Annotated in this window: 100 protein-coding genes and 6 tRNA genes (2 of these 106 running past the window's edge); 79 read left to right on the top strand and 27 right to left on the bottom strand. The window is 39.8% G+C overall.

Annotated features, from left to right (window positions below):
- From QUE03_RS11425 to QUE03_RS11395, 7 genes are all read left to right on the top strand, one after another.
- A protein-coding gene (locus QUE03_RS11425; protein WP_286261534.1) for a rhodanese-like domain-containing protein crosses the window boundary here: on the top strand, positions 1-81 show its end. The gene continues 267 nt to the left of window position 1, outside the view; only the last 81 of its 348 coding nucleotides appear in the window; its start codon lies off the left edge, out of view; its stop codon occupies positions 79-81.
- 116 nt (positions 82-197) lie between these two features.
- A complete protein-coding gene (locus QUE03_RS11420; protein WP_286261532.1) occupies positions 198-1,385 on the top strand; it encodes an ATP-binding protein in 1,188 nt (395 codons plus the stop codon).
- A 40-nt stretch (positions 1,386-1,425) separates the two neighbouring features.
- Positions 1,426-1,962, top strand: a complete 537-nt coding sequence (locus tag QUE03_RS11415) for a response regulator transcription factor (RefSeq protein ID WP_286261530.1) — start codon at positions 1,426-1,428, stop codon at positions 1,960-1,962.
- 523 nt (positions 1,963-2,485) lie between these two features.
- Positions 2,486-3,841: a COG3014 family protein gene (locus QUE03_RS11410; RefSeq protein WP_286261528.1), complete on the top strand. Its 1,356-nt coding sequence runs from the start codon at positions 2,486-2,488 to the stop codon at positions 3,839-3,841.
- A 46-nt stretch (positions 3,842-3,887) separates the two neighbouring features.
- Entirely contained in the window at positions 3,888-4,340 is a 453-nt protein-coding gene (locus tag QUE03_RS11405; RefSeq protein WP_286261526.1) for a YcfL family putative periplasmic lipoprotein, read from the top strand.
- A 3-nt stretch (positions 4,341-4,343) separates the two neighbouring features.
- Positions 4,344-4,949: a penicillin-binding protein activator LpoB gene (gene lpoB / locus QUE03_RS11400; protein WP_286261524.1), complete on the top strand. Its 606-nt coding sequence runs from the start codon at positions 4,344-4,346 to the stop codon at positions 4,947-4,949.
- Positions 4,950-4,985: 36 nt separating this feature from the next.
- The gene (locus QUE03_RS11395) at positions 4,986-5,465 is read left to right on the top strand and encodes an outer membrane lipoprotein (protein ID WP_286261522.1); all 480 of its coding nucleotides are present in this window, start codon (positions 4,986-4,988) and stop codon (positions 5,463-5,465) included.
- Between the two features lie 108 nt (positions 5,466-5,573).
- Here QUE03_RS11395 and QUE03_RS11390 read toward each other — a convergent pair whose 3' ends face one another.
- Positions 5,574-8,546, bottom strand: a complete 2,973-nt coding sequence (locus QUE03_RS11390) for a TonB-dependent receptor domain-containing protein (RefSeq protein ID WP_286261520.1) — start codon at positions 8,544-8,546, stop codon at positions 5,574-5,576.
- A 393-nt stretch (positions 8,547-8,939) separates the two neighbouring features.
- Here QUE03_RS11390 and QUE03_RS11385 point away from each other — a divergent pair, with 393 nt between their 5' ends.
- Both QUE03_RS11385 and QUE03_RS11380 read left to right on the top strand, forming a co-directional pair.
- A complete protein-coding gene (locus QUE03_RS11385; protein WP_286261518.1) occupies positions 8,940-9,956 on the top strand; it encodes a sensor histidine kinase in 1,017 nt (338 codons plus the stop codon).
- Positions 9,949-10,713 (top strand): LytR/AlgR family response regulator transcription factor, encoded by a 765-nt coding sequence (locus QUE03_RS11380; RefSeq protein ID WP_286261516.1) that lies wholly within the window; start codon positions 9,949-9,951, stop codon positions 10,711-10,713. Before QUE03_RS11385 ends, QUE03_RS11380 begins: the two co-directional genes overlap by 8 nt.
- Positions 10,714-10,964: 251 nt before the next feature.
- Here the strand turns inward: QUE03_RS11380 and QUE03_RS11375 are convergent, their stop codons facing one another.
- On the bottom strand, positions 10,965-11,420 hold the full coding sequence (locus QUE03_RS11375; RefSeq protein WP_286261514.1) for a methylglyoxal synthase: 456 nt from the start codon (positions 11,418-11,420) through the stop codon (positions 10,965-10,967).
- 184 nt (positions 11,421-11,604) lie between these two features.
- Between QUE03_RS11375 and QUE03_RS11370 the strand changes: the two genes are divergently transcribed.
- A complete protein-coding gene (locus tag QUE03_RS11370) occupies positions 11,605-11,898 on the top strand; it encodes a YciI family protein (RefSeq protein WP_286261510.1) in 294 nt (97 codons plus the stop codon).
- Positions 11,899-12,007: 109 nt separating this feature from the next.
- Here the strand turns inward: QUE03_RS11370 and QUE03_RS11365 are convergent, their stop codons facing one another.
- Positions 12,008-12,400: a DUF1761 domain-containing protein gene (locus QUE03_RS11365; RefSeq protein ID WP_286261508.1), complete on the bottom strand. Its 393-nt coding sequence runs from the start codon at positions 12,398-12,400 to the stop codon at positions 12,008-12,010.
- Between the two features lie 299 nt (positions 12,401-12,699).
- On the opposite strand from QUE03_RS11365, the gene QUE03_RS11360 reads away from it, so the two are divergent.
- Complete coding sequence (locus QUE03_RS11360; protein WP_286261506.1) at positions 12,700-14,007, top strand: BamA/TamA family outer membrane protein; 1,308 nt, start codon at positions 12,700-12,702, stop codon at positions 14,005-14,007.
- 36 nt (positions 14,008-14,043) lie between these two features.
- Here QUE03_RS11360 and QUE03_RS11355 read toward each other — a convergent pair whose 3' ends face one another.
- Positions 14,044-14,259: a hypothetical protein gene (locus tag QUE03_RS11355; RefSeq protein WP_286261504.1), complete on the bottom strand. Its 216-nt coding sequence runs from the start codon at positions 14,257-14,259 to the stop codon at positions 14,044-14,046.
- A gap of 19 nt (positions 14,260-14,278) precedes the next feature.
- On the bottom strand, positions 14,279-14,653 hold the full coding sequence (locus tag QUE03_RS11350; RefSeq protein WP_286261501.1) for a VOC family protein: 375 nt from the start codon (positions 14,651-14,653) through the stop codon (positions 14,279-14,281).
- A gap of 149 nt (positions 14,654-14,802) precedes the next feature.
- On the opposite strand from QUE03_RS11350, the gene QUE03_RS11345 reads away from it, so the two are divergent.
- The 5 genes from QUE03_RS11345 (at position 14,803) to QUE03_RS11325 (ending at position 22,266) form a co-directional block, all read left to right on the top strand.
- Entirely contained in the window at positions 14,803-15,972 is a 1,170-nt protein-coding gene (locus tag QUE03_RS11345; protein WP_286261500.1) for an exonuclease SbcCD subunit D, read from the top strand.
- An 8-nt stretch (positions 15,973-15,980) separates the two neighbouring features.
- Positions 15,981-19,052 (top strand): AAA family ATPase, encoded by a 3,072-nt coding sequence (locus QUE03_RS11340; protein ID WP_286261498.1) that lies wholly within the window; start codon positions 15,981-15,983, stop codon positions 19,050-19,052.
- A 129-nt stretch (positions 19,053-19,181) separates the two neighbouring features.
- On the top strand, positions 19,182-20,069 hold the full coding sequence (locus QUE03_RS11335; RefSeq protein ID WP_286261496.1) for a DMT family transporter: 888 nt from the start codon (positions 19,182-19,184) through the stop codon (positions 20,067-20,069).
- A gap of 86 nt (positions 20,070-20,155) precedes the next feature.
- A complete protein-coding gene (locus tag QUE03_RS11330) occupies positions 20,156-20,638 on the top strand; it encodes an FKBP-type peptidyl-prolyl cis-trans isomerase (protein ID WP_286261494.1) in 483 nt (160 codons plus the stop codon).
- A 359-nt stretch (positions 20,639-20,997) separates the two neighbouring features.
- Positions 20,998-22,266 carry a metal-dependent hydrolase family protein gene (locus tag QUE03_RS11325; RefSeq protein WP_434020180.1) on the top strand — a complete coding sequence of 423 codons (1,269 nt, stop codon included), beginning with the start codon at positions 20,998-21,000 and terminating at the stop codon, positions 22,264-22,266.
- 102 nt (positions 22,267-22,368) lie between these two features.
- On the opposite strand, the gene QUE03_RS11320 is transcribed toward QUE03_RS11325, so the two are convergent.
- Genes QUE03_RS11320 through QUE03_RS11305 form a run of 4 tightly spaced genes read right to left on the bottom strand, consistent with a single transcriptional unit; the run spans position 22,369 to position 26,490 of the window.
- Positions 22,369-23,241 carry a DMT family transporter gene (locus tag QUE03_RS11320; protein ID WP_286261492.1) on the bottom strand — a complete coding sequence of 291 codons (873 nt, stop codon included), beginning with the start codon at positions 23,239-23,241 and terminating at the stop codon, positions 22,369-22,371.
- Positions 23,242-23,958 (bottom strand): tRNA (N6-threonylcarbamoyladenosine(37)-N6)-methyltransferase TrmO, encoded by a 717-nt coding sequence (gene tsaA, locus QUE03_RS11315; protein ID WP_286261490.1) that lies wholly within the window; start codon positions 23,956-23,958, stop codon positions 23,242-23,244. It lies immediately after the preceding gene.
- Positions 23,951-24,346: an Rcs stress response system protein RcsF gene (gene rcsF / locus QUE03_RS11310; protein WP_286261488.1), complete on the bottom strand. Its 396-nt coding sequence runs from the start codon at positions 24,344-24,346 to the stop codon at positions 23,951-23,953. The genes tsaA and rcsF overlap by 8 nt, the downstream gene beginning before the upstream one ends.
- Before the next feature lie 8 nt (positions 24,347-24,354).
- Complete coding sequence (locus QUE03_RS11305) at positions 24,355-26,490, bottom strand: cation:dicarboxylate symporter family transporter (RefSeq protein WP_286261483.1); 2,136 nt, start codon at positions 26,488-26,490, stop codon at positions 24,355-24,357.
- 390 nt (positions 26,491-26,880) lie between these two features.
- On the opposite strand from QUE03_RS11305, the gene QUE03_RS11300 reads away from it, so the two are divergent.
- On the top strand, positions 26,881-27,882 hold the full coding sequence (locus QUE03_RS11300; protein ID WP_286261482.1) for a tetratricopeptide repeat protein: 1,002 nt from the start codon (positions 26,881-26,883) through the stop codon (positions 27,880-27,882).
- 145 nt (positions 27,883-28,027) lie between these two features.
- Here the strand turns inward: QUE03_RS11300 and trhO are convergent, their stop codons facing one another.
- The 3 genes from trhO to metG form a co-directional block, all read right to left on the bottom strand.
- Positions 28,028-29,017, bottom strand: coding sequence for an oxygen-dependent tRNA uridine(34) hydroxylase TrhO (trhO, locus tag QUE03_RS11295; RefSeq protein ID WP_286261481.1), 990 nt, complete (start codon positions 29,015-29,017; stop codon positions 28,028-28,030).
- Positions 29,018-29,293: 276 nt separating this feature from the next.
- A complete protein-coding gene (locus QUE03_RS11290; protein ID WP_286261480.1) occupies positions 29,294-29,923 on the bottom strand; it encodes a type 2 periplasmic-binding domain-containing protein in 630 nt (209 codons plus the stop codon).
- A gap of 244 nt (positions 29,924-30,167) precedes the next feature.
- Positions 30,168-32,216, bottom strand: a complete 2,049-nt coding sequence (gene metG, locus QUE03_RS11285) for a methionine--tRNA ligase (RefSeq protein WP_286261478.1) — start codon at positions 32,214-32,216, stop codon at positions 30,168-30,170.
- 121 nt (positions 32,217-32,337) lie between these two features.
- On the opposite strand from metG, the gene apbC reads away from it, so the two are divergent.
- Positions 32,338-33,450: an iron-sulfur cluster carrier protein ApbC gene (apbC, locus tag QUE03_RS11280; RefSeq protein ID WP_434019775.1), complete on the top strand. Its 1,113-nt coding sequence runs from the start codon at positions 32,338-32,340 to the stop codon at positions 33,448-33,450.
- An 18-nt stretch (positions 33,451-33,468) separates the two neighbouring features.
- The gene (gene dcd / locus QUE03_RS11275) at positions 33,469-34,062 is read left to right on the top strand and encodes a dCTP deaminase (protein WP_286261473.1); all 594 of its coding nucleotides are present in this window, start codon (positions 33,469-33,471) and stop codon (positions 34,060-34,062) included.
- Positions 34,063-34,112: 50 nt separating this feature from the next.
- On the opposite strand, the gene QUE03_RS11270 is transcribed toward dcd, so the two are convergent.
- The gene (locus QUE03_RS11270; RefSeq protein ID WP_286261472.1) at positions 34,113-35,033 is read right to left on the bottom strand and encodes a gluconeogenesis factor YvcK family protein; all 921 of its coding nucleotides are present in this window, start codon (positions 35,031-35,033) and stop codon (positions 34,113-34,115) included.
- A 353-nt stretch (positions 35,034-35,386) separates the two neighbouring features.
- Between QUE03_RS11270 and QUE03_RS11265 the strand changes: the two genes are divergently transcribed.
- The 6 genes from QUE03_RS11265 (at position 35,387) to QUE03_RS11240 (ending at position 36,221) form a co-directional block, all read left to right on the top strand.
- A tRNA-Ala gene (locus tag QUE03_RS11265) sits at positions 35,387-35,462 on the top strand.
- 49 nt (positions 35,463-35,511) lie between these two features.
- Positions 35,512-35,587: transfer RNA gene (locus tag QUE03_RS11260), tRNA-Glu, on the top strand.
- A gap of 86 nt (positions 35,588-35,673) precedes the next feature.
- Positions 35,674-35,749: transfer RNA gene (locus tag QUE03_RS11255), tRNA-Glu, on the top strand.
- Between the two features lie 105 nt (positions 35,750-35,854).
- Positions 35,855-35,930: transfer RNA gene (locus tag QUE03_RS11250), tRNA-Glu, on the top strand.
- Positions 35,931-36,035: 105 nt separating this feature from the next.
- A tRNA-Glu gene (locus QUE03_RS11245) sits at positions 36,036-36,111 on the top strand.
- A 34-nt stretch (positions 36,112-36,145) separates the two neighbouring features.
- A tRNA-Glu gene (locus QUE03_RS11240) sits at positions 36,146-36,221 on the top strand.
- A 148-nt stretch (positions 36,222-36,369) separates the two neighbouring features.
- On the opposite strand, the gene QUE03_RS11235 is transcribed toward QUE03_RS11240, so the two are convergent.
- Together QUE03_RS11235 and QUE03_RS11230 are read right to left on the bottom strand one after the other, a co-directional pair.
- Positions 36,370-37,962, bottom strand: a complete 1,593-nt coding sequence (locus QUE03_RS11235; RefSeq protein WP_286261471.1) for a cation:proton antiporter family protein — start codon at positions 37,960-37,962, stop codon at positions 36,370-36,372.
- Positions 37,963-37,971: 9 nt separating this feature from the next.
- Entirely contained in the window at positions 37,972-38,592 is a 621-nt protein-coding gene (locus tag QUE03_RS11230) for an arylesterase (protein WP_286261470.1), read from the bottom strand.
- Between QUE03_RS11230 and QUE03_RS11225 the strand changes: the two genes are divergently transcribed.
- From QUE03_RS11225 to QUE03_RS11215, 3 genes are all read left to right on the top strand, one after another.
- A complete protein-coding gene (locus QUE03_RS11225; RefSeq protein ID WP_286261468.1) occupies positions 38,591-39,298 on the top strand; it encodes an ABC transporter ATP-binding protein in 708 nt (235 codons plus the stop codon). The two genes, QUE03_RS11230 and QUE03_RS11225, sit on opposite strands and share 2 nt — an antisense overlap.
- A gap of 3 nt (positions 39,299-39,301) precedes the next feature.
- Positions 39,302-41,806: an ABC transporter permease gene (locus tag QUE03_RS11220; protein WP_286261466.1), complete on the top strand. Its 2,505-nt coding sequence runs from the start codon at positions 39,302-39,304 to the stop codon at positions 41,804-41,806.
- Positions 41,807-42,047: 241 nt separating this feature from the next.
- The gene (locus QUE03_RS11215; protein WP_286261464.1) at positions 42,048-43,106 is read left to right on the top strand and encodes an AI-2E family transporter; all 1,059 of its coding nucleotides are present in this window, start codon (positions 42,048-42,050) and stop codon (positions 43,104-43,106) included.
- Positions 43,107-43,157: 51 nt separating this feature from the next.
- On the opposite strand, the gene QUE03_RS11210 is transcribed toward QUE03_RS11215, so the two are convergent.
- The 4 genes from QUE03_RS11210 to QUE03_RS11195 form a co-directional block, all read right to left on the bottom strand.
- Complete coding sequence (locus QUE03_RS11210; protein ID WP_286261463.1) at positions 43,158-43,577, bottom strand: lysozyme inhibitor LprI family protein; 420 nt, start codon at positions 43,575-43,577, stop codon at positions 43,158-43,160.
- Positions 43,577-43,879 (bottom strand): YciI family protein, encoded by a 303-nt coding sequence (locus QUE03_RS11205; RefSeq protein ID WP_286261461.1) that lies wholly within the window; start codon positions 43,877-43,879, stop codon positions 43,577-43,579. The genes QUE03_RS11210 and QUE03_RS11205 overlap by 1 nt, the downstream gene beginning before the upstream one ends.
- An 11-nt stretch (positions 43,880-43,890) precedes the next feature.
- Positions 43,891-44,463 (bottom strand): septation protein A, encoded by a 573-nt coding sequence (locus tag QUE03_RS11200; RefSeq protein WP_286261459.1) that lies wholly within the window; start codon positions 44,461-44,463, stop codon positions 43,891-43,893.
- 90 nt (positions 44,464-44,553) lie between these two features.
- The gene (locus tag QUE03_RS11195) at positions 44,554-45,777 is read right to left on the bottom strand and encodes a M24 family metallopeptidase (protein WP_286261457.1); all 1,224 of its coding nucleotides are present in this window, start codon (positions 45,775-45,777) and stop codon (positions 44,554-44,556) included.
- A 637-nt stretch (positions 45,778-46,414) separates the two neighbouring features.
- On the opposite strand from QUE03_RS11195, the gene QUE03_RS11190 reads away from it, so the two are divergent.
- The 4 genes from QUE03_RS11190 to QUE03_RS11175 all read left to right on the top strand — a co-directional run bounded on the left by QUE03_RS11190 (position 46,415) and on the right by QUE03_RS11175 (position 53,735).
- Positions 46,415-46,723: an STAS domain-containing protein gene (locus QUE03_RS11190; protein ID WP_286261455.1), complete on the top strand. Its 309-nt coding sequence runs from the start codon at positions 46,415-46,417 to the stop codon at positions 46,721-46,723.
- Positions 46,724-46,726: 3 nt separating this feature from the next.
- Positions 46,727-48,448: an ATP-binding SpoIIE family protein phosphatase gene (locus tag QUE03_RS11185; RefSeq protein WP_286261453.1), complete on the top strand. Its 1,722-nt coding sequence runs from the start codon at positions 46,727-46,729 to the stop codon at positions 48,446-48,448.
- A 302-nt stretch (positions 48,449-48,750) separates the two neighbouring features.
- Complete coding sequence (locus QUE03_RS11180) at positions 48,751-52,371, top strand: response regulator (protein ID WP_286261450.1); 3,621 nt, start codon at positions 48,751-48,753, stop codon at positions 52,369-52,371.
- 47 nt (positions 52,372-52,418) lie between these two features.
- Positions 52,419-53,735, top strand: a complete 1,317-nt coding sequence (locus QUE03_RS11175; RefSeq protein ID WP_286261448.1) for a diguanylate cyclase — start codon at positions 52,419-52,421, stop codon at positions 53,733-53,735.
- Here QUE03_RS11175 and yfaE read toward each other — a convergent pair.
- From yfaE to ubiG, 5 genes are all read right to left on the bottom strand, one after another.
- Positions 53,725-54,009 carry a class I ribonucleotide reductase maintenance protein YfaE gene (yfaE, locus tag QUE03_RS11170; RefSeq protein WP_434019774.1) on the bottom strand — a complete coding sequence of 95 codons (285 nt, stop codon included), beginning with the start codon at positions 54,007-54,009 and terminating at the stop codon, positions 53,725-53,727. The two genes, QUE03_RS11175 and yfaE, sit on opposite strands and share 11 nt — an antisense overlap.
- 49 nt (positions 54,010-54,058) lie before the next feature.
- Positions 54,059-55,189 carry a class Ia ribonucleoside-diphosphate reductase subunit beta gene (gene nrdB / locus QUE03_RS11165; RefSeq protein WP_286261446.1) on the bottom strand — a complete coding sequence of 377 codons (1,131 nt, stop codon included), beginning with the start codon at positions 55,187-55,189 and terminating at the stop codon, positions 54,059-54,061.
- Between the two features lie 156 nt (positions 55,190-55,345).
- Entirely contained in the window at positions 55,346-57,616 is a 2,271-nt protein-coding gene (gene nrdA, locus QUE03_RS11160) for a class 1a ribonucleoside-diphosphate reductase subunit alpha (RefSeq protein WP_286261444.1), read from the bottom strand.
- A 407-nt stretch (positions 57,617-58,023) separates the two neighbouring features.
- Entirely contained in the window at positions 58,024-58,698 is a 675-nt protein-coding gene (locus tag QUE03_RS11155) for an HAD family hydrolase (RefSeq protein ID WP_286261442.1), read from the bottom strand.
- Positions 58,698-59,408, bottom strand: a complete 711-nt coding sequence (ubiG, locus tag QUE03_RS11150; protein WP_286267820.1) for a bifunctional 2-polyprenyl-6-hydroxyphenol methylase/3-demethylubiquinol 3-O-methyltransferase UbiG — start codon at positions 59,406-59,408, stop codon at positions 58,698-58,700. The genes QUE03_RS11155 and ubiG overlap by 1 nt, the downstream gene beginning before the upstream one ends.
- Before the next feature lie 151 nt (positions 59,409-59,559).
- Here ubiG and QUE03_RS11145 point away from each other — a divergent pair, with 151 nt between their 5' ends.
- Both QUE03_RS11145 and QUE03_RS11140 read left to right on the top strand, forming a co-directional pair.
- Entirely contained in the window at positions 59,560-60,846 is a 1,287-nt protein-coding gene (locus tag QUE03_RS11145) for an APC family permease (RefSeq protein ID WP_286261440.1), read from the top strand.
- Positions 60,847-60,942: 96 nt separating this feature from the next.
- Positions 60,943-61,473: an Mpo1 family 2-hydroxy fatty acid dioxygenase gene (locus tag QUE03_RS11140; RefSeq protein ID WP_286261438.1), complete on the top strand. Its 531-nt coding sequence runs from the start codon at positions 60,943-60,945 to the stop codon at positions 61,471-61,473.
- Between the two features lie 85 nt (positions 61,474-61,558).
- Here the strand turns inward: QUE03_RS11140 and QUE03_RS11135 are convergent, their stop codons facing one another.
- The gene (locus QUE03_RS11135; RefSeq protein WP_286261437.1) at positions 61,559-61,801 is read right to left on the bottom strand and encodes a TIGR02922 family protein; all 243 of its coding nucleotides are present in this window, start codon (positions 61,799-61,801) and stop codon (positions 61,559-61,561) included.
- 431 nt (positions 61,802-62,232) lie between these two features.
- Here QUE03_RS11135 and gyrA point away from each other — a divergent pair, with 431 nt between their 5' ends.
- The 10 genes from gyrA to QUE03_RS11085 all read left to right on the top strand — a co-directional run bounded on the left by gyrA (position 62,233) and on the right by QUE03_RS11085 (position 73,476).
- Positions 62,233-64,947, top strand: a complete 2,715-nt coding sequence (gyrA, locus tag QUE03_RS11130) for a DNA topoisomerase (ATP-hydrolyzing) subunit A (protein WP_286261435.1) — start codon at positions 62,233-62,235, stop codon at positions 64,945-64,947.
- Between the two features lie 103 nt (positions 64,948-65,050).
- Positions 65,051-66,139, top strand: coding sequence for a 3-phosphoserine/phosphohydroxythreonine transaminase (gene serC, locus QUE03_RS11125; RefSeq protein WP_286261433.1), 1,089 nt, complete (start codon positions 65,051-65,053; stop codon positions 66,137-66,139).
- 73 nt (positions 66,140-66,212) lie between these two features.
- Entirely contained in the window at positions 66,213-67,493 is a 1,281-nt protein-coding gene (gene aroA / locus QUE03_RS11120) for a 3-phosphoshikimate 1-carboxyvinyltransferase (protein ID WP_286261431.1), read from the top strand.
- Positions 67,494-67,717: 224 nt separating this feature from the next.
- Positions 67,718-68,404: a (d)CMP kinase gene (cmk, locus tag QUE03_RS11115; RefSeq protein WP_286261429.1), complete on the top strand. Its 687-nt coding sequence runs from the start codon at positions 67,718-67,720 to the stop codon at positions 68,402-68,404.
- A gap of 96 nt (positions 68,405-68,500) precedes the next feature.
- Positions 68,501-70,168, top strand: coding sequence for a 30S ribosomal protein S1 (rpsA, locus tag QUE03_RS11110; RefSeq protein ID WP_286261426.1), 1,668 nt, complete (start codon positions 68,501-68,503; stop codon positions 70,166-70,168).
- 89 nt (positions 70,169-70,257) lie between these two features.
- The gene (ihfB, locus tag QUE03_RS11105; RefSeq protein ID WP_286261424.1) at positions 70,258-70,545 is read left to right on the top strand and encodes an integration host factor subunit beta; all 288 of its coding nucleotides are present in this window, start codon (positions 70,258-70,260) and stop codon (positions 70,543-70,545) included.
- A gap of 198 nt (positions 70,546-70,743) precedes the next feature.
- Entirely contained in the window at positions 70,744-70,980 is a 237-nt protein-coding gene (locus QUE03_RS11100; RefSeq protein ID WP_286261422.1) for a lipopolysaccharide assembly protein LapA domain-containing protein, read from the top strand.
- 15 nt (positions 70,981-70,995) lie between these two features.
- The gene (gene lapB / locus QUE03_RS11095; RefSeq protein ID WP_286261420.1) at positions 70,996-72,165 is read left to right on the top strand and encodes a lipopolysaccharide assembly protein LapB; all 1,170 of its coding nucleotides are present in this window, start codon (positions 70,996-70,998) and stop codon (positions 72,163-72,165) included.
- A gap of 207 nt (positions 72,166-72,372) precedes the next feature.
- Positions 72,373-73,068, top strand: a complete 696-nt coding sequence (gene pyrF / locus QUE03_RS11090) for an orotidine-5'-phosphate decarboxylase (RefSeq protein ID WP_286261418.1) — start codon at positions 72,373-72,375, stop codon at positions 73,066-73,068.
- 108 nt (positions 73,069-73,176) lie between these two features.
- Positions 73,177-73,476: a ComEA family DNA-binding protein gene (locus tag QUE03_RS11085; protein WP_286261416.1), complete on the top strand. Its 300-nt coding sequence runs from the start codon at positions 73,177-73,179 to the stop codon at positions 73,474-73,476.
- A gap of 116 nt (positions 73,477-73,592) precedes the next feature.
- Here the strand turns inward: QUE03_RS11085 and rne are convergent, their stop codons facing one another.
- On the bottom strand, positions 73,593-76,556 hold the full coding sequence (gene rne / locus QUE03_RS11080; RefSeq protein WP_286261414.1) for a ribonuclease E: 2,964 nt from the start codon (positions 76,554-76,556) through the stop codon (positions 73,593-73,595).
- Positions 76,557-77,123: 567 nt separating this feature from the next.
- Here rne and rluC point away from each other — a divergent pair.
- On the top strand, positions 77,124-78,080 hold the full coding sequence (rluC, locus tag QUE03_RS11075) for a 23S rRNA pseudouridine(955/2504/2580) synthase RluC (RefSeq protein ID WP_286261412.1): 957 nt from the start codon (positions 77,124-77,126) through the stop codon (positions 78,078-78,080).
- Positions 78,081-78,122: 42 nt separating this feature from the next.
- A complete protein-coding gene (locus QUE03_RS11070; RefSeq protein WP_286261410.1) occupies positions 78,123-78,770 on the top strand; it encodes an HAD-IA family hydrolase in 648 nt (215 codons plus the stop codon).
- On the opposite strand, the gene QUE03_RS11065 is transcribed toward QUE03_RS11070, so the two are convergent.
- Positions 78,763-79,356 carry a Maf family protein gene (locus tag QUE03_RS11065; RefSeq protein ID WP_286261408.1) on the bottom strand — a complete coding sequence of 198 codons (594 nt, stop codon included), beginning with the start codon at positions 79,354-79,356 and terminating at the stop codon, positions 78,763-78,765. The two genes, QUE03_RS11070 and QUE03_RS11065, sit on opposite strands and share 8 nt — an antisense overlap.
- Before the next feature lie 117 nt (positions 79,357-79,473).
- Here QUE03_RS11065 and yceD point away from each other — a divergent pair, with 117 nt between their 5' ends.
- The 33 genes from yceD to QUE03_RS10900 all read left to right on the top strand — a co-directional run.
- A complete protein-coding gene (gene yceD / locus QUE03_RS11060; RefSeq protein WP_286261405.1) occupies positions 79,474-79,986 on the top strand; it encodes a 23S rRNA accumulation protein YceD in 513 nt (170 codons plus the stop codon).
- Positions 79,987-80,024: 38 nt separating this feature from the next.
- Entirely contained in the window at positions 80,025-80,195 is a 171-nt protein-coding gene (rpmF, locus tag QUE03_RS11055) for a 50S ribosomal protein L32 (RefSeq protein ID WP_169074728.1), read from the top strand.
- A gap of 15 nt (positions 80,196-80,210) precedes the next feature.
- Positions 80,211-81,239, top strand: a complete 1,029-nt coding sequence (gene plsX / locus QUE03_RS11050) for a phosphate acyltransferase PlsX (RefSeq protein ID WP_286261399.1) — start codon at positions 80,211-80,213, stop codon at positions 81,237-81,239.
- A gap of 7 nt (positions 81,240-81,246) precedes the next feature.
- Positions 81,247-82,206 (top strand): beta-ketoacyl-ACP synthase III, encoded by a 960-nt coding sequence (locus QUE03_RS11045; RefSeq protein WP_286261397.1) that lies wholly within the window; start codon positions 81,247-81,249, stop codon positions 82,204-82,206.
- Between the two features lie 47 nt (positions 82,207-82,253).
- Entirely contained in the window at positions 82,254-83,189 is a 936-nt protein-coding gene (gene fabD, locus QUE03_RS11040; protein WP_286261395.1) for an ACP S-malonyltransferase, read from the top strand.
- Between the two features lie 8 nt (positions 83,190-83,197).
- Complete coding sequence (fabG, locus tag QUE03_RS11035) at positions 83,198-83,932, top strand: 3-oxoacyl-ACP reductase FabG (protein WP_286261393.1); 735 nt, start codon at positions 83,198-83,200, stop codon at positions 83,930-83,932.
- A gap of 167 nt (positions 83,933-84,099) precedes the next feature.
- Positions 84,100-84,333 (top strand): acyl carrier protein, encoded by a 234-nt coding sequence (gene acpP, locus QUE03_RS11030; protein WP_286261392.1) that lies wholly within the window; start codon positions 84,100-84,102, stop codon positions 84,331-84,333.
- Positions 84,334-84,447: 114 nt separating this feature from the next.
- Positions 84,448-85,680, top strand: coding sequence for a beta-ketoacyl-ACP synthase II (gene fabF / locus QUE03_RS11025; RefSeq protein WP_286261390.1), 1,233 nt, complete (start codon positions 84,448-84,450; stop codon positions 85,678-85,680).
- Between the two features lie 96 nt (positions 85,681-85,776).
- Positions 85,777-86,586 carry an aminodeoxychorismate lyase gene (pabC, locus tag QUE03_RS11020; protein WP_286261388.1) on the top strand — a complete coding sequence of 270 codons (810 nt, stop codon included), beginning with the start codon at positions 85,777-85,779 and terminating at the stop codon, positions 86,584-86,586.
- Positions 86,583-87,581, top strand: coding sequence for an endolytic transglycosylase MltG (gene mltG / locus QUE03_RS11015; RefSeq protein ID WP_286261386.1), 999 nt, complete (start codon positions 86,583-86,585; stop codon positions 87,579-87,581). The genes pabC and mltG overlap by 4 nt, the downstream gene beginning before the upstream one ends.
- Positions 87,581-88,213, top strand: coding sequence for a dTMP kinase (gene tmk / locus QUE03_RS11010; RefSeq protein ID WP_286261384.1), 633 nt, complete (start codon positions 87,581-87,583; stop codon positions 88,211-88,213). Before mltG ends, tmk begins: the two co-directional genes overlap by 1 nt.
- Positions 88,214-88,221: 8 nt before the next feature.
- Positions 88,222-89,163, top strand: coding sequence for a DNA polymerase III delta subunit-related protein (locus tag QUE03_RS11005; protein WP_286261382.1), 942 nt, complete (start codon positions 88,222-88,224; stop codon positions 89,161-89,163).
- Positions 89,160-89,486 carry a PilZ domain-containing protein gene (locus QUE03_RS11000; RefSeq protein WP_286261379.1) on the top strand — a complete coding sequence of 109 codons (327 nt, stop codon included), beginning with the start codon at positions 89,160-89,162 and terminating at the stop codon, positions 89,484-89,486. Before QUE03_RS11005 ends, QUE03_RS11000 begins: the two co-directional genes overlap by 4 nt.
- 22 nt (positions 89,487-89,508) lie before the next feature.
- Positions 89,509-90,291 (top strand): TatD family hydrolase, encoded by a 783-nt coding sequence (locus QUE03_RS10995; protein WP_286261377.1) that lies wholly within the window; start codon positions 89,509-89,511, stop codon positions 90,289-90,291.
- 615 nt (positions 90,292-90,906) lie between these two features.
- Positions 90,907-91,620, top strand: coding sequence for a GntR family transcriptional regulator (locus QUE03_RS10990; RefSeq protein WP_286261375.1), 714 nt, complete (start codon positions 90,907-90,909; stop codon positions 91,618-91,620).
- A 16-nt stretch (positions 91,621-91,636) separates the two neighbouring features.
- Entirely contained in the window at positions 91,637-92,527 is an 891-nt protein-coding gene (gene prpB / locus QUE03_RS10985; protein ID WP_286261374.1) for a methylisocitrate lyase, read from the top strand.
- 73 nt (positions 92,528-92,600) lie between these two features.
- The gene (gene prpC / locus QUE03_RS10980) at positions 92,601-93,725 is read left to right on the top strand and encodes a bifunctional 2-methylcitrate synthase/citrate synthase (RefSeq protein WP_286261372.1); all 1,125 of its coding nucleotides are present in this window, start codon (positions 92,601-92,603) and stop codon (positions 93,723-93,725) included.
- Positions 93,726-93,894: 169 nt separating this feature from the next.
- A complete protein-coding gene (acnD, locus tag QUE03_RS10975; protein ID WP_286261370.1) occupies positions 93,895-96,498 on the top strand; it encodes a Fe/S-dependent 2-methylisocitrate dehydratase AcnD in 2,604 nt (867 codons plus the stop codon).
- Between the two features lie 287 nt (positions 96,499-96,785).
- Positions 96,786-97,976, top strand: a complete 1,191-nt coding sequence (gene prpF, locus QUE03_RS10970; RefSeq protein ID WP_286261368.1) for a 2-methylaconitate cis-trans isomerase PrpF — start codon at positions 96,786-96,788, stop codon at positions 97,974-97,976.
- A 186-nt stretch (positions 97,977-98,162) separates the two neighbouring features.
- On the top strand, positions 98,163-98,846 hold the full coding sequence (locus tag QUE03_RS10965) for a DUF2057 family protein (protein ID WP_286261366.1): 684 nt from the start codon (positions 98,163-98,165) through the stop codon (positions 98,844-98,846).
- A gap of 2 nt (positions 98,847-98,848) precedes the next feature.
- Complete coding sequence (locus QUE03_RS10960) at positions 98,849-99,619, top strand: SIMPL domain-containing protein (RefSeq protein WP_286261364.1); 771 nt, start codon at positions 98,849-98,851, stop codon at positions 99,617-99,619.
- 89 nt (positions 99,620-99,708) lie between these two features.
- Entirely contained in the window at positions 99,709-100,173 is a 465-nt protein-coding gene (locus QUE03_RS10955; RefSeq protein ID WP_286261362.1) for a GAF domain-containing protein, read from the top strand.
- Positions 100,173-100,463 (top strand): hypothetical protein, encoded by a 291-nt coding sequence (locus QUE03_RS10950; protein WP_286261360.1) that lies wholly within the window; start codon positions 100,173-100,175, stop codon positions 100,461-100,463. Before QUE03_RS10955 ends, QUE03_RS10950 begins: the two co-directional genes overlap by 1 nt.
- Before the next feature lie 13 nt (positions 100,464-100,476).
- The gene (gene proQ, locus QUE03_RS10945; protein ID WP_286261359.1) at positions 100,477-101,118 is read left to right on the top strand and encodes an RNA chaperone ProQ; all 642 of its coding nucleotides are present in this window, start codon (positions 100,477-100,479) and stop codon (positions 101,116-101,118) included.
- Between the two features lie 17 nt (positions 101,119-101,135).
- Entirely contained in the window at positions 101,136-103,160 is a 2,025-nt protein-coding gene (gene prc, locus QUE03_RS10940; RefSeq protein ID WP_286261357.1) for a carboxy terminal-processing peptidase, read from the top strand.
- A gap of 152 nt (positions 103,161-103,312) precedes the next feature.
- Positions 103,313-104,764, top strand: coding sequence for a Na+/H+ antiporter NhaC (gene nhaC, locus QUE03_RS10935; protein ID WP_286261355.1), 1,452 nt, complete (start codon positions 103,313-103,315; stop codon positions 104,762-104,764).
- 80 nt (positions 104,765-104,844) lie between these two features.
- On the top strand, positions 104,845-107,412 hold the full coding sequence (gene pepN / locus QUE03_RS10930) for an aminopeptidase N (RefSeq protein WP_286261353.1): 2,568 nt from the start codon (positions 104,845-104,847) through the stop codon (positions 107,410-107,412).
- Positions 107,409-107,624, top strand: coding sequence for a DUF2835 family protein (locus QUE03_RS10925; RefSeq protein WP_350227385.1), 216 nt, complete (start codon positions 107,409-107,411; stop codon positions 107,622-107,624). The genes pepN and QUE03_RS10925 overlap by 4 nt, the downstream gene beginning before the upstream one ends.
- Positions 107,625-107,950: 326 nt before the next feature.
- On the top strand, positions 107,951-110,002 hold the full coding sequence (locus QUE03_RS10920; protein WP_286261351.1) for a DUF1302 domain-containing protein: 2,052 nt from the start codon (positions 107,951-107,953) through the stop codon (positions 110,000-110,002).
- A 14-nt stretch (positions 110,003-110,016) separates the two neighbouring features.
- Complete coding sequence (locus tag QUE03_RS10915) at positions 110,017-111,381, top strand: DUF1329 domain-containing protein (protein WP_286261349.1); 1,365 nt, start codon at positions 110,017-110,019, stop codon at positions 111,379-111,381.
- A gap of 81 nt (positions 111,382-111,462) precedes the next feature.
- Complete coding sequence (locus QUE03_RS10910; RefSeq protein ID WP_286261347.1) at positions 111,463-112,473, top strand: WD40/YVTN/BNR-like repeat-containing protein; 1,011 nt, start codon at positions 111,463-111,465, stop codon at positions 112,471-112,473.
- A 4-nt stretch (positions 112,474-112,477) separates the two neighbouring features.
- Positions 112,478-114,799 (top strand): efflux RND transporter permease subunit, encoded by a 2,322-nt coding sequence (locus QUE03_RS10905; protein WP_434019773.1) that lies wholly within the window; start codon positions 112,478-112,480, stop codon positions 114,797-114,799.
- A 374-nt stretch (positions 114,800-115,173) separates the two neighbouring features.
- A protein-coding gene (locus QUE03_RS10900; RefSeq protein WP_286261342.1) for an NAD-glutamate dehydrogenase crosses the window boundary here: on the top strand, positions 115,174-115,343 show its start. It continues 4,675 nt past the right edge of the window; 170 of the gene's 4,845 nt are visible here — the first part of the coding sequence; its start codon is at positions 115,174-115,176; its stop codon lies beyond the right edge, outside the window.

Here is a 115,343-nt window from a genome sequence, read left to right as displayed (position 1 = left end):
GAGCAGTTAACACGTGTAGGCTATAAAAATGTTACAGTGATTAGCTGCTCCATCGATGATGTGTGCCAAGCATTTGCCTAAGTACACAACTTAACTCAGAGCGTTTGTTTTTGTAATAGATATGCCGAAACGTAAAAGGGAATTACCTCATTAACAATGTATTTAGAATTCCAAAGTTAACCTCTATTCAGTTAGTGATGGCGTTGCGTTCAGCGTCTATCATCATGCAAACAGCGTTGGTGTTGTTTGTTACCTTCGTGCTTGAGTATGAATTGCCTGTATTGGCCATGTTTGGTGTGATCGTCGCAGAATTCATATTTAATTCCCTTTGGTATGTGTACTATCGCCGCGGTAATGTTGAACGCAAAAGCCACCTCGTGACTCAGTTGATTGCAGATGTCTTATTCTTAGGTGGTTTATTGTATTTTAGCGGTGGTGCCACCAATGCCTTTATATCATTATTGCTCATTCCAATTGCCATTGCGGCAGTAGCCTTGCCTATTCGCGGATTAATGTTTGTTGCAATAAGCGCCATAGCGACATACAGCTTTCTACTCTGGTTGATGCCGATGCATGTGATGCACGGTAATATGGAGGCACATTTTATTGGTATGTGGCTGAACTTCTTACTTTCTACAGTAGTGGTTGCCATTGTAGTAAATCAAATGGCGAATATTATCAACCGCAGAGAATTAACCATTGCCAAATACCGTGAAGAGCAGCTCAAGCAAGAGCGTATCATTGCGCTTGGTGTTGCCTCAGCGCAAGTAACCCATGACCTTGCAACACCGATTGCGTCTTTAGCATTAATGTTTGATGAAATAAAAGAAGATAATGCTATTGACCGGGGTTTACTAGGAGACTTTGAGCAGCAACTTAAAAGATGTTCTGATAAATTACACGCTTTTCGTCAAATGTCAGAAGACATTAAAATGAATAAGCGCGTCACTTATTCATGTGCTCAAGTCTTCAAACAAATTACCCGTCATTGTCAGCTAAACTACCCACAAGTTGAATTTCGTTTTTCAGAGCAGGTAAACCAAGGAGAGATTACTGCTGATGGCTCATTAGTTCCTGCGGTTGTTAATGTGATAAATAATGCTGTTGTTGCTTCAAACGCGTTGCAAAGTAATCAAGTAGACATTGCCAGTATCGAGGTTAATGAACAATGGAAGTTGGTCATTCGAGATTTTGGTAATGGCTTCAAAACGGAGCAATTTGCTCAACTAGGCAGCGTACCACAGCCAAGTGATAGAGGCTTTGGTATGGCTATATTATTGAGTAATGCCAGTTTAGAGCGATTAGATGGGAAGCTTGAACTCACCAACCACCAGCATGGCGGTGCTCAAGTGGTAATGACATTGCCATTAAACATGGTTAAGTAGCGGTTTAAACACATAACAATCAGAGAATAAATGACTAAAAATGAAAGTGTTAATAATTGAAGATGATGCAGTATTTTCAGCTTCGTTACGGCGTCGTTTGAAAAAACATGGCTATCAGTGCCTGCAGACGGATAACTGCAGTGACGCATTGCTGCATAGTCGCCAATATCTGCCTGACATTATTTTGCTTGATATGCACCTTGATGGTGATAGTGGCCTGAAAATCATTGCGCCTATGCGTAATATTTTACCTAAAGCTAAAATTATTTTATTGACCGGTTATGCGAGTATCGCAACTGCAGTTGAGGCGATTAAATTAGGTGCTGACGATTATTTGGCAAAACCCATAGACACACAAACATTGATAAGTGCAATGTCAGGCAGTGCCAAGACAACTATTGTCCAAGAGCAACAAGCCACCTTATCTTCAGAGCAAATTGAATGGGAGCATATTCAGCAGGTACTGAAATTTAATGATGGTAATGTTTCAGCAGCAGCAAGGCAGTTGTCGATGCATCGTCGTACACTGCAACGTAAACTTAAAAAACGTCCTAGCTTTCAATCCAATTCAATTTAAACTCACTCAAAAAAACTTAACGCATGCGTATGATTCGTTTGGCAAAAAAAAGCCCCGTCTGGTTAGTGTCGGGGCAAAGCACATGATTTGTGAATTAACATTTTATGGTGGTCATTAAACATTAACTCATTCAAATTTTATAAGCGGTTTGGCAAATGAGTGTAACCAACTTATGATTTTATTATCCTGCCTATTATTTCATTCAGCAAAGGTTAAGTTTCAAAGTGCGACAATTTGCCGCAGTTAACAAGAAGAGCTGCTGAGATTTTAGGTCAAAGCCTTAACATAAATATACAAACGAACGGAACTGTGTGGTTTTTGTTCAATGGTGCTGGGATTCGCAGGCATTTTGAGTAATCATTACGTTTATTTACAACAAAGCGTTAATGGTGAGTGGTCACATCGTATATAGTGACGCTATTTACGAGTAATTAACAACTAGGTTTTAGTCAATTTAATGAATCAAGTGTTCAAAAAGGCCGTTATAGTCTTGGTAAGTCTCCAATTAACAGCATGTGCAAGCATGAGAATTGAAGATTTCTTTCAAGGATATGCTCAGCAAATGAGGCCAGTTCGACAGGCTACCTTGATGGGAGATTTCCCCAATGCGAATCAAAAACTGGGTGAGCCATCGAGTCGAAATACCAACTATGTCTTAACGTTACTCGAAAAAGGCCGCCTAGCGTACTTGTCCGGCAATTTCCAACAAAGTAGAGCATGGTTCGAACAGGCATATCAAACCATTGAGAAAGAACGTAGTGGGGCAAAAGTTAGATTAAGTTCAGGTGTTGAGAAATTTGGCTCCTTGCTGAGTAATGATAATGCTATTTTGTATCAGGTACCTGCATACGAACAAAGCATGATGCACTCATACCAAGCACTAAATTATTTGTACCTTAACGACTTAGAGGGGGCACTAGTAGAAATTAGGCGTGCAAACCTTGTTCAAGAGCAAGCATTGAGGGCTAATGAAGATGAACTTATCGAGGCAAATGAAGCCTTAGGTAGTACCGGTAGTGTAGATTGGCAACACGCAAATGCCGCCTTCTCATCATTGAATAGTCGAGTAGGAGATATTAAGAATGGTTTTCAAAATGCTTATACCTTTTATATATCTGGCATTTTATATGAAGCAGCGGGTCAATTGAACGATGCATACATTGACTACAAAAAAGCGTTAGAAATTTTTCCGGACAATCACTATTTGCAGCAAGACGTGTTACGACTTGCACATCAATTGGGAATGGTTGATGACATTGAAGTACTTGAACGTCGATTTGGTGATTACCAAACTACAACGCTCAAAAATAGTGGGCAGCTAGTTATTATTTATGAGCAAGATCTTATCGATGCGCGAATAGAAAAAGGGGTCAACTTACCTATATTTACGCGGCACAATGATTTTAGAACCTTTAATTTAGCTCTGCCAAGTTATCAGCCAACCGTAACGCCAGCAAAGCCATTAGTACTCAAAGTGAATGACGATGTATTGGCATCAGAGCAAATTGTGCAGTTACAAGCCTTGGTCGCTAAACAGCTGACCGAGCAGATGCCAACCATGATTGCCAGACAAGTACTCAGGCTGGCAGCAAAAGAGCAAGTAAGACATAAACTGAGTAAAGAAGGTGGAGATGTCGGTAATATTCTAGCGGGGCTTTATAACATGGCATCAGAGCGCGCTGATACACGCAGCTGGTTGACGCTACCTAGCGACGTACAGTTGTTAAAAATTGATTTGGTCGAAGGCCAACATAGAGTCAATATTAATGCTGTGGAAGGGCTCAACGAAATACCTGTCGACATTACCGCTGGAAGAACGACTTTTGTCATGATCAGTCGATTGGGTCAATACAGTCAACATCATGTCGTTAATTTATAATCTAATGACGGCACATGTTTAATTTGGATATTGCTGAGGAGTTAAAATGAAAAATACGTTCAGTCAATCATGGTACTTACTCATGGTGATTATATTCGTGGCAGGCTGTAGTAGCCGTTCTCCTGTGACGTCAGGTATTGGTACTTCTGCAATACATAATACTAATGAATTTTCTCGTTACTTGAAAACAGATAACCCAAAAATGGCTGATCTGTTATCAATCGCCCAAGTGCAATCTCGCCTGATTAATGGCGTAACACAAGTGAATGTTGAGCTAGTCAGCGGCGCGAGTAAAACGCAAAAATTGCAATATCAATTTACTTGGTTTGATGAACAAGGTTTTGTCGTCGAACCTAACAAGACACCTTGGACACCATTATCCCTGCACGGTGGTCAAATCAAAAAACTACGTGCTGTCGCGCCTAATGCAACGGCAACAACTTTTAGTGTCTATGTGCGTAGAGCACATAGCAAAGCCTATGAATTTGAAAAGGAATAACACATGAACAAAAAATATTTAATTGCTGCCTCTATTGGTTTTTCAGCGCTGGTATTGTCGGGCTGCTCGAGTAAGCAAGTGGTGAGCTATGGTGACGCAACAGCAGTGGAAACCACCGATGTTAACTTTGGTTCGACTGATTTACAGCGAGTGGCTAATGAGATGACCGAGTCATTGATGTTGTCTCCTGTGGTTGGCACTTTAACGCAAAATAAACGCCCAGTGGTTTTTGTTGAGCGGATTAAAAACAAAACCAGCGAGCATATTGATATGGAGTCGATCACCGATTCAATCTCGACGAAAGTTCTTCGCTCAGGAAAATTTAGGTTTGTTGATATGTCACGTGTTGAAGCGGCACGTAAGCAAATTCAATTTCAACAAGATGGCGGTATGGTTGACTCATCAAAAGCGATCCAGTTTGGTCAGCACATAGGTGCTGAGCTTATGCTTTACGGAAACCTTTCTAGCATTGTTAAATCAAATAAAGACAAGAAAGATGTGTATTACAAGTTCACCATGCGCTTGATGGATTTAAACAGCGGTCTAGTTGAGTGGGCTGACGAAACTGAAATACGTAAAACACGTGAAAAAGCGAGTGTTGGCTGGTAATAAAGTCAGAAGATTTTATTTGCCAAGGGGGATTAAATGAAAAATTTATTTTTGTTTATCAAGGTTACAACGTTGTCGTTGATTTTTAGTGCGTCGGTATTGGCGGATGGTTATGATCGTAATAAAGCGGTGCCCGTTGAACAAGTATTGTTCGGACAAGTGATGTCGGTGCGGAACATTACCGAAACCGAGCTCGTTAAAGATCGTAACAACGGTTGGAAATCATTGGGCGGTGCTTTGCTAGGTGGCGTCATTGGCCATCAATTTGGTAGCGGCAGCGGACAAGATGTAGCAACTGTATTGGGGGCTTTAATTGGTGGCTCTATGGCCCATCGAAACAACCCAAAATACAAAGAGAAAACATTGCGTTTGGTTGAATTGATGATCAAAGTGGAATCGGGACAGGAATTTATGGTAGTTCAAGATTACGACCCTGCTATGGCATTTAAGGCCAATGATGATATTCGCATGATTTATCTTGCCAATGGCTCGGTGCGTATTGACAGGCAATTCTAGCTCTATAAAGATAAAATCGCCTACACACAGGAAAAAATAAAAAAGCGAGGTATTATACCTCGCTTTTTACATGCACTTTTCTAACAATTCTTGTTAAATCTAACTAACTTAGAAAGTGAACTTCACACCTGCCTTAAATATACGGCCTAATGGGCTGTATGAGCTTGGGAAAGTATTACCTGAGTTAAATGCTGTTGAGCCGGCTTCGCCACCAACAACTGGTGCATCTTCGTCTGAAATATTATCTATACCAAACGTGAACTTAGTGTTTTCCCCTAAGTTATAGCTCGCGAACAAGTCAAAATAGTCGTAAGAATCAATTGAGCGGAATGCTTCAAATGAACCCGCAGCTTGTACTTCTTCCATGTCGATTGAGCTGCTATGACGCCATAATAATGACATAGTGAAGTCATCAAGGTGCCATGTCACGCGCTGATTCCATGTGGTCTCAGGTGTAGGTGAACAGTTGTTACCGTACTTACCTAAACAGTCAATAATCGGCAGTGTAGTAGAAGATTGACGTTCATTGGTCATGTAGTGGTTTAAATTGGTATCAAACTTCAGTTCGCCCCAGTTGCTTATACCAAAACCAAAATGAACACCGACTTCAACACCTTCCGCTTGACGGTAGCTGAGGTTAGTGGTGTAGGTTTCAATGCCTGAACCAGCAATGGTTAAATCGCCACCAATGCGTTGGATTTTCTCACACTCGCTAGTAATACCTGCTGTATAACACGCGTCCATGGTTTGTTGAGCAGTGAAGTTACCAATGGTGTTGTCTACTTCAATGTCGTAATAATCGACCGAAAGCTCTAGGTCTAAAAGATCTTCATTGGTGTAAACAAAACCAGCAGTAAAGGTTTCCGCTTCTTCAGCTTCAGGTAACTGATCTGGGTTGGTACCTTGGAAAGCGTTAACCTGACCTGAGATAACATCTTGAACTTTACCCACCTGTGCATCAGTCATACCTGTTGACACACAAAGCGCATGTAATGTTGCATCAATGTTTGCTGCGTTTGCAACAGAACATGGGTCGATTAATGCATTACTCAAGCCTGTAACGGCTGGCGATGCAATTTCACCGACGTTTGGTGCACGTGTTGCTTCTTGTTGCATCACACGAACTAGAATGTTGTCTACAGGGCGCCAGCTAAAACCGAGTTTCCAGGTTTCATTGGTACCTACTGAGTCATAATCTGCAGCACGGAATGCGAATTCTACATCCAATGACTCTGCCATTTTCTGACCATCAAAGACTGGTAATACACCTTCAATAAAGAATTCAGATACTTTAAAACCACCTTTAATGGGTAATGTATTACCACCAGCACCACCTAAACAACTTGTTGGTGCTTCTTTTAAACATTCGTCCGGGATAGTTTCGCCGACTTCTGTACGGTGTTCATAACCCAAACTAAGGCTCAATGGTACACCTGCCCATGGGATTTCAATGAAATCTACCGGGCCATTGACACTCGCCGTTAATACTTCTTGAGAGTACTCTTGTTTTATAAGTGCAGTGGCTGATGAAAATGCAGCTGCTTCAGGGGTGATTGTGCCGAAACCACCAAAGAGATCTATTGGAACACAGGCTGCTTCACCACTTTTACAGTTCACGCCATCAACAGTATCGAGCGCTTTTTGCATGTTTGATACGTTAGTGTAACCAGCACTGATATTTGTTCTGTTTGATTCACCGTATTGGAAAGAAATATTATATTCCCAATCTTCGTATAGAACACCTTCTATCCCCGCCACTAATTGAAACAAAGCCGACTCATAGTTCGTTGAGCGCGGACCTAACTCAAGTGTCCGGCGACGAAGTTGTACTTGCAAATAATCTTCAGTATCAACAATGCCATTACCATTGATATCTTGCCAGTTTTCAACACCACCATTAAGTAGGCCATCTGTGCGCGCTTGGTTGGCATTATCGAGGATCCAACCTAACGCTTGGTCACCAATAAACGGGTTAGCCAAAGGCAGCATAAAGGTTGAACCAAAAGTACCTGATGGAGCAATTTGTTGCTTAACTTGCGTGTTGTTAAATGTCGCAGTGGTGTAAACCGTGTGATTTTCTAAAATATCATAATGGGCAATTGCTGTTGCACCGTACCTTTCTTGAGGGGTTTGATAGAAGTTATACGGGTTAAAGTTAAAGCGACTACAATCATCACCAATTGTTCTGTCTTCTCTAAATTGACCTGAAACCCCTGCGCCAACTATAGCAAAACGTGTTGGCATCGAAGTGGTTGAACCGCCGCCACTTTCAAACGTTGTCACATCGGGGCCACCACAATTGTCGTGTGGGGGAACTGGGCCCTGGCCATTTAGATACTCTTCATAACCACCACCGGATGCTGTCGCAATACCTAGCACACCTAGCGGACGATCGCCTAACATTACAGGTTTACGGTCTGTCCAGTTCATGGCGAGTGCTACGTTACCGCGGCCTTCATCTAATGAAGAGCCTAAGGTTAGCGCAATGTTGTCTGTATCACCGTCACCTTCTTCTGTTTCTGAATGGTTGACGCTTAGTTCAACACCTTCAAAGTTGTTTTTCATCACAAAGTTAACTGCACCAGCAATCGCGTCTGAACCATAAACAGCCGATGCACCACCCGTAACCACGTCAACACTTTCAATTAATGACACAGGAACAGAAGCCGTATCAACAATACCGTTAAAGTTAAATGGAATCATACGACGACCATTCATTAACACTAATGTGCGCTGCGTACCTAGCGCACGTAAGTTCACGGTGGCTGCACCAGCAGTACCATTGTTTACACTTGCTCCATCTCCTGGGATTGTCGCGGGTAGGTTTCGAAGGACTTCTTCAATTTGCGGGGTTTGTAGCATTTCGATTGCTTCAGCCCCTACTGACATAATTGGGCTAGCAGAGACGGCACCTGGGCGTCTAATGCGACTACCGGTTACAGATATTCTTTCAATTTCTTGCTCGGCGGCGGGTTGGCTTTCTTGTGCAAAAGTTTGTGTAGAGACAACAAATGCAGATGAAGTAGCACCACAGAGTAGAGCTAGTCGTACAGACCTAGCAAGCTTTGAATTAGTAAACATGATTTACTCCCTGATATTTTTAATCGTTATATAAACGCAATTCCAATGATTGCTTTGATAAAACTAACTGGAACGTCTCGGGGTAACACCCATGATTATGCTTGTGGCGGTAAGCTAGGGATGAAATGACAGAACAATGTGACTAAAGGTGGGATATATTTTCTAAAATTGTTGTCGATATAAGGTAGTAACAATTAAAACGTGAAAATAAGTAATTTCTTATTTGTTACAATCAGATGCAGGTTGCAATTTGGTTCGTTGCACCGTCATAATGACTTTATTAAGTACTCATGAATTTCTACCTATTTTTGTATGGTAAAACCTTTACTCAAACATTTGCCGCCAGTTTCATTTTGGGTTGCTAATTTATTTTTCTGGCTAATGCTAAATACGGTGGCTGCAAGTAACAGTTATCGCGTAAGTTTGCACTTTGAACGTCCAGTTGAATGGCTTTCCGTGTGGATGGAATATCTGCCATGGTGGGGCAATTGGGCAATTGTAGCGCCGTTAATTATTGCAACCACACAAGTAGTGAATTTTGATCAACGGCATTTGCTAAGCTTTGCGTTAAAATCGTTTGGTATTATGTTGACCATAATGAGCCTCTATTGGTTATTGACCATTTTAGAAGTGGGTTTGTACCGAGATGGAACGATCACCATGGCCGCGATTAAGTCGTCTGTCGACCGATTATTGTTAAGCCCAATTCATATGGACTTCTTGGTGTATTTGGCTGTTTTTTGCTCGGGCTACTCTTATTCTTACTATCAGCGCTTGGCTCAGCAAAAAAGAGAAAATGAAGCGTTGAGTAAGCAACTGGTTCAGGTTGAGCTGCACTCATTAAAGTCACAGTTAAACCCCCATTTTTTGTTTAACACCTTAAACACTATTGCTAGCCTTATTAGGTTAGAGCAAAAGTCAAAAGCGATCACTGCGCTGACTGAGCTGAGTTTAATGTTGCGTACGGTGCTGGAAAATCAAAAGAATCAATTTATTCCGCTAGAGCATGAAATAGAGTTTATTCAAAGCTATTTGTCGATTCAAAAAATTCGTTTTGAAGACAAGATCCTAATCGCTGTTGATGTTGAACCTTCCTGCTTAGGCATTGATATACCCTGTATGTTATTGCAACCTTTAGTGGAAAATGCCATTCAACATGGTAGCCAATTAGAAAGTGATCAGAACGAGTTAAGATTAACTATTGAAAAATCTCCTTTGTATTTGGAGATAAAATTGATCAATAAAATACCCGAAAAAGATGAACATAAGGGGTTTGGTTTAGGGTTAAGTAATTGCCGTTCACGCCTAGAAAAACTGTACGGAGATACGTTTGCTCTGACACTAACGCCTATTGAAAATGGTTATTTTGAAACTTATCTTAGATTACCCATAGGAGGGGTAGATGCTTGATGTATTGATTGCCGATGACGAACCCTTAGCTAGACAAACCATTAAATTGCTGTTGAAAGATCAAGATATCATAAATGACGTATTTGAAGCGTCTGATGGTAGTCAAGCTATAGAAGTGTTTGAAAAACACAAACCTGACATTGTTTTTTTGGATATTCAAATGCCTGGAATGACAGGGTTAGAAGTTGCTAGCAAACTCCCTGATACAACAGCGATTATATTTGCGACTGCCTATGATCAACATGCAATAACGGCATTTGAGCTAAATGCCATTGGTTATTTATTAAAACCGTTTGATGATGAAAGGTTTTATACCGCGTTTAACAGGGCGAAAAAACAAATAGCAGAGCGAAAGACGGGTCCTAATTATCAAAAGATAAATCAGTTGATTCATGAAATTGCGGAAGAACAAGACCGACAATATAAAACCCGCTTAGTGGTTAAAGATCCTGGCAGAATTCGGTTAATTGAAACTGAAGATATCAACTTTATCAGCGGCGCTGGCAATTATGCTGAAATTCATCTGTTAGACGATAAAATGCTGCTGCATAGAGAAACATTGACCTCGCTTGAAAAGCAGCTCGACCCGCATTTGTTTGTACGTATCCATCGTTCAACCATTGTTCGTCGCAACAGTGTCAGTGAGCTTAGGCCCAATGAAAATGGTGATTATTGTGTCATCTTAAAATCGGGCGAAAAATTAACGTTATCACGACGCAACAAAGCAAAGCTTGAAGAGTTAATTGGTGATGATTAGTTACGCTGCGGATCAGTATTTAGCTTATTAAGCAGGCAAAAGAAAAGGGAGTGAAAGTCACTCCCTCGAAAAGTCTGTTGTGTTTGATTGACAGATCAGTTCACAACACTACATGCCTCACGTCAAATTACCTTGATCCAGAGAGTATTTAGAATCGAAGAGCTTTTTGACACTTTCAGTATTGCACGGTCTCAAAATTCTGAAATAGTAATGTGACCAAATGAATTGTTAATGTGATCAATGGCAAGAATTCACGTTCTTTCGGCAATATAGTTAGCGTAATCAGGAATTGAACGTTGATAACTTTGATTAAATATCGAAGAGTTAATCAGTAAATCAGCACTTGCTTGATTACATGCAACCGGTATATTCCAAACGGCAGCTAGTCGTAATAGTGCTTTAACATCAGGGTCGTGAGGTTGTGCCTCGAGCGGATCCCAGAAAAAAATCAGCATATCTATTTTTTGTTCGGTAATTAATGCCCCTATTTGCTGATCTCCTCCTAAAGGGCCGCTTATTAACGTTCTTAGCGATAGCGAGGTTTTTTTTGCAATCAAGCTGCCAGTTGTGCCTGTTGCATAGAGTACGTGTTGTTGAAGCTGTGTTTTATACTGCTGACACCATGCAATGAGGTTGGCTTTCATGTTGTCGTGTGCCACCAAGGCAATCGCTTTTTTTGCTGGTGACGAGATTATTTTATATTGCATATTGCCCCTTAACGTCGAAAATATTTTGTGATGTAACTAAAGCCTATATAAAGTTTATATATGAACTTTGCTGTTAAAACTATCTGAAAGTGTTGATAAAACATACCGAACACAGTTACTAACTGATTATCTAAATCAAGCGTAGTAACATAAGTGCTAAGGTAAACTTAAAAGGAACTCATGAGTGTTTATTGTAATTTTAACCTATAAAAAAAGTTTACAGGAAGTTGAGCAACACCTAACGGAACATAACGCATTTTTAGATAAACATTATGCATTAGGTAAATTTGTTGTTTCAGGACGAAAAGAGCCGAGAACAGGGGGCGTTATTATGGCTAATGCTGCTAGTCGAGCAGAGCTGGATACTATCTTGAAAGAAGATCCATTTGCCCTGCACGATATTGCCGAATATGACATTGTTGAATTTATGCCAACCAAGGCAGCTAAAAATTTTTCAGCGTTTAAAGCATTGGAATAATTTTGACGTTTAATCATCAGAAAACAAGTGAGCAGAGTAAAAAAGCAAGACAATTTGGTATTTTTTACTTTCTACCCGTATTCATTTATTAACTGAGTGATTCATTCAATTAGTGCCATGCACCCAAGATGACTGCATAGGTAATAAATTGGCAAACATGGTAACCAGCATCTATAAAAAACAAGCTAAAACTCTTATTCGAAAACTGGTAATTGATACCGAAACTGGTCGCTACAAACATGATGCCAATCAATATCGCATGATAGATTGCTGTCATCATATCTGGTTGTGGGCCAATAACGATAGCGAAACCAAAGGCAGCCATTAATGCAAAGATAAATGACAAGCCAAATACCTTAGCAGGATGGCCAGCATTGGCTTCATCAAACTCAGTTTCCTTGATCCACTTCTTACCAAACAGAACTGGCGAATACCACAATCCTCCAAGCATAAAGCTGGATACTGCTGCGAGGATGGCCGCCCCAATATTTATATCTAACATGAAGTTCCCTTTATTTTTATGTTACGTAGGTTAATGATGTTTTTTGCAGGCATTGCATTAAACACATGTTAAGTGGTTGTTTATTTGTAGTTAATCTTAATTCTAGCACAAATGCATTGGAATTATTCGTTGCCACAAATTACATCTATTGACAATTTCTCACACCACCTTGCTATTTCAATGTCTAGTATCACGTTAGACTTTTACTTAACACTATTGCCTACATTTTCTTAAAAATTTAAGAAAATTATGGTGTTGGTGCTTTCATCCTTTATTCACAAACTTTGAATGGAATACCCATGGCAAAACATTATCGCCGACATGTTTTTACGACGCTGCTCTGTTTATCTACGTTGCCGCTATCATCTTACGGACATAATCTTGAAAGAGACATTAAAGCAGTGGGAGAAGTGCAAGGGCAATCACTTTTCATCCCCTATGGTTTTTACAATGAAAACACCGGTACTGCAGCGGCAGCAGTCTTCGCTAATACCGGCTACATCCAGCCGCAAGCAAGCAGTCTTGTTAATATATTTGCTGGCAGTAATTCGACTTATTCAATGTTTGCTGCGTTTAAAGATTGGCAAGTGCCCGTGCTAGAGCGCTTGTTTGTTGATACCAGTTTGATGGTGTCTGATTGGGGGGAGATTAACAGTTACCAAGACGGCAATAGTAATTTTATCAATGATCGTGCAGGTAACATCGACTCTGATGAAGATAACTACGTTGTTGCCAACGGTAGAGATAATTACTTGAGGATGAAGTTTAATTACTTGTTTGCCATAGGTGATGGTGAACAATCGGTTGTTCATGAATTCAAAACCCAAAATGGCTTATTAGTAAAAGGCTATGAAGCGGGAGGTGGCGAATGGAATCCACTGGCTTCTGGACGTACTTTTTTTTCAGTAGAGCCTTTTTATCGTCAGCAAGATTTTAGCGATGATTTTGATAATCGATATGAAAATGTCACGTCTGGAGTGAAATTCTCACTCGAATATGACAATTCAGATTGGTATAAAAATCCAACTCAAGGTAGCCGAACAAAATTATCCTTTGCACGCGACTGGGGGCAAGAACAGGAGTCGACAACATGGAGCGCTATTCAGTTCGACTACAGTAAGTACATTTCTTTAGGTGAAACGGACAATGCCAGACAAAGGGTGTTAGCACTAAATCTTTGGACCTCTGATGTACCAACATGGAACTCTTACCATGAAGAAAATGGTGAGAAAGTTTATCATCGAGCGCCATTGTTTGAAGGCTCAACACTTGGTGGCATAGATAGGCAACGCGGTTATAGCACCAACCGTTACCATGACCGTGCGGCGATAAATTATGCTGCAGAATATCGCTACACCCCTAATTATAATCCGTTTACTAACATGCCGTTAGTGAACAAGTTGCACATCCCTTATTGGCAAGTAGTGACATTTGCTGAAGTGGGCTCGGTGGCTAGTAACTGGAGTGTCACTGATTTGCACAAAAAGATGGTAGTTTCAGCGGGTGCTGGAGTAAGAATTTCTGTAGCTGGACTTGTGATCCGGGCTGACTTCGCAGCTTCTGAAGAAGGAAATGAAGTACAAATGTTCTTCGGTCATAATTTTTAATTAAGACTAAGCCTTCATCGCACTACACATTCTGCATTAGAGCGCCTTGTCTTCTTGGATTAAGCGCTCTTCAACACATTTTTCGACATCATTAATGATCACGCAGTGCGGTTTGGGCTTTTGAACAATCACCTTACCGCTTTTCGTTGCCACCGACATGCCGCTACAACCACTTAAGGTGAGTTGAAGAAATACTAAGCCAAGCAAGTGGCTAACTATACGCTTATAAAGCGATGTGATTGTTGAATTCATCACGGCCCCTTGTTTTCCATTATGATTTCGGCTGCTCTGAGTGAAGTGCAAGCCTGTTGCCTTCACAATCTTTAATGACAACACGCAATCCATGTGGCCCCATATCTAATTTATCTTCCAAAATACTCGCGCCATTTTCTAATGCGATTTTGACTGCTTCATCTAGTCGTCCATCAGTGTTTAAATACACTAAAGGCCCCAATGTAGAGATCTGCTCTGGCGCGCCAGGCACTAAACAACCGGCGACGTTAGTGTCATCATGAGGCAATATCGCAAAGGTGTAATCATCAACAGTCATAGTGGTGACTTCTTTATCAAGTACTTTAGTATAAAACTCAACGGCTCGGTTTAAATCGGCAACAGGGATATCTACCCAGACGATTTGATTTTTCATTGCTCCTCCTATCTAATGTTGGCAGTTATGCGGTAGAGATTACCGTACTAAAGTTTTACTCGTTATTACAATGAATAATGCTGTTTATTATGGCTCGCTTAGGTAGAATTGAATCATAAAAAGAGAAAATAAGACACGCATTCCAACCGATGAAAATACTACACACCTCAGATTGGCATTTAGGCCGTCAGTTTCACAACGTTTCTTTGTTGGAAGACCAGCAAGCGGTACTTGAGCAACTCATTCAATATCTTGAAAAAAATCCTGTTGATGTTGTTATTGTTGCTGGTGATATTTACGATCGCTCGGTACCGCCAACAGCCGCTATCGAGTTGCTCAATAATGTGGTTAAGCGTATTTGTAATGAACTTAACATTCCGATGATTTTGATCTCCGGAAATCATGATGGGGCCGAGCGGCTAGGTTTTGGCGCAGAACAAATGAAAGGTGCTGGCTTACATATCATCAGTAATTTTGACGATATGTTAACGCCTGTCGTGATAAATAGCGAAGTGGCAGGAGACGTAGCTTTTTACGGAATGCCTTATAACGACCCTGAGCAGGTGCGCCTTGCCTTTGGAGCAGAATCGAAAGTGTCGATATTTTCACATGATCAAGCGCATCAATTGCTAGCAGAAAAAATCACCGAGCAATTTAGCCCAGAGCAACGTAACGTGCTCATTAGTCACTGTTTTGTTGATGGAGCAATAGAGTCTGAATCAGAGCGACCACTGTCTATTGGCGGCTCCGATCGGGTCAGTCATGAGCATTTCTTAAATTTTGACTACGTTGCATTAGGGCATTTGCATCAGCCCCAGAAAAAAGGTGAAGACTACATTCGCTATTCTGGCTCATTGATGAAGTATAGCTTTGGTGAACAACACCAGAAAAAGGGTTTTACCCTAGTGGATATTGACAACAATGGTTTTGTTTCTGCTGAACACATAGAGCTCAGTGCCCCTCATGAAATGCGCATTGTAGAAGGCGAAATTGAGCAAGTGATTACGCAAGGTAAAGTTGACCCTAAGCATGAGGATTACCTGTTAGTGCGGTTAATGGATAAGCACGCCATTTTAAATCCAATGGAAAAATTAAGAACTGTTTATCCCAATGTTTTGCATCTGGAAAAACCGGGCATGTTGATTGGTGTCGAACAAGAAATGGCGAAAGCAAAGCTTGCTCGTAGCGAGATGGACATGTTTCGTGATTTTTTTGTAGAAGCGCAAAGTAGTGAACTGTCACAAGCGCAGGATGAGGCAATGGCTGACATCATCAAACAGCTATCGCTGAACACACCAAAGCACTCTGCTGCTAATTAAGGCCAGACATGAAACCAATTAAGTTAACGATGCAAGCGTTTGGTCCCTTTGCTCAAACCGAAACTATTGAATTTGAAAAGCTGGGCAGTAATCCGCTGTTTTTAATTAATGGTCCAACGGGCTCTGGTAAAACCTCTATCTTAGATGCCATCTCGTTTGCCCTATACGGTGAAACAACCAGCAATGAACGCCAAGGCATTCAAATGCGGTGTGATATGGCTTCACCTTTACTCGCCACAGAAGTGACATTAGAGTTTTCACTTCGCGACAAAATGTATCGAGTAAAGCGTTCACCAGAGCAAGACGTACCAAAGGCCCGCGGTGAAGGAACGACTGTACGCAAACACACCGCTTCGCTATATGACGTTACCAATGTGGACTCTACTGGTGAAGAGTCTTTGATAACCAGTAAAACCTCGCAGGTTAGCAAAGAAGTGACCGATATTATCGGCCTAAATGATACCCAATTTAGGCAAGTGATGGTGTTGCCGCAAGGAAAGTTTCGCGAGCTTCTCTTGGCTACATCGAAAGAGCGAGAAGAAATTTTCGGCCAGCTCTTTCAAACAGAGATATACAAAAAAATTGAATTTGAACTGAAAAACAAAGCAAGTGCGATTAGCAAACAAAAGAATGATTTTGATCAGCAGATACTAGGTACTCTAAATCTAGTTGGTGTAACGACTGAGACAGAATTAGTGGAGCAGGGTCAAACGCTTTCAAAACAGTTTGAGCTGGCGCAAAAAAAAGAACAGGAGCAGCTAGTCCAGCTTAATAAGTTAAAAACAGATATTCAAAAATCAGAAGCGCTGAGCAACGAATTTGAAAAACGTGAACAAGCAGAAATAGCGCTAAATAGGCATTTACAGGGCAGTGAAGCGATAAAAGTGCGCGAGCGAGAATTGGCTGCAGCAACAAACGCAAGCAAATTAGCGTTGCCATTTATGGCATTTAAAGAAGCGAGTGCTCAAGTTTGTGGGATCACCCAAAAAATATCTGAGTTATCAAAAGCACAATTAGCAGCTGATATAGTGGTGAATAAAGCTAATAGTGCATTAGATGATGCAAAAACAAACGCCGCACAAATACCCGTTTTAAGCGAACAACAATTCAAGCTTGAAGGCATGAAAGGTAAGTTAAATGAACGTGAAGAAATCAACAAAGTTATTGCCTTAGGATTGTCGAAAAAACAAGAGTTTGAACAAACGTTAGTCAAGTATGTTGCTAAAAAAGAACAACTTTCAATAGCAGCACGTCAAGGTCAACAAAATTTAGAACAAGCACGTATTGATATTGCTACGTTGGCAAACATTGAGGGCGAAATAAAACATAAACAGCGTTTGGTCCAAGATTTACAAAAGCTGCAAGGCTTGCAGCAAGAAGTAACACGCTTAGAGGCAATAACACCTAACTTGCTAACTACCTATAAGCAGGCTGAACATAATTACCACCAATTACAACAAACGGCTAATTCGCTAGAAATGAATTGGCATACTGCCCAAGCTGCGGTGCTTGCTCAGCGATTGCAAATGGGTGAAGCATGTCCAGTGTGTGGTAGTCATGAGCATCCTCAACCTGCGCAATTTATTGGTGAAGCGGTGAAAAAAGAGCATGTTCAACATGCTCGTGTGCAAGAACGAGAAGCGCAAAATTCGCTTAACCAACACAGCAATCAATTAGAACAACATAATGCCTTGGTGGGTCAATATCACCAGCAAGTACAGCAACTATTTGATGAGCTAGGTAGTAACGCCACTTTAGCACTTAATGATCAACAAACGGCTATCGGGCAACTTAGTGATCAATTCGCACGTATTCAAAGTATTAATATCGCTGAATTAGAGCGAAAAGTTAATGAATGGAATCAACGATGTCTGGCTGGCGAGAACAAAATTAATGAGCTGAACAATCAAATGTCGGCCAATGAATCAACGATTAAAGCTAGCCAAGAGCAATTGGCGAAATTAACGGTATCGATAGATGAAAAGTACACCTCGCTCGCGATATTAACACAAGACGTTACACAAATTCAGAGCCAAATTCAGGGGTTGAATAAAAGTTTAGAAGCCACTCAAGCGCAGTGCCAACAAGCAATATTGGCTAAATCAAACCTTGATAGTCAATTAAGTACACATCATCAATTAGCCCACGAGGCTAATGAAAAGCTCACGCAAACAAGTAACGAATGGCAAAGCGCGTTACAAGAAAGTTCCTTTAACGACGAAACAGACTTTCTACAAAGCAAAGTAACTGAACAAGAGACACAAGCGTGGCAATTAGACATTGATACCTTTAAACAAACTCACACTAAGCTTGAGCAAACGTTTAACGACCTAACACAGGCGTTGAAAGGGCAGAAATTACCAGAGCTTCCAGTGTTAAATGCGCAATTGATGAACGTGCAGCAGTTGTATGATGAAGCAAGGAAAATATTAGATAATACTCGCTCATTGTTTGAACAGTTAGAAAATGTTCGAAGCGAAATTGCCAGTCTTCACGAGAAAAACACTAAGCTAGAAGAAGCGTATAAAGTGTTTGGTACGCTTTACGATGTTGCCAGCGGAAAAACAGGCAGTCGTATTAGTTTACACCGCTTCGTACTTGGCGTTTTACTTGATGATGTCCTTATTCAATCGTCACAGCGTTTAAGTGTGATGAGTAAAGGTCGCTACATGCTAGCTCGCAAAACGGAAGGTTTTAAGGGAGCAGCGGGTAGGGGATTAGACTTAGTAGTTGAAGACAGCTATACCGGCAAAACTCGTGATGTAGCCACACTCTCCGGTGGTGAGTCGTTTATGGCGGCACTTGCCCTCGCACTTGGTTTATCAGATGTAGTGCAGTCATACAGTGGTGGTATCCGGTTAGATACTCTGTTTATTGATGAGGGCTTTGGCAGTTTAGATCCAGAATCACTTGATTTGGCTATTCAAACCTTGATTGATTTACAGCAAACCGGACGAATGATTGGCGTGATTTCTCATGTTTCTGAACTAAAAGAGCAAATGACGCAACGAATTGATGTTTGTGCGTCACGGTTAGGCTCGACAATTTCAGTTAAATCGTCCTTAATTTATGATGCTTAATTAAAGGTTATTAACACAGAACAACAAGGTTATTCGTTCATGTAATAGTGGCAATAACCTTTTATCATTGGTTTCACGTAATTCATGTAAGTAAAATTAACGCTTAACCTAGGACATAATTAAATTCACATGGACATTTGGATTTACTTCACGTTACTTGCCGCAACTATGCAAGCGATACGTACAGCGGGACAAAAGCAACTAACGGATAAATTATCTCGCATAGCCAATACCGGTGTGCGTTATATCTACGCATTACCGTTCGCTTGGGGCTATTTGCTTTGGATGCTACACCTTAAAGACCAAGAAATGCCTGAGCTCAACAGTCAATTTGTTCAATATGCACTGACAGCCAGTGTCATGCAGCTGATCGGTACTGCTTGTTTGGTCGCGGCCTTTAGCTATCGAAATTTTGCAGTAGCCACCAGTTTGGCAAAAACGGAAGCGATTCAAGTCGCTATCATTGGCGCGTTTTTCTTTTCTGCGCCGCTAAGTCAGATGGGGTGGTTGTCTGTGATCATCGGCGTAGTTGGTGTGTTACTACTGTCGAAAGTAAAATTTAGCTGGCAAGACATCTTTAACAACCCTGGCGCAGGTTTTGGCTTAGCTTCAGGTTTAGGGCTGGCGATCACGACACTACTAATAAGGGAATCTAGTCTCGTCTTACAAACTGATTTAATGATCAGCGCGGCGGTAACCTTAGTGTTTCTAATAACCGCTCAAGCAATCATGGCATTGGCTTATTTAGTGATGACTGATAGCAGCCAAATCTTGGCGATGGTGCGTCATTGGCGACTGAGCTTGTTTGTTGGCATAACCAGCGTTTTAGGATCTATTGGTTGGTTCACGGCAGCAAGTTTTCAAACAGCCGCTTATGTTAAAGCTTTAGGCCAGATTGAAATTTTTATCACTTTGCTGCTGACTTATCGACTTTTTAAAGAAAAAATAACGATGGCAGAGTATATCGGCATGTTACTAATTATTGTCAGTGTGCTGGTCTTGTTGTTGTGGGCATAATTTAAGTTTCTTGTTACACTGCGCGCCACAAATTTCCATCCGCTAATGTGTTACGAAAGCATATTAGTTGAGTGCAAGGACAAAACATGAAAATTACAAAAGATACTGTAGTACAAATTCATTACACCATTAACAACGAGCAAGGTGAGCAATTAGAAACGTCTCGCGATGGTGATGCCATGGCCTACCTTCACGGTCACAACAACATGATTGTTGGTGTTGAGCAAGCACTTGAAGGTAAAGAGAAAAGCGAAACCTTTACAGCAGTTGTAGAGCCAAAAGATGGCTACGGTGAACGCCAAGAAGATGCAATTCAACGTGTGCCAACGAAACACCTACAAGGCGCTAAAAAATGGAAACCAGGCATGGTGGCGGTCGTTCAAACTGAACAAGGACAACGTCAAGTGACAGTTTTGAAAGTTGGAAAGTTCATGGTGACGGTTGATTTAAATCCACCACTTGCCGGTCAAACTCTATCATTTGATCTTGAAGTCGTTGATGTGCGCGCTGCAACTCAAGAAGAATTAGAACATGGTCATGCACATGGTGTTGGTGGTCATCAGCACTAGTTCTTATTAAGTTAACTTTCGAGAGTATTAGCCTTAACTTGGGGCTAGTACTCTATAACTTTGACGTTAACTATTGTTGCTACCTGCCACTACTTTCTTTCATTATTGATTAAGCAACCATACCTATTGATCCTACTCAAAAAGATAAGCTACCTCGTTAAATTGCACTTTATCTTAAAAAATGTAGAGCCCGTCTATAAACAGTGAATGGCTATTTACAATGAACCACGGCTTGTTATATTGAATTCACCATAACTATTAGTGTTGTTGCGATACGAAGATAACCTAATACTTTATTACTCCTCTATATGATAAGAAGAAGTTGTTTGATGACTAAAATTTCAAGAAAACTCAACGCCATGACCCTGGCAATGTCGATGATGATGAGCTCCTCTTTATGGGCCCAAACTCAAGTCATACACGCGGGTGAGCTTTTGAATGTACCAGGAAAAGCGCCACTCAAAAAGCAAACCGTTGTGGTCAAAGACGGAAAAATATTATCAGTAAACAAAGGCTTCTTACCTGCTAATAAGTTCGGTGATGATGCCACTTTGATAGATTTATCAAAGAGCTTCGTAATGCCGGGCCTAATGGATATGCATGTCCATTTACAAGGTGAACTTGGGCCAAATAATGATAAAGAACTTGTTAAAATGTCTGATGCCGACATTGCAATTCGCAGTGCATATTTTGCTAAAACAACGTTAATGGCTGGCTTTACCACGGTTCGTGACTTGCTCAACCAATCAGAACAAATTTATGCTTTGAGAGATGGTATTGCTAAAGGTTACGTCGATGGTCCTCGTGTTATCGCTGCGGCTGGCGTGTCGGTGACTGGCGGGCATTTAGACGTTGACGGCATGGCACCCGATTTATTAACTATCAAAACGCCTCCAACCTTGTGTGACGGACCATATGAATGTCGTAAAGTAACACGTCTTGCGATTAAATATGGTGCCGATGCCATAAAAGTTGCTTCAACTGGTGGTGTATTGTCAGATACCAATACCGGCACAGGCCAACAAATGGCCGATGATGAGCTAAAAGAAATTGTTGATGCGGCACATGTGTTGGGCCGTAAAGTGGCGAGCCATGCCCATGCGGCTGAGGGTATTAACGCGGCTCTGCGTGCAGGGGTTGATAGTGTTGAACATGCCAGCTACGCAAACGAGGAAAGTATAAAATTATTTAAACAATCAGGTGCTTATTTAGTACCAACGCTATTAGCGGGTGATACCGTCGTAAATTTAGCAAAAACATCTAACTTTATGTCTGCGCCAATTAAAGCTAAAGCAATTCGTGTCGGTGCAGATATGCTGGCTAACTTTAAACGCTCGTATGACGCAGGTGTGAAAATAGCGTTTGGCACCGACAGTGGCGTGTCTAAACACGGCACAAATGCACAAGAAGCGGTTTTGATGCACAATGCCGGCATGAAAAACGCAGATATATTAAAATCAGCTACAGTCAATGCTGCAGACCTCGCGGGTATGAGTCATCAACTAGGCACTATTGAAACGGGAAAATTCGCTGATATTATTGCAACCGATGGCAGTCCGTTAAGTGACATTAAAGAACTTCTGGATGTCGATTTTGTTATGAAAGGCGGTAAAGTGTACAAGCAGTAAAGCGCTTTTGATCGTGTGACGCGATATTAAGTGATATGGACATTAAAGGGAGTGCAGGCTCCCTTTTGTTATGTTGTCACTTTGCTTTTGTGACGTCGATTCTTATTTACGCCAACGACTAAAAACACCTGTGGTCAACCCTACACCTGACAAAATCATAATACAGCCAATGATAATTGACTCTGTGATTTGCTCATCTAAGAAAATGAAGCCCCATAATAAGCCAAATACTGGGATTAAATAAGTGACAGAGATTGCCTTTGTAGGTCCTAAATCAGCAATTAGTCTAAAGAACAAGATATAAGCGAGCCCAGTACAAAATATGCCTAAAAATACCACTGAGTAAATGGCGGCTTCACTTGGCATAGCGTTGGGCAAAAAGAATAGGCTTAAAGGCAGTAAAATGATGGAGGCACTGATTTGGCTACCCGCTGCTAACGCCAGTGGTTTTACATGGGAGAAATAGTGCTTGGTGAAATTGGCCGCTATGCCATAGCATAAGGTTGCGCCTATCACCGCAAGGGTGGGCAGCACAATGGCGTCAGCGTTTGCATGAAGTTTATCGCTAACTAAAAAATAAACACCAGCGAACCCAAGTAGTAATCCAAAAATGGCACCAGGTGAAAGTTTATCTTTGAGCCAGAGATAGGCGACGATAGCCCCACACATCGGTGTTGTGGCATTGAGTACTGAGGTAACGCCAGCAGACAATGTCAACACAGCATAGCCAAAAAGAGCGAACGGAATGGCTGTATTTAATGCGCCTAGGACAAACATTTTTCCCCATTGGCCAGTGAGGCTACTGGTTTGTTTTTTCAGGACCATTAAAGGGAACAGAAACACGCTGGCGGTTAAGGTTCTTAATGCCATGAATAAAATTGGGCCAAGCTCTGGGCTACCTATTCTCATGAATAAAAATGAGCTGCCCCATAAAGACGCAAGTAAAATCATTTCAATAAGGGATTTCTGATTCATCTACTCGTTTTCTTTTTCTATATGTAAAACTTCTACATGGCTATTGCTATTAATGCACCAAGTAATATTGTAATGATACAACCTAATGCCATAGATTTTGCTGTCTGGTTTGTTTTGTTTATAAGCAGGGCGTGGATCTTGAGATAATACTTGCGTGATTAGCGTGAATAAATTTTCTTCGCTTGGCGCCTGCATACACACCTGCTTTGCATCATCAGAAAACGTAACTGTCTTTAACTGCATTGGTTTTTCATCAGCATAACCGCCCATGGCTGTGTCTATTGCATCAGCATATGGGATGTATGGCTTGATGTCTAAAATAGGCGTGTTGTCGAGTAAATCTAACCCTGAAATAGCTAATTTTATTTCATTGTTTTCGCACAATACATCATCCAACTTTACCACTGACATACCTATAGGATTCGGACGGAACGTTGAACGTGTTGCTAGCACTCCAACTTTCTGATTACCGCCTAAGCGAGGTGGCCGTACTAGCGGTTTCCAGCCGTGTTCCATAGTTTCATGAAACACAAATATCACCCATAGATGAGAAAACTGCTCGATAGATTTTACCATGTCGATATGTTCAAACGGGCTTGTTAGCTCGATGAAACCTTTTGCCGCTTTCACCAAACCTGGTTGCCTTGGAATAGCGAATTTTTCTTTGTAAGGAGATCGAACGTGACCAATTACCTCGAAATTGATTGATTTAGTCACTAGGTTGTTCTACTTGATACGCCTTGCCATAACATATGATGTTAGCGTGACATTGTTTAGTTTGAACTGTGGTACAGCCACTAAAAACAATGGCATTGGCGCCCAATTCAAATGCACTTCGCCTAGCGTTAGTTCTTGCTTCAATTTTGTCAGGGGCTGCGTGGTAAGGCTTTACTTGGCAGTTTTCACCTTCAACGCCGCCAATCATCTTATATTTCCCAATGAATTTACTTTCTTTTTCAAAGATTTGTACTTGACCGTGAGCAAAGTATTGCTTGAAATTTTCTCTGTCTAAATTGGTTTTGACATCACTGACTTGGGCGCAGCCAGTTATAAATAACAAGCTGAATAGGGAAGAGGTCAACCTAGTTGATTGGGTAAAAATCATGCATTTATTCACTTTTTATTAGAGATAGCGGAATATAGCACAGGTTTTGTGCCTTCTATCCAATAAGAAAATAAAATATCGAGTTCTCCGCTACGTTTTTTCATTTCAATCCAGTTGCGCATAAAGAGTTCGAATGCTTGATCGTTCTTATTTATTGGGAATGCCATATCAAGCTGAGGTCGTATAGGTTTTGGCATAATGACGGTGTAGTCTGGGTAAAGTAGAGTCCACGCAGAGGCCGCGGCCGCTCCGAATATCATACCGTCAATTTCTTTATATTTTTCCTTGAAGAATAACCTTGGTGTTGATAGCTCCCATGCTTTTGCTTGAGTAAAATAGTTATTAATGCTTTTGCTATAGAAAAACGTTTCAGGAATGCCAATAAGCATTTCCTTATTCTCGATAATATCTTTCCAGTGAGTAAATTCTGCCCGTCTTTTGTCTTTAACTATGAGTGCAATCGATTGTTGGCTATACGGGATAGTTAAAGTAAACCGCTTCATGTTATCCGGTATAATTGGGACGCCTGAAGTCATGTCTAGATAACCTGATGCCAATAATGGCTCTGCTTCATTATGAAATATTTTAACGTATTCAATTTCAACATCTAGATCCGTTGCAAGTAAATTAATTATTTCAATATCAAAACCAACTAGCTTGGCTTCGTTGTTGTGAAAAGCATAAGGTAAATCGTCTCTAAAGTAGCCAACACGAATAAACCCGCGTCGTTTAATTCGAGTTAGGACATCAACAAAGGGTTGTTCAAATCGACTGTCCTGCTCTGCTTTATCAATAACGGTGCTATTGACGCGGGGGTAGATGAAGTCACGCTCTATAAATTTGGTGTAGCCTTCATATTGCAATGAGAGTTTTTCAAAACTAAGTTGCATTATCATTAATGAAAAAATAGCAATCACAGGCACAACAATTACGTTTCTGACAACATATTTTAGTTTTATTGTCACTTTGCCTGACATAGTCGCAATGGTGAGCAACGTAAAGCACACAGCAAAGCTGACCGAAAATACTGCGCCCATTCTGCCAACGATTAGATTTTCAGCGACAATAAATAATTCCATCATCGAGTTGGACACATTGAATAGCTCCAACAAATTCGGCGTAGCTATCGACGTTGTCGCAAACAACTGAGGGAAGCCAAAAACCAATAGGTCGATATATTCTTTATAAGATATATGGGCGCCAGAAAACCAAGCGGCAAACAGCACAAAAACAATAGGAATGAGCTTGCCACCAATTGGCAAACTAAAACAGATTGGCACAAATATGTTTGGCGCCTTTAGCAAGTTCTTTTCGGCAATGTTGATATTGGCTAATTCACGCTTTATGTTTTCAACAACGATAGGAATAACGGCAAAGAAACTGCCGGTAGCTAATGCCGTCAACATAGCCGTTTGCAGCACTTTAATGACTTGCCGGTAAGTAAATGGCGTGACACTGGCCACTATTGCTGGAAATACAATGACGGCTAAAAGAACGACATTAAACAGTACGGTAAACACATAAACGGTCAAACCATCAATTTGACTTGCGTCGATGGTCGCGGCTGCTTTGTAGCAGATACAGAATATGCCAATTGGAGCGACATAGGTCATTACCATCGAAGTAATATTGGCGACAGAGGCTTGTAAACTACTCAGCACTGATAGCGTTGTACGCTTTTGTTTGACCTGCATTATGCCTAACCCAATTAATATACTAAAGACCACGATACTTGGGATCAGGCCATTGGCAAAAGCATTAAACGGATTTGATGGGATTAGTGTATTTAGTATGCTTATCTCGGGTGTTGCTTTAACGGTATTTGCGCTGTAAAAAGCGGCATTCTCCCAGCTGGGGAACGCAATAGGGCTTAAAAAAATGAACACTAAGCTCATGCTGGTTAATATGCCAAATATCGACAAACTGGTTTTTACGATACTGCCCGCTTGGTTAGGGGTAAGTGAGCCAAACCCTACCATTAATGACAACGCAATATAGGGTAAGGCAGTCATTTGTAATAGCATCACAAAACCTTGCGCTATAGCCTCTATAATGGGATAAAGTTCAAAGTAACTGCCAAAGAGTAGGCCAATTACCATGGTGGCAAAAATTTGAATCGTTAATGGGATTTTGATTTTAAACATAGCTTTGATGTAATTAATCTACTGCATTTATATAGTTATCATAATTCATTTAATGAAAGTACGTTGGTTTTTCTAGGCTTTTAATTATCTAATGAGCTTAAGTCAGATCAAATTAGTGAGCCATTTTTTTAGAAACTTATTGGTCTGGGAAATATTTATGGTTCAGATAGTCTATATTCAGTAGATATCCTATAAGTCGGTTATTTTTAAATGGCAAAAAATTGACTGTCCCAAGGAATATGAAACGCAAGTGGATGGCCGTGTTATTAACGAGCATGCTCTTGGAAACAATAAAAATTAACTAAAAAATTATAGAAACATTAGCTGCACCTGAGTATGTCCTTGTCACTAACAATGCGTAAATTGAAATTCATTTTTTTATTAATTGGAATGTTTTTGGTTGTACCGCTTAAAGCGGAAATCACTGAAGATGCTCCAATGGTAAAAGCGTTATTAAGCACTTTAGCTGAGGCTGAGGGTTACATAAGAGTAAAGCCTACATTGGCCTCTTCATTGCTTAAAGGCCAACAAGCACAGATTAAATCACTAACCAACAAAGAGCAATTGCGCTGGCATCAAGCCTTAATTCGTGTTTCTGTCGCTTTAAATGATACTGCCCAATTAGAAAAGAGTGCGATAGCGATGTTTTCCAACAGCGCGTTAAAAAATGAGCAGGACAAACTAATATCTTTGTATAGTGGCTTAGGCATAACCATGAGACGATTTGGTCACTTTAGTGAGTCAATATCTCTATTTGATTGTGCACTTAATCAACCTATTACAGATCATAGACAGCAAGTAAGTTTAATGCTGAGTAAAGGCATCAGTTTACGTCATATTTATAAACTTGGTGATGCTAAAGACATATACCTACAAGCGTTAGCCATAGCCGAGCAGCAACGAGAAGATGACTTTATTAGCGCTATTCATAACGCGCTAGGTATTATGGCACTTTATGAGAATGATTATAGTTATGCCAAACAGCAGTTATTGCTTGCTATGCAGGTTTCACAGCGAAATGCTAGGCGTTCAGGTCACATTATTAGTGGTTTGAATCTACTGCTTATTGCGATACTAGAAAATGATTTAATGCTATACCATCGTCTCCACTCGCCGATCAGTAAGTTGACGTTAGCAACTCAAAATTTGGATAGGCATCACTATTTGTTTTGGATTGAAAAAGCTTATCAAGTGAATAGCAACAAGGCACTGTCCTTGTCTGAAGAACAAGAATTGCTGCATAGATTAGGCAAGATTAAAGACTTCACGTTGCACAACTTACTGGTACAAAAGTTAGCAAAAATGCTTGATATAAAAACTTTACCTAGAGAAAGAGAGCACAGTGAATATCAAGGTAAATTATTAAAATATTTTCAGCAATGTCTTTGGTGACCACCAATATATTGATATAGGACGTGGTTTGTTTAATTGGGCGTTATTGAGCTTTGATGAGAGTAACTCATTGTTTGATATATTCAATGACATAAAAAAGATGCAGTAAATGCATCTTTTTCTGGACAAATAATTTTGCAATAGCCTATTTTTGTTTGGCTTGAGTTTGTTGTGCTAATAGACGTTCTTTTTTAGCTTCCTTTCTTTGCATCAATGTTTTAGCTGCGTCAGTGCCAACGTGTGCTTCACCGCGCTGCTTTGCTAATTCCATTTGACGCTCACGTTCAGCATAACGTGAACGTTGCTCTGGTGTGGTTTTATCAAAGCAATGATGACAGCTAATACCTTTCGCATATTCATTGCGAGCTTTATCTTCTTCAAGAATTGGCATTCTACAGGCGTGGCATTGATCGTATTGACCGGCTTGCAAACTATGGTCAACAGTAACGCGGTCATCAAAAACAAAACACTCACCTTTCCATAGCGTTTCTTCTGCCGGTACTTCCTCTAAATACTTTAAGATCCCACCTTCAAGATGATACACATCTTCAAAACCTTGTTCTTTCATGTAGGCTGTCGATTTTTCACAGCGGATACCGCCAGTACAGAACATGGCAACCTTTTTATGCTTTGCTGGATCCATGTTTTCTTTTACATAGTCAGGAAACTCTCTGAAGGTTTTTGTGTTCGGATCGACAGCATGTTCAAATGTACCAATTTCAATTTCATAGTCATTACGCGTATCAACAACAAACACTTCAGGATCTGAAATTAATGCATTCCAATCATGTGGTTTTACGTAGGTACCAACAACATGGCGAGGGTCTATACCTTCAACCCCCATAGTAACGATTTCTTTTTTGAGTTTTACTTTACAACGTTTAAATGGCTTTTCTCTAGTAAATGACTCTTTGTAGGAAATGTCAGTGAGTCTTTCATCGAGCTTAAACCATTTGAGCAAGTTGTCTATTGCCGATCTACTGCCTGCTACTGTGCCGTTTATACCTTCAACAGCGAGCAGTAACGTACCGCAAATTTGATTTTCTTCCATAACGGAAAGTAGGGGTTGTCGAATTTCTTCAAAGTTTTCAAGCGCGACAAATTTATACATTGCGCATACAACGTAGTCAGACATTTAATTTCCTTCAGCTTACTGGAGCGTAATTCCAGTGCGTTAACAATAAATCGTATAAATAAAGTACAACAGATGCTTTATTTGAGGCGCATTATATTGATCTAAATCAATAATGTAAAATTAGTATAATAAATCAAATTAGTTCAAGGGTTCTCTAATTGATTGCATTGTCGAAGAGTATTATTTTCTGTTCACTTATTGCAGAACATAACAAAAGGGAATTCCGCCTATTATCGTGACGGCTAACTAAAGAAGGTAGCTAACTTAAATTGCTTGTTAATCAAGATGTTCGACTATGTTTAGAGACGCTTTTAGCTGCTTAAGTTCATCCGAATGTCGATTTATCACAGTCGTAATTTCTGCGAGTAATTTACTTTCTCTTAACGTTGATAAGTAAAACCCTGTAGGGGTGAACGGCAACTGTTTTGCCAATACTAATGCTTCAATCTGGTGTTTTTGCATTAAATGCTGTGCCACATTTAGTTCAATATCTGCGCCATCCACTCGACCTGCAGCGAGCATTCTTAATGCTGCTGCTGCATTCACAGTTTCTGTGAACGTTATGCCGTATTGCTTTTGATATGGAAACCAAGCCACAGGGGTAAATCCGCGAGGAAAAGCTAGGTTACTAAAGTTTTTAATGTGAAGATATTCATTGGATTTTGTGACAATAGTCCCCCCTAAAGCAATAATAATAGGTGAACTGAACGTTCTACGTGTTGACTGGTTAGACTCTAATGAATGCCAATTGGGATTGTCAGGATAGATAAAATCTATGGTATTACTTTTTTCATATTGCAGTTTAAGTCTTTTGACCGGCAATGCTACAATATTAAACTCGCATCCTGTTTTTTCTGATAACCAGCTAACGAATTTACCAAAAAAATTAGGCTGTCCCGCTTCCATAAAATTATAATGAGGGCTGTAATCTACAGCTTCAACGCCAATCGTATATGGGCGTTGGCAAATTATTGCCTCTGCTTGACTGTTAAAGCTAATTAGGGGAAATAATATAGCGAAAACAACTGTTACGCTTAGTATATAGTTTTTCAGTTTTTAGGTCCTTGTATTTGCTGACCATGCCATAAAAATAGAGCACTCGACATTAAAAAGCCCGCGATTTTGCGGGCTTATTCAGTATCAATTATGGTTATTTAACACGCATGCCTGGTTGTGCGCCTTCCTCTGGGTTAAGAATCCATAGATCTTTGCCGCCAGGGCCAGCTGCTAGTACCATGCCTTCAGATAGTCCAAAACGCATTTTTCTTGGCGCCAAGTTGGCAACCATGACCGTCATCTTACCAACGAGATCTTCCGGTTGATAAGCTGATTTAATGCCGGCGAATACTTGGCGGGTTTCGCCACCTAAATCTAGTTCTAATCGTAACAGTTTATTGGCTTTTTCCACGTGCTCTGCAACGACAATTCTTGCTATACGTAAGTCAATTTTAGCAAAATCATCAAACTGAATTTCTGGTGAAATAGGGTCGTCAGCTAATGGTCCCGAAATAACAGGTGTTGCAGGTGCCAACGATTCTTTTGATGCTTCTGTCATCTCGTTAATTTTATCCATTTCGATTCGTTGTAATAATGCTTTAAATTTATTTACTTTATGATCTCTTAATAGCGTTTTGTGTCCTTCCCAAACCAATTCATCATTCAGGAAGCCTTCGGTTTTCTCTGCAAGTGCAGGTAACACAGGCTTTAGGTAGGTCATCAGTACGCGGAAAAGGTTGATACCTAATGAGCAAATGTCATGAACGTCTTGTTGCTTGGTATCATCTTTTACCAGTTGCCATGGTTCTTTCACGGCAATGTACTCGTTGACTTTGTCTGCTAGCGCCATGATTTCACGCATCGCTTTACCAAACTCTCTATTTTCATACAATGCAGCAAGGTTATCACCGGCATTCATTACTTCATCTGCAAGGGCCTGATCATCTACATTACTTGATAACATGCCGTCAAAACGTTTGGTAATAAAGCTAGCGCAACGTGAAGCGATGTTGACTACCTTGCCTACTAAGTCTGAATTAACGCGTTGTGCAAAATCTTCTAGATTTAAATCTAAGTCGTCAATGCGGTTCGTTAACTTCGCGGCATAGTAATAGCGCAGATACTCAGGGTTTAAATGATCTAAATAGGTACGCCCTTTAATAAAAGTGCCTTTTGATTTAGACATCTTAGCACCATTAACTGTCACGAAACCGTGAGCATAAACAGAAGTAGGCTTACGGTATCCCGCACCTTCTAACATCGCTGGCCAGAATAAGCTGTGGAAATAGATGATGTCTTTACCAATGAAGTGATATAGCTCTGCATCAGAGTCTTCATTCCAGTAGCTGTCAAAATCAATGCCTTTTTTATCACATAGGTTTTTAAAGCTGCCCATGTATCCGATTGGTGCATCTAACCAAACGTAAAAATATTTACCGGGTGCATTAGGGATTTCAAAGCCAAAGTAGGGCGCATCACGGCTGATGTCCCATTGCTGTAATCCAGATTCAAACCACTCATTGAGTTTATTTGCCATTTCTTCTTGCAAAGAGCCGCCAGTTGTCCAATCTTTTAACATTTGTTCAAAGGCTGGTAGGTCGAAAAAGTAGTGCTCTGAGTCGCGTAGTACAGGCGTAGCGCCAGAAACTACTGAACGAGGGTTAATGACTTCTGTTGGTGAGTATGTAGCACCACAGTTATCACAACTGTCGCCGTTTTCATCTTCGCTTTTGCATTTTGGACACGTCCCTTTAACGAAACGATCTGGTAAGAACATGCCTTTTTCAGGATCATAAAGTTGTGAAATAGTGCGGGTTTTAATGTGACCTTTATCGTTTAGGCGATTGTAAATCTCACTCGCGAATTCACGATTTTCGTCACTGTGTGTTGAATGATAATTATCAAAGCTAATTAAGAAGTCATTAAAGTCAGCCATATGTTCTTCACGAACACCATCAATCATTTGCTCTGGCGAAATACCAAGCTCTTGAGCTTTAAGCATGATCGGCGTTCCGTGTGCGTCGTCAGCACAAACAAAGTGTGTTTCATGACCGCGCATACGCTGGAAGCGTACCCATATATCGGTTTGAATGTGTTCAAGCATATGACCTAAATGAATAGAACCATTGGCATATGGTAGGGCACAGGTGACTAATATTTTACGTTTTTTCTGACTGTTATCTTGTGACATTTCTTGTGACATCTAAGCGTTGAAACTTTATGGTGGAAATCGATGGCGCAATAGTACAGAATTTACCATCTTTTTTCATTAATATTTCGATTCGTTTTGTAATTTTTCCTACTAAAAACGAATGTTTAAGGACGTGACTTTGTTTAGTAAGCTTTTTTCCGGAAAAAGTGATGAAATCGGTGACGATCGTTATCAAGAAATTATCGAACAAACGTTGGCAAATTATCGCTCTGAATCATTCCCTGAAGGTATTTTACCTGTCTGTAGAAATTTGACCGTTAGTTCGAACAAAAAACAGTCTACAGTGGCGATAACGGTACCATTTCCTTGTGTCGGTGAATTACAATTAATTGCCGACAATTTGAGCACATCGTTAGCGGTTCAGGTTAACTTTAAAGTGTCGTTAGATGTTAAGCCGGTGAGGGCGCATCGTATTAAACCAGTGGCCAATATTATCGCCATAGCGTCAGGTAAAGGCGGGGTAGGTAAGTCAACGACAACTGTGAACTTGGCGTACGCTTTGATGTCCGAAGGCGCGAAAGTGGGGATTTTGGATGCTGATATTTATGGGCCATCTATTCCTACGATGTTGGGCGTACAAGATGATAAACCTAGCTCAGCCGACGGCAAACTTATGCAACCTATTATGAAAGATGATATTGCATCAATGTCTATAGGGTATTTAGTTGACGACAGTGAAGCAATGGTCTGGCGAGGGCCAATGGCTAGTGGTGCTTTCGGGCAGCTTTTGAACGAAACTGCATGGCCGGAATTAGATTATCTCTTAATCGATATGCCACCAGGAACAGGTGACATTCAATTGACGTTAGCACAGAAAGTACCCGTTGCTGGCGCTGTCGTTATCACCACTCCTCAGGACATTGCCTTGGCTGATGCTCAAAAAGGCATTGTCATGTTTGACAAAGTAAAAGTGCCCGTTTTGGGTATTGTCGAAAACATGAGCTATCACCTATGTGAAAACTGTGGTCATCAATCTCATTTATTCGGCCGAGAAGGCGGGAAAGATATTGCCGAGTTAAATCACGTTGATTTATTAGGCCAGCTTCCTCTTGATATTGCTATTCGTGAAGATGGTGACTTAGGAGAGAGTAGTATTTTTAAGGCGCAAGGTAGTGACTTATCAAATCAGTACCGTAAAATAGCGCGCAACATTGCCAGTAAAGTCTTTAATGAGCTTGATATGCGCAGTCAATCGACTCCTGACGTAGTGATAGAGTCTAAATAAGATACAAGAAGAAACCATATGAGATTATGTGATAAAGACATAGAACAATGTATTAAAGATGAAAAAATAGTCATAGTACCTACACCTGATGAAAGCATGATTTCAGGTGTAAGTGTTGATATTCGACTAGGTAATGAGTTTCGTGTTTTTAAAGACCATACAGCGCCTTACATTGATTTAAGTGGACCCAAAGAGCAGGTTCAACAAGCAATGAACAATGTCATGAGCGAAGAAATTGTTATTCCAGATGGCGAAGCATTCTTTTTACATCCTGGGGAATTGGCACTGGCTGTGACTTACGAATCGGTTACGTTGCCTGCTGATATTGTTGGTTGGTTAGACGGCCGTTCATCACTAGCTAGATTAGGGCTGATGGTGCACGTGACTGCACATAGAATCGATCCCGGTTGGTCAGGGCAAATTGTATTAGAGTTCTTTAATAGTGGTAAATTGCCATTAGCTTTACGTCCGAAAATGAAAATTGCGGCGTTAAATTTTGAAACCATGTCTGATGCCGCATTACGCCCTTACAACAAGCGAGATGATGCAAAATACAAAGGACAAATGGGCGCGGTGGCCAGTAGAATTAGTCAAGATGACAGATCTGAATAATCGCTCCTTAGGTATAGTTTAAAAATGAATGTTTGATAATAGTCAGTATGTTAACGCGTACTGGCTATTTTTAACCGAGGGTCTTTTTCAATTTCATTTATGCATCGAGACAGTGCTTCTATAAGTTTTGCTTTATCGTGATGGTGCGGCATTTCTTCATCACGCATATCGTGGTGAATCACTTTAACTTTCTCTGATTGCACATTTTTGTCGTGACTGATAACACCATCAACTGGCAAGAAACCGATATTTTCTTCAATCCAGGTTAACTTTTCATCCAAAGAAAGCGCAGCCGCAGGACTTTGCTCTGGTACAATGTTCTCAATAAACACACAGCGTGCATTAGAGCGCCTGATAGCATTAGCGATATCTCTTACTAATAATGGAGGTATAACGCTAGTGAGAAAGCTTCCAGGACCTAAAATGATAAGCTCGGCATTATCAATAGCATCGATACATTGGCTAATGGACTTAACTAAAGGTGCAAGCATCAAATTTTTCGGCATGATTGGCATTTCATCTACTGAGAGCTCTCCAACTCGACATCTGCCTTCTGGATAGAATGCCATTAAATCAGTAGGAGATTCAGACATCGGTAATACGGGCGTTTTCACTTTCAATATGGTACGAACCATCTTAATCGAGTCTAACGGGCGGGATTGAATTTGACCGAGGCCATACAATATTAAATTACCTAGATTATGGCCACCGAGTTCGTCCTGACCATCAAAGCGAAAGTTAAACAGTTTACTGCCGACAGTATTATCGTCGACTAATTGAGTTAAACAATTACGCAAATCTCCCCATGCAATGGAGCTGCTTCTTTTACGTAACCGTCCTGTTGACCCACCATTATCTGTGGTCGCGACAATGCCTGTAAGTTGATCTTGCATAAATGACAGGGTCGATAATACTTTTCCTAAACCGTGACCGCCGCCGATAGCAACTATGTTGAGCTTTTTTAACTGCATGAATGTTATTGTTTGTTAAATCTATAATAACCTTAACTATAAAGGCAGTAAAAATAAAGGTCTGTAGGTTTTTGTTATTGTGACTTCTTGATATGTAGATAGCGGAAGCGTTTTTATACGCTCAAGAAATAAGGCTTTTTTATCAACTTAAGCCTTTGAATAATTAAAAAATATACAAGATGAACAATAACTAATCATTTAAGCGAGAACTTTGAAAAAAATGCACTATTATCTAAATTAAGTGTTGACACAAAACAGGTGTCTGCTTAGAATGCGCCTCGCTTTCAACGAGTACTAGGTCACTCTGTTGAAGGCATTTTTAACGAGTACTAGGTCACTCTGTTAAAAAAATCGGGGCTATAGCTCAGCTGGGAGAGCGCTTCGCTGGCAGCGAAGAGGTCTGCGGTTCGATCCCGCATAGCTCCACCAACATTATTGAGTTATTTGTTTCGGCAATAACATGAAAATGTTAGATAGCGTCCCTATCGTCTAGAGGCCTAGGACACCGCCCTTTCACGGCGGTAACAGGGGTTCGAATCCCCTTAGGGATGCCAAATTTTTAAATAAAGGGTGTTTTACACCTAATGTTTAATAAATGTAGGCCGTCTCATTTGAGACAACGTTTATTAAATATGTCTGTGTCCCTATCGTCTAGAGGCCTAGGACACCGCCCTTTCACGGCGGTAACAGGGGTTCGAATCCCCTTAGGGATGCCACTTTATTTAAAAATGTTTTGAAATGAATTTGGTGTTTTTATACACCTGTAATGATCAATGTTAGGCCACTTCTTTTATGAGTTGTGTGTTGATTATTATAACAGTGTCCCTATCGTCTAGAGGCCTAGGACACCGCCCTTTCACGGCGGTAACAGGGGTTCGAATCCCCTTAGGGATGCCACTTTCATTTCAATGATAATTTAATGGTTTTGGTGTTTTTAAACACCTATAATGATCAGCGTTAGGCCACTTCTTTTATAAGTTGTGTGTTGATTATTGTAACAGTGTCCCTATCGTCTAGAGGCCTAGGACACCGCCCTTTCACGGCGGTAACAGGGGTTCGAATCCCCTTAGGGATGCCACTTCCATTAAGCAAAAATTCGTTACGTATCTTGTGTCCCTATCGTCTAGAGGCCTAGGACACCGCCCTTTCACGGCGGTAACAGGGGTTCGAATCCCCTTAGGGATGCCAACGAAACAAACGAAACCGACGTTAGTCGGTTTTTTTGTGCCTAAAATTTAGTGAACAGATAGGTATAGTATAAATGCAGCTATAGAGCGCTGGAAATCCGTGAGTGGCACTTATTATAGATTTTTTACAATAAGTGCCATACAGCTTATCAAGCCGTTTGTTCAGCGGTAAATTGATGTGTATCGATCATTGCCATACTTTCTTCCGCAAAACCAACACCTGCTTCGGTGTAGAAGTTAAATACTTTATCTATACCGATTGCTTCAAGTTCTATCCGTTCATCATCAAATCGAGCAATAGCGGCAATTTGACCAGTAAAATTAACTCGTTTTAGTTGTTGAGTGATGTTAATTGCATCTTGTACTTTAGGGACCGCGATCAATATTAATTGTATCTCAACTAAATTAATATTCTCCCAGAAGTCTCTGTCTTCACCGTCACCATGGAATACTTGTGCTCCTTGGCTTTTTAACCAATCGATTTTACTGCGCTCAGCATCAAGCCCCCACACTTGGCTCCCGACTTGTTTGCTTAAAGCGGAATAGGCCCCCATACCCACGCGGCCCATACCTACAACAACAATCGGGGCATTACATGGCTGGACAAAGGTATCTTCTGCTAAACGTTTCTTTCGCTCAAAGCGAGTAAAGATCAATTTTTTACTGATGAACAACTGCTCAGAGTAACGGTAAATAATATTGGTTAAGATAAATGAAAGCGATACAGAGAGTGCTAAGATGACTAACCATTCTTTACTAAGCCATTGGTATTCAACGCTTAGTGATGCCACGATAAGGCCAAATTCACTAAAGTTACTTAGCGCTAACGAAGAAAGAAAGGCCGTTCTTGCCTTAATTTTTAATGCTGAAAGCAGTAAATAAAATAGAGCAAACTTAAATGGCAGCAATAAACAAAGCATGGCAGCTATAGACAGCATTTCCCAAGTTGGTAAAGCGGTAAAACCAATTAGTAAGAAAAACCCAATTAAGAATAAATCTTTAAAATTCATTAATGCCTTATTGATTTCACTTGCTTTGGCGTGAGACGCCAAGTACATGCCAGCTAGCAATGCACCTAGATCTCCTTTTATTTTTAACAGCTCAAAAAGTTCATAGCTTCCCATCGCGATAAAAAATCCAGTTAATGGAATTAATTCACCATGGCCTACTTGGTTAATTATTTTTTTTATCAACGGCTTAAGCGGAATAAATACCAATAGACTCAACGCCCAAGGTGAGGGGATTTTACCTGTCGCTGCAACGAGAAATATGACAGCAATAACATCTTGCATCACCAATATACCAATGGACAGCTTGCCGTGACGCGAGCGCATCTCACCTTGTTCTTCAAGCAACTTAACGATACAAACGGTACTGCTAAAACTAAGAGCAAAGGCAATAAGTAGAGTCGTTTCTATAGATAGGTTTGTTAGTTGTGTAACACCGATTACTGCAACTAGCTTAATTAACGCCACTAAAGTGACAATCCAAATTAAAGTATGTCCTAAGGCGCCAGCCCACACTTCATTTTTAAGCAGATCTTTTATGTTGAGCTTTAGTCCTATAGTGAAAAGCATCAAGGTAATGCCTAGATCAGCTAGTGTTTGCAGGCTGTCATCAGCATCATACCCGATGAAGTGCAAGATAAAGCCGGCAAGCAAATAGCCGATAGAAGGGGGAAGATTAATTAATTTCGCGCTCAATCCACATAGAAAGGCGAATAATATCCAAATGAATTCCATGATATATATTTAGTCCCTAACAATACGACTGAATTGTTGGTTCATTATTTTGACTATTTTTTCCTGTGCTTTTATGTTGGGATGAATGCCATCGTTTTGCATTAAGTGAGGTTCAACGGCAATTTGCTCCATAAAAAATGGCAGTAATTCGACTTCGGTTTCCGAAGCGACCTCAGCAAAAACATTGATGAACATCTTGTTATATCTAGGGCCGTAATTGGGTGGAATTCTTACGTCCATAAGGAAAACTTTTATTTTACTTGCCTTTGCAAGCTTGATTATTTGTAACAAATTATTCTTGATGACATGAGTAGGAAATCCTCTCAGGCCGTCGTTTCCGCCCAATTCAATGACCAAGTAGTCAAATTCTTCAGAGGCCAAAATGCTAGGGAAACGAGCTAAACCGCCTGCTGTGGTCTCACCGCTTATACTTGCATTAATAATGCTATAATCGGCTTGTTCGTTTTTGAGTTGCTGATTGAGTAGGTAAACCCAGCCCTCGTTTTGTTTCATTCCATAGCTTGCACTGAGGCTATCGCCTAGTAATAAAATAGAGCTAGACGCAAGTGCACTTTTACTCAATAGTAGTAGTGTAAAGCTTAAAACAATTAATAAAGCATTTTTAATCATGAAGTTAGAATCCAAAACAATTTTAAATGTAGCTGATGTTAATAAGTCAGTTGCAACCGAGAGTCATATTTTAGACTTGTTGAAAAACATAAATCTAGCAGTAAATGCAGGTGAGACACTGGCGATTGTTGGTGCATCAGGATCAGGGAAGACAACACTGCTGTCAATCTTGGCTGGGCTAGACTTACCATCAAGCGGTCAAGTATACCTGCAAGAGCATCCTTTGCATCAATTAAATGAGGAACAACGAAGTGCTGTGCGCTCTAAACATGTCGGTTTTATTTTTCAGCAGTTTTTGTTAATCAATAGCTTAACCGCGCTAGAGAATGTCATGTTACCGGCGGAGCTCTCGGGTATGACAACACCGAAAGAAAAAGCAATTGAGCTTTTAGGGCAAGTTGAATTAGCGGAGCGTGTGGATCATTTTCCTTCGCAGTTATCGGGCGGGGAGCAACAACGCGTAGCAATCGCACGTGCATTTATTACCAAACCCGATATTCTTTTTGCTGACGAGCCAACCGGTAATCTAGACAGTAAAACAGGACAACATATTACTGAGTTGCTATTTGAGTTAAATAAACAAAACGGTACCACACTGATTTTGGTGACTCATGATGAGAAATTGGCCGCACGTTGTCAGCGAAAAGTGATCATGGAAAGTGGTGAGCTGGTCGAGCCTGATACATCCATGGCGCATGTGGGGTAGCTCATGAGTATTTTTGCTTCTTGGGGAAAGCAGTCATTGAGATTGCTGCAACATGAACTGCGTCGAGGTGAGCTAACCATCATCTGTTTAGCCATCATTCTTGCAGTGGCTACTGTTTTTTCACTGGCTGGTTTTTCCACTCAAATAAAAGCTGCACTGTTAAATAAAAGTACCAGCTTTATTGCCTCAGATAGGGTATTAGCTTCTTCTCGACCCATTAATATGACTATCATTGAGAAAAGCCAATCGCTTGGTATAAAGCATTCACCGCAAATTGAAATGACGTCTATGGTGTTTGCACAAGACAAAATGCAATTGACGGAAATTAAAGCGGTTAGTGAGTTGTACCCGTTACGTGGTGAATTGTTAGTTAAACAAGGCAATGAGATAAGTCAGCGTGCTCAAGGGCCGCAACAGGGAAGCGTGTGGGTTGAACAAAAGTTATTGTCTATTTTAGGTATATCTCTCGGCGATGAGATTGAAATTGGTATCGCCTCTTTTTTGGTTGCAGGTATATTAGAAAGCGTTCCGGATGAGTCGTTTAGTGTTTTTACCAATGGTCCAACGGTGATGATGAATATAAACGATGTTGCTCAGACGGAATTAATTCAGCCCGGTTCAAGGGTCGGTTATAAGGCATTATTTGCAGGCGATGCAGAGGTCATTAAATCCTTTGAAGAATGGGTGAAACCTAAAGTTAACGAAACACAGAGTTGGTATGACATTAAATCTCGCCAATCGGCTTTATCAAGTGCATTAACGCGTGCTGAAAAGTACTTATCTCTGGCGAGTATGCTTGGCATCATATTAGCGGCGGTTGCGGTAGCGGTTGCGAGTAGACGATATGGTCATAGGCATCAACCCATGGTCGCGGTGTTTAAAGCGATGGGAGCTTCTCAAAAGCACATTACCAAGCTCTACTGTCTACATTGGACCTTGTTGAGCGTATTTGGCATCGCTGTTGGTTTAGGGATTGGTTTTATCTTACAACAAGTAGGATTGTACGCCATGGCCGATTATTTAAGTGTTGAACAAAGTGTCTCTAACGTGGCTCCTTTTTTAATGGCTGTTGCAACGGGCGTTATTTGTGCTATTGCCTTTGCTATTGCGCCGTTATCACAACTGGTCTCGACCAAACCACTTGCTGTGATCCGTGGTTTTAGCGAACAAAAATTAAGGTGGTTTCACTTTATTCCTCCTATTGGGGCCTTGTTTATTTTGCTGTATTTATTCAGTAATGATTTGGTGCTCAGTTTGGCGTTACTTGGTGGAGGAGCGCTGGTATCTGTTATTTTGTTGTTGTTAGGGCGTGTGCTGGTCAGTGCAGGGCGTAACATTGGCTCGCAATCGGGTAAGGCGTTACATTTGGCATTTGCCAATTTAAAACGTCGCGCCAAAGAAAACAGCGTGCAATTAGTCAGTTTTACTATTGCGATCAAATTGCTTTTGTTGATCCTCGTGATTCGAAGCGCACTAATAGCAGAGTGGCAATCGCAACTACCGGAAAATACCGCCAATCGATTTTTGGTCAACATAACGGCTGAACAAGTAGAAAAAGTGGATGAATTTACGACCGAGCAGGCGATCCCTAACAGTGGTTTGTACCCTGTAGTTCGTGGACGATTGATTGCGATAAATGAAGACGATGTGACACAAGACGTCAGTAAAGAAGACAACAAAGATGCAGAAACCCAGCGCCGTGGACTAGGAAGGGAGTTAAACCTGACCTGGCGAGATAAATTACCTAATAAAAATGAAATCATTGAAGGTGATTGGTTTGAAGCTGAACCAGATATTCCACAGGTGTCGATTGAAGAGGGGGTCGCTAAAAGGCTTGAAATTAAAGTAGGCGACACTTTGACCTTTCAATTGGGCAGTGAAACTTTTACCACACCAGTAACCAGTATCCGTCAAGTAGATTGGCAATCGCTTCAACCTAATTTCTTTATGATCTTTAATGAGCAAGTGTTGTCACACTTTCCTGCGACCTATATTTCGTCACTCTATGTTGATGAGAGTAAGCAGGACGCTTTTGACCAGTTTATGTCGAGCTATCCGACCATATCTATGATTGATGTCGATGCACTGATTTATCAGTTGCGAACGGTTATTGATCAAGTCTCGGTCGCTGTCGAATTTATCCTAGTACTCGTGGTTATTGCAGGTAGCTTAGTGTTACTAGCTCAAGTACAAGCAAGTATGGAAGAGCGTGAGCGAGAAATAGCAATTCTAAGAACTTTAGGGGCGAAGGGGAGCTTACTTCGAGGTAGCGTGCTATTAGAGTTTATCTGTTTAGGGGTAGTGTCTGGGCTCATGGCAGGTATCGCGATGGAAATAGCTGTCTATTTTATTCAAACACGGGCGTTTAGCATGTCACCAAGTTTTCATTTCGAATATTGGGGATTAGGTATTGTTGCCGGTGGGTGTTTTGTTGGTATTGTGGGGATGCTAAGTTGCTGGCGATTGTTGACTATGTCAAGTGTAACCTTGATACGTCGTACTATGTAAACCAGTGTCAAGCCAGTTTGTCATGTTAAGCTAGAACCAAATTTGGGAGATTGCGGCAAGTGTTTTTGAGCATATTGCCGCTTTTTCATCATGGCTATAAGCAGAGGTAAGTTACGTTGCCTTATCTCTGAAAACATCACAATACATTCAAATAATTTCTTTTCTTTCATTTATTGCGATTGCAATTTTATCTGATCATAGACAAGATACTAATATCAAAGGAATTACACAGAATTTTCATATGGGTTTATCTCAACACACTAGCGGAGCAGTAAAAGCCTTGGTCGTTGTCGCCGCTTTGTTTATTATCCTGGCAGGCATTAAATCGGCTTCAAATATACTTGTTCCCTTTCTATTGTCAGTCTTTATCGCAATAACATGTAACCCTATAGTCGCCAAAGCGAGCGAGTATAAGGTACCAAAACCAATCTCAGTGATCTTGGTTATTGTAATATTTGTCTCCATCGCATTATCAGTAGCGGGGTTAGTCGGCAACTCTCTAAATCAATTATCACAACTGTTACCTGAATATCGAGCACAACTTAAAGAAGAGCTGGTATGGCTACCAGAAAAGCTGGCCGAATATAATATTGCCATGTCACCGAAATTACTGATTGAGTATTTCGACCCTGGTGCTGCAATGGGGTTAGCTGCAGATATGCTGAGTGGCTTAGGTGGGGTGATGGCGAACCTGTTTTTGATTATCATCACCGTTATTTTTATGTTGTTTGAAGCGTCATCTTTACCTAAAAAAGTTCATTTAGCGATGGATGATCCAGAAATGAGATTGGGTCAAATAGACCGCTTCTTGTCCTCTGTAAATCACTACCTTGCAATCAAAACCATGGTGAGTTTGGGGACCGGTATTTTAGTTTCTTTTATGTTGTGGGCGGTCGGATTGGATTTCTTCTTATTGTGGGGCGTGTTGGCCTTTCTATTTAACTATGTGCCTAATATCGGCTCTATTATTGCTGCCGTGCCTGCCATGTCGTTAGCACTGTTGCAGTTAAATCCCGCAACGGCGGGGTTAATTGGGCTTGGTTATGTAGCAATTAATATGGTGATGGGTAATGTCATCGAGCCTCGTTATTTAGGCCGAGGATTAGGCTTGTCGACATTAGTCGTATTCCTGTCGTTGATTTTTTGGGGTTGGTTACTTGGTACTGTTGGTATGCTGCTTTCGGTTCCACTAACCATGGTGATTAAAATAGCGCTTGAGAGCTCTAATGAAGGAAAATGGTTTGCTGTACTCCTATCAGGAGAAGAGGAAGTGCAAGAAAAAGTTAAAGAATTTAGTTAGAGAGCTGTAGAACCAAAAAAGCCAACGTTTTGTTGGCTTTTTTGGTTGAGTCTAAATATTGCTGTTGAGTACTTCTAATTCTTTTATCCTGTCCTGACTGGCCCTGATGTAACATTTTTTGTAGGCAGGTGCTGCAAATTCATTGGGTGATAACGCAAGATACTGCCAGCGGCAATTGTCTTCTCGAAATCGAATAAAGTTACTTTGTGAGCGCTTGAACATCTTTAATGCGGAGTTTCTTCCTGTATTCATCGCTAGCTCTTCGAGGATAAATATTTGGTTATTTATCCAAGTCTGCATCTCACGGTCCACTTTATCAATGACAACATCAAGGCATCGAGAGTACTCTGCGCTATCTTGAGCTTTAGGTTGGCAATCGTCAATCGTTGACGCTGCATAAACTGGTTTAACGGCCAATGCAGAGCCTAAGACGATTAACGGTAAAAGGGAAGAGTTGATTACTTTTCTCATTATGAAGGGAGGACTTTTTTATATGGTTTAACGATAACTTTTTCGTATACTCCAGCCTCAATGTACGGATCTACATCTGCCCATTGTTGAGCACTGACTAAACTATCAAACTCAGCAATAACCAAAGAACCGGTAAAACCCGCATCTCCTGGGTTTTCACTGTCTATTGCGGGACAGGGCCCTGCAACTAACAAACGCCCTTGATCTTGTAACGTTTGTAGCCTTGCTAGGTGTTTATCTCGTACACCTAATCGCAATGCTAGGCTGTCTTTCACATCTTCACTATAAATTACGTAATACATCTTTAATCCGATTAATCTTGATTTTTATCTAATTCTTTTACTGTAGCTTGGTCATTTTCTTCTGGAAGGTATTTATTAATCGCGATCACTGTTCCAATAGCAAATGTAAATGTAAGCCCCATCAAACCAAAAACTTTAAAGTTAACCCAAACTTCTTGGCTAAAATTAAATGCTATATAGGCATTGAGCAACCCGCAACCAGCAAAGAATGAAACCCATGCTAAGTTGAGTTTAGCCCAAATATTCTCAGGTAACTCTAACGCTTCACCCATAAGCTGCTGGATCAGGTTTTTCTTAAATACGTAGTGACTAACCAATAAGGCTGCAGCGAAAAACTCATTAATGATGGTTACTTTCCATTTTAGGAAAGTATCGTCTTGCATAAAAATAGTCAGTCCGCCAAAGCCGGCAATTAAGCCAAAGAAGATCCACGTTTTAGTAGGTACTTTTTGTTTTGAAACAATGAAATATAGTATTTGTATGGCTGAGGCTGCAATCAGCGCTCCTGTTGCCCAGTAAATATCTGCAAATTTGTAAACGGCAAAGAAAAGAACAAGAGGTATAAATTCTAAAAATGCGTGCATAGAGTAATCGGCTAAATCAATTTGAATTCATTTTACCTAATGCAATTGATTTAGCCAACGGAATCTTTGTAAGAGAGTACTATCTAGGGGTTAAGCTTTTGCATCTAAACCAAAAGGGTCATCTATTGAATGTTGTGGCTGGGTAAACCACTTAGGACCTGTCTCTGTCATGTAAAAATGATCTTCTAATCGAATGCCAAATTCGTCAGGCATCACCAACATAGGTTCGTTTGAAAAAGCCATCCCAGTTGCCAATAATGTTTGCTCACTGCGCACTAAATAGGGCCATTCGTGGATGTCTAACCCTATGCCATGTCCTGTGCGGTGTGGGCAGCCAGGTGTTTGATAATCGGGTCCCATGCCCTGACTGGCGATATAATCTCGCGCTGCAATATCCACCACGCCACAAGGCTCACCAATCTTAGCGGCATTGAACGCGGCCAGTTGTGCATCTTTTTCTACTTGCCAAATTTCCCGTTGACGTTCATTGGCTTCGCCGTAGACGTAGGTACGAGTTATGTCAGAATTATAACCTTCTAGTTGACAACCTGTATCGATTAAAACTACGTCATTTCGTTCGAGCGCTTTAGGCGATTTTACGCCGTGTGGAAAAGAGGAGTCCTGGCCAAACAATACAATGCAAAAATAAGAGCCAGCTGCTGCACCTACTTTTCGGTGTGCTTGATCGATAAATGCGGTGACTTCGCTAGTACTGATCCCTTCATAAAGGATACTTGCAGCAGCCTGTTGCACAGCAAGTGTCATGTCTTTTGCTCGTTGCAACAACGCTATTTCAGCGGGTGATTTTTGCATTCTACAGCCAGCAGTTACCGGTTTAGCATCGACTAATTCTATATTGGGTAGAGATTTATCTATGCCGTTTGCCATAAAAAAGGCTGTTGCTTCATCAATAGCCAACGTACCTCTAGTAATACCCATTTTATCAAGTGTTTCCGCTACAAGTTGATAGGGGGACTGGTGCTCATGCCAACCTACAACTGGGGCAGACACTTTCATGTATTGGCTAAGTGTGTTGACTTCAAAGTGTGGAGCGATATAAACCAATTCACCTTGTTGCGGTAAAATTGCGCCAACCATACGTTCGCTGGCATACCATCGAGTACCAGTAAAGTAATAGAGATTAGTTCCCGCATTAAGGTATGTGGCCTCTATATTATGCTTTTTCATAATATTTTGAGCTTTTTCAATGCGTTGCTGAAACTCGTGTGCGGCAATAGGTTTAATGTTTTCCGTCATGTCTGCAAGAGTTGCAAGTGCTTCTTCAGGGGTTGAGCCACCAATTCCGTAAGTCATGTTAGTTACCTTTTAAAAATTTTCATTATATTAGTATATTGTATACAGTAATGCTAGGTGAGAACTGTAAGACCATAGTTTCTATTGTGAGCATGGATAAGTACTAATTAGTTCTGTTGCTTATTTCTCGTGTTGGAACGTTATTCATGTCGACTGCGCGAAAAGAGTAATACCTCCGTAAAATGCGGCTACTTTTGCTTCAGCATTAATAATGCTCAATTCTTCGGTTAGATTGGCGTAGCTACAACCAATTTTGTTTTATATTGAAATACATAATTTAACGCATTGTAGCTAAATAAAAGGAGTTGTTGTTGGCGTTACTAAAACAGAAGCTTTTCCATGACTAACCTATGAATAATCAGTTCTATTCATTGAAGAAATATTGCATTTTTCTATGTAAATCTAGTCAAACATTTGATTCTTAGATACTTAATGCTAATCGTAATAAGTAAATAAGTATCAAAATCACTTTACTAACCGCAAAAGAAAGTCAATATTATTAATATGGTGAGAAAAATATTCACACTTTGTCAGCACACGACCGCATAATTTTCGAATGCTGATAGTCAAAGATGCGTAAATCAATCCTCGATGATAACAAATGATGTTGAGTTGGTTTGATAATAAGGAATGAGCAATGACTATTAAAAAGTATGTTTCTGAAAATAAAAAGGAAGTTACACTATCAATTGAGGAGCGATTTGACTTTTCACTGCATCAGTCATTTAGAAATTCATATGTTAACTGTGAACAGCAAAATACGGTTTTCAATATAGATTTGTCAAATACCTCATACATGGACAGCTCTGCTTTAGGTATGATTTTATTGCTTAAGGACCACGCCGATAAGCTACAGGGAAACGTAGTGATTCTCAAACCCAGTGACTCAGTTAATAAAATATTAGAGATAGCGCAGTTTCATCGCTTAATGACTATTGAGAATTAAACGATGGTCGAAGAACTTGATAAACGCTCACATAAGCTAGCATTAGTGGTAGATGACTCCGTAATGCAGTGCAAAGTGTTGAGCGTATTACTGGAAGAAGAAGGCTATCGGGTATACACCGCAAATGATGGTATTCGAGGTGTTGATATGTATATTAAGTATCAGCCTGACCTTGTATTAATGGATATTAATATGCCCCGAATGGACGGGTACGAAGCGACTCGACAAATCAAGAGTTTGTCAAAAGGTAATTTAGCACCGTTGATTTTTATCACTAGTATAGATACAGAACTGGCATATATTGAAAGTATAGAGGCTGGCGGTGATGGTATTCTTGTTAGGCCTTTCTCTCCTGAAGTTTTTAAAGCAAAAATAAAGTCAATACAACGCATTAGTGATCTATACGCACAGGTAAAAATGCTACAGCAATCACAGCAAAAAGATGCAGAGTTAGCCGAACAACTGATGTCTGGTGTTATTGAGGCAAGAAATTTTGGTTTAGATCGCATTGGCATTGTGAAAAAAGCAGCAACTTTATTTAGTGGTGATATTCAATTGACTGCGCAGAGCCCTAATGGTGATGTTAACGTTTTGTTGGGGGATTTTACTGGGCACGGGTTACGTTCTTCTATAGGTGCAATACCGTTGTCAGAAACATTTAGAGTGATGACTAAAAAAGGATTTAGTTTATTCGAAATCATAACGCAGATAAATACTCAACTATTTCATTTACTTCCTTCTGATTTATTCTTAGCTGCGACATTTGTCCATGTGTCAAGTCAAGATAAAACAGTTTACATATTTAATGCTGGGCTACCAGATTGCTATATTTTTTCTGCTAATGGTCAAATTAAGCAAAGAATACGTTCTACGCATCCTCCTATGGGAGTATTAGAGTACCTTTTAGCCGAATCCAAGCTGGAAATTTATAGTGTTCAACCCAAAGATCATGTGGTACTTGTTAGTGATGGCATCATTGAAGCTCGTAATAAAAAGGGTGAAATGTATGGTGAAAAGCGATTTGAGCAAGCAGCCCTTAAGGGTGTGAAAAAAGCAAATCTGGCTGAAGTAATAATTGAGGATGTCAATGAATTCAGTCAAAACATACCACAAGAAGACGACATGTCTTTGATTGACATTCCATGTTGTGATTGGCAGGGGCAAGTTTATAATAATTATCAGAGTAGGTCTGATACTTTGTCTGCACTGGATGTTCTATCGCAAACTGGCCCTGCATGGGAGTGGCACCTTAAATTGACAGGAGAAAAGCTTGCTAAAATAAACCCTATCCCAATGGCAATGAACCAACTGCAAAATATAGAGGGTTCAGGAGAACATTGGCAAAGCCTGTATACCATCTTGACGGAGTTATATGTGAATGCCTTAGACCATGGTGTGCTAAACCTAGACTCAAGCATCAAAGATTGTGCCGAAGGTTTTGCAGATTATTTTAGAAAAAGGGAAGAGCGGTTAGAATTATTACTTGAAGGGTTTGTTGAACTTTCGTTTTACTATTACTATTCTCATAGCACAAATGGCCATATCAGTATAAAGATCAAAGACAGTGGTAAAGGGTTTAGCTATGCGGACTATGTGAATCCTCCATTGTCAAAGCAAGCGCCAATACTTAGCGGAAGAGGAATTAATTTGGTATTGCAACTGTGTGATTCTTTAGAGTACAGCGACAAAGGGACTACGGTCGAAGCGAAATATGCCTGGGCATAGGGCAAAAAATTTAAACATATAAAAATTCAGGGCGTGCAAAGGGACGGATAGTCTTCATCACTTTCCCTGTATAAAATAATGGCTATTAGTGACATATTAGAGGTTAATGATAATAGGTGGCACCTTCTGATGTTAAGTGAAACTTTGAAATTAACCTAACTCACCGAATTTTAAGAAAGCCATACGATCATTAAAAATGGACGTTCAGTATTCGCCTGTATAAGCGCAACAAGTCAACAGAAGTTTAATTCAACTATGATTTTTCGCCTATACTCTACGTTATTGAATACAATGTGAATTGAATGGAAGATACAATTATTACAAAGCGTAAATTTGCTGGTTTATTGCAACCTATATCCAATATTTTGCTGTGCTGTGGTATTGCTCTAGTTGTAATAATGATACTGTTCTATGAACGTCACGAATCAAACTTACAACAACGTCAAATACAAATTTCTCAAAAAGTGTTAATAGTCGAAAAAGTCCTTAGTATACCAAAAAAGAGTGTTCAGGCTGTTTCACATTCCCCTTATCAAGAACTCCTCCCTTTTTTAAGTGCTTTGGCTCATAACAGTAGCCATATCGTGGTTAGCCTAGTTACAGGCGAGATTGTAGTAGACACTAAACAAACAGCCAACAGCATCAATTTATCGCTATTGAACGATACTTATCCTGAGCTGATTGCATTTTCACAACGCAAAGAAGTTGCCATCAGCCATAATTTTCATCTCAAAATCAATCAAGCGTTATATTCAGGGGTGCATCGTCTAGTAAGCCTAGGGAGTAATGAACCACAGATATTACATATTTTTGTGATGCAACCCGAAACCGGTGTTGAGTTTTCTCTTTTGCAATCAAAATCAAGTTTGATACTACTTCTTATCACCATTGTGCTATTCATATTCATTGCAAGACGATTAGCCAAACCATTTAGAACAATTGTAAAAAGTGTAAGACAATACCAAGCCACAGGAAAAATAGGAGATTTACCTGTTGAAGCTTCCGGGGAAGTAGGGATGTTGGCCCGCAGTTTTGCATCGGTTGTTGAAGAAATAGCACTAAAAAGTAAAGAACAAAAAAGAGCTTATGCGGAAGCTACTCAAGCTTCTGCAAAAATGCAATCAGTATTGAATTCCATGGTTGATGCAGTGATAAATATTGATGAACAGGGCGCTATTATTGCTTTTAACCACTCAGCAGAAAAAATGTTTGGCTATTCTGAGCAAGAAATCTTGGGGCAGAATATTAAATTGTTGATGCCTGAAACTATGGCAAAAAATCATGATCATTACTTAGTGGAATACCTTAGGACAGGTAAGAAAAACTTATTGCGCGATGGCAGAGAGTTACCTGCAGTGAGAAAAGACGGAGAAACTTTTCCGATGTTCTTAAGTCTGTCAGAAATTGATACGGCTCAAGGAAAACTATTTACCGGTGTGATTAGAGATATAACCATAACTAAGTTGCTAGAAAGCGAAAAAAAGCAAATGTTGGAACAGGCAAAAGATATGGCATGGCGACTCGATTTTGCTTTATCAGGGCCACAAATAGGTGTATGGGACTACCAAGTAAATAAACAATTACTTATTTGGGATAAGCGCATGTATCGATTATATGGGAAAGATATAGCATGTTCTGAGAAGCCTGAAACGATTTACAAGGCTGCGCTTCATCCTGAAGATGCTGAACGAATTGAGTCCGCCATAACTAAAATAGTTAATACAGGTATGGACTATAAGCAGACTTTTAGGATTGTTTTATCAAACAATGAGCTCAAATACCTAGAAGGGCATGCAAAGGCACTTTACGATAAGGATGGCAATATCGTACGTATATTGGGGACAAACCGAGACGTAACTGAGCAACATCAACTACACGAGCTTAAGCAACAAGCACTAGAATTGGCAGAAGATTCATTGGAACTTAAATCTGAATTTTTAGCCAGTATGTCTCATGAAATTAGAACGCCAATGAATGGTGTGTTAGGTATGTTAGGCCTGCTTGGTAAAAGTCAACTGAATGACCGACAACAACACTATCTACAATTGGCTAGTTCTAGTGCAAATTCATTGCTCAATTTAATTAATGATATTTTAGACTTTTCTAAAATTGAAGCTGGAAAACTTGATTTGGAGTTGCTTGATTTTGATTTGCGCTGTCAACTAGGAGAAGTCGCAGAATCATTAGTATTAAAGGCTCAAGAAAAAGGAATTGAAATCATACTTAACGTTAATGATATAAATGAATCGATTATTAAAGGAGATCCAAACCGAATACGACAGATCGTATCTAACCTTGTATCTAATGCAATAAAATTTACTGAACAGGGAGAAATAGTAATAAAAGCCCAGTTACATGCGTACAGTGACAAAAGTTTATTATTGACCTGCACTGTCTCTGACTCCGGTATTGGAATTGCTGAAGACAAGCTGGATAAATTGTTTGACTCCTTTACACAGGTAGATGCCAGTACTACACGAAAATATGGTGGTACGGGTCTTGGCTTGGCTATTGTTAAACAGTTGTGCCAACTCATGGGAGGAGATATCAAGGTAACCAGTGAGCTGGGCAAAGGAAGTACGTTTGAATTTACTGCTCTTGTTGAGTCTAGTGAAAATGAAGTGTTAATGATGCCGTCGGCAAATATTAAGGGCAACGAAATACTCATCGTTGATGACAATGAAACAAACTTAGAAGTACTTGAAGGGCAACTGATGCAATGGGGAGCCCGTGTAACAAAAGCAAACAGTGGTGAAGAAACGCTTTCAATTATAAAACACTATCCTGAAAATCATTTCAAAGTTGCAATATTAGATATGCAAATGCCCATTATGAATGGTGCTGACTTAGGAAGAGCACTAAAAGCATCGAAGCACTGCAGTGACACAAAGCTCATCATGATGACCTCGATGGGAGCTGCAGGAGACGCTAAGTACTTTGCTAATTTAGGGTTTTCTGCTTACTTCCCAAAACCCGCAACAACATCAGATCTATTTGATGCATTGACTGTAGTATTAGACGACAATGTCGCGCTATCGTCAGCAACGCCACTGGTTACACATCACCATTTGCAAACATTGAAGAAACAAGACCCGTTATCAAAAGTGATGAAAAACGTGAATATTTTACTAGTTGAAGATAACAGGATTAATCAGGCTGTAGTTATAGGAATATTAGAGCAAATTGGTTGTCACGCTGATATCGCTAACAACGGCAGAGTTGCAATTGAGATGTTGCAGCAAGTGGCAAAAATTAATCCTTACAATATCATCTTGATGGATTGTCAAATGCCCATAATGGATGGTTACCAAGCGGCAACTACGATTCGAACTGAACACCTTACTAATGTTGATAAGGAAGTTCCTATAATTGCCATGACGGCAAATGCAATGAAAGGAGACAGAGAAAAATGTCTCAATGCAGGGATGAGTGACTACATTGCCAAACCAATTGATAGTGACTTACTCATTAAAAAAATAATCTACTGGTCAAATTCTTCTAAAGTTAAAGCATCTAGGCCTAAAGTACATAGCATTAGTTCTGCAGAGGAAAACGAACATCAAAATGAAAAAATCAGTGATGATGTTGTATGGAATGAAGCGGGCCTGCTGAAAAGAGTAAGAAACAATAAAGCGGTGGCAAAACAATTAGTCCAAATGTTTATTGAAGACTCACCCGACATGTTGAAATTACTGCTTAAATCGGTCAATACAAAGCAATATGATGATGCATCTGCTGTGGCTCATAAAATTAAAGGCTCAGTGCGTAATATTGGCGGTGAGAAACTCGGCGTATTGTCTGAAAGCATTGAGCAAGCATTGAAAAATCAAGAACATGAGGAAGTCAAAGTTTTACTGAGCCTATTTGAGTCAGCATATAATGAATTTTCACATGCCCTGAAAAATTCAGAAATTTTATTATGATCAATAATGCTTAATATCCAAGGAAGTGCCATAAGGTAAGCGACTGAATGAATAAAATATTAGCGGTAGATGATGCGCAAGACACATTGCTTTTGTTAGAGTTTGATCTTCAAGCAGAAGGCTATGATGTTATTACAGCAAAAGACGGAGAAACGGCGTTAGTACTATTAGAACAACACGACATAGATCTTGTTTTACTTGATTTGTACATGCCAGGGTTAAGTGGTTTAGACACACTGAAAAAGCTCAAATCTCAATCTAAACATTTGAATACACCTGTTATAATGCTGTCGGCTTCTGATGATGAAAATCAAATAGTCTCTGCGTTAGAATTAGGCGCTAATGACTACATAACTAAACCTTATATTCCGAAGGTATTATTGGCTCGCCTCAAAACGTCATTAAGACTTTTAGAAAAAACCTTAAAACTTGAAAGTCTGGCGAAAACTGATTTTTTGACCAATGTGAACAACAAAAGAAATTTCGAAAATTTGGCAATTGCTTCTATCAAGCAAATGTGCAGAACAAACAACAATGTCACGATTGCTATGCTTGATATTGATTATTTTAAATCGGTGAATGACAATTACGGACATGATGTGGGTAATGAAGTTTTAAAACTATTTGCCTCAACGATGAAAAAGGAATTTCGTCAGTACGATATTATTGGTCGAGTGGGCGGCGAAGAATTCGCAGTCTGTATGCCTAACACCAATCTCAAAGAAGGTTTTAATGCCTGCGAGCGATTTAGAAAAGTGATTGAATCTTTGGAAGTAGCTATTTCACATGAAAAAATATCATTCACCGTTAGCATAGGTTTGGCGTCAGTATGCCATAACGAGGGTCATTATGATTTTAATAGCCTTATGAAAGTAGCAGATAAATTCTTATACCAAGCGAAAGAAACTTCAAGAAACTGCACTCGTAGTTATGATGAAATTCACAATCAAGAACATGACGTGGTGCAAACGTTTCTGGCAAATAATATTGATCAAGATACTCTCAATGGTGAAAGCGCTATTGATGGTATCGATTTTGAGATTGGTGTGAATAATGTGCTTGGGGATGAAGCGCTATTTAAAGATATTCTGCAAATGTTCTTTGACGATCACAGCAATGATAGCGATAAAATTCAACAGGCAATTGCTGAACATGATCAAGCAAGCATGAAACACTTGGTGCACACGCTGAAAGGTGTCGCTTGCTCTGTTGGGGCAATGCAGTTATTTGATAATGCAAAAAAATTAGATGCTGCTGTTAATGAAGAACAGGTAGGGAAGTACCAATCATTATTTGATGATGTTTCGTTTGAGTTAAACCGTGTCATTAACGGTATTATAGGCTATTTAAAGATCACTCAATAGTGATCTCTATATCAGTTATAGGAATACAGCAACAAGGTAGAATTTCGTCCTTACCTACAAACGCTAAAGGCTCTCCTTGTGGGTAGAGGATTTCTCCTTTATCTAGAGTGATTCGACAAGCGCCACAAAAACCATCTCGGCAATGGTAATGTACTTCAACGTCTTCTTGTTCTAAACATTCAAGCAATGTATTGTGAACAGCAGAAAACTCTACTTCCTGATCATTGACTGAAATTGTAAGAGGGCGTGGTTTATCGGTATTAGACATAGCCATAATTGAACGCTACTAGCTTTGAAATAATACCGATATATTGGTATGTAATTTAGAGATCGAAATCATCGAAATCGTCTACAGCGACTGAAGAATCAACTTGGCCAACCAAGTAACTAGAGATCTCAGTCTCCTGAGGAGCCACCTGTACATTGTCACTAACCAAATAGGCATTCATCCAAGGTAGTGGGTTACTTTTAACATTAAACGGAGCATCCAATCCAATAGCAGTCATACGTTGGTTACTAATGTATTCAATGTACTGGTTTAATATTTCTGCATTTAAGCCTATCATTGAACCGTCTTTGAATAGGTATTGTGCCCATTCTTTTTCCTGTTCAACAACGTCCATAAAAATTTGACGTCCGTCATCACGCATTTGTTCAGAAATTTCTTTCATTTCTGGATCGTCATTACCTGCGGCCCAATTGTTCAAAATATGTTGAGTACCGGTTAAGTGTAGTGCTTCATCACGAGCAATTAGCTTAATGATTTTTGCATTACCTTCAAGCAATTCACGCTCTGCAAAAGCAAAAGAGCAGGCAAAACTAACGTAAAAACGAATTGCTTCAAGGGCGTTAACTGAACAGATCGCTAGGAATAGACGTTCTTTTAATTTACGCTCAGACACCTCAATAGTTTTATCTTCAACGTCATATTCACCTTCACCTTGTGATTGCAATAACTGCGTAGTAATAATGACATCATCAAAGTATTTAGCAATTGAGCTGGCACGTTTCAAAATAGCTGGGTTTACAACGATATCATCGAACACTTCACCAGGGTCGGTAAAGAGGTTTCTCAATATATGTGTGTATGATCGTGAATGAATTGTTTCACTAAATGCCCATGTTTCTACCCAAGTTTCAACTTCAGGTAACGATACCAGAGGCAGTAAAACAGCATTTACAGAGCGTGCTGCCATGCTGTCTAGCAACGTTTGATATTTTAGATTTGAAATGAAAATATGTTTTTCTGATTCAGTTAAACCTTGCCAATCTGCACGGTCTTTTGAAACATCTACTTCTTCAGGGCGCCAGAAAAAAGATAACTGCTTTTCAATTAATTTTTCAAACGCAATAAATCGTTGTTGGTCATAACGTGCAACATTAACGCTATTCCCCAAAAACATGGGCTCTAAAAGGGCGTTGTTAGGCGTTTGATTAAATGTAGTGTACGACATCGATTACTCCTGTTTATATTGTGATTGTGCTTCACAATATCGTCGTTTTTAAACACCTTTATTCTTCTTAATTTTGGTGTTTTGGGTATGAATAAACCGTAGTGAACTTTATTCACTACGGTTGATATGAGTTTTATTTTACTGACAAAGGCATGTCTAAATTTTACACGCGCCGCCTTCACAACCATCATCTACTTCTGTTTGGCTGTCAGCAGCGCCATCACGAGTATTATGGTAGTAAAGTGTCTTCACGCCGAGTTTGTAGGCCGTCAATAAGTCTTTAATGATCTGTTTAACAGGTACTTTTCCGCCTTCAAATCGTGAAGGGTCGTAATTGGTATTTGCTGAAATCGTTTGATCGATGAATTTTTGCATAATACCGACGAGTTCTAAATAACCGTCATTGCTCGGAATATTCCACAATAGCTCGTAATTACCTTTTAATTTTTGGTATTCAGGTACTACCTGCTTTAATACTCCATCTTTACTTGCTTTGATGCTGATCAATCCGCGAGGTGGCTCAATACCATTAGTGGCATTGGAAATTTGCGATGATGTTTCAGATGGCATTAAGGCAGAAACTGTCGAGTTACGAACGCCGTATTTTTTAATATCAGCTCTTAACGATTCCCAATCTAAATGCAACGGCTCACCAGTAACTTTATCGATCTCTTTTTTATAAGTATCAATCGGTAAAATGCCTTGGCTTAACTTTGTTTCGTTAAATAGCGGACAAGCCCCTTGCTCTTTAGCTAATTTATTCGAAGCTTTAAGTAAGTGATACTGGATTGCTTCAAAGGTTCTATGTGTTAAGTTATTTGCACTACCGTTTGAATAAAACACGCCATTTTTAGCGAGATAATAGGCATAGTTTATTACGCCTATACCTAAAGTTCGACGCCCCATAGTTGCATTAAATGCAGCCGGTACAGGGTAGTCTTGGTAGTCTAATAAGCTATCAAGTGCGCGTACTGCAAGATCAGCTAATCCTTCTAATTCATCAAGGCTTTCAATTGCCCCTAAGTTAAAAGCAGATAAAGTACATAACGCAATTTCACCGTTTTCATCGTTCACATCAACCATAGGCTTAGTCGGTAAGGCGATTTCTAAACAAAGGTTACTTTGTCTGATTGGCGCATGTTCAGGGTTAAATGGACTGTGCGTATTACAGTGATCAACATTTTGTAAATAGATACGACCTGTGCTTGCTCGCTCTTGAGCAAATAAGCTAAATAGTTCGATCGCTTTAATACGTTTTTTACGAATTGAATCGTCTTGTTCGTATTTCACATAAAGTTCGTCAAATTTATTCTGATCTTCAAAAAATGCGTCATACAAACCAGGGACATCACTAGGACTGAATAAGGTAATAGATTCACCTTTGATCAGACGTTGGTACATCAGTTTATTGAATTGTACACCGTAATCTAGATGTCTAACTCGGTTCTCTTCAACTCCGCGGTTGTTTTTAAGCACCAGTAAACTTTCAACTTCTAAATGCCATAACGGGTAAAATAATGTTGCGGCACCGCCTCGAACACCACCTTGAGAACAGCTTTTAACGGCTGTTTGAAAGTGTTTGTAAAAGGGAATACAGCCCGTGTGAAATGCTTCACCATTTCTGATCGTACTGCCTAGTGCACGTATGCGACCTGCATTAATACCTATACCTGCACGTTGAGAAACGTATTTAACAATAGCGCTTGAAGTTGCGTTAATTGAGTCTAAGCTGTCACCACATTCAATCAGAACACATGAGGAGAATTGACGTGTTGGTGTGCGTACTCCGGCCATGATCGGTGTCGGTAAAGAAATTTTAAATGATGAAATTGCATCATAAAACCTTTTGACATACTCCAAACGAGTATCTTGTGGATACTTCGCAAACAAACACGCAGCCACTAAAACATATAAAAACTGTGCACTCTCATAAATTTCACCTGTTACACGGTTTTGAACTAAATATTTGCCTTCCAGCTGTTTAACTGCAGCATAACTGAAATCTAAATCTCGGCGATGATCAATGAATGATTCTAACGTTTCAAATTCAGCAGGCGTATAGTCTTCTGTCAAGTGTTTGTCATATTTACCCGCCTCAACCATGTTAACAACATGATCATATAACTTAGGCGGTTCAAATTGACCGTACGCTTTTTTCCGTAAATGAAATATTGCCAAGCGTGCAGAAAGAAACTGGTAATCAGGTGTTTCTTCAGAGATTAAATCTGCGGCAGCCTTAATGATGGTTTCATGAATATCTTCGGTTTTTATACCATCGTAAAATTGGATATGAGACTTTAGCTCTACCTGTGAGACAGAAACGTTATCTAACCCGTCTGCCGCCCATGCTATAACTTTATGAATTTTTTCTAAGTCGATAGCTTCTTTTTCGCCATTACGCTTTGTTACGAAGAGATTACTGTTCATGAGGACCTTGAATTGTTTTTATTATAGTAATTGTTGTTTGAAGTAGAACCAGATTTTGTGCTGACAATATTCGTTGGTTATTGTCAAACTTTTTTAGTATGTGTTTGAACATATGATGCACAAGATATAGTGATTTTTAAAAATATAATCACAAGATAATGAGGTTTTGGTGTCATTGCAAGTCCTAAAAAACTGCTTGATTATTTAATAATCGAGCAGCTTTTTGACCAGTTAGTATTGACTAACCTAGTGCGGCTTTTCAAATTTGAATTTAGTAAAACGCAACGGTTATTTTTACTAAATTTACACCTTTAGAATTATTTTGTGTTGTTTCGCACAAGTTTAATTCAAAAAAAGTATAAAAATAATAAAATGATTAATAATCAATGAGTTGCATGCCTTGATTACTAATTGCTCATCAGTTGACGGAATAGGTTTATCAATTGCTTAGGATTTGAACAATGTAAATTGGCTGACCAGTTAGCACATGCATTTTGATCAACAATATAACCCCAAAGCGCTATTACAGAATACATATCGGCAGCATTTGCAGCTTGTATGTCTCTAGGCGCATCTCCTAAATATACACATTCATTTGGCTTGATATGTAAATGTTGGCATGCGTGTAATAAAGGTTCAGGGGCGGGTTTTCTACTTGGTAAACTATCACCGCCAATATTGACATAACTTTTTGACAACTCAGGGTAATAGGGCAATAACGTGTTTGTTAGTCCTATGGGCTTATTAGTGACGATACCCCAAGGAACGCCTTGTTGGTTTAAAAAGGCCAGCAACTCAGTAACACCCTCATACAATTTAGTATGCACCGCAATATTTGCTTCGTAATAAGATAGAAACTGTTGCCGTAATGAATCTTCATTAAATGCATCTATTTTGTTGCCAAAACCTAAATGCAATAAGCCTTTCGCTCCGTCAGAGGCTATTGGTCGGTATTGGCTTGGGTTTACGATTGGAAAATCATTAGATTCAAGTACATGATTAAGTGCTGCGCCTAAATCATCTGCTGTATCTAATAATGTGCCGTCTAAATCAAATAAAACGCCTTTAAATATTGTTGACATTATCTAACCTTTTGACAGCACAACAGGTAGTTAACATCCAGCCCTGGGCCTAATTTGTGGTTTTCAGTTAACGGGTTGTAGTGAATGCCTGTGGCGTCAATACACTTAAGGCTATTTGATTCTGCCCACTCAATTAGGGTTGAAGGCTTGATAAATTTATTATGATCGTGCGTGCCGTCAGGAACTAATTTTAATATTTTTTCTGCTGCCAAAATCGCTAGAAGGTAAGACTTTGTCGACTTATTTAACGTAGAAAAGAATACATAACCACCAGGTTTAACCATATCAGCGCAGGCTTTAATTACGGAGGCGGGATCTGGTACATGTTCAAGCATTTCCATGCATGTCACCACATCAAAGTGCTCAGCACAAGCACGCGCTTTTTCTTCAGCAGTGATTTTTTCATAGTTCACTGTTACACCAGACTCTAACGCATGTAACTTCGCCACATTTAATGGCTCTTCTCCCATGTCTATACCTGTCACCTTGGCACCCAGTTTAGCAATGCTTTCCGTGAGTATGCCACCGCCACAGCCTACATCAATCACCTCTGCATCAAATAAGTCCGGCTTATGTTGCAAAATGAACTGTCTACGCAGTGGGTTGATTTGATGTAACGGTTTAAAGTCACCTGTTAAGTCCCACCATTGACTGGCAACTTTTTCAAATTTTTCTATTTCTTCTAAATTTACATTGAGAGATTTTGACATTAGCGTAAGGTATTTATCAGTGAATGCACCGGATTCTAAACTAAAGTAGTTTGTAAACCTAGCATTGAAAATAACAATAATAACGCGTTGTTTGATCCTTCTCATATTTTGAGTTGCTCAATTAATGCAAACCAAGGAAGTGTCGTAATTAATGTCTTCTTCTAATTTTAAAAGAACAATAACTAAGCTGGGCATAGCAGTTTTGGCCATTAATGGCTTAATTGGTGCTGGAATTTTTGCTTTGCCAGCAGGAGCAGCAGAGCTGAGCGGTAACTTAAGTCCTTGGATGTTTATCGTATGTGCATTACTGATGTCGTTAGTGATTTTAAGTTTTGCTCAATTATCCGCTGGTTTTGATAAAACGGGAGGACCAGTACTTTATACTCAAAAAGCTTTTGGTAGCCATGTCTCTTTCCAAACGACGTGGCTTTTATATATTGGCCGCCTTACTGCATTAGCAGCCAACAGCAACGCGTTGGTTTTGTACCTTGGCTTTATCTACCCGCCATTTAATGAAGGCTTTTTAAAAATCATTTCCCTTGTTTGTGTACTGAGTATGTTAACTGCAATTAACTTGCTTGGCGTTAGAAAGACCATGTTGGTATTAAAGAGCATCACCATGTTGAAAATATTGCCTTTAATACTTTTTATTGCTGTTGGGTTTTTCCACTTAGAACCAGAAAAATTGATATTATTTGAACCAATGCCATTTTCACAAATGGAAGCAACGTTACTTCTGTTGGTTTATGCATTTATCGGTTTTGAAGGAGCGTTAGTACCTGCAGGAGAAAGTGAAAATCCAACTAAGAATATTGCCAAGGCATTAGTCCTGACATTGATTACTACTGCTGTTTTATATTTTTGTATTCAAGCAATAGCGGTGTCAGTGTTGCCTAATTTGGCCTCTACTGAGGCACCCATAGCTGCAGCCGCATCGACGATGACTGGTGATATAGGAGCTGTGATTATTACTGTTGCGGCAATCATTTCTATTGCGGGTAACTTATCTACAGTCATTTTCACCGCGCCTAGAATGACTTATGCGCTAGCGGAGCAGGGGAATTTTCCTTCATGGTTTGCCAAAGTCACATCGGAAGAGAAAATTCCACGTAATGCCATTTTATTTTTAGTCATCGTTGCTGGCTTTTTAGCTATTACCGGCAGCTTTATTTGGCTTGCCATCGTGAGTTCGTTGGCACGACTAATTGGTTATTTTATAGCTATTGCTGCACTGGTAAAACTACAGCCAGAGTTAAGATCAAAAGGGCAATGGCGACTGCCGTTGGGATTAGTTATACCCTTAAGTGCATTGTGCGTGTGCTTATGGCTTTCCATTCAAGCTAGCGTAAACTCTTGGCTTATGACGGCGCTATTTATGATTGCAGGCAGTGGTTTATACTTCTTGGGCCGACATAAGAAAACAGAAACATCTCATTGAAATGAATTTTAGCAGCATTTTTGCAGAAGTTTGATTGATTTTGTTTGTTTTTGTCGTTAAATTGACGGTAAGTTCATCTTAAAATAATAATTAAAAATGAAATCTATTACAGATCAGCTCTCAACTTACAAAAGTGTTCATTTAAATACCAGCAATATCAAAACCCACTTTATCGGCATTCCGCTGATCATATGGTCAGTAGCGTTATTACTTAATATTGTAAGTTTTGATTTTACCATCAATAGTGAGTTGGTATCTGTTGGTTTAGGGACAATCATAGGTTTGGTTGCTCTTGTGTATTATGTTGCTCTATATATCCCGATGGCAATATTGGTTTTAATAATCTTTGGTCCTATTATCTACAGCACACACCTATTTGTAGGGCACGAGCATGTTATTGTTATTGCAATAGGAGTTTTTGTTGGGGGGTGGATATTGCAGTTTATTGGGCATGCTTATGAAAAGGCTAAGCCAGCATTTGTCGATGATTTAAACCAACTACTTATTGGGCCGCTATTCTTAATAGCGGAAATCTATTTTGCGTTAGGCCTTAATAAAGCAATGGAAGAGAAAGTCTACAATGAAGCGATAGACAAGCGAAAAGAATTTGAAAGCAACAAAAGCTAATGTGGAACATTTGAAAAGCAAGAATTAGTCAGCACTATTAATTGAAGACATAGTGCCTTAAATAATCATCATTGCTAGTTTGACCCTAATAACATGCCGTGGCGGATTCAAAAACTTGTTCATCAAGAACTTGAACTCGCTCACCGAGTTTATTGAGAATGTTAATCTTTCCTTCGCATACAGCAACGATGGATTTGTTCTCTTTAAAACTTCTAGGAATTTCGACACGGCCACCATTTAAACAGATAAAACTTTCTACAGCATGCTCTAGTGCTAAAGACTCTTCATCATAATAAATTATCGTCACTGTTTTATATAAACTGCTCATTGAAATAACCTATGTCATGTTGTGGATGTGCGGATAATTTTACTCTTTTTTAACGTTTAAACTGTAATAACTATGTAAACTATCGCGCTAATTTGTAACACTCATTGGTGTGATAACTTTGGTTGAAATTCACTCAATAATATTCAGGTTTTCTTAATTAATTATTGGTTTTGTTTGAAAAGTAACCTTAAAGATAATTTTTAATCTATCTAGCGGTAATTTTAGGTCTTGGCTAAGTTAAGTTAAATTTAATTAAAACAATTGGTTATTATGTTTAGCACTAAGCTTTAAAAAACTCTTTAAAAAGGTGCTTTATAGAGGTAAATTAAAGCTAAATTTCGGTTAGGGCATCCCAGAAATTTATGTTAGTATGCCTTGTTCGAAAAATTATAATAATTTCAAAAAATCTACTAGTAGGGATCCATTGATTTATGTCCGATCTGGCAAAAGAAATCGTTCCAATTAATATTGAAGATGAGCTTAAAAGCTCATATTTAGATTACGCTATGAGTGTAATCGTTGGTCGCGCACTTCCAGATGTTCGCGATGGTTTGAAACCAGTACATAGACGCGTGCTATTCGCCATGAATGTGCTAGGTAACGATTGGAATAAACCATATAAAAAATCTGCTCGTGTTGTTGGTGATGTGATCGGTAAATATCACCCTCACGGTGATACTGCTGTTTACGATACTATTGTTCGTATGGCACAAGACTTTTCAATGCGTTATATGCTTGTTGATGGTCAGGGTAACTTTGGCTCTGTCGATGGTGACTCTGCAGCGGCTATGCGTTATACCGAAATTAGAATGAACAAAATATCTCATTCTATTCTTGCCGACCTTGAAAAAGAAACTGTTGATTTTGTACCCAACTATGATGGTACTGAGCATATTCCAGCAGTAATGCCTACACGAATTCCTGCATTGCTAGTAAATGGCTCTTCAGGTATCGCTGTCGGTATGGCGACTAATATTCCACCTCATAACTTAACCGAAGTCATCAATGGCTGTTTAGCATTAATAGAAAATAGCGAACTTAGCATTGATGATTTAATGGAATACATTCCAGGCCCTGACTTCCCAACAGCTGGTATTATCAGTGGTCGTAACGGTATCAAAGACGCCTACAATACAGGTCGTGGTAAAATTAAGATCCGTGCTCGTGCTGAAATTGAAGTGGATGACAAAACTGGTAAAGAAACTATTGTCGTACATGAGCTTCCTTATCAAGTAAATAAGGCTCGTCTGATTGAAAAAATGGCTGAGCTAGTCAAAGAGAAACGATTAGAAGGTATTTCTGCTTTGCGTGATGAGTCTGATAAAGACGGCATGCGTATGGTTGTTGAAGTTAAGCGTGGTGAAGTAGGTGAAGTTGTATTAAACAATTTGTACAAACTTACACAAATGCAAGTGTCTTTTGGTTTGAATATGGTGGCTTTAACTGAAGGTCAGCCGAAATTATTCAACCTAAAAGAAATGTTAGATGCCTTTATATTGCATCGTCGTGAAGTGGTTACTCGACGTACCATTTTCGAATTGCGTAAAGCACGAGATCGCGCTCATATCTTAGAAGGTTTGTCGATAGCATTGGCGAACATTGATCCAGTCATCGAATTAGTAAAAAGCTCAGCAAATCGTAAAGAAGCTGAAGAAAAGCTAATTTCACAAGGTTGGGCATTAGGCAATGTGAGTGGCATGTTAGAAGCCGCTGGTAATGACGCGGCTCGTCCTGAGTGGCTAGAACCACAATACGGTATTCGAGACGGTTTATACTATTTAACGCCTCAACAGGCTAAAGCGATTGTCGATCTGCAATTATATAAATTGTCAGGTATGGAACATGAAAAGATTCTAAACGAGTACAAAGAGTTATTAGATTTAATCGCTGAATTGATGCATATTCTGGCTTCACCAGAACGTTTGATGGAAGTCATCCGTGAAGAATTAGAGTTAATTCGTGATGAATTTGGTGATGAACGTCGTACGGAAATCACCAATGCGTCACATGACTTATCGTTAGAAGACCTAATTTGTGAAGAAGATGTTGTCGTAACACTTTCACATGAAGGTTATGTTAAGTACCAAGTACTAAGTGATTACGAAGCTCAACGCCGCGGCGGTAAGGGTAAAGCGGCGACTAAGATGAAAGAAGAAGATTTCATCGAACGTTTATTAGTGGCCAATACGCACGATACAATATTGTGTTTCTCAAATCGCGGTAAGCTTTATTGGTTAAAAGTGTATCAATTGCCATTAGCGAGCAGAACAGCCAGAGGTCGTCCAATCGTTAACTTATTGCCATTGGAAAGCGATGAAAGAATTACCGCAATTTTACCTGTGCGTGAATACGAAGATGATAAGTTCATCATCATGGCAACAGCGTCGGGTACAGTGAAGAAAACGCCGTTGACTGCATACTCTAATCAACGTGCGAACGGTATTATTGCTTTGAATCTTCGTGATGACGATACCTTAATTGGTGTTGATATTACTAACGGCGAAAACGACATCATGTTGTTCTCTGATGAAGGTAAAGTTGTACGCTTTAATGAGAAGCAACGGGACAGTGAAACAGGTGAAGTGAAAATTGATCCTGAAACAGGTGAAGAACTTCATGCGTTACGTGCCATGGGCCGAACTGCAACAGGTGTTCGTGGTATTCGTTTAGAGGGCGATCAAAAAGTGGTTTCACTTATAGTGCCTAAAAATGACGGACCAGTATTGACTGTTACTGAAAATGGTTACGGTAAGCGAACTGACTTAGACGAGTATCCAGCGAAAAGTCGTGCGACTAAAGGTGTTGTATCGATTAAAGTCAGCGAACGTAACGGTAAAGTTGTTGGTGCTGTGCAAGTCGAAGAAAATGACGAAATCATGATGATCACAGACAACGGTACTCTTGTGCGTACTCGCGTAAATGAGGTCAGTGTTATTGGTCGTAATACACAAGGTGTTCGTTTGATTCGTACTGCTGAAGATGAGCATGTAGTTGCTTTACAACGTATTGATGAAATTGAAGAGACTGAAGTATTGTCATCAGAAGATGAGCAAGGCGAAGTTGAAGGATCAGAAGCTGCTGAGAACATAGCAGTAGCAACTGAAGAACTCTCGAATGATGAGAGCCTCTCGGATCCCGAAGAATAACCGCTAATAAAAATAAAATGGGCGGTTTAACCGCCCATTTTTTTTGCAAAGAAATCGGTGAAATAGAAAAACGTTATTTAATAGTTTAGTAAAGGAAGTAAAGATGTCTGAGGTGTTCAATTTTTGTGCAGGTCCAGCGATGTTGCCTAAGCCAGTAATGCTTAAAGCACAAAGTGAATTTGTAAATTGGCATGATGTTGGTAGTTCAGTGATGGAGCTTAGCCATCGCAGTAAAGAATATATTGAAATTGCGAAAAAAGCAGAAGCTGACTTGCGAACCTTGATGTCGATTCCTTCAAACTATAAAGTGCTCTTTTGTCATGGCGGTGGTCGTGGACAATTCTCAGCGGTACCACTAAATTTGCTTCCTGAAAACGGTAAGGCTGATTACATAGTATCAGGCTCATGGTCTAAAGCGGCAGCAAAAGAGGCGGCTAATTATGGAAATATCAATACCATAAATATTGTCACAAAAGAAAGTGATACAACACAGGTCCTGCCAACAAGTCAGTGGAAGTTGTCTAAAGATGCAGCTTATGTTCATTATTGCCCTAATGAAACGGTTGATGGCATAGAGATTTTCGACGTACCAGAAACTGACGGTATTCCACTAATTGCTGATATGTCTTCTACTATTTTGTCGCGTGAGATTGACGTGTCTAAATTCGGGGTTATTTATGCGGGAGCACAAAAAAATATTGGACCGTCGGGATTGACCTTAGTCATCATAAGAGAAGATTTATTAGGACGTGCTAGCAAGCAAACACCTTCAGTATTGAACTATCAACTAGCTGCAGAAAATGACTCAATGTATAACACGCCGCCAACCTATGCTTGGTACTTGGCTGGTTTAGTTTTTGAGTGGTTGTTAGAAATAGGTGGTGTTAAAGCAATAGCTGAGATTAACCGTCAAAAAGCTGAGTTATTATATAGCACAGTGGATAGGAATGATTTTTACAAAAACGATATCTCAAATGAGAATCGATCATTAATGAATATTCCTTTTTGGCTTAATGATGAGTCATTAAATGATGCATTTTTGGCAGAAGCCAAAAGTACCGGTTTAGTTGCACTTAAAGGACATCGCTCAGTCGGTGGTATGCGTGCAAGCATTTATAATGCGATGCCACTTGACGGTGTTGCTGCCTTAGTTAACTTTATGAACGCATTCGCTGAGCGCCATAAAGCATAATAAAAATTAGAGAGGGAAATAATCATGTCACCATTGAAGATGACGATAGAATTAATGTGGGAGGTTAAATAAAGTGGAACAGTTAACTTTACAACCGATTAATAGAATTAACGGTGAAGTATTTTTACCAGGCTCAAAAAGTCTCTCTAACCGTGCTTTATTAATTGCGGCATTAGCAAATGGCACCACTAAAATTACTAATCTATTGGTAAGCGATGATATTAATCACATGCTTAAAGCCTTAACCAGTTTAGGTGTTAATTATACATTAAGTGATTGTGGCACCGAATGTACGGTTATTGGCAATAACGGCTTCTTCAAAACAGATAAGCAAATAGAGTTGTATCTAGGTAATGCAGGTACAGCGATGCGTCCGTTGTGTGCTGCATTAGCTGCCAGCTCAGGAGAGTTTATACTTACCGGTGAACCAAGAATGAAGGAAAGGCCTATCGGTCACTTGGTTAATGCATTAGTACAATTGAACGCAAATATTGAATATCTTGAAAATACCGATTACCCCCCTGTAAAAATTACAGGCCACAAGCTTAGCGGTGAAAAGGTGACTATTGATGGTTCAATTTCCAGTCAATTCTTGACCGCTATTTTAATGGTTACGCCATTGCTGGAAAGCAATACAGAAATTGAAATTGAAGGTGAATTGGTGTCAAAGCCTTACATTGATATCACGCTCGATATCATGTCTAGGTTTGGCGTTAAGGTTATAAACAATAACTATCAATCATTTATTGTAAAAGGTAACCAAACTTACCAAGCTGTAGAAAGATATATGGTGGAAGGTGATGCTTCTTCCGCGTCTTACTTCTTGGCAGCAGGCGCTATCAAAGGTGGTGAAATTACGGTTCACGGTGTAGGCAGACTAAGCGTACAGGGTGATAAACACTTTGCTGATGTGCTTGAAAAAATGGGCGCACAAGTGAATTGGAATGATGAATCAATTACTGTTGTCGGTAGAGCTTTAACAGCTGTTGATATGGACATGAACCATATACCTGATGCTGCGATGACTATCGCTACCACGGCGCTTTTCGCTAAAGGGACAACTAGCATTCGCAATATTTATAATTGGCGTGTAAAAGAAACCGATCGATTAACGGCAATGGCGACAGAACTCAGGAAAGTTGGTGCGATTGTTGAGGAAGGGGAAGACTATATTTCTATAACACCGCCTAAGTCATTGGTGCATGCAGCGATTGATACATATAACGATCATCGCGTGGCCATGTGTTTTTCACTAGTTGCACTCAGTGATACCGCCGTTACCATTAATGATCCTAAGTGCACGGCGAAAACATTCCCCGATTATTTTGAAAAATTGGAACAAGTGTCCAATTAAGCCATTTTAACACCTAGGACGTGTAACTATAAAATGGAACAAAGCAGTTACTATTTTGACGAAAAAGTTAAAAATAGATAGCGTCCTAGGCACTTTGAACCGATATACCAAGTGTTCATGTAAAATTCAAATGTTGTCTAATTGTTACAAAAATAGTTTTTAGGCGATTTTGAAAAATAATTACCGTATAATGCCGCCGATTTGCGACATTAGGAGAAAAATGTATGCAGGAATGCATTCCAGTAATAACTATTGATGGCCCCAGTGGCGCAGGAAAAGGCACTGTATCACGTTTAGTTGCTGAGAATTTAGGCTGGCAATTATTAGACAGTGGTGCAATTTATCGTGTTTTAGCGGTAGCAATTCTACACCATAATATCGAAGTATCTGAAGAAGAACCGTTAATACCAATTGCAGCCCACTTAGATGTGCAATTTGAAATTACGTCAGATGGTCAAAGTAAAGTGATCCTTGAGGGTGAAGATGTAACCGATACGATTCGTACTGAAGAAGTTGGCGCTTTGGCGTCTAAAGTCGCAGCATTCCCCAGGATTCGTGAAGCATTATTAAGACGCCAACGTGCGTTTAAGCTAGCGCCAGGCCTAGTTGCAGATGGAAGAGATATGGGAACAGTGGTTTTTACCAGTGCTCCGGTTAAAGTATTTCTTACCGCTAGTGCAGAAGAACGCGCAAGACGAAGATTTGAACAGTTGAAAGCGAAAGGGTTTGATGTTAAAATCGGGCGCCTTTTGGATGACATACGTCAACGGGATGAGCGAGATAGTAGCCGAGAAGTGGCTCCGCTTGTACCTGCAGAGGGCGCGTTAATTGTTGATTCTACTGAACTTTCTATTGAAGAGGTGGTCAGTAAAGTGCTTTCATTTACGAATGAAAAATTAAACGCAAATTAAAAATAAACTTGATATATGGATGTATTAAGTCACATTAACAACCCCATGAAACATGTAAGTTGATTGGATTAATCAAATGAGTTCATAAACAAAGTTATGACTGAAAATTTTGCACAGCTTTTTGAAGAAAGCTTAAAAGAAATCGAAACACGTCCTGGTTCAATCATCAAAGGTACAGTTGTTAAAATTGAAAAAGACAACGTTATTGTAGATGCTGGCCTAAAATCTGAATCTGTAATCTCTATTGACCAGTTTAAAAACACTGCTGGTGAAGTAGAAATCAATGTGGGTGACCAAATTGATGTAGCATTAGACGCTACGGATGACGGTTTCGGTGAAACTGTACTTTCTCGTGAAAAAGCAAAACGCCACGAAGCTTGGCAAGTGCTTGAAAAAGCTTACGAAGAAAAAGAAACTGTTATCGGTGTTATCAACGGTAAAGTTAAGGGTGGTTTCACTGTTGAAGTGAGCAACATCCGTGCATTCTTGCCTGGTTCATTAGTAGATGTTCGTCCAGTACGCGATACTGCGCATCTAGAAGGCAAAGATTTAGAATTCAAAGTTATTAAGCTTGACCAAAAGCGTAATAACGTTGTTGTTTCTCGTCGTGCTGTTATCGAATCTGAAAGCAGCGTAGAACGTGATGAATTACTTGAATCATTACAAGAAGGCCAAGAAGTTAAAGGTATCGTTAAGAACCTTACTGACTACGGTGCATTCGTTGATTTAGGCGGCATCGACGGTCTATTACACATTACTGATATGGCTTGGAAGCGTGTTAAACACCCAAGTGAAATAGTTAATGTTGGCGATGAAATCCAAGTTAAAGTACTTAAGTTTGACCGTGAACGTACACGTGTTTCATTAGGTATGAAGCAGTTAGGTGAAGATCCATGGGTAGCAATTGCTAACCGTTACCCAGAAGGTTCTAAACTTTCTGGTCGCGTAACTAACCTAACAGACTACGGTTGTTTCGTTGAGATCCAAGAAGGTGTTGAAGGCTTAGTTCACGTTTCTGAAATGGATTGGACTAATAAGAACATCCACCCATCTAAAGTTGTTAACTTAGGTGATACTGTTGAAGTATTAGTACTTGAAATTGATGAAGAACGTCGTCGTATTTCTTTAGGTCTTAAGCAATGTATCCCGAACCCATGGGAAGAGTTTGCTAAGAACTTCAACAAAGGTGATAAAGTTAGCGGTAAGATCAAGTCAATCACTGACTTCGGTATCTTCATCGGTCTTGACGGTGGCATCGACGGTCTTGTTCACTTATCTGACATTTCTTGGAATGGCGGCGAAGAAGTGGTTCGTGAATACAAGAAAGGTGATGAAATCACTGCTGTTGTATTGCAAGTTGACCCTGAGCGTGAACGTATTTCTCTTGGTGTTAAACAAGCTGAAGATGACCCATTCAATCAGTATCTGACAGACAACAAAAAAGGTGCTATTGTTAATGGTAAAGTTGTTGAAGTAGATGCGAAAGGCGCTAAAATTGAATTAGCTGAAGGCGTTGAAGGTTACCTACGTGTAGCTGACATCTCTGTTGAGCGTGTTGAAGATGCAACTACAGTGTTATCTGTTGGTGATGCAGTTGAAACTAAGTTTGTTGGTGTTGACCGTAAGAACCGTACTATCAGCCTTTCTATCAAAGCGAAAGATCAAGCTGAAGAACGTCAAGCAATGGACAACCTGAATCAAACTACTGATGAAGGCGGTTTCGCTAACGCTATGGCAGAAGCATTTAAAAACGCTAAAGGTTAATTCTTTAGTGGCATAAGGAGAGGAGAAGGTCAAAATTCTCCTCAATTGTAAACTCGATAGGCGTGAAGCTTAATGAAACTGGAGGTCTAATGACCAAGTCAGAACTCATTGAAAAATTAACGGAAAGTTTATCTCATCTTTCTGCTAAAGAAGTTGAAGTTGCGATAAAAGAAATTTTAGAAATGATGGCGCAATCCTTGTCTAAAGGTGAGCGTATTGAAATTCGAGGTTTTGGTAGTTTTTCTCTACATTTTAGAGCACCACGTACAGGCCGTAACCCAAAAACGGGTGAGGCTGTAGAGCTTACTGGTAAATATGTACCACACTTTAAGCCAGGAAAAGAGTTACGTGAAAGAGTTAATCTTTCGATAGCGTAATGCAAATTGATTGATAAAACGGCATGCTTTTTAGCATGCCGTTTTTTTTATGTCGTCATAAATATATGTAAAAAATAAGACAATGTTTTCACTTAAGATTAATGCTATTTTATACTCCTGAACTTAACTGCATTGGCATGCTATTGCAGACGTTATTTCTATAGTGAATTTGTGTAAAACGATTTTAGAGGAATTATTGTGAAGCTCTATTTTACTTTGTTTTTTGTTTTTGTACTCTTAACCATAGCGTTTATTTTTGGTAGTCAAAATGATCAACTAATTACGATTAACTATATTGTCGCTAAAGCGAATATACCTGTCGCTATGGCGGTAAGTGTTTTCACAACATTAGGATTTTTCCTTGGTTTATTGACTATTTTATTGTGGAAACTGATAAAGCCATTTAGACGAAAGTCTTCTACAGACACAAAATAAGGTTTAAATTTTCATATGTTAGAGCTGTTATTTTTACTGTTACCTGTGGCAATGGGCTATGGCTGGTTCATGGGACGAAATAGTATCAAGCAAAAAGATCAAACAGCAACGCAAGATCTGTCAATTAAATACTCTACTGGGCTAAATTACTTATTGTCAAACCAGCAAGATAAAGCGATAGATTATCTTATTGAGGCGTTAAAGGTTGAAGATGATACAGTAGAAGCGCACTTTGCCATGGCTAACCTTTTTAGGCGCAGAGGAGAGCTTGATAGAGCATTAAAGGTTCACGAACACCTAGTGCGTCACGGCAATCTCCCGACAAAAGCGAAGCGACAAGCTGTATTTGAATTAGCAAAAGATTTTTTGAGTGCAGGCCTTTACGACCGGGCAGAGAAAATGTTTTATAAACTGCTTAAAACAAAAGAATATGGATTAAAATCTCACAAAGCACTTATGCAAATATACCAATCTACGAAAGATTGGAATCAAGGCATTGCGCTTAAAAAATCGATCATCAAAAGTAAAGATAAAAAATTACTGCATGAGCTAGCAAATTTTTATTGTGAACTAGCAACGATTGCTGATGAGCAGGGGGAGTTTATTCAAGTTGTTGAATTGTTGGAAAATGCATTACTGTTTGACCCAAATTCTTGTCGTGCTAATTGGTTGCTAGCGTCTGTTTATGAAGGTCATCAGCAATATGATGAAGCATGTAAATGTTATCAAGATATTTATGAGCAAGACAAAGAGTTCTTCCCAGACGTAATAGAAAAAATGCATCACTGTTATGCTCAAATCGATGCAGAGCCCGAATATTTCAAGTTTATTTCTAAAGTGTATGATGAAACGGGCAGTACTTCAGCTTTAATCAAGTATTTGGAATATATCTCTACTAAACACGGACAACAAAAAGCACACGAGTTTCTACTTTCAGCCCTGAAACGAAGGCCAACCATAAGAGGGTTTAAGCACTTTATTAAGCTCCAAATGAATGATGTTGCTTCTCAGCATCAAAATGAAAGCTTAGATGTCATCAAGGAGCTCATATCGGCTTATATTAATATGCGCCCGAGATATAGCTGTAGAACTTGTGGTTTCAATAGTTCTACTCATTATTGGGCTTGTCCTTCATGTCATGATTGGGAACAACTAAAACCTGTTCGTGGACTAGAAGGCGAATAAATTTAGGTGCACTAATCAAGCTACATCTTAAAGTTATCATGAGACAAGTTATTTTGATTAAGATGCACTTTATTCATTTATTCTCGGCTTCAACTTCCAAACGATAATTATTTTTGCATTCAATTAAAATTTTCTTATTGCTAAATTTATCTGGATTTTCGCTGTATAATACGGGAAATTTTTCCTACAGACTCAAAGGAATCCTCTATGAATGAAGCCAAAGTTGTTGTGGCATTAGATTTTGATAACCAAGCTGACGCTCTTGCTTTTGTTGATAAAATTCAGCCAAGTGATTGTAGATTAAAAGTGGGCAAAGAAATGTTTACCTATTTTGGTCCTGCATTTGTCAAAGAGCTGGTTAATCGTGGGTTCGATGTTTTTCTCGACTTAAAGTTTCATGATATTCCTAATACGGTGGCAAAGGCCGTTACTGCGGCTGCAGAGCTAGGAGTATGGATGGTTAATGTTCATGCCTCGGGCGGGACGCAAATGATGATTAAAGCTAAAGAAGCACTATCTGCTTACGGCGATAAAGCACCACTACTTATTGCGGTAACTGTACTAACAAGTATGGGCGAAGATGACTTAGCTGGCTTAGGTATTGAAAAATCTCCAGCAGAGCAGGTGGATGCTTTAGCAACACTTGCACAAAATGCTGGACTTGACGGTGTTGTTTGTTCAGCGTGGGAAGCGGAGAGCTTAAAAGAAACCTTTGGTGATGATTTTAAACTAATAACACCAGGTATTCGCCCTAAAGGGGTGTCTTCAGATGATCAAAAGCGCATTATGACGCCCGAGCAGGCTATTGAGGTAGGTGTTGATTATCTAGTTATTGGTCGTCCGATAACGCAATCATCGGATCCTAGCTATGTTTTACAGCAAATTAATCAGTCACTTAGTTAAAAATAATTAATTATTTTTTTGACAAACTCAAAAGTTAAGTCTAATTGTTAAAGCAGTCATAATGGTTATGACTGCTTTTTTAATGGAAAAGTTTTACAAGGATGACTTATGAAAAAAATCATATCTATGGCGTTATTAGCGCTTTCTTTATTAGCTACAACTTCTGCGTATAGCATGGCTGAAACAGTCGATTCTGCAAATGTGCAAAAACATATGTTAACTATTAATGTTAATCAAGCTGGAGTCGAAGAGTTATCGCAACTTAAAGGCATTGGTGAAGTAAAAGCTAACGCGATAGTGAACTATCGCAAGTTAAATGGGCACTTTAGCTCATTAGAAGATTTACTAAAAGTAAAAGGAATTGGTGACAAAGTATTGGCGGATAATCTTGCCCAACTGTCTATTTAATCAAGCTAACTTTTTATTCGTTAAAAAGTGGCTTAGAGATAAATTGAATTATTAATAAAAAAGCCACCAAGTATGCACTTGGTGGCTTTTTTTATTCCTGTAAACTGATATCGTAATTACGGCTTAGTAGGGCCAGCACTGCTTCTATTTAATGCGTCAGCAGTTATTGCATTACGACCGGATTTGCTATGAGCTAATCGAGCTTCTGATGCTATAAAATCTGTCGGCAACATCTTCATTTCATGCGAAGTTTCAGGCTTTGCCATAGGTGATGAAGCACGAAATTGTTGCATTTTAGTTGCTATGCTTTTCATTTTCGCTGGCTCAGCAGCTTCAACTGGCTCAGCAGCTTCAACTGGCTCAGTCGCTTCAACTGGCTCAGTCGCTTCAACTGGCTCAGTCGCTTCAACTGACTCAGCAGCTTCAACTGGCTCAGTAGCTTCAATTGGCTCAGCAGCTTCAACTGGCTCAGCAGCTTCAACTGGCTCAGCAGCTTCAACTGGCTCAGCAGCTTCAACTGGCTCAGCAGCTTCAACTGGCTCAGCAGCTTCAACTGGCTCAGCAGCTTCAACTGGCTCAGTCGCTTCAACTGGCTTAGCAGCTTCAACTGGCGTAGCAGTAGCTTCCAAAGGCAACTCAGTTTGTTGCTCTGTTGAAACGCCAACGGCTTCATTAGTCAAAATAGGTTGCTCGACAGGTGCTTGCTCAACAACACTTTGTGATGTTAATGGTAGATCTTGCTGCACCTCTACTGAGTTACTTTCAACAGCCTGATTTTCAGGGTACCTTGCTTGTACAGGGTCTTCGCTAATTTCAGTTGTATTGTTAATGGCTTCATTACTAACAACATTATCTTTATCGTCGTTACTTTTACGACGACGTTGACCATGCGACCTTAAGTGTCGAGGAGAGCGTCTGTTCCTCGTGCGCTCACCTTTAGACTCTATCGCGTTATTATCTGCGTCAATTATTTCAGACTTAACTTCCGCAGCCTTATCAACTTTCGTTGTTTTTTTATCGGCCTTGTCTGTTTTATTTTGAGTAGCAACGTTTACTTTGTCAGTAGTCGTGTTTACCTCTGCTCTTGCATCATTTACACGAACTTTTTTGCGGTTATTACGACGCTGCCTTTTTTCCGCTACTTTCTCTTCCTTTGGCTTTTGATTGCGATCTTGAGCGGGTTTGCGCTGATTTCGTTGTTTACCATCTTGTTTTTGATCTTTTTCTTCAACGGAAGCTTCTTTATCCCTTGCAGGACGGGCATTTCTGCGTTGACCTTGACCTTGACGGCCTTTTCTATTTCGCTGCTGATTATCATGTCTTGGACGTTTTTTAGGTTGAGGTTTCTCTTCTACAACTTCCTCAGCCTTGAATAATCCCCCCAACCATTCTATGAAACCGGCGACAATACCCTTAGACGATTTTGCTTCTGCTTTCTTATTAGGAGTTTTACTATCTTGTTTTACTACAGCCGAACGTTTTGGTGCAGCCATACCTTGTATCAATGGCTCATCACGTTTTACTTGTTCAGCATTGAATTTAGGCATCACAGCTTCTTCTATTACACCTGCTTTAACATCAATATCGTAACTAGCTTCTGCAATTGTTTCGTCTTTTCGAACACGTATCACCTCATATTGCGGTGTATGCATGTTTGGATTAGGAATGATCAAGACTTTTACATGATGGTGCTTTTCAACATGGAAAACACTGCGTCTCTTTTCATTCAACAGATAGGTTGCCACAGGCACAGGTACTTGTGCTTGTACTTGCGCAGTATTATCTTTAATAGCCTCTTCTTCCATAAGGCGAAGAATTGATAAGGCTAATGATTCAATGCCGCGAATTTGACCAGTACCATTACAACGAGGGCATACACCTTGGCTTGTTTCACCAATCGAAGGACGTAAACGCTGGCGTGACATTTCTAATAAGCCAAAGCGAGAAATTCTACCTAATTGAATACGAGCTCTGTCTTGATGGACAGCATCTCGCATACGATTTTCAACTTCGCGTTGATGGCGTACGGGCGTCATATCGATAAAGTCGATAACAACTAAACCACCAGCATCACGCAGTCGTAATTGGCGTGCTATTTCTTCTGCTGCTTCAAGGTTAGTGTTAAATGCGGTTTCTTCAATGTCACCACCTTTAGTTGCTCTTGCCGAGTTGATATCGATAGAGATCATTGCTTCGGTTGGATCAATAACAATTGAGCCACCTGAAGGAAGTCTTACTTCTCGTTGAAACGCTGATTCTATTTGCGTTTCAATTTGATAATGAGTGAACAAAGGAACATCGTTTGTATACAATTTAACTTTGTTTGCAAAATCAGGTCGTACTACTTCAATGTGTTTTTTAACGCTCTCGTAAATTTTAGGGCGATCGATGAGTACCTCACCTATATCACGACGCAAGTAATCACGTATTGCTCTAAGTATTAGGTTACTTTCCTGGTGAATTAATAGCGGAGCAGGGCGGCTTGCCGCACCTTCTGAAATGTCATTCCATAAACGAAGTAGGTTGTCTAAGTCGTATTCCAACTCTTCGTAATCTTTCCCTACACCAGCAGTACGAACAATTAACCCCATACCTTTAGGCAGGCTCAATTTATTCAGTGATGATTTAAGTTGAGTGCGCTCATCACCTTCAATACGGCGAGAAATACCGCCTGCTCGTGGGTTATTTGGCATTAGTACTAAATAACTACCAGCAAGACTAATAAAGGTAGTTAACGCAGCGCCTTTTTGTCCGCGCTCTTCTTTATCAATTTGAACGATAACTTCTTGGCCTTCTTTTAAAACATCTTTGATGTTAGGGCGACCTTGAAATTTATATCCGTCAGGGAAGTATTCGCGGGCGATTTCTTTCATTGGTAAGAAACCGTGGCGTTCAGCGCCGTAATCAACAAACGCCGCTTCTAATGAAGGCTCAATACGCGTGATTTTGGCTTTATAAATGTTGGCTTTTTTCTGTTCATGACCTGGGCTTTCGATATCTAAATCGTAAAGGCGTTGACCATCAACGAGTGCTACACGTAATTCTTCGGATTGCGTAGCATTGATTAACATACGTTTCATAGTTTCTGTGACTCATTTTTTAGTCACAGCACACCATTTGCTTAGAACACAAAGCAATCTATTGCAATGGTAACAGCAGCTTGTCAGCCTCTCGGGTGTCAATCTTATTAAGCCATGTTACTTAATAAGCTGTTAAATATATCTGATTGTCGTATTTCGTTAAGAATAATTCTTAACGATTATATTCTTTATGTGCTCAGCAAGCGTGCTGTGCTTTTACTGATTGCTTGTCTTTATAAAGGTTAATATTTTTAACCGGATGATAGTAGCGATCAGTTATTTTAATAATTTGCTTTGTTTGCGCAGGACTAAATGTTTATGTTTCTGTTCAGCAAGTTACTCGCGCCGAACTCAACAACGGGCATTTCAGTTATTACGTCTGTTATATAAGCGCAATAAAGTAGCCGCATTTCGCCTCTTACAATTCGCGTAAAAGCCTCCAATAAAGTTACATTTAATTTTTTAAATTTGTAACCGCCGCATTATCCCACCAAGTCACCCCATAACGCAATCAAATAGCTGTTTATTTTAGCTAAAAAGCGTATTTATTTATGTTAAACTGCGCGCATGAACGAAGAAACCAAACCAAAAGTACGATTTTTCACCATTGATAGTGAAGAAGACGGCCAACGAATCGACAACTATTTAGTTAAAACACTAAAAGGTGTCCCTAAAAGCATGATCTATCGTCTTTTAAGAAAGGGCGAAATTAGGGTCAATAAGAAAAGAACTAAACCAGAATATAAAGTGGTAGCTGAAGACATTGTGCGAGTAGCTCCCATTCGTATATCGGAAAAAACCAATACGGTATCTACCCAGTTAAATATTGTTTCTAATCTTGAATCGCAAATATTATATGAAGATGAAGTATTAATCGTCATTAATAAACCTTCAGGTATGGCAGTGCACGGCGGAAGCGGGCTCAGTTTTGGGCTTATTGAAGCGCTAAGAGCGTTGAGACCTAATACAAAGATGCTCGAACTAGTGCATCGCTTAGACAGAGATACTTCTGGTTGTCTTGTTGTGGCAAAGAAACGATCTGCACTTAGAAATTTGCATGAGCAACTTCGCAATAAGAAAGTTCAGAAATTTTATCATGCGTTAGTGAAAGGACGTTGGTCTGAGAAAGTCACTAAAGTTACAGAAGGTCTAAAGAAAAACGACCTGAAATCAGGTGAACGTGTCGTTATCGTAGATAATATTAACGGCAAAGAGTCTGAAACACGATATAAAGTGTTGCAGAAATATAATGGTGCAACGTTAGTTCGCGCGTTTCCAGTGACCGGTAGAACTCATCAAATTAGGGTACATTGCCAAGTTAAAGGTCACCCCATTGCTTGTGATGCAAAATATGGCGCTGAAGACTTTGATTTTAAAATGAAAGAGCATGGCTTGAAACGGCTATTTTTGCATGCAGCCAGTATCGAATTTACTCATCCGCGCACAGAAAAAAGATTAAAGATCGAAGCGCCTTTAGGTGAAGAGCTTGATTCTGCTTTACAACAACTTAAAAAAGCTAGTTAATAAATTATTTTTCTAACATTGGAAAACAAATCTTTATAAAGCATGGAACATTATAAACTTGTCATTTTCGATTGGGACGGTACGCTAATAGACTCAATAGGGCGAATTGTCTCATCATTGCAACAGGCAGCGATTAGCTGCCATTTGCCTGCACCTTGCGATATTAGCGCAAAAGGTATTATTGGCTTAAGTTTACCTGAAGCAATCAAACAATTATTCCCTGCACGTAGTGCTGCACAGGAAATAGCACTTATTGAGCAATACAAGATTCAATATAGAGAATTAGATACAACACCGTCGCCGTTGTTTTCTCGTTCGATCGAGTTATTACAATTACTCAAATCACAAGATAGAAAATTAGCTGTCGCTACAGGTAAAGGGCGAGAAGGGCTTAAACGTGTGTGGCAAGATACCAATATTGGTCATCTATTTGATGGTTCAATATGCTCTGATGAAGCCAAATCTAAGCCTCACCCTCAAATGCTACATCACTTACTTAATGAGTTTTCACTAGCACCAAGTCAAGCCGTTATGATTGGTGATTCAAAGCATGATTTAAAAATGGCAGCAAATGCAGGAATCGATAGTATAGGTGTTACAATAGGTGTCGATAATGAACAAGAACTGTTAAAGCATAACCCTAAAGTCATTGTTCATTCGTTGTCTGAATTAGAGCAGCTATTTAGCTAGACTGCTCTGAAAGTACATTAATGCCTTGTTGATCGAGTAATTCAGTAAGTCTAATAAGTGGTAAGCCAATTAAACTATTTGGATCGTCTCCGGCTAATTTCTCGAACAAGCAAATACCTAACCCTTCACTTTTGAAGCTACCTGCACAATTATAAGGTTCTTCAGCATGTAGGTATTGCGTGATAGCCTGCATTGACAAATTCTTAAAGTGAACGTGGAAAGGTTCAACCAGTGATACAGTTTTACCCGATTGCACATCTAATACTGCCAGCCCAGTATAAAATGTAACGCATTTACCGCTAAATTTTTGTAATTGCTTTAATGCATTGTCAAAATGATGTGGTTTACCAAGAATTTCTCCGTCACACACAGCTACCTGATCTGAGCCAATGATTAACGCATCGTTAAACTCCCTAGAAACGGCTTGCGCTTTTTCAATGGCTAAACGCTCAACCAATGCTTGTGGAGTTTCATCTGCTTTGGCTTCTTCGTTGATATCAGGTTTAGCACATATAAAAGGAAGATTAAGTTTTTCTAAAATAGATTTTCGGAAAGTTGAAGTTGAACCTAGCACCAATGTTTTCATATAATAGCTTCATTATTATTCAGTTTGGACTATATATTGGGTCTATACTGAGTTTTTAAAGAAAAACGACGAATTTTCTTTGACACGTGCCTATATGGGCTTTATTATGCGCGCCTTATGAAAAATCTTAAACTTCCAATAACAATTGATCCGTTTAAAAGCGCTCAGCGTCGATTAGAGTGCGAAGGCGTATTTAAGTTAACGGAAATGAATAGATTGCTTGCTGTGTGTGAAACACATGGTGAGCAAGTTAAAGTTAGTGTGCAATTTGATGTGGATGAACTTGGACTGGTTGTATTAACAGGAAAAGCATCGGCGTCCGTGTCATTAACTTGTCAGCGTTGTACAGAAGATTTTGAGCAGGAAATTGAAGCTGAATTTTGTTTTAGTCCTGTGAAAAAGCCTGAACTCGCTGATGAATTGCCGTCATATTATGACGCAATTGAATTAGATGAAAATGGTGAAGTAAACTTGCGAGAATTAGTAGAAGAAGAGTTAATCCTCATGATTCCATTAATTCCAAAGCACAACTTAGAAGATTGTAATGCGCAAGCAGACAGTGTTTGGGGTGAGTTGCCGGAAGAGCTTGATAAACCGAATCCATTTGATGTATTGAAACAGCTCAAGTAGTTATATTTTAGTTAGCAACCGATTTTAGGAGTCAAGCTATGGCAGTTCAAAAAAGTAAAAAGTCTCGTGCAAGACGTGGCATGCGCCGTTCACACGATGCTTTAACAGCAGAAAACTTATCAGTAGATCCAGTATCTGGTGAAACTCATCGTCGTCACCACGTGACAGCTGATGGCTTTTACAAAGGCGTAAAAGTAATCGCTAAGTAATAAGCGAATTACAAATTGAATAATCTAACCATTGCGTTAGATGTTATGGGGGGCGATAAAGGCCCCCTTATAACGATCCCTTCAGCAATAATGGCCGTCAATCAATTGCCATCTTTGCAACTTATACTTTGTGGCGATAAAAATGTCATAGAGCAACTTTTACGTACCCATCAAGCGTTAGAACATCCCCAACTTTCAATTGAGCATACAACGCAAATCGTCACCATGTGTGAAAAACCTTCCAGTGCGATGCGTGGTAAGAAAGACTCGTCCATGCGAAAAGCGATTGATCTCGTTAATGAAGGTACTGCTCAAGCCTGTGTGAGTGCAGGGAATACTGGGGCTTTGTTTGCTACAGCCCACTTTGTTCTAAAAACATTACCAGGAATAGAACGACCAGCTTTGCTATCAGCATTACCAACGCGGCTTCCGAATGCTCATGTGTTTATGTTGGATTTAGGCGCTAATGTATTCTGTGACGCAAATGTTTTATATCAGTTTGCCATTATGGGCTCTGTTTTGGCTCAAGAGGTTGATGGTATTGCACGTCCCAAAGTCGCACTATTAAATATGGGTGAAGAAGAAATAAAGGGAAGTGATCACATCAAGTTAGCTGCGTCACAGCTGCAACAGAACCCTGATATCAATTATATTGGATTTATCGAAGGGAATGATATTTTCAATAATAAGGCCGATGTCATTGTCTGTGATGGGTTTGTTGGTAATGTTGCGCTTAAAACATGTGAAGGGGTAGCAAGTTTAGTTTACGAAAAAGTTAAAGAAGTACTCGAAAAAAACATATTTGCTCGAATATTAGGCCGAATTCTAGCGCCAACGTTAAAAAAACTCTTTAAATCAATGAACCCCGACCAGTACAACGGTGCAAGTTTGGTAGGATTGCGTGGCATTGTGGTTAAAAGCCATGGAAATGCAAATTCGAAAGCTTTCTTTACTGCGATAATGGAAGCGGTAAAAGAAGTCGAAAGACAAGTTCCAAAGAAGATAAAAGACAAATTGGAACATGGTTTAAAGCAAAGGCAATAAATTTAATATGTATTCAAAAATCGTTGGTACAGGTAGCTATTTCCCTAAACAAATTCGTTCAAATGCCGACCTAGAAAAAATGGTAGATACAAGTGATGATTGGATAACCGATCGTACAGGTATCAAAGAACGTCGTATCTCGAACGAAAGTGAAACTGTTGCTTATATGGGCGCAGAGGCAGCTAAAAAAGCGTTAGAAATGGCTAATTTAGAAGCCAAAGATATTGATATGATTATTATGGGAACAACGAGTTCTCATGCTGATTTACCTAGTGCTGCATGTTTTGTTCAAAAATATCTAGAAGTACCTTACATTCCAGCTTTTGATATTGCGGCTGCATGCTCAGGTTTTATCTATTCATTGAGCGTAGCCGATCAATTCATTAAATCTAATACATCTAAGCGCATTCTAGTAATTGGTGCAGATAACCTTTCCCATATGTGTGACCCGACAGATAGAAACACCATCGTATTATTTGGTGATGGTGCAGGTGCATGCATTCTAGAAGCATCTGAAGAGCAAGGGATATTATCTACGCATATTCATTCAGACGGTAAACATGGCGCACTACTTGGTGCTGACGCGCCTAAGCGCGGTGAAGTAATGACCGAGGAAAGCGCCTATATCTATATGAAAGGAAATGAAGTATTTAAATTTGCAGTGACACGATTAAGTGAAATTGTTGAAGAAACCCTTGCTCATAATAATATGGATAAATCTGATATTGATTGGTTGGTGCCACATCAAGCTAACCTCCGGATTATCAAAGCTGCCGCTAAAAAGCTGTCAATGCCAATGGAACAAGTAGTTGTAACGTTGGATAAGCACGGCAATACGTCTGCAGCTACAATCCCTACAGCACTTGACGAAGCTATCAGAGATGGTCGAATCAAGCGCGGACAAACTATTCTGATGGAAGCCTTTGGTAGTGGTTTTACCTGGGGTTCTGCACTTATAAAATATTAGGCTACACCTTAAAGTAGCATTTATAGCTTTAATAAACAGGTTTTACTATGCAAAACGAACTAGCATTTGTGTTTCCCGGACAAGGCTCACAAACTATTGGAATGTTGGCAGATTTTGCTGACAACGACACCGTTCAACAAACATTCGCACAAGCGTCAAAAGCATTAGGCTACGATGTTTGGCAGCTGATCTCACAAGGACCAGCAGAAAAACTAAATGCGACCAATTATACCCAGCCAGCACTCTTAACGGCCAGTGTTGCGCTTTGGCGGTTACTGAAAAGTGAAACATCCCTGTCACCAGCATATTTAGCCGGTCATAGCTTAGGGGAATATTCTGCACTTGTTTGTGCAGAGGTAATTTCATTAGAAGAAGCGGTTGTTTTGGTTGAGAAACGTGGTGAGTATATGCAAGCGTCTGTTCCGGAAGGAGTCGGGGCGATGTTCGCCATAATTGGCTTGGCAGACGACAAAATAATCGAAGCATGCGCAGAGGCTGCACAAGGTGATGTTGTATCTGCTGTGAACTTTAACTCTCCAGGTCAAGTGGTTATTGCTGGCCACAAGTCGGCCGTAGAGCGCGCAGGTGAGTTATGCAAAGCAGCGGGCGCGAAACGCGCATTACCTTTGCCAGTTAGCGTGCCATCGCATTGCGCATTGATGAAAGGTGCTGCTGACCTGCTTGCTGAGGAATTAAAACAAGTAACATTTAACGCACCTAGTATTCCTGTTATCAATAATGTTGATGTTGCAGCTGAAACAGATGGTGAAGCAATTAAACAGGCACTCATTAAGCAGCTATATAGTCCGGTACGCTGGACGGAAACTGTTGAGCATCTAGCACAACATGATGTGGTACAGCTTGTTGAAGTGGGTCCAGGTAAAGTACTACAAGGCTTAACAAAAAGAATCAATAAATCGCTTACGTGTATTTCAGTAAATGACGTAGCGACTTTGGACAAAGCGAAAGAAATTAATAAATAGGATTAAATATGTTTTCTTTAGAAGGTAAGGTTGCATTGGTTACAGGCGCAAGCCGAGGTATTGGAAAATCAATTGCTACACAACTCAAAGAATTAGGTGCCGTTGTTATTGGTACGGCGACATCAGCGCATGGCGCAGATAAAATCAGTGAATATTTAGGCGAAGGTAATGGCTTAGTGTTGAATGTCACACAGGATGAGTCTATTAAGGCCCTGTTTGAAGCCATAAAAGAAAAACATGGCTCCGTCGACATTCTAGTCAATAATGCAGGAATTACGCGTGACAATTTGATCATGCGCATGAAAGACGATGAATGGAACGATATAATAGAAACCAACTTATCTTCTGTATTTAAGATAAGTAAAGCAGTACTTCGTCCGATGATGAAAAAACGTGTTGGACGGATCATTAATATCGGTTCAGTAGTAGGTTCTATGGGCAATGCTGGGCAAGTTAACTATGCAACGGCAAAAGCCGGTTTACTAGGTTTTACAAAATCTCTAGCAAGAGAAGTTGCATCACGCGGCATTACCGTTAATACTGTTGCACCTGGGTTTATTGATACTGATATGACTCAAACGTTGACAGATGAACAAAAGGAAGGCATCTCTTCACAGGTTCCTGCTAATAGACTTGGGAAACCAGAAGAAATTGCAAATGCTGTAGCATTTCTTGCTTCGGATGCTGCTGCTTATATCACAGGCGAAACATTGCATGTCAATGGCGGCATGTATATGGTCTAACTTTTATACTTTGGACTTGCGTCTTAAGGGTATATAAGTATAAATTATTATGTTGCTCAGAGGTTTGACCAGCTTAAAAAGTAAAACTCGAAGCTTGCATGGTCTGCTTTTGGCGAATACACTACACGCAATTTGCAAAATTGCATCTTTTTAGTAAAGGAAAAAAAATGAGTACAATCGAAGAACGCGTAAAGAAAATCACTGTTGAGCAATTAGGTGTTAGTGAAGAAGAAGTAACAATTGAAGCTTCATTTGTTGACGACTTAGGCGCTGACTCGCTAGACACAGTTGAATTAGTAATGGCGTTAGAAGAAGAGTTTGACACTGAGATTCCTGATGAAGAAGCAGAGAAAATCACTACAGTTCAAGCTGCTGTTGATTACGTTACTGCTAATCAATAATTCTTTGAATCAGGTGGCTTAAACTGCCTGATTTCTTTTACGAGCTAAAATATTTAGCTCGTAAAATTCTCAATACTATTCAAAAAATTCAATTCTATCGGAGGCAACACATCCATGCGACGCGTTGTAGTTACCGGTCTAGGTATGTTAAGCCCTCTGGGCAATTCACCTGAAGCAACTTGGAGTGCCTTATTAGAAGGCAAAAGTGGCATCGGGATGATCGAACATTTTGATACCACAGAATACCCAACTCGTTTTGCAGGCCTAGTTAAAGACTTTAATGTTGAAGACTATATGCCTAAAAAAGACGCAAAAAAAATGGATTTATTCATTCAGTACGGCGTTGCGGCAGGTATTCAAGCATTTATTGATTCTGGAATGGAAATCAATGACTCGAATGCATCACGTGTAGGTGTAGCAGTCGGCTCTGGTATCGGTGGCCTAGGTCTTATAGAACAAAATCATGAAAAAATGTTAAAGACAAGCCCTAAAAAGCTGTCACCATTTTTCGTACCATCGACCATCATTAACATGATATCAGGCCATTTATCGATCAAGTATGGTTTAAAAGGCCCCAATATTTCGATTGTTACGGCTTGTACTAGTGGCGTCCATAACATTGGTCACGCCGCTAGAATGATTGCTTATGGTGATGCTGACGCTATGTTAGCTGGTGGAGCTGAAAAAGCATCGACTACTTTGGGTATGGGCGGCTTTGGCGCAGCAAGAGCACTTTCTACTCGTAATGATGATCCGCAAAAAGCATCACGCCCTTGGGATAAAGACCGTGATGGCTTTGTCCTTGGTGATGGTGCAGGTGTTATTATGGTTGAAGAGTATGAGCATGCAAAAGCTCGTGGCGCTAAAATTTATGCTGAACTGGTTGGTTTTGGCATGAGTGGCGATGCTTATCATATGACGTCTCCTCCAGCAGATGGTGAAGGAGCTGCCGCAGCAATGGTAAATGCTATCAATGATTCAAAAATAGACCGAAATAAAATCGGTTATATCAATGCTCATGGTACATCAACCCCAGCTGGTGATATAGCTGAAACGAATGCCGTAAAAGCTGTTTTTGGTGAGCAAGCAAAGAACCTTTTAGTTGGTTCAACTAAATCAATGACAGGCCATTTATTAGGCGCGGCGGGCTCGGTTGAAGCTATATTTACAATTCAAGCACTGGTAAACAACAAAGTGCCACCGACAATTAATTTAGATAACCCTGATGAAGGCTGCGACCTAGACTATATTTCAGATGGCGCACGTGATGTAGATTTAGAGTATGCATTATGTAATTCATTTGGTTTTGGTGGTACAAACGGTTCACTATTATTCAAGAAAGTTTAAGGTAAACCTTTTTAACTTTAATTAAATATCACTTGAATTCATAAGCTTAAGCCTGAATACTTTGTAATAAGTATTCAGGCTTTTTTATTTCTTTTTATGACCCTACTTTTTAGTTCAATGAATGAACAAACCGTATTTAATATCGATGTTAATGAACGTGGGTTAGCCTATGGTGATGGGCATTTTACTACGGCCAAAATAATTGACGGAAACATAGAGCATTTAAATCTCCATATTGCCCGGTTGGTCCATGCACATGATGTTTTAGGTTTAGCGACAAGTGTTGCTGAAATTGATACTGAGCGTTTAATTGACTATCTTAGCAGGGTAGCGAAAGACTTTGATAAAGCCGTTGTCAAAGTTATGATAACGGCTGGAGCTGGTGGTCGAGGATATGCAAGGAATGGTTTAAAACAATTAAATATTTTTGTGTTAATTTCTTCCTTCCCTGAGCATTACGACTTGTGGCGAAGTCGAGGGATAGATCTTGGTCTGAGTCCATTTGTACTTTCTTCTAGTCCTGTACTTGCCGGCATTAAACATTTAAACCGAATAGAACAAGTCTTGATCAGAGATGAACTTGAGCGGCGAAATGAAGATGATGTTCTGGTTTGTGATCAATATGGCAATGTAATAGAAGCAAGTTGCGCGAACCTGTTTTGGTTTAAAAATGGTCAATGGCATACGCCTGAATTATCTACATCGGGGGTTGACGGTATATATCGCCAGTTCATCCTTTCAAGAGTAGAACATATAAAAGTCGATTCTTATTCTGTAGCAGTGTTAGAAGATGTCGACGCTATGTTTATTTGTAATTCAGTCATGGGTATAGTGTCGGTTGCAAAATACAAAGGGGTATCGTTAACAACGACTCCAGTTACTTTATTGGGTGAATTAATAAAATGATCAAACGTTTAGTTGTTACGCTTTTTGCACTAGGCGCAATATTAGTTTTGAGCTTTTATTACCTGTTGAATCAAAAAATGAATCAAAGGCTCCCGTTAACTCAGCCAACGTTGTTTTCCATTAACGCAGGGGAATCGTTAAATAGCTTGTCCAAACAATTGAAGACAATGGCATGGATTGAAACACGCTTTTGGATCAGGGCTTTTGTTCGGCTTAATCCTAAGTACTCTGCGTTAAAGCAGGGAACTTATCAGATTAATAACTATGATACCCTGAAAACTCTGCTGCAAAGGCTCGTCGATGGTGATGAGCATCAGTTTAGTATCACGTTTGTAGAAGGTTTAACGCTTAAGGAGTGGTTAGTAATACTAAATAAACAGCCCTATATCATTAAAACAGCAGAGACCGACTCAATCGCTAATATTGTTGAGTATTTAGGCATCAACCAAGAAAATCCAGAAGGGTGGTTTTTTCCTGAAACCTATGCATATACAGCCGGTACAAAAGATATTGAGTTGCTTCAAAGAGCGCATCGTAAAATGGAGTTAGTCTTAACAGCTGCGTGGCAACAAAAAACACAGCAGTTACCCTACGAAAACGCCTATCAAGCCTTGATTATGGCCTCTATTATAGAGAAAGAGACTGGAAAAACTTTTGAGCAAGGAAAGATTGCCTCTGTATTCGTTAATCGTCTGAATAGAAAAATGCGATTACAAACGGATCCGACAGTTATTTATGGCTTAGGAGAGCGTTTTCAAGGTAATATCACTCGAGCACATTTAAAAGAAAAAACTGCTTACAATACGTACAGAATTAATGGCCTGCCGCCAACACCTATTGCAATGCCGGGATTATCTGCCATCACAGCAGCTTTAAACCCTGAGTACACGGACGACTTTTATTTTGTTAGTCGTGGTGACGGCACGCATCAGTTTTCATCAACTTTATCACAGCACAACAAAGCAGTTGCTAAATATCAGTTAGGAAAAAATTAATGTCGAAAGGCAAATTTATAGTTATCGAAGGCATGGAAGGTGCCGGAAAATCATCCGCTATCAAGGTTATTACTAAAACGCTCGACGAACATAACATCGCTTATCAGCAAACACGAGAGCCTGGCGGTACGCCTTTAGCGGAACAGTTGAGAACAATTGTAAAGTCAGCTGATCATCAAGAAGTGGTCACCCAAGAAACAGAGTTGTTTTTAATGTATGCGAGTAGAAGTCAGTTATTACAGAATGTTATTGAACCTGCATTAGAAGGTGAGCAATGGGTGATAGGCGATCGTCATGATATGTCATCTCGTGCATACCAAGGAGGTGGTCGTAAAATATGTGAAGCAACTATAGAGTCCATAGCTCAAGTGACACTAAAAGGTTTTAAACCTGACCTAACGATTTACTTAGATATTGAACCCCAAATCGGCTTATCACGCGCTAAAGCTCGTGGTGATTTAGATCGGATAGAACTAGAGCAATTTGAGTTTTTTGAACGAGTACATGCAAAATATCGACAACTTGCCGCTCAAGACAAAACAGTAGTTACAATAGATGCGAGTCAATCGATGGAAAAAGTACATCAAAATGTTAAACAGGCCATTGATGCTTTTTGCGTAGCGAATAAATAAGTTCAACTATGAGATCATGGAATAAAGCACATCAACAATTAATGAGTCGTCAATTTAGTGAAGGAAAACTGCCTCACGCTATCTTGATCTGCGGTGCCCATGGCGCAGGAAAACTGTCATTGGCTAAATGGATAGTTAGCATATTTAATTGCCAGCGCCCAAGCCAAAGTAAAGAGTCTATATTGCATGCCTGTAATGAATGTAAAACTTGTCTGTTAAGTCACAGTGGTACAAATCCAGATACTGCAGGTATTGAGCAAGTAGAGCGAAGTATTAGTGTTGAGGATGTAAGAAAGCTAACTCAGTTTTTAGAAACCAAACCGCAATTAGCGGCGGGCAAGTCAGTGTTTATTTCCGAGTCAGAAAGGTTGACGGAATCTGCTGCAAACGCTTTATTAAAAACGTTAGAAGAGCCAAATGATAACAGCCTGATTGTATTGACCTGTCGTGATCAAGAAAGCGTATTACCAACAATATTAAGTCGCTGTCAATTAGTGATGATTAGACCATTAGTAGGTCAAGCCCTAAGCGAGCATGCTAATATTGAAGAAATTGATCCATACATTAACATCAATGCTTTAACTGAGTTGACTGATCCTGAATTAAAGGAGCAATATATGGATTTTAATACATATATGGCAAACTTTGTGCAGTCAGGAAGTATCACTGTAGAGTTAGAAACATCGATATTAAACCATCAGTTTGGCTTAGATTGGCTTGAGCGCTATATGATCAACATAGTACGAAAGCAAAACCATTGGCAAGTGTCCAATATGCTCTCTGAAATAAAGCCTGAATTAACCTTAAATACATTTTGGCATATATATCAGCTAGTAATTCAAGCGAAAAAGAAGTTAAAATCTTTAGTGCAAGCAAATCAACTGTTTGTAAAAGAGCAATTAATTGCTGATATTCAAGCATGTATTGAGAAATCTGGGGCGATAAATTGAGTACGCTATTTATAGAATTTGTTTCTGAACGAGATTTGTATCTTTCCTATATGCCATTTTTAAAAAATGGTGGCTTATTTGTACGTACTTCAGAATCTTTTGAGCTAGGTGATGAGATTGAACTCGATGTACAATTACCTGACTCCTTAGAAAACTCTACCGTTAAGGGTAATGTATGTTGGTTGACGCCAATAGGGGCCCAAAATGGAACACCTCCGGGAGTTGGTGTTAGTTTTGTTGAAGATAAAGAAAATGTTAAAGCCCAAATAGAAAAGTCCATTGCTAGGTTTCTGAGCTCTTCAGATCCTACCTTAACTATGTAGTCATTCCTTTACGGAGATAATTGTGTTTATAGATTCTCACTGTCATCTAGATCGCCTAGATTTGACAGATTTTAACGACGACTTAAGCTTTGTTGTTAATGCAGCATCGGCTGTTAGTGTCAACGAAATGTTATGCGTTAGCGTAACACTTCAAGAATTTCCTAAAATGGCTGAATTAACAAAGCCTTTTCCTAATGTTTACCTATCCTGTGGAACGCATCCACTAAATCAGGAAGACAAAGTCGATCAGGGACAACTTCACGTGCTTGCCCAACATCCACGCGTTATTGCGATTGGTGAAACGGGCTTAGATTATTTTTATGCACCGGAAACCAAAGCACTACAGCAAGACTCATTTAGAAAGCATATAAGAGTTGCGAGAGAATTAAATAAACCACTCATTATTCATACCCGTGATGCCCAAGAAGATACACTTGCGATATTACAGGAAGAGCGAGCTGATCAGATTGGGGGAATTTTGCATTGCTTTACAGAGTCACTCGAAATGGCTGAAGCTGCAATGGATATAGGATTTTATATATCATTTTCCGGTATTGTTACGTTTAAAAATGCGTCGGCGCTACGTGAAGTAGCTAGAAAAATACCGAATGATAAATTCTTGATTGAAACAGATGCTCCATATCTTGCACCAGTACCTCACCGAGGCCAACAGAATCAGCCTGCTTATGTTGTCGACGTTGCTAAGCATTTGGCAAGTATTCGAGGGCAATCGGTTGAAGATATTGCCAGATTGTCGACAGATAACTTTAACAAGCTATTTAACTTATCACAAAATACTGCTTGATTTTATGTGGTGGCACACCTAAAAATTGTGAATTGTATAAAAAAGGACCCGAAACGAGGGTACGTTTCAGGTCCAGGGGATTGGCTCAATAAGGTTGAGCCGTGCGCTAATTAACTAATTTTTTACAAGTACTTTGCGAGCATGTTTGTACAAAATTTGAGCTAACACATCTAAGTGTAGTGCAAAAGTAATGTAATGCTAATTTATTTTAATTTCGATTGTAACTCATTGTTTATAAAGTTCTTGTTTTCGGTGTGGCCAGTGCCTTTATAAATTACCCTAAGCTAATGCACGGTTTAACCACAAGTTATCAACAGTTTGTGGTGGCCCATTATGTAGTCGTGACAATTGTGTTAAATTTAAACCTAAGCCTAAGCCTAAGCCTAAGCCAGTATAAAAAGAACATTCTCAGTTTCTTTAGTATAAATCCTCTTGTACGCCAGTCCATAAATTATATTTCTTCTATGCTTCAAAAACTTGACTAAAGTTAAGCAAACTAAATTTTAAAACTCTTAATAGAAACATTGAATTGTCGACAATCTAATGTTTTTTACCTTGACTAATCGAAATAAGAGTCTATTATTCACTTAAATTCTTATTAACTGTCGACAATTTATGGCATTACTCAATCCTACACAACAAGTGGCAATTACTACTGCTGATAAAGTTTTTGAACAAATTCAAAATGCGATTGTTGAAGGAGTTATTGCCGCGGGTAGCAAGATCAGTGAGCCAGAATTAGCGAAAAAATTTCAAATTAGTCGTTCAACTTTAAGAGAAGCATTAAATCGTTTAGAAAAATGTCATTTGATTGTTCGTAAGGCTAATGTTGGCTCGCGTGTGGTTGAGTGCACTATTGAAGGCTTGCTCGAAATTTATATTGTTAGAGAAGCACTTGAAGGCATGGCCTGTCGTCAGGCGGCCCAAAATATGACTGATGAAGAAATCGCTAACATGAAGACGATGTTAGAAACACACAGTCAAGCTAAAGACTTAAAAGACGGCGTTGCATATTATCAAGAAGAAGGTGATTTAGACTTTCACTATAAAGTAATTCTTGGCAGTCATAATAAAGAACTCATCAATATTTTATGCGGACAGTTATATCACTTAGTCCGCATGTATCGTTGTCAATTTGGCATGAACAGCCCACGTGCAACACGTGCTTTTGACGAACACTCCAGAATTATTGAAGCTATTGCCGATAGAGATGGTGAATTGGCTGAAATGTTAATGCGTCGCCATATCGCAGCATCGCGTAAGAATATAGAAAACAAAATTGCCCTAAAATCTGAGCAAAATCAACATACACATAACTCAACAAGTTAACTATAAGGAACGGATAATGACAGCACAATTATCTCCGGGTGCAAAGTTTCGTTTAGCACTAGAAAACAATAAGCCACTACAAGTTGTTGGTACTATCAACGCCTATTGCGCCATGATGGCTGAGCAGTTAGGTCATCAAGCCATTTATTTATCTGGTGGCGGCGTTGCAAATGCATCATACGGTTTACCTGATCTTGGTATGACGTCGTTAAATGATGTTGTTGCTGATGTAGCGCGCATCACTTCAGCTTCTAATCTACCGTTATTAGTTGATATCGATACGGGGTGGGGTGGTGCATTCAATATTGCAAAAACTATTCGCGATATGGAAAAAGCCGGTGCGGCTGCCGTACATATTGAAGATCAAGTCGCGCAAAAACGCTGTGGTCATCGCCCAAATAAAGAAATCGTTTCTACGGAAGAAATGGTTGATCGAATAAGAGCTGCTGTTGATGCTCGTACCGATAAAGATTTTTTCATTATGGCTCGCACTGATGCCTTTGCACAAGAAGGGTTAGAAGCTGCATTAGAGCGTGCAAAAGCATATGTTGCGGCCGGCGCTGATGGCATTTTCGCTGAAGCAGTAAAAACCGAAGAACACTACCGTGCATTTACTTCAGCTTTAGATGTTCCTGTTTTGGCAAATATTACAGAATTCGGCCAAACAGAACTTTGGAACAAAGAGCAGTTAGGCGAGTGGGGATGTGCGATGGTACTTTACCCATTATCAGCATTTCGTGCGATGAATAAAGCTGCGGAGTCTGTATATAAAACATTGTTGGCAGACGGCGATCAAAAAGCTGAAATTGATAACATGCAAACACGTATGGATTTATATGACTACCTTGGCTATCACGATTACGAACAAAAGTTAGACTCGCTGTTTGCTGAAGGCAAAAACAAATAAACAAGCTATGTACGGCGAGTCGATGTTAATCCTCGCTATTACGTTAAAAATATTAAAATTTGAGGAAACTAACATGGTTGATAAAAAATTAAGTGGCGCTGGTCTTCGTGGTCAAAGTGCAGGCGAGACAAAGCTTTGTACAGTAGGCAAGTCAGGCTCTGGTCTAACTTACTGTGGTTACGATGTAGCCGATTTGGCTGAAAATGCGACGTTTGAAGAAGTAGCTTATCTACTTTTTAATGGTGAATTACCAAACGAAAAAGAATTGGCTACGTACAAAGCTGAATTAGCAACTATGCGTGATTTGCCGCGAGCTTTAAAAGAAGTGCTACAGCGTATCCCTGCCGATGCACATCCTATGGATGTAATGCGAACCGGTTGTTCGTTTTTAGGTAATGTTGAGCCGGAGAATGACTTTTCTGAACAAAGGCAAGCTGCAAATCGCTTATTGGCGGCATTTCCAGCAATCATGTGTTATTGGTATAAATTCAGTCATGATAACGTAGAAATAGACTGTGTTACAGATGAAGACTCTTTAGGTGGTCACTTCTTGCGTTTATTAAATCAAGAAGAGCCTTCAGAACAACACAAACGTGTTATGGATGTTTCTTTAATTTTGTATGCTGAGCATGAATTCAACGCATCAACTTTTACAGCTCGTGTTTGTGCTTCAACGTTGTCAGATATGTACTCGTGTATCACCGGCGCAATCGGTACGTTACGTGGCCCACTTCACGGTGGTGCCAATGAAGCAGCTATGGATATGATTGAAAAATTCAAGTCGCCTGAAGATGCTAAAGAGCAAATGGCTGGCATGTTAGAGCGCAAAGAAAAAATCATGGGCTTTGGTCACGCTATCTATCGTACATCTGATCCACGTAACACTGTGATTAAAGCTTGGTCTGAAAAATTAGCTGCTGAAAATGGTGATTCGTCTTTATACGATATCTCTGTTGCTTGTGAAGAGTTCATGTGGGACACCAAAAAGTTATTCTGTAATGCAGATTTCTTCCATGCGTCTACATACAACTATATGGGTATTCCGACTAAACTGTTTACACCTATTTTTGTATGTTCACGTTTAACAGGTTGGGCAGCGCATGTAATGGAACAGCGTGAAAATAACCGTATCATTCGTCCATCTGCCGACTACACAGGTGTTGAGCCGCGCACGGTTCAACCTATCTCTCAAAGATAGGTTAGCTTGTTCTTTGGCTTTATTTCATCGTTAGATCTCAGCTCACATAGTTTACTATACGTCGCTTTATCTGCCTTGAACTAAAGCCAAACTCCATCGCTGTAAATTATAATTAAAAATAATGCCTACAATTTCGGCATTATGTTAACTCAATTTTGTGGATTAAGTTATGAACTACGATTACCGCAAACCGCTACCAGGTGCGAATATAGATTTTTTTGATACGCGAGCTGCTATCGAAACAATCAAACCTGGCTCATACAAAACATTACCTTATACTTCTCGCGTATTAGCTGAGCAACTGGTTCGAAAGTGTGAACCTGCTGATTTAACGGCGGCGTTATCGCAAATTATTGAAGGTAAGCAGGACTTAGATTTCCCATGGTACCCTGCACGTGTTGTTTGTCATGATATTCTTGGCCAGACGGCATTAGTTGATTTGGCTGGTCTTCGAGACGCCATTGCTGACCAAGGCGGCGATCCTGCGAAGGTGAACCCTGTAGTACCGACACAATTGATTGTCGATCACTCGCTTGCAGTAGAAGCACCAGGTTTTGACAGTGAAGCTTTTGAGAAAAACCGCGCGATTGAAGACAGACGTAATGAGCATCGTTTCCACTTTATCGAATGGACTAAAACCGCATTTAAAAACGTTGATGTTATCCCAGCGGGTAACGGCATCATGCACCAAATCAACCTAGAGAAAATGTCGCCTGTAATTCAAGCACGTGATGGTGTAGCTTTCCCTGATACATGTGTTGGTACTGACTCTCATACGCCTCATGTTGATGCGTTAGGTGTTATTGCTATTGGAGTTGGTGGCCTAGAAGCTGAAACTGTAATGCTTGGCCGCCCATCGATGATGCGATTACCTAACATTGTCGGTGTTAAATTGGTGGGTAAGCGTAATCCTGGTATAACCGCGACTGATATCGTTTTGGCAATTACTGAGTTTTTGCGTAATGAAAAAGTGGTTGGTGCTTATTTAGAATTCTTTGGTGAAGGTGCTAGCAGTTTATCCATTGGTGACCGTGCAACCATTTCTAACATGACGCCAGAATACGGGGCGTCAGCGGGTATGTTCTACATTGATGATCAAACCATTGATTATTTAAAAATAACGGGACGTGAGCCTGAACAAGTTGCTTTAGTTGAAACTTATGCCAAACATACTGGTCTTTGGGCTGACGACTTAGTTGATGCGGAATATGGACGCGTTTTAGAGTTTGATTTATCAAGTGTTGGCCGCAATATGGCTGGCCCATCAAACCCGCACCGCCGCTTAGCAACAGCTGATTTAGCATCAAAAGAGATTGCTAAAGATTTAGACAAATGTAAAGCACAAGAAGAAAAGGGAGAAATGCCAGACGGTGCGGTTATTATCGCCGCAATTACTTCATGTACGAATACATCAAATCCACGTAATGTTGTTGCTGCGGGTTTAGTTGCAAAAAGAGCGAACGAGTTAGGTTTAGTGCGCAAGCCTTGGGTAAAATCTTCATTTGCTCCTGGTTCAAAAGTCGCCAAACTTTACTTAGAAGAAGCTGGTTTATTACCTGAAATGGAAAAACTAGGTTTCGGTATTGTTGGTTATGCGTGTACAACCTGCAACGGCATGTCAGGTGCGTTAGACCCGAAGATTCAACAAGAAGTTATTGACCGTGATTTATACGCTACTGCGGTATTATCAGGTAACCGTAACTTTGATGGTCGTATTCACCCATATGCAAAACAAGCATTCTTGGCGTCACCGCCACTTGTTGTTGCTTATGCAATTGCGGGTACAATGCGTTTTGATATTGAACAAGATGTGTTAGGTCAAGACCAAAATGGTAATGACATCACGCTTAAAGATATCTGGCCAAGTGATGAAGAGATTGATGCTATTGTTAGCTCAGCTGTAAAACCCGAGCAATTCAAGAAAGTTTACACGCCAATGTTTGACCTAGGTGCGTTTGAACCTGCAGAAAGTCCACTGTACGCATGGGATGAAACCAGTACTTATATTCGTCGCCCTCCATATTGGGAAGGAGCTCTTGCTGGTGAGCGTACTATGAAAGGTATGCGCCCGTTAGCTGTATTGGGTGACAATATTACAACCGATCATTTATCACCAAGTAACGCCATTCAGTTAAACAGTGCAGCCGGTGCATACCTTGATAAAATGGGCTTGCCAGAAGAGGACTTTAACTCTTATGCGACTCACCGCGGTGATCATTTAACGGCGCAACGTGCAACGTTTGCTAACCCGAAATTATTTAACGAAATGTGTCGTGATGTTAACGGCGACGTCAAGCAAGGCTCGCTAGCTCGTGTTGAGCCAGAAGGCGTCGAGTCGCGCATGTGGGAGGCTATTGAAACTTATATGGAACGTAAACAGCCACTGATTATTGTTGCAGGCGCAGACTATGGTCAAGGCTCGTCACGGGATTGGGCGGCAAAAGGTGTACGTTTAGCTGGCGTTGAAGTGATTGTTGCTGAAGGTTTTGAGCGTATTCACCGTACTAACCTTATTGGTATGGGCGTGTTACCGCTTGAGTTTACCAAAGGTGAAACGCGTAATACCTACAACATAGATGGTACAGAAACTTTCGATGTTGAAGGTGAGACTGCACCTGGAACAGCAATGACGGTTGTTATGACGCGTGCAAATGGTGAGCAAGTTGAAATTCCAGTTAAGTGTCGACTAGATACGGCGGAAGAAGTGTCGGTTCATGCAGCCGGCGGCGTACTACAAAAGTTTGCCAACGACTTCCTTGAGTCGAACTCATAATTGATTTTTAGTGTTTGTCTTGTGTTGGAAGTGCTCATGTATACGTGTACATTCAGCGTTTCGTTCTTGGCAAAACTTAAAACTCTTCTTATGGAAATCAACTTTGCATAGGTAAATAATCAAAGCAGCAATTTAGATAGCTAATTTGCTGCTTTTTATCAAATGAAAGGTCGCAAAGCAAAAGGTGATTTAGCAAGGTGAATAGAAGAAACACGTCACTTCTATGTGACGTTATTCAACGCCATAAATTATCCGTTTGATAAGCGAAAACTATTGAAGGTAAATACATGAATCATGTCCCTCAAGTAAAGATTCCAGCTACATACATCCGTGGCGGTACGTCGAAAGGTGTATTTTTCAATTTAACTGACTTGCCTGACCGTTGTCAGGTTGCCGGTGAAGCCCGTGATAACATGCTATTGCGCGTGATTGGCAGCCCTGACCCATACGGAAAACAAACCGACGGTATGGGCGGGGCGACATCAAGCACGAGTAAAACCGTGATATTGTCAAAGTCTGAACAAGAAAATCACGATGTGGATTACCTTTTTGGTCAAGTGGCCATTGATAGAGCCTTTGTTGATTGGTCGGGAAATTGTGGCAACTTGACTGCAGCTGTAGGCTCATTTGCAATTTATGCAGGCCTTGTGGCTAAAGACCGTATTCCTGAAAATGGCGTATGTACAGTACGTATCTGGCAAGCAAATATTAGTAAAACTATTATTGCACAAGTGCCTATTACCAATGGTGAAGTGCAAGAAACCGGTGATTTTGAGCTTGATGGTGTAACGTTTCCTGCAGCAGAAGTGCCGGTTGAGTTTATTGCACCTGTAGATCCAAGTGAAGCCATGTTTCCAACAGGAAATGTTGTTGACCAACTAGAAGTACCGTCTTGTATCTCGAAAACCGGTACGTTGACCGCGACTATGATCACAGCAGGCATTCCAACCATTTTCTTAAATGCTGATGAAATTGGTTATCAGGGGTTTGAGCTACAAGATGATATTAATAGTAGTGAAGAGCAGCTAGCCTTTTTTGAAACTATACGTGCTCATGGTGCATTAAAAATGGGCTTGATTAGTTCATTAGAAGAAGCAAAAACTCGTCAACACACACCCAAGGTAGCGTTTGTTTCACCTGCCAAAGATTATACTGCCTCTAGTGGTAAGTCGATTACTGAGTCGGATATTGATCTAAATGTTCGCGCATTATCTATGGGTAAGTTACACCATGCTATGATGGGCACAGCAGCTGTCGCTATCGGCACTGCAGCAGCGATACCTGGAACAACGGTAAACCTAGCGGCAGGTGGTGGTGAAAGGAACAGTGTTACTTTTGGGCATCCTTCAGGTACGCTAAAGGTAGGCGCACAGGCTAGTCAAATTGACAGTAGTTGGGTTGTCGAAAAAGCGATCATGAGTCGAAGTGCAAGAATTTTAATGGAAGGTGTTGTTCGTATACCAGGAGATAGCTTCTAGTTAAAATTGTTATTATCTTGAACATAAAAGTCGATACTATTTCTATTTTTGATTTGTCGTGTATCGACTTTTGGTTAAAACAATTCACAAATTATTTCCATTTTTCCTGTGGTATGTATCTTTAATCCCTTTAAATTAGCTTATCTTAGGTTACACTAACTTAAATTTTCTGTTTCAGGCTAGTGTATGCAATATCGTAATATCTTCATCTACTTTTTTGGTTGTTTCTTCAGTGGTTGTGTAGTGGCCAGTTCATTAACCATTGATGAGCCACTTGAACTATTAAAAATTAACGGACAAGAACATGTCGCTAATTTCTTTGCATCAAAAACAAGCATTGATTTGGTCAAAGGTCGTCATGTTGTGCTAATGAGATACAAAGACATATTTGATGATTCTGATGAGGATGATCATACAACGGTAAAGTCTGAGCCATTTATTGTCATTTTTGATATTACCGATGATAACCAACAGTTGGTCGCTGTATCTCCCGAGATTAATAACTTGAAAGCAGCAAGGGGATTTGCTGAAGAACCGTCAATGTCATTGATTGAACAAGCCACTGATTCAGTTGTATCAACTGAAGTAATGTCTTTAGTAGAGTTTGAGCAAAAACAGTTTCAGGCAGCGATTACGTTACCGCCAGTTAAGCAAAAGCCCAGTACACCAGTAGTCGTCGATCAAAAGGTGAAACTCAGTCAAACTGTACAAAATCCAAAGAAAAATTTCCAAGCGATCAAAGATAATGCATCTCTTAATGATGCTTCCCAGAACACTAGAGCCTTAGAAATGTTGATGTACTGGTGGCAGGAAGCTTCTCAAGAAGATAAAAAAATATTCTTAGAAAAAGTCGATATGGTTAAGGAATAAGTATGATTAATTTTACGCGGACAATGTGCTTGCTGCTTATTGTATCGTATACACACGCAGTTAACGCCAGCGCAGAACAAGGTATCACCGTAACAGGCAAGGGAATAATTGAAACGTCGCCAGACCAATTTAAGCTAAGTTTAACAATAAGTGAACGTGGGATTATTGCCAGTAAAACCAAACAAAGAATAGACACTCAAACCCAGCAAGTGTTGAAAGCAATAAAATCATTAGGCGTTAATGATCGTGACATTACCTCAACTCAAATCAATATCAATCCTATCTACCATAAAATTCAGCATAATGTAGACAAGGTATATTTACCTCTTTCCGAGATGAATAACTCAGGGGGAGTATCAGTAAAACCGGGCTTAACAGATAAAAAACGATATGATGTAGAGTTTGAAGTAAGTAGACAAGTAGAAGTGAAACTGCGTGAATTCTCACAGTACGAAAAATTGCTAGATCGTGTGACAAAACTTGGTGTAAATAGAATTTCACCAGTGCAAGCGAGTGTTTCCAATGCAGAAGAGCTTTATCAGCAAGCCCTAGATATTGCCGTTAAGAACGGAAAAGAGAAAGCAAGCCTATTGGCAAAACAGATAGGCGTGAATATTGTCAGTGTGAGTAATCTGGAAGAATTATCACATCGCGCACCGGGTAGAATGATGATGGCATCAGAAGCGATGGGAGGAGGGGGCGATTTTCAAAGTTATCGAGGCGTAAATGCAATAACAGCGGAAGTTCGCATCACTTTTGTTATTTCACCGTAATTAATTGCCTAAAAGTGCTAATAAGGCTTTAATTTGGCCGTATATCAAGGTATCTTTAGCGCTTTTGAAATATTGCAAAAATACGGATTATGGATAAGGTAAAATTTTACCAAGAATTAAATGAGCAAGTTGCCGCTATTATTTCGTCAGAGTCTGACGTGATTGCTAATATGGCAAATATCAGTGCACTTTTGTTTGAAGCATTAGATTTTGTTAATTGGGCTGGTTTTTATCGCTTGATTGACGGTGAACTTGTATTAGGGCCATTTCAAGGTAAAGTTGCGTGTATTCGTATTCCTGTAGGACGTGGCGTTTGCGGCACTGCTGTGTCTCAAGACCAAACGCAGCTAATTGGCGACGTTCATCAGTTTACTGGTCATATTGCTTGTGATGCTGCAAGTAATTCTGAAATTGTTATACCAGTGCGCCAATCCGGTAAAGTTATCGCAGTACTGGATATTGACAGTGTGAAATTTGAACGTTTCGATCAAGAAGACAAAAAAGGGTTGGAAACAACGGTCCGTTTGTTAGAGCAACAATTGGTTGCTGAATAATGAAAGAAATTGTAGTTATACATGATTATTTAGTCTCGGAAGCTGTTGTAGGCGACTGGGAAGGTGAAGAAGAAATAGTAGCGGAGCGTATCAATGAGATTTATCATACGCTGTACAATCTTGCGGAAGATGACATAGATCCGGAAGAGTTAACCCAACTATTAGAATTAGTTTGGGATGCATGGATAGGACAGGAATCATTGCCTGAACTAGACATGGAAGATATTTATGATTGGTGTCGGCATTTGTTAGAAAACCGAGATCAGTTTATTCAAGAGACATTTGATTAATTAAGTTGTATTTATGGAAACTAAACGTATTAGCAATAAAGAAATTATTGCTTACTTGGCAGAAAAATTCCCCGCATGTTTTAGCGTAGAAGGCGCTGCAAAACCTCTCAAAGTAGGGATTTTTCAAGACTTAGCAGAAAAGCTTGCGGACGATGAAACGGTTAGCAAGACACGATTACGTCACGCATTGCGTCACTACACAAGTAGCTGGCGTTACCTTAAGTCAGTTAAAGCTGGCAGCCACCGAATTGATTTGGAAGGCAAGGACGCTGAAGCTATTGATGAAGCGCAAGCAGAATACGCAAGCAAAACGCTTAAAGACAGCCAAGAAAAGTTTGCTAACAAAAAAACACAAGACAAAGTGGCTAAAAAACCTTATAAGGGAAGTAGCACTGAATCTAAACCTGCGGCAGATAAAAAGCGTAGCCAAAAGTTTAAAGCGGTTAAAACGCCATCAAAAGCTGCTCCTAAGAAATCTGTACCACTGAAACCTGTAGAGTCGTCTACAATTAAAGTTAATCAGAAAGTGAAAGTACAGCTAGGTAATGCACCTATGAGTGCAACAATTACTGAGATAGCAGGTGATGATATCAGCGTACAACTCAATTCAGGAATGGTGATTAAAACTCGCATTCAAAATATTTATACTGAATAATTATTGGAGTAATTGGCATGCAAAAATTAAGTCGTATCGCACTTGCCGTATCGATGTCGTTCAGCTTGACCGTATTAGCGTCAACCTCGAATGATACAGAACTTCCTATATTGAAGCCTGAAAGTCAGCATGCAACGGCAAGTAAACGTATCACGGCTCAATTTACACGTGCCCACTACAAGCAAATTAAAGTTGATGATGTATTGTCAGAGCAAATCTTTGACCGATACATCAAGCAGCTCGATTATGGTCGCAATGTCTTTTTAGCCACAGATATCGAATCTTTAGAAAAATACCGTCAAGATTTTGATTCAATTATTGCTCGCGGTAAATTAGATATTGCTTACGAGATTTATAACTTAAATCTTAATCGTCGCCTACAGCGTTATGAATACGCAATCTCTCTTTTAAATAAGCCATTCGACTTCACCATAGATGAATCATATAGTTTTGATCGTGAAAAAGCTCAATGGGCAACAGACGAAGCTGAGATTAATGAGCTTTGGCGTAAGAAGGTCAAGTACGATGCTCTGAATCTGAAGCTAGCCGGTAAAGAGTGGGACAAAATTAAAGAAGTTTTAACCAAACGTTATAACTACGCAATAAAGCGTTTGAAACAAAGTGAAAGTGAAGATGTTTTCCAAATCGTCATGAACAGCTTTGCTCGTGTGGTGGAACCTCATACATCATACCTTTCTCCTCGTAATGCAGAACGTTTTCAAATGGAAATGAATCTGTCGTTAGAAGGGATCGGCGCAGTTTTAAGAGCGGAAGAAGATTATACCGTTATTCAAAGCATTGTCACCGGTGGTCCTGCTGACAAATCTAATCAGTTAAAGCCTAAAGATCGAATTGTTGGTGTTTCTCAAGGTAAAGATAAGTTTGAAGACGTAATAGGCTGGCGTTTAGATGATGTTGTTGATCTAATTAAGGGCCCTAAGGGCAGCCAAGTTAGGTTACAAGTGCTTTCTGGTGAAGCGGATGACGACTCAAGTATAAAAGTGGTCTCAATTGTTCGTGATACTATTAAGTTGGAAGACAGAGCAGCCAGCTCTGAAGTCTATTTTGAAAGTGAAATTGATAAAAACGGGAAAAAACTAGGGGTAATTACTATCCCAAGTTTCTACAATAACTTGTCCCGCGACGTTAAAAAAGAAATTGAGAAACTCAAAGCGGACGAAGTTGACGGCATTATAGTAGATTTACGTGGCAATGGCGGTGGCTCATTAACCGAAGCTACATTGTTAACGGGTTTGTTTATTGACAAAGGACCTGTTGTTCAAGTTCGAGATGGTGCTAATCGTGTGCAGGTCAATAGTGACCGTGACGGTTACAGTTATTATAACGGGCCTTTAACGGTCATGGTTGATCGATACAGCGCATCAGCAAGTGAGATATTTTCTGCGGCTATACAAGATTATGGGCGAGGTACTATTGTTGGTGAGAATACCTTTGGTAAAGGTACTGTGCAGCAACATCGTGGCTTAGGTCGTGTTTATGACTTATATGAAAACCCATTAGGCAGTATTCAATTTACCATTGCGAAGTTTTATCGTATAAACGGTGGCTCAACTCAGCACCGTGGTGTGGTACCTGATATCAAATTCCCTTCTGCAATTGATCCATTAGATTGGGGAGAAAGCAAAGAAGAGAATGCGCTACCTTGGGATCAAATCGCGAAAGCCCGCTATAGTCGCTTAGATGATTTAACAACAGATATCTCTTATTTAAACTCTTTACATCAAGAGCGCATTAGTGAAAATACCGAATTTAAGTATTTATTAGATGACATTGAGCAATATAAAGCTGAAAAAGACGATAAAAGCATTTCATTGAACATGGAAGCCCGTAAAACAAAACGTGAAACCAGAAAGGCTAAGCAATTAGCCAGAGCAAATGAACGTTTAGCTTTAATGGGTAAAGAAGCAATCACAAGTTTGGAAGACTTACCCGATGAACTTGATGAACTCGATCCATTTTTAGATGAAACAGCGAAAATCACCTTTGATCTAATAGCATTGGGTCGCGTGGCGAAAAAATAAAGTAAATACAGCTAAAAAAAGCCGCCTCTTCTGGCGGCTTTTTTTAGTGGTTTAAAAAGTAAATTTTTATCTAAAAAAATTACATCTTTAGTTTAAAAATAGATAACAAAAATAATAGTAAATTATAATAATTATTAGGAAGTATACAATTTATGAGTGAAGCAACAGAAACTAGAAGGGCTCCGAGTTTTATCGATGCTTTGATTCCTGTTTTAGCCTTAGTCGGCATGTTAGCGATGGCTGTAATATATTTTGAAGACGACTCATCTTATGGTCCCAATCAAATCGCACTATTATTAGCAATGGGCATCGCGATATTAATAGGCTTGAAAAACGGTTATAAATGGCACTCAATGGAGAAAGCCATCGTTCATGGGATCTCGATTTCCTTAGGCGCTATTCTCATTTTATTAGCTGTTGGTTCATTAATCGGTACATGGTTATTATCGGGCACAGTTCCTACCATGGTTTACTACGGATTAAAGATTATTGACCCTAGTTGGTTTTATGCTGCAGCGTGCTTAGTGTGTGGTATAGTTGCAATGAGTATTGGCAGCTCTTGGACAACGGCGGCCACAGTTGGTGTTGCGTTTATTGGTATTGCTAGTGGCTTTGAAATGTCTTCTGCTGTCACCGCTGGGGCTGTTATATCTGGTGCTTACTTTGGTGACAAACTTTCACCGTTATCTGAAACAACTAATTTGGCACCTGCTGTAGCCGGTAGCGAGCTGTTTGAACACATTCGTTATATGTTGTGGACGACAATTCCTTCCATTTCAATTGCATTGATCTTATTTCTAATCATAGGGTTTAACCACTCGGCAACAGAGGTGGGCAGTACAGATAGCATCCAAACGCTGACTAATACACTAGAATCAACTTACAATATTTCGATTTATAATTTGATCCCGTTATTCATCTTACTATTCTTAGCATATAAGAAAATGCCAGCTTTTCCTGCCGTGGCCATTGGCGCAATAATTGGGGCTGTTTGGGCATTACTTTTCCAACAAGAACTCATATTAAACATGGCGCAGGAAGGTGTGGACAGCACCAAAGGCATTGTAATGGTTATTTGGACGGCATTTTTTAACGGTGTAGTGGTGGAAACGGGCAACCCAGAAATTAATGAGTTGTTAAGCCGTGGTGGGATGTCGAGTATGTTAAACACCATCTGGCTAGTAATGACGGCGCTGAGCTTTGGTGCTGTGTTAGAACATTTAGGAATGCTTCGAAAGTTTGTTGAGTCAATATTATCTGCCGCAAAATCTACCGGTAGCTTAATTGGAAGTACTATTGCGACTTGTATTGGTACGAATCTAATCACCGCAGATCAGTACATGGCGATTGTTATGCCAGGTAGAATGTACAAAGAGGAATACGAGCGTCGAAAACTGCATCCAACAGTACTGAGTAGAACACTTGAAGACTCTGGTACCATTACGTCGCCATTAATTCCGTGGAATACATGTGGTGCTTTTATGTTTGGGGCATTAGCATTAACATCCTATGATTATATATTTTATTGCTTTTTCAACTTAATAAACCCTGTAATAGCCCTTATCTATGCATATACAGGTTTTAAAATTAAAAAAATGGCTTAAATTAACTTCCCATACAAACGTATAGCCTGCTCATAGCGGGCTTTCTTTTATACACATTTCATTCTCAGAAGGTTCAATACATGTCAGAATTTACCGCACGTTATTTATCCGACTATACCGCTAGCGAATTTGCGATCAAGACAGTCAATTTAACTGTAACACTTTCTAATGCAGCGACTCATGTTAGCAGTGAGCTGACCATTGAAAAACTCTCAGATACAGCCAGTGAGCTGACACTAGATGGTGAACACTTAATATTAAAATCTATTTCACTTGACGGTAAAACACTGAGCAAGAATGAATATATGTTATCGGATACTACATTGGTAATTCCGGTATCTCAAAACCAATTCACACTTGTGATTGAAACCGAAATCAACCCCGAGGCTAATACAGCATTAGAAGGGTTATTTAAGTCAGGCGATGCATTTTGTACTCAATGTGAAGCAGAAGGTTTTAGGCGAATTACCTACTATTTAGATAGACCTGATGTGATGTCTGTATTTACCACAAAGGTGATTGCAGACAAAGACGCGTATCCATATTTACTCTCCAACGGTAATAAAATTGAAGAAGGGGAGTTAGGTGAAGGCCAGCATTATGTTACATGGCATGATCCGTTCCCTAAACCCGCTTACTTATTTGCATTAGTTGCCGGTGATTTTGATCTGCTCAGCGATAGCTATCAAACGTCATCTGGTCGTGACGTGGCGTTGGAAATATTTGTTGATAAGGGAAACTTACCTAAAGCCGAACATGCTATGGCATCGCTTAAGCATTCAATGGCTTGGGATGAGAAAACCTTTGGGCTAGAGTACGACTTAGATATTTATATGATTGTTGCTGTCGATTTTTTCAATATGGGCGCAATGGAAAACAAAGGCCTCAACGTATTTAATAGCAAGTACGTTTTAGCCGATAAAGCAAGTGCCACTGATACTGATTACTTCAATATAGAAGCCGTCATTGCTCATGAGTATTTTCATAATTGGACAGGTAATCGTGTGACCTGTCGTGACTGGTTTCAGCTAAGTCTGAAAGAAGGGCTGACAGTTTTTAGAGATCAGCAGTTCAGCGCCGACATGCATTCTAAATCGGTAACGCGCATTCAAAATGTCAAAGTACTTCGAGCGATGCAATTTGCTGAAGATGCCGGCCCTATGTCGCATCCAATTAGGCCTGAAAAAGTGATGGAAATGAATAACTTTTATACATTAACTGTGTATGAAAAGGGTTCGGAAGTGATAAGAATGATCCACACATTACTGGGCGCAGAAGGTTTTAGACAAGGCATGGACTTGTACTTTAAACGCTTTGACGGAATGGCCGTGACTTGCGATGATTTTGTTAATGCTATGGCTGATGCAACAGGTAAGGACTTAACGCTGTTTAAGCGCTGGTATGCTCAATCAGGTACACCTGAGCTAATTGTAGAGCAAAATTATGATAGTGTGAGTAAGCGTTTTGACTTGAACATTTCTCAATTCCATCGACCATCGGATAATCAACCCAATAAGCACGATTTACATATCCCAATTAGAATAGAATTAATCGATCCTGTCACGGAAGAAGTTACTTCTAAATTGCTCGAGCTAACATCGGCTAGTCAGTCATGGAGCTTTAGCTGTACTCATAAGCCTGTTGTCGCAGTGCTTGCAGACTTTTCAGCGCCAGTGAAGGTACGTTTTGACCAAAGCAATGAGGAACTCAGCCAAATATTGACCTTGGCGGATGATTATTTTTGTCGTTGGGATGCAGCGCAAAAAATTATGCAACACCATCTAAAACGTCTAACCATTGATATAACAACAGATATTCCAACATCATTTTTTGAAATGTTATCGCGTTGTATCAGTGATATTAAAGATAACGCTTTTAAAGCTTTATTACTGACGTTACCAAGTTTTGATGAAATGGTATCACAAATTGAACAAGTTAACGCGACTAGCCTATGTGCAGCTATTGAACAATTGAAGCAACTGATTGCGACTCAATTAGAGTCCCAGCTGCTAGGTGTGTATCAGCAGTGCGAAGAATTTCAATCAGTAGATGAGGGTGAACAAGTTGCTAACCGTTCATTGCAGAATGTTAGTTTGTCATATCTCAGCGCTATAACTGCACATGAAGAATTAACGGAAAAGCAGTATTACAAAGCAAATAATATGACTCAGGCGCTAGGCGCTTTGACCGCGGCGATTAAACAAAATACCTCAATGTTTAAGGTATTAATGTCGGACTTTGAAAATCAGTGGCGTGACACTACGTTAGTTATGGATAAATGGTTTACCTTATCTGCTTCAGTGCCCAATGATGATATTTATGGCCAGTTAACGGCCTTAATGGCACGTGACGATTTTAGTATGAATAACCCGAACAGAGCACGCTCATTGGTTGGAGGATTTGTCACGCAAAACCCTAAATATTTTCATTGCGAAAGCGGGAGAGGTTACCAATTTTTAGCAGACCGTATTGTTGAACTCAATAAGATTAATCCTCAGGTTGCCTCAAGGTTAATTACGCCATTGATTCAATTTAAAGAATTTGATGTTGCTAGGCAAAATTTGATGAAGACAGAATTACAACGTATTCAGAAAACTCCAGAATTGGCGCGTGATCTTGTCGAAAAATTGGATGCCGCTTTAACGTGAAGTATAAATTTGTGCTAAAGATGTCTACTCAAGAGTTTCTCCCCTATTATCGGGGAGAAATTCAACAGGTCGTTGTTACAACATTTGAACATATTAGAGTACAGTTTCCAGCAATGTATTTAAGAAAATACCTTACAAGCGATGGAATAGAGGGGATCTTCAGCTTAGAAACGGAAAATAATAAATTTAAAAAATTAGAGAAAATAACATAATTAGAGTATATGCTTTAAACAGTGGTCAGACCATGAGCCTGTTCCTTGGCTTTTCGTAGATTAACCATTACAGGGGCTATTCAGCCAGTTCTTTCCCTAAAACCTGCCTAAATTACATTCGTTTAAAACAGTTGTTTTAAACGGTGTTTAATTGTTCTGCTTTTATAGTGTGCAAGCCATTAAAATAAAGCACATCAACATTCGTGATTTGAACTTGCCAGACATTGAAAATGATGCAATTATTGTTTAATCCACCATGTGGACAACAAAAAATTACAAAGTAAAACAGAAAAATAAGAATTGTTTCAGGACTGGGGAGAGAATGAATGAAACAGAGCCCGCGTGTAAGTTTTTACAAAAAGCCTTTAGCAGCGAGTATAACCGCCGCTTTAATGGCTATTACCGCTCCAAGTGTAAACGCCACCAATTTTCAGTTGGGTGATTTTGATATTAGCTTCGACTCTACCTTTTCTCTTGGGTCAAGTTGGCGAGTAGAAGACAGAAATTGGAACGATAATGTTGGTAAATCAAATAACCTAAACAACGGTTTTGATTTTTCTAACTATCACCCAGCATTCAATGCAACACCCATCAACGCCGATTTATGGGACGGCCAAGGTGGTTATTCAAATAATGGTGACAATGGCAACCTTAACTATGATTCAGGTGACGCGTTTTCTACCATCGTTAAAGGCACACATGAATTAGATATCAATAATGGCAACATGGGTGTTTTCATCCGTGGTATGTATTTTTATGATTTTGAAATGTCTGATGAAGACAGAGCATGGACAAATCCGACATCAGGTGTGACTAATGATCCTTGTCGAGACGACGAAGCCTCTGATCAACTATGTAGTGATATTCGTCTGCTTGATGCGTTCTTCTATGGTGATTTTGATATAGGCGAAATGCCTTTTTCTATTCGCGTAGGTCAGCAAGTAATCAGCTGGGGTGAAAGTACGTTAATTTCACACGGTATCAGTGAGCTAAACCCTGTTGATATCGCACGATTAAGAGCGCCAGGCTCAGAGCTCAAAGAAGCATTCATTCCATTCGGTGCTGTTTGGGCATCTTTAGGTGTTACTGAAAACTTTAACATTGAAATGTTCTACCAATATGATTGGGAGAAAACAATTCTTCCTGCACCAGGTAGTTATTTCTCAACCAATGATTTCGCCGGTGATGGTGGTCACTATAATAATGTGCAACTTGGATTTACCGGTAACCCTGACATGGATCTAGACTTCCTACTAGCGGGCTTAAACGGCATTGGCGATATGTTACGCAGTGGTGACCCAACATTAGGAGCAGCTGCGGCAGCTGGGTATCTTGCCTACCCAACTAAATTAACGCTACGTGCACCAGGCAGCCAAGCTGAACTAGAGCCAGAAGATGGCGGTCAATACGGTTTACGTTTGTCTTGGTATTTACCTGAGTTAAATGATACTGAAATCAGTTTGTATCACATGAACTACCATAGCCGTCGACCACTATTTTCTGGCGTAACGGCTGACTTTACTTCCGCTGCTATTGCAAATGACTTAGCGACAATTGCTACAAATCAAATCACTGAAGATAACTACAGTGATCTGCAGGCATTCTCTAAAGTATTATTATCATATCCTGAAGACATAAAACTTTATGCGATGAGCTTTAATACAACGGTTGGTACTACGGCTGTTGCAGGTGAAATATCTTACCGCCAAGACGAGCCACTGCAGATTGATGATGTAGAGTTGTTGTTTGCCGCTATGCCTCAACAATTGGCAAACGCAGGTATTCGTCCTGATTTAGATGGTGTATCTCAAATGGATACATTTGGTCCAGGTGAAACTGCCGACGGATTTATTTTATCTGATACTGTTCAAGCTCAAATGACGTTAACGCATTTATTTGGCCCTACGTTAGGTGCTGCACAGGCAACAGGTTTGTTTGAAATAGGCGGTATCAATATCAATGATATGCCTGATGAAGACGAGTTACGCCTTAACGGTCCTGGTACAGCGCGTAATGGCGGTATTGCTGGGAAAGAAGGGTTAGAACTAGCGCTTCAAGACGGCGTTGAAACTAATCCATTCCCAGACGAATTTGCTTGGGGGTACCGCGCTTTATTAAAACTCGATTACACTAACGTGTTTGCTGGCATAAACGTGTCGCCACGAATTGTATTCTCACATGATGTAGAAGGTATCACACCAGATCCGTTGTTTTTATTTGTCGAAGATAGAAAATCAGTATCGTTTGCACTTGATTTTGATTATCAGAGCCGTTGGTCAGCAAACATTGGCTACAATACGTTCTTCGATGGCGTAGGAACTACCAATAAGATGGAAGATCGTGATTTCGTGTCTTTTAGCATTAAGTATTCAATTTAAGGACATATTAACAAATGAAAAAGTTAACCTTATTATCTTTAGCGGTTTCGCTTGCAGTAACTAGTAATATTGCGCTAGCCAAAGTATCCCCTGCGGATTCAGCTAAATTATCAAAAGAACTAACGCCAGTGGGGGCAGAACGTGGTGCCAATGCTGACGGTTCAATTCCTGCGTGGGATGGTGGTATTAAAGCAGCTCCTGCAGGTTATACTCCGGGAGATCATCACCCAGATCCATTCTCAGGTGATAAAGTCGAATATACTATTACCTCAGCTAATGTGGGCGAGTACAAAGAGTTATTGACACCAGGGCAAGTTAAATTATTTGAAACTTATCCTGATACCTACAAAATGAACGTTTATCAAACACGTCGCTCTGCATCATTTCCTGAGCATGTGTACCAAGCGTCGATTGACAATGCTGCTCGTGCAGAGTTAGTTGAAGGTGGCAATGGTATTACACAGGCAGCTGTTGGTGTGCCATTCCCAATTCCATCAACGGGTTTGGAAGCTATTTGGAATCACATTTTGCGTTATCGTGGAGAAGGCTTGACGCGTCAAGGTGGACAAGCAGCTCCAACTGCTGGTGGCGATTACACTTATATAGGCTTCGACGAACAGTTAATGTTGCCATATAACGTAAAAGGCGCTGCACCAGAGAAGTTACAAGAGTCAAATATTCTGTTTAAATTCAAACAGAAAGTGTCTTCTCCTGCACGTATAGCGGGTACAGCTTTATTGGTGCATGAAACAATGGACCAAATTAAAACTCCTCGTCAAGCCTGGACTTATAACACTGGTCAACGTCGTGTTCGCCGTGCTCCTAACGTAGCGTATGATGCACCAGGTACAGCGTCAGATGGTTTACGTACAACAGATGATTTTGATATGTATAACGGTGCACCAGATCGATACACATGGACATTAAAAGGAAAGCAAGAGTTATTAATTCCTTACAATGACTATCGTTTGCACAGTGATAGCGTCAAGTATGATGAAATTATCCAACCAGGCCATATTAACCCTGACTTAGTTCGTTATGAAAAACACCGAGTATGGGTGGTTGAAGCAAACTTAAAATCTGATACTCGTCATACTTATAAGAAACGTGTTTTCTTTATTGATGAAGACAGCTGGCAAATCGCCGTAACTGATATATACGATAACCGTGATGAATTGTATCGTGTTGGTGTGGCTCATGGTATAAATTACTATGAAGTGCCTACACAATGGTCTACGCTAGAAGTATTCCATGATATACAAGCACGTCGTTATATCGCTATTGGTTTAGACAATGAAGCTGAAATGTATGATTTCTCTGCTACATTGGAAGATAAGTCGTTCACACCAGCGGCATTAAGACGCGAAGGTCGTCGTTAACCCAAACGGGGAAAAACAAACGGCTGACCTGATGTCAGCCGTTTTTATTTACACAATATTGATATTTTGAGTGGTTTTTTAATGAAGAAAACTGTCGCTGTACTTCTAGCTAGTCTCACTTTCGGGCATTCTTTAGCAGCCGTCAATCCAGAGCCTGCGGCTATTGCGCCATTAGCTGAAAAATCTTTACTATTAGATGTTCAAAATGTTGAGCAGTCATACATCATTGCGGTAGGGGAACGTGGCCATATACTACGCTCTATCGATGGTGATACATGGACTCAGTCATCTGTACCCGTTCAATCAACGCTTACTGGTGTTTATTTTGCAACTCATCAATTAGGTTGGGCAGTTGGCCATGATGCAACTATCTTACACAGTTCAAATGGCGGTAAAACATGGCAAATTCAGCAATACTTACCTGCAAAAGAAAAACCATTGTTAGACGTTTTGTTCAAAGATGTTAATAACGGTATCGCTATTGGAGCCTATGGCATGTTTTATCGGACTGATAACGGCGGTAAAACATGGACAGAAGAGTTTCATGAAGAATTTTTACCGTTAGAAGACATAGAGTATTTAAATGAATTAAAGATGGAAGACGAGGAGTCCTATTTGGATGAACGTGCTTCTATATTGCCGCATTTTAACCGAATAGTGCAAGATGGGAGAACTATGTACCTTGCCGGTGAAATGGGGCTGATAGCTAAAAGTAATGATTTTGGAGTTACTTGGGAACCGTATCAAAACATTTATCAAGGTTCATTTTTTGATATGGAACGTACGCAAAGTGGAAATTTAATTGTTGCAGGTCTTCGAGGTAACATATTTAGAAGCCTTAGAAACGGTACTCCATGGTCCCACGTCCAAACGAAAACAACCGCATTGCTGAGTGATATAGTGTTAACTGACGATGATCGTGTCTTAGTGGTCGGAAATAATGGCGTGTTACTGATCAGTGATGATGACGGCCTTACGTTTAGACTTCGCCCTGAACATGATGGAAAAGCGATGATTGCCGGTACGTGGTATAAAAATGCACTCTATGCCGCCTCTGAAGTAGGCATTAAAAAAATAACAATTGCGAAGTAGTTTTATGAGTATGAATTCAACAATAAACCGTATTGAAGTAGGTATATTTCGTCACCGCCTTTTAGTTTTAGCTTTATTTGTAGTTGCTACCTGTTTTTTTATATTTCAAGCAACCCACTTAAAGTTGGACGCGGCGTTTACAAAAAACATCCCATTAAATCATTCCTACATGAAAACGTATTTGAAGCACCAAAAAGATTTTGGTGGTGCTAACAATATTTTAATCTCTGTGTGTGATACAGAGGGTGATATTTTTAATGAGACATTTTTTAATGCACTAAAAAATGTTCATGATCAGTTATTCTTTATTCCTGGCGTCGACCGTATTCAGGTTAAATCTCTGTTTTCTCCAAGCACGCGCTTTGTTGAAGTGGTAGAAGATGGTTTTGCCGGCGGACCTGTAATTCCAGCGAACTTCAAAGCTGATGAAGCAGGCTTAGCGATTGTAAAAGGTAACATTGAAAAAGCGGGTATCGTAGGGCGCATAGTAGCAGATGACTATAGTTGCGCCATGGTGACTACGTCATTAATGGAAGTTGACCCTAACACTAATGAAAAGCTCGATACACTCAAACTTTCAGAACAACTCGAAAACGAAATTCGCGCCCAATTTGAAAGCTCAAGAATCAGCATACACATTATTGGTTTTGCCAAAATGGTGGGTGACGTTGCTGAAGGGGCTAAAGGTGTTGTTGCCTTTTTCGCTATTGCGATCGCAATAACGGCATTGATGGTTTACTTATTCTGTCGCTCGATTAACCTAACTTTACTACCCATTGTATGCTCTCTCGTCGCGGTAATCTGGCAGATGGGCGCTTTATCCTACCTTGGATTTGGCATCGATCCGATGTCGATTTTGGTACCGTTTCTAGTATTTGCTATTGGCGTTAGTCATGGCGTTCAAATGATTAATTCCGTGGTTAAGCAGGTTCGATTTGGTGCAACGAGTAAAATTGCAGCGCAAAATAGCTTTAAAGCATTGTTAATTCCAGGTGGTATTGCGCTGTTATCAGATACGGTAGGTTTTATGACCTTATTGTCGATTGATATAGGTATCATTCGTGAATTAGCAATTACGGCATCGATAGGTGTTGCTATGATTATCCTAACGAACCTTGTGCTATTGCCTGTTGTAATTTCTTACCTGAAAATTAAAACGGAAAAACCACCTAAGCATAAAATTCACAAAAGTGATATTTGGCAAGCGATGGCAAAGCTCGCAACTAAAGGGCCTGCATCTTTCGTAATATTCATTACTGTTTTGTTGTATTTGTTTGGTATGTATCATTCACAGAATCTGAAAATTGGTGAATTACATGCTGGAGCTCCCGCGTTACATGAAAGTTCTCGATATAACCAAGATACGTTTTTAATTACGGATCGTTACGCTATCAGTGTTGATTACATGTCAGTGATTATAGAAACATCTGCGGATGCCTGTACAAGCCATGATAATTTGAATGTTATCGATCAATTTCAATGGCAGCTCGAAAATGTAAAAGGTGTGCAATCTGCAGTCAGTCTTGCGTCAATTTCGAAACTTGTGAATGCGGGCTATAACGAAGGTAACCCTAAATGGCGAACCTTATCTCGAAATCAACAAACGTTGGTGCAATCAATTGCCCGCGTACCTACAAGTAGTGGTCTATTAAATCGTGATTGCAGTGTGATGCCGGTAATTCTTTTCTTAGAAGATCACAAAGCTGAAACAATTAATCGTGTTATCACGAAAGTTAAAGCCGTGTCTGAACAGCTAAACAATGACAACTTACAATTTAAGTTAGCGTCTGGTCCTGTAGGAGTTATGGCTGCAACTAATGAAGCGGTTGAGGAAGCTCAACTACCGATGATGCTTTATGTCTATGGTGCGGTGATCGTGTTGTGTTTATTGAGCTTTAGAAGTGTTAGGGCAACAGTGGTGGTTGTATTACCTTTATATGTGGTCTCAACATTGGCTCAAGGTTTAATGACTGCGCTTGATATTGGCTTAACTGTATCTACGCTACCTGTTATCGCATTAGGTGTAGGTATTGGTGTCGACTACGGTATATATATACTGTCGACTATGAGCGAAAAACTTCGTCAAGGTGAAACAGTAGAAAATGCCTATTTAGCGGCGCTATCTGAAAGAGGAAGTGCGGTGTTAATCACCGGTATTACACTAGCAATTGGCGTTTCTACTTGGTTCTTTTCAGCGCTCAAATTTCAGGTAGACATGGGGATATTGTTAACCTTTATGTTTTTAGTGAATATGCTTGCAGCGATAATCGTATTACCAGCAATAGCTGCATTTTTATGGCCTAATAAATTAGACGGTAAAAAATAAATTGTAATCACTTTCCTTGAATAAATAATCGAGAAAATGGCCGAAAGGCCATTTTCTATTTATAGAGACTGAATAATGATTTAATCTATGCGGATTAAATGCGCTAACCCTTTGTTTCTAACAGGTCTTACCAAAAAATAATCCTCGCTTTAAGCTTACTTTCTTAATAAAATTACCGCCAATGGTCTATTCTGAATGGAATAGACATTACTTGCTGATAAATCAAACAAAATATAGCTAATAATTATTCAGTAGAATTCAACAAATAATAATAAAAAGTGTTGAACAAGAATAATCAAGTGGTTCGCTATTGATTTGGTGCAGTCAACATAAACAACAATTATTCAAAGCGTGTTATCCAAAAGGAAAGCTCCATGGCGTTCGTAGACGGTTTACCCTCAGTACTACTAAAAAATGTAGCCAAATTTATTCAACAAAAAGTTCCAGCTGACACAGCCCCTTTGGTTGAGCAGTTTGCAAATTTATTATATGGCAACATTTCCAATTTAGATTTAGCTCATAGAAATGATAGTGATTTATACGG

The sequence above is a fragment of the Thalassotalea atypica genome (assembly GCF_030295975.1).
GTDB lineage: Bacteria > Pseudomonadota > Gammaproteobacteria > Enterobacterales > Alteromonadaceae > Thalassotalea_F > Thalassotalea_F atypica.
This window is presented reverse-complemented; position numbering and strand designations above follow the sequence as displayed.

Excerpts from the sequence above, each read along its gene's own strand:
- QUE03_RS11420 (WP_286261532.1), top strand. The coding sequence starts at position 198 with ATGGCGTTGCGTTCAGCGTCTATCATCATGCAAACAGCGTTGGTGTTG.
- QUE03_RS11415 (WP_286261530.1), top strand. The coding sequence starts at position 1,426 with ATGAAAGTGTTAATAATTGAAGATGATGCAGTATTTTCAGCTTCGTTA.
- QUE03_RS11410 (WP_286261528.1), top strand. The coding sequence starts at position 2,486 with ATGAGAATTGAAGATTTCTTTCAAGGATATGCTCAGCAAATGAGGCCA.
- QUE03_RS11405 (WP_286261526.1), top strand. The coding sequence starts at position 3,888 with ATGAAAAATACGTTCAGTCAATCATGGTACTTACTCATGGTGATTATA.
- lpoB (WP_286261524.1), top strand. The coding sequence starts at position 4,344 with ATGAACAAAAAATATTTAATTGCTGCCTCTATTGGTTTTTCAGCGCTG.
- QUE03_RS11395 (WP_286261522.1), top strand. The coding sequence starts at position 4,986 with ATGAAAAATTTATTTTTGTTTATCAAGGTTACAACGTTGTCGTTGATT.
- QUE03_RS11390 (WP_286261520.1), bottom strand. The coding sequence starts at position 8,546 with ATGTTTACTAATTCAAAGCTTGCTAGGTCTGTACGACTAGCTCTACTC.
- QUE03_RS11380 (WP_286261516.1), top strand. The coding sequence starts at position 9,949 with ATGCTTGATGTATTGATTGCCGATGACGAACCCTTAGCTAGACAAACC.
- QUE03_RS11375 (WP_286261514.1), bottom strand. The coding sequence starts at position 11,420 with ATGCAATATAAAATAATCTCGTCACCAGCAAAAAAAGCGATTGCCTTG.
- QUE03_RS11365 (WP_286261508.1), bottom strand. The coding sequence starts at position 12,400 with ATGTTAGATATAAATATTGGGGCGGCCATCCTCGCAGCAGTATCCAGC.
- QUE03_RS11360 (WP_286261506.1), top strand. The coding sequence starts at position 12,700 with ATGGCAAAACATTATCGCCGACATGTTTTTACGACGCTGCTCTGTTTA.
- QUE03_RS11355 (WP_286261504.1), bottom strand. The coding sequence starts at position 14,259 with ATGAATTCAACAATCACATCGCTTTATAAGCGTATAGTTAGCCACTTG.
- QUE03_RS11350 (WP_286261501.1), bottom strand. The coding sequence starts at position 14,653 with ATGAAAAATCAAATCGTCTGGGTAGATATCCCTGTTGCCGATTTAAAC.
- QUE03_RS11345 (WP_286261500.1), top strand. The coding sequence starts at position 14,803 with ATGAAAATACTACACACCTCAGATTGGCATTTAGGCCGTCAGTTTCAC.
- QUE03_RS11340 (WP_286261498.1), top strand. The coding sequence starts at position 15,981 with ATGAAACCAATTAAGTTAACGATGCAAGCGTTTGGTCCCTTTGCTCAA.
- QUE03_RS11335 (WP_286261496.1), top strand. The coding sequence starts at position 19,182 with ATGGACATTTGGATTTACTTCACGTTACTTGCCGCAACTATGCAAGCG.
- QUE03_RS11330 (WP_286261494.1), top strand. The coding sequence starts at position 20,156 with ATGAAAATTACAAAAGATACTGTAGTACAAATTCATTACACCATTAAC.
- QUE03_RS11325 (WP_434020180.1), top strand. The coding sequence starts at position 20,998 with ATGACCCTGGCAATGTCGATGATGATGAGCTCCTCTTTATGGGCCCAA.
- QUE03_RS11320 (WP_286261492.1), bottom strand. The coding sequence starts at position 23,241 with ATGAATCAGAAATCCCTTATTGAAATGATTTTACTTGCGTCTTTATGG.
- rcsF (WP_286261488.1), bottom strand. The coding sequence starts at position 24,346 with ATGATTTTTACCCAATCAACTAGGTTGACCTCTTCCCTATTCAGCTTG.
- QUE03_RS11305 (WP_286261483.1), bottom strand. The coding sequence starts at position 26,490 with ATGTTTAAAATCAAAATCCCATTAACGATTCAAATTTTTGCCACCATG.
- QUE03_RS11300 (WP_286261482.1), top strand. The coding sequence starts at position 26,881 with ATGTTTTTGGTTGTACCGCTTAAAGCGGAAATCACTGAAGATGCTCCA.
- trhO (WP_286261481.1), bottom strand. The coding sequence starts at position 29,017 with ATGTCTGACTACGTTGTATGCGCAATGTATAAATTTGTCGCGCTTGAA.
- QUE03_RS11290 (WP_286261480.1), bottom strand. The coding sequence starts at position 29,923 with ATGGAAGCGGGACAGCCTAATTTTTTTGGTAAATTCGTTAGCTGGTTA.
- metG (WP_286261478.1), bottom strand. The coding sequence starts at position 32,216 with ATGTCACAAGAAATGTCACAAGATAACAGTCAGAAAAAACGTAAAATA.
- dcd (WP_286261473.1), top strand. The coding sequence starts at position 33,469 with ATGAGATTATGTGATAAAGACATAGAACAATGTATTAAAGATGAAAAA.
- QUE03_RS11270 (WP_286261472.1), bottom strand. The coding sequence starts at position 35,033 with ATGCAGTTAAAAAAGCTCAACATAGTTGCTATCGGCGGCGGTCACGGT.
- QUE03_RS11235 (WP_286261471.1), bottom strand. The coding sequence starts at position 37,962 with ATGGAATTCATTTGGATATTATTCGCCTTTCTATGTGGATTGAGCGCG.
- QUE03_RS11225 (WP_286261468.1), top strand. The coding sequence starts at position 38,591 with ATGAAGTTAGAATCCAAAACAATTTTAAATGTAGCTGATGTTAATAAG.
- QUE03_RS11230 (WP_286261470.1), bottom strand. The coding sequence starts at position 38,592 with ATGATTAAAAATGCTTTATTAATTGTTTTAAGCTTTACACTACTACTA.
- QUE03_RS11220 (WP_286261466.1), top strand. The coding sequence starts at position 39,302 with ATGAGTATTTTTGCTTCTTGGGGAAAGCAGTCATTGAGATTGCTGCAA.
- QUE03_RS11215 (WP_286261464.1), top strand. The coding sequence starts at position 42,048 with ATGGGTTTATCTCAACACACTAGCGGAGCAGTAAAAGCCTTGGTCGTT.
- QUE03_RS11210 (WP_286261463.1), bottom strand. The coding sequence starts at position 43,577 with ATGAGAAAAGTAATCAACTCTTCCCTTTTACCGTTAATCGTCTTAGGC.
- QUE03_RS11205 (WP_286261461.1), bottom strand. The coding sequence starts at position 43,879 with ATGTATTACGTAATTTATAGTGAAGATGTGAAAGACAGCCTAGCATTG.
- QUE03_RS11200 (WP_286261459.1), bottom strand. The coding sequence starts at position 44,463 with ATGCACGCATTTTTAGAATTTATACCTCTTGTTCTTTTCTTTGCCGTT.
- QUE03_RS11195 (WP_286261457.1), bottom strand. The coding sequence starts at position 45,777 with ATGACTTACGGAATTGGTGGCTCAACCCCTGAAGAAGCACTTGCAACT.
- QUE03_RS11190 (WP_286261455.1), top strand. The coding sequence starts at position 46,415 with ATGACTATTAAAAAGTATGTTTCTGAAAATAAAAAGGAAGTTACACTA.
- QUE03_RS11185 (WP_286261453.1), top strand. The coding sequence starts at position 46,727 with ATGGTCGAAGAACTTGATAAACGCTCACATAAGCTAGCATTAGTGGTA.
- QUE03_RS11180 (WP_286261450.1), top strand. The coding sequence starts at position 48,751 with ATGGAAGATACAATTATTACAAAGCGTAAATTTGCTGGTTTATTGCAA.
- QUE03_RS11175 (WP_286261448.1), top strand. The coding sequence starts at position 52,419 with ATGAATAAAATATTAGCGGTAGATGATGCGCAAGACACATTGCTTTTG.
- yfaE (WP_434019774.1), bottom strand. The coding sequence starts at position 54,009 with ATGGCTATGTCTAATACCGATAAACCACGCCCTCTTACAATTTCAGTC.
- nrdB (WP_286261446.1), bottom strand. The coding sequence starts at position 55,189 with ATGTCGTACACTACATTTAATCAAACGCCTAACAACGCCCTTTTAGAG.
- nrdA (WP_286261444.1), bottom strand. The coding sequence starts at position 57,616 with ATGAACAGTAATCTCTTCGTAACAAAGCGTAATGGCGAAAAAGAAGCT.
- QUE03_RS11155 (WP_286261442.1), bottom strand. The coding sequence starts at position 58,698 with ATGTCAACAATATTTAAAGGCGTTTTATTTGATTTAGACGGCACATTA.
- ubiG (WP_286267820.1), bottom strand. The coding sequence starts at position 59,408 with ATGTCAAAATCTCTCAATGTAAATTTAGAAGAAATAGAAAAATTTGAA.
- QUE03_RS11145 (WP_286261440.1), top strand. The coding sequence starts at position 59,560 with ATGTCTTCTTCTAATTTTAAAAGAACAATAACTAAGCTGGGCATAGCA.
- QUE03_RS11140 (WP_286261438.1), top strand. The coding sequence starts at position 60,943 with ATGAAATCTATTACAGATCAGCTCTCAACTTACAAAAGTGTTCATTTA.
- QUE03_RS11135 (WP_286261437.1), bottom strand. The coding sequence starts at position 61,801 with ATGAGCAGTTTATATAAAACAGTGACGATAATTTATTATGATGAAGAG.
- gyrA (WP_286261435.1), top strand. The coding sequence starts at position 62,233 with ATGTCCGATCTGGCAAAAGAAATCGTTCCAATTAATATTGAAGATGAG.
- serC (WP_286261433.1), top strand. The coding sequence starts at position 65,051 with ATGTCTGAGGTGTTCAATTTTTGTGCAGGTCCAGCGATGTTGCCTAAG.
- cmk (WP_286261429.1), top strand. The coding sequence starts at position 67,718 with ATGCAGGAATGCATTCCAGTAATAACTATTGATGGCCCCAGTGGCGCA.
- rpsA (WP_286261426.1), top strand. The coding sequence starts at position 68,501 with ATGACTGAAAATTTTGCACAGCTTTTTGAAGAAAGCTTAAAAGAAATC.
- ihfB (WP_286261424.1), top strand. The coding sequence starts at position 70,258 with ATGACCAAGTCAGAACTCATTGAAAAATTAACGGAAAGTTTATCTCAT.
- lapB (WP_286261420.1), top strand. The coding sequence starts at position 70,996 with ATGTTAGAGCTGTTATTTTTACTGTTACCTGTGGCAATGGGCTATGGC.
- pyrF (WP_286261418.1), top strand. The coding sequence starts at position 72,373 with ATGAATGAAGCCAAAGTTGTTGTGGCATTAGATTTTGATAACCAAGCT.
- QUE03_RS11085 (WP_286261416.1), top strand. The coding sequence starts at position 73,177 with ATGAAAAAAATCATATCTATGGCGTTATTAGCGCTTTCTTTATTAGCT.
- rne (WP_286261414.1), bottom strand. The coding sequence starts at position 76,556 with ATGAAACGTATGTTAATCAATGCTACGCAATCCGAAGAATTACGTGTA.
- rluC (WP_286261412.1), top strand. The coding sequence starts at position 77,124 with ATGAACGAAGAAACCAAACCAAAAGTACGATTTTTCACCATTGATAGT.
- QUE03_RS11070 (WP_286261410.1), top strand. The coding sequence starts at position 78,123 with ATGGAACATTATAAACTTGTCATTTTCGATTGGGACGGTACGCTAATA.
- QUE03_RS11065 (WP_286261408.1), bottom strand. The coding sequence starts at position 79,356 with ATGAAAACATTGGTGCTAGGTTCAACTTCAACTTTCCGAAAATCTATT.
- yceD (WP_286261405.1), top strand. The coding sequence starts at position 79,474 with ATGAAAAATCTTAAACTTCCAATAACAATTGATCCGTTTAAAAGCGCT.
- rpmF (WP_169074728.1), top strand. The coding sequence starts at position 80,025 with ATGGCAGTTCAAAAAAGTAAAAAGTCTCGTGCAAGACGTGGCATGCGC.
- QUE03_RS11045 (WP_286261397.1), top strand. The coding sequence starts at position 81,247 with ATGTATTCAAAAATCGTTGGTACAGGTAGCTATTTCCCTAAACAAATT.
- fabD (WP_286261395.1), top strand. The coding sequence starts at position 82,254 with ATGCAAAACGAACTAGCATTTGTGTTTCCCGGACAAGGCTCACAAACT.
- fabG (WP_286261393.1), top strand. The coding sequence starts at position 83,198 with ATGTTTTCTTTAGAAGGTAAGGTTGCATTGGTTACAGGCGCAAGCCGA.
- acpP (WP_286261392.1), top strand. The coding sequence starts at position 84,100 with ATGAGTACAATCGAAGAACGCGTAAAGAAAATCACTGTTGAGCAATTA.
- fabF (WP_286261390.1), top strand. The coding sequence starts at position 84,448 with ATGCGACGCGTTGTAGTTACCGGTCTAGGTATGTTAAGCCCTCTGGGC.
- pabC (WP_286261388.1), top strand. The coding sequence starts at position 85,777 with ATGACCCTACTTTTTAGTTCAATGAATGAACAAACCGTATTTAATATC.
- mltG (WP_286261386.1), top strand. The coding sequence starts at position 86,583 with ATGATCAAACGTTTAGTTGTTACGCTTTTTGCACTAGGCGCAATATTA.
- tmk (WP_286261384.1), top strand. The coding sequence starts at position 87,581 with ATGTCGAAAGGCAAATTTATAGTTATCGAAGGCATGGAAGGTGCCGGA.
- QUE03_RS11005 (WP_286261382.1), top strand. The coding sequence starts at position 88,222 with ATGAGATCATGGAATAAAGCACATCAACAATTAATGAGTCGTCAATTT.
- QUE03_RS10990 (WP_286261375.1), top strand. The coding sequence starts at position 90,907 with ATGGCATTACTCAATCCTACACAACAAGTGGCAATTACTACTGCTGAT.
- prpB (WP_286261374.1), top strand. The coding sequence starts at position 91,637 with ATGACAGCACAATTATCTCCGGGTGCAAAGTTTCGTTTAGCACTAGAA.
- prpC (WP_286261372.1), top strand. The coding sequence starts at position 92,601 with ATGGTTGATAAAAAATTAAGTGGCGCTGGTCTTCGTGGTCAAAGTGCA.
- acnD (WP_286261370.1), top strand. The coding sequence starts at position 93,895 with ATGAACTACGATTACCGCAAACCGCTACCAGGTGCGAATATAGATTTT.
- prpF (WP_286261368.1), top strand. The coding sequence starts at position 96,786 with ATGAATCATGTCCCTCAAGTAAAGATTCCAGCTACATACATCCGTGGC.
- QUE03_RS10965 (WP_286261366.1), top strand. The coding sequence starts at position 98,163 with ATGCAATATCGTAATATCTTCATCTACTTTTTTGGTTGTTTCTTCAGT.
- QUE03_RS10960 (WP_286261364.1), top strand. The coding sequence starts at position 98,849 with ATGATTAATTTTACGCGGACAATGTGCTTGCTGCTTATTGTATCGTAT.
- QUE03_RS10955 (WP_286261362.1), top strand. The coding sequence starts at position 99,709 with ATGGATAAGGTAAAATTTTACCAAGAATTAAATGAGCAAGTTGCCGCT.
- QUE03_RS10950 (WP_286261360.1), top strand. The coding sequence starts at position 100,173 with ATGAAAGAAATTGTAGTTATACATGATTATTTAGTCTCGGAAGCTGTT.
- proQ (WP_286261359.1), top strand. The coding sequence starts at position 100,477 with ATGGAAACTAAACGTATTAGCAATAAAGAAATTATTGCTTACTTGGCA.
- prc (WP_286261357.1), top strand. The coding sequence starts at position 101,136 with ATGCAAAAATTAAGTCGTATCGCACTTGCCGTATCGATGTCGTTCAGC.
- nhaC (WP_286261355.1), top strand. The coding sequence starts at position 103,313 with ATGAGTGAAGCAACAGAAACTAGAAGGGCTCCGAGTTTTATCGATGCT.
- pepN (WP_286261353.1), top strand. The coding sequence starts at position 104,845 with ATGTCAGAATTTACCGCACGTTATTTATCCGACTATACCGCTAGCGAA.
- QUE03_RS10920 (WP_286261351.1), top strand. The coding sequence starts at position 107,951 with ATGAAACAGAGCCCGCGTGTAAGTTTTTACAAAAAGCCTTTAGCAGCG.
- QUE03_RS10915 (WP_286261349.1), top strand. The coding sequence starts at position 110,017 with ATGAAAAAGTTAACCTTATTATCTTTAGCGGTTTCGCTTGCAGTAACT.
- QUE03_RS10910 (WP_286261347.1), top strand. The coding sequence starts at position 111,463 with ATGAAGAAAACTGTCGCTGTACTTCTAGCTAGTCTCACTTTCGGGCAT.
- QUE03_RS10905 (WP_434019773.1), top strand. The coding sequence starts at position 112,478 with ATGAGTATGAATTCAACAATAAACCGTATTGAAGTAGGTATATTTCGT.